Source organism: Nocardioides furvisabuli, assembly GCF_021083185.1.
Taxonomy (GTDB): domain Bacteria; phylum Actinomycetota; class Actinomycetes; order Propionibacteriales; family Nocardioidaceae; genus Nocardioides; species Nocardioides furvisabuli.
The window spans coordinates 1-113,301 of sequence record NZ_JAIGQB010000005.1; the positions used below are offsets into that span (position 1 = coordinate 1).

Sequence of the window (113,301 nt, forward strand, 5' to 3'; positions counted from 1 at the left end):
CCGCCGGTCATCGCGCTCGCGCCGCCGGCCGCGCCGGCCGCGCCGAGCGCGGCCGCCGAGGCGCCGGCGGAGCCGCCGGACGTGGTCGGCGCGGAGATGCCGGAGCCCGGGGACTGGTAGGCCACCCCGCTCTGCGAGGTGCCGCCCACCGACGTCGACGGGACCTCGGTCGGCACGTGCGTCGGCAGCGACGTCGGCACGGTCGTCGGTGTGGTGATCGGGGTGGTGACCGGCGGCGTGGTGACGTGCGTGGGCGGCTGGTTGATCTCGGTGTGGTTCGGGTCGTTGTTCTCGTTGCCCACCTGGACCAGCCCGGTCCGGACGATGTCGGCGTCACCGCCGCGGCCGGCGCCGCTGCCTGCGGCACCACCGGTGACCGGGGGTGCCTGGGTGCCGGGGAGGTAGGGGCCGGACGAGGGAGCAGACGGGCTGCTCGGCGGCGGCTCGGTCGGGTCCTGCTGGCCGTGGATCTCCTTCATCGGCGGGATCGCGGCGAGGAAGGCGGCGTCCATCTGCTTGGTGAGGGCCAGGGACCGGGCCTCCTGCTTCTCGTAGGCCGACTGCCAGGCGCTGCGCTCGGCCTGGCGGGCCTGCGAGGCGGCCGCCTGCGCGGCGATCTCCTCCGGTGTGGGCTCGACGCCGGTGGTGTTGGCGGGAGCCTGGTAGGCCGACGGCTTCGGGCCGAGGTCGGCCATGGCGTCGCGCGAGTCCTTGGTGTCGGAGATCTGCTGACCGACCTGGCGCAGCGCCTCCCCGGCCGCGCGGAGCTGGTCGGCCTTGGTCGTGAGCGAGACCGACGACTCCTCCATGCTCTTGCGCAGGGCCGGACCGGTGAGGGTCTGCTCGCCGATACGGAGCTCGGCCTGGGCGGCAGCCTGCTGGAGTCCCTCGGCCAGCGTCTGCAGGTCGTCGGCCTTCTTCTTCCAGTCGCTGCCCGCGGTGAGGACCCATCCGTCGGAGGCCGAGTCGAGGTACTGGTCGAGGACGATGCGGTTCGGTCCCTTGGTCACGGTCTCAGTCCCCCTCGGTCGGCAGCGTGCACTGCTCGGCGGTGAAGTCGGGAGCCGCCACGCAGTCCGTGGCGGACCGGAGGAGCGCCATCGTCGCGGCGGTCTGCTCGGTGGTCGTCTCCATGTCCTGGCGGAAGGCCTGGACGGAGGACCCCATCCCGCGCAGGCCGGCGGCCACCTTCTCCAGCTCGTCCCTGACCGCCTGGTGGGCCATCTCGGTGTTGGTGCCGAGGCGGTAGCCACCGGTGTAGGACTCGCCGAACGACGCGCTCCGCACCGGCAGGATCGGGTCGGACTCGACTCCCTCGGCGGCCTTGTCGAAGGACGACATCAGCGAGGTGATGGTGTCGGGATCGATGTTCAACCCGACCATCGTCTGGTTGAGCAGTTCCCTGTCTTCGAGCGGCAGCATGGTCTGTCCTTTCCCCCGGGTCACACAGCCAAAACCCACTCTAGGTGCTCGATCTGCCGCCGACCCCATGAATGCCCACGGCTACTCTGGGCCCGTGACTTCTCGGGGGACTCGTCAGCGCTCGGTCGCGGCCGCCACGGCGCTCGCGGCCCTCACCCTCATCGCGGGATGCGGCTCGTCGGGGGACGACCCCGCCGCCTCCGACCCAGCGGCGAGCAGCTCGGAGACCCCTGCGGACGAGTCGCCGGCCCCCGTCACCGTGCCGAGCACCGCGGCCGTCGAGCCCGCGGACGGCGGACGGGTCAAGGTCCCGGGAGCCAGCATGCGGGCGCTCGACACCTACAAGCACCTCAACGACTACGGCATCGTCCAGGGGTGGAACGACGGCCAGAGCGCGATGACGTTCTCGCCCAGCCTCACGCAGGCGAAGTCCCTCGACGCGTTCGCCCGCGAGTGGATCCGCGAGCACGGCGGGCCCGAGGTCAAGGTCCGCCAGGACGACGCGGTGGCGGGCGGCAAGTACAGCGCCTGGCACGTGGTCGACACGACCTCGGACCCCTCGCAGGTGCAGCACGACTTCGGGATCATGTTCCTCGACTCTGCGTGGCTCATCGACATCACCTTCTACCTCCCCGGCGTGCCCGAGACGCTGACGGAGGAGGAGCAGCAGCAGGTGGTCGACAGCCTGCTCGCGACCTTCAAGACCGACCTGGACTGAGCCGGCTACCAGGGCTCGGCCACCGTCAGCCCGGAGGCGCCGGCGCTGTCGATGTCGATGCGCCGGACCGTGCCGTCGAGGCCGAGCCGCATCAGGTCGTACTCCTCCCCGCGGAACAGCCGCACCACGAGCGCCTCGTCACCCTCCCAGGCCATCTGGGACCAGAACCCGCCGACCGTGCGTCGCGGCAGGGCGACCTCGAAGGTGACGACCTCGTCCCCGGTGCTCCCGTCCAGCACCGTGATGGTGGGCGACCCGTTGGCGTCGGCCTCGGGGTCGGTGCCGACGACGTACGTCCCGCCGGGGCTGAAGTCACCGATGCTGTGCTCGCAGGTCTCCCACACGGGGGTGCCCGCACCGTTCACGGCGCCGGAGCAGGAGGCGTCGGCGGTGATCCTCGTCGGGCCGGCGACCAGTCCGGTCGCCGCCGAGGCGGACTCGGCCTGCAGGAGGCCGGTCACCTCGACCGCTGCGCCGCCGGATCCGATGACGTACGTCTTCGACTCGAGGCTGTCGTCGAACGTCCGGACCACCACCTCGTCGGCGGAGAGGAAGCCGACGGGTTCGACCCGGTGGGCCTCCGGCCCCGGCGGGAATGCCGTGTAGAGCCACTCCGCTCCAGCGGACCGGTCGGCGAGGACGACCTGCCACGCGGAGCCGGTGTACTCCGACCATGCGACCCGGGTGCCGTCCGGGCTTCCGACCAGGCCACCGGTCGGGCTGCCACCGTCCTCGACGGCGCCGTCGGCGCCCAGGAACCGCAGGATGCCCGCGCCCTCGTCCATCGCGACGCCGACCCAGCCGTCGAGGTAGGGCGTGAGGACCGAGAACGGTCCGGGCAGGGCGGTCGTGCCGTCCGGCGTGATGAGGCTGGGGGCGTCGACGTCGAGGAGCGGGACGGGCGTCTGCGCAAGCGTCTCAGCGCTGGTCGGGTCCACCAGCACGGCGCCCGAGGCGATGCTCGGCGCAGGAGGCTGGGTCGCCGGCGGCACCTCGGTGCGTTGGGCGGGACCGGTGGCGGTGAGGCCGAACGGGACGGCGATCGCGAGCACCGCGGCGACGGCGACGCCGGCGGCGGCCGCCCGGCGGCGCTGGATGCGACGGGCGCGACGGCGTACGTCGGTGACGGAGAAGGGAGCGTGCTGGAGGGGGTCGACCCGGCGGTGCAGGGCGTCGTGGACCTGGTCCTCGAGGGGAGTGTGGTTCATCGGACGTCATCTCCGGGCTGGTGGGGGTGCAGTGACTGCGGGGCGCGGGCGCGCAGCCCCGCGAGGGCTCGGCTGGCCTGGGACTTGACCGTTCCGACGGAGATGCCGAGCACGTCGGCGATCTCGGCCTCGCTGAGCTGCTCGTAGTAGCGCAGGACGACCACCGAGCGCTGCCTCGGGGGGAGGGTCTGCACGAACGACCACAGCACCCCGCCCATCCCGTCGTCGTAGGCGTCGACGACGCCGGTGTCGGGCAGCGTGTCGGCGGAGTGCTCGCGCCGCTTCCAGGCACGACGCCACAGCGAGCTGTTCTCGTTGACCATGATCCGGCGGACGTATCCGTCGAGGGCCTCGCGGTCACGCACCTTGTCCCACGACAGGTAGAGCTTGGCGAAGGCGTTCTGCAGCAGGTCCTCTGCTCCCGCGTGGTCGCCGGCGAGGAGGTACGCCGTGCGGTAGAGCGCAGCCTGGCGCGCGGCCATGTACGCCGAGAAGTCGGCGTCCTTGTCGCTGTGCCTGTCGTGCCTCGTGCCCATCGCCTCGAGTGTCGTGCCCACGTGCCACCCCCGTTCGTCCTTGTGTGGCGTGTCGTGGTGAGGACGCGACCGTCCGGCCGGGGGTTGCATCTGTTTGGGTCGCGTTGACAGGCTCCTCGCATCCCCCGACGTACAGGAGTCATCGATGCAGCAGGTCAAGGCCGTGGTCGCACTCGCGCAGGGCGAGCCGGTCCAGCTCACCACCATCAACGTCCCCGACCCGGGTCCGGGCGAGGCGGTCGTGGAGGTGCAGGCCTGCGGCGTGTGCCACACCGACCTGCACTACCGCGAGGGCGGCATCAACGACGAGTTCCCCTTCCTCCTCGGCCACGAGGCCGCGGGGGTCGTGGAGTCGGTCGGTCCTGACGTGACGTCGGTGGCGCCGGGCGACTTCGTGGTGCTGAACTGGCGTGCGGTGTGCGGTGACTGCCGCGCCTGCAACCGTGGTGAGCCGCAGTACTGCTTCGCCACCCACAACGCCACCCAGAAGATGACGCTGGCCGAGGGCGACCTCGCCGGCACCGAGCTCTCGCCCGCGCTGGGCATCGGCGCGTTCGCCGAGAAGACCCTCGTCGCGGCCGGTCAGTGCACGAAGGTCGACCCCTCGGCGCGTGCCGCTGCCGTCGGGCTGCTCGGGTGCGGGGTGATGGCCGGCCTGGGGGCCGCGATCAACACCGGGAACGTCACTCGCGGGTCGACCGTCGCCGTGATCGGCTGCGGTGGCGTGGGTGCCGCCGCGATCGCCGGTGCGGCCCTGGCCGGCGCGTCGAGGATCATCGCCGTCGACATCGACGACCGGAAGCTCGAGACCGCGAAGAAGCTGGGCGCCACCCACACGGTCAACTCCAAGGAGACCGATGCCGTCGAGGCGATCCGTGCGCTGACGCCGCCGGCCGACAGCACCGGCCACGAGGGCGGCGCCGACGTGGTGATCGACGCCGTCGGTCGCCCGGAGACGTGGAAGCAGGCGTTCTACGCCCGCGACCTGGCCGGCACCGTCGTCCTGGTCGGCGTGCCGACCCCTGACATGTCGATCCCGGAGATCCCGCTGATCGACGTCTTCGGACGGGGCGGCTCGCTGAAGTCGTCGTGGTACGGCGACTGCCTGCCCTCGCGCGACTTCCCGATGCTCGTCGACCTCTACCAGCAGGGCCGGCTGGACCTCGACGCCTTCGTGACCGAGGAGATCGGCATCGACGACGTCGAGGCCGCCTTCGAGAAGATGCATCACGGCGACGTGCTGCGCTCGGTGGTTGTCCTGTGAGCGCCCGCGTCGACCACGCCGTCGTCTCCGGCACGTTCTCCCTCGACGGCGAGACCCATGAGGTCGACAACAACGTGTGGGTGATCGGGGACGACGAGCAGTGCCTCGTCGTCGACGCGCCGCACGACGTCGACGCGATCCTCGCGCTCGTCGCCGGGCGCGCGGTCAAGGCGATCGTGTGCACGCACGCCCACGACGACCACGTGCGCGTGGCGCCCGAGCTGCGGCGCCGTACCGGTGCGCCGATCCTGCTCCACCCCGACGACCGTCCGCTGTGGGAGCTGACCCACGGCGGGGACGAGGAGGGCGCCGAGCTGTGGGACGTCGACCTGTCCGACGGCATGACCCTCACGATCGGCGGTGCCGCCGTGACGGTCATCCACACGCCGGGCCACGCGCCCGGCGCGGTGTGCCTCTACGTCCACGACCTGGGCTGCGTCTTCACCGGCGACACGCTGTTCGAGGGAGGCCCCGGCGCGACGGGACGCTCCTACAGCGACGCGGACGTCATCAAGGACTCGATCCGACGGCGGCTCCTCGACCTGCCCGACGACACCGTCGTGCACACCGGCCACGGCCCCGACACCACGATCGGCGCCGAGCGCGAGAACCTCTGAGGCCCCGCGCCCTCACGCGGTGAGCCACGCCGGCGGCGGACGCAACCAGGGTGATGCCTGGAGGATCTGCCGTCGGCGACGCTCCCGCACGTCGTCGAGGTGCTCGGCCTCGGCGACGAGCTGGATGACCGACGGGTGGTCGTCGGGTGTCCCGCTCAGGAGTCGGTGGATCGCGCGGAGCGACGGCGAGGTCCGGTAGCGGATCGCCGGGTTGCGTCGCTCGCGCGAGATCCGCCGCCAGAGCAGGACGTCGGCCGTGCACTCGGTGCCGCGCGGCATCCACCAGCCGGCCACGCGGAGGTCGACGTGGGCGGGGTAGCGGCGGTTGGCCCGGTCCCGGGCCCCGTCGTCGCGCATCGGCTCGACCACCTCGCCTGACTCCTCGTCGTGGAAGCTGACCCGCAGGCCCGCAAGCCTCAGCAGGCGCTGGACGACCGATGCCCGCGGACTTGTGCGCCCGGTCTCCCACCGCGCAACCACCGACTGCGACACCCCCAGCGCGGCCGCCAGTCCACGCTGCGACACGTCCAGGATGCGCCTGATCCTGCGCACCAGCCCGGGGACCTCCCCGTCGAAGGGGCCCATGAGGTAGAACGCCACCTCGTCGGCGGTCCACCCGTCCATCTGCGCCCAGTCCTTCTCCGTCTCCGCTGCCTCCACGTGCATCCCCCTCGTTGGTCTGTGTCGTCCTCCCATTGCACCCCCGGCCACCGACACCGGGCCGGGGTTTCTCCACAGGGGACTCAGGTGGCCGCTCGATGGGTGCCTCTCGCTCCGCTTGCGGCTGAGTCGCTGGGAGACTCACGTGCAAGTGACCCGAAGGGGCCTCGGCTCGAGGGGCCGACCGAGCCCGGTCGATCCCGGACCGCCACGGGCGGCGAGGCGTGGTCGTGCCACCATGGCCGAATGCTGCCGAAGGTCGCGCTGACGAGTCCGCGGAGCGCCCGACGGCGCTCTGCAGCGTCGGCGTTGACGGCGGTCGCGCTCGTTGCGTCCCTGGCGGCCTGCACCGACGGCGACGAGCCGCCGGACGGGCAGCCGGACGCTGGGCAGGCGGCTGCCGGCGTTGCGCCGGCCCCGCCGACCCCACCCAGCCCCTCGGAGGAGCTCGGGCTGACCGAGGGCTGGGGGCCGGACCGGCAGGAGCTGGACCGGGCCGCACGCCAGGTCGGGCGCCTGAGCCTGCCCGAGCTCGCCGGCCAGCTGATCGTGGCCGAGTGGCGCGGCACGGCCGCACCCGTGGCGATGGTCCGCGACCTCCACCTCGGGGGCGTGATCGCCTTCGACTCGAACGTCGTCTCGGCTGCGCAGGTCAAGGGCATCAACGCTGTGCTGACCCGACGAGCGGGGCGGAAGTGGCCGCTCTTCCTCGGCGTCGACCAGGAGGGCGGGGTGGTCGAGCGGTTGCGCGGCGCGGCGACGCGGTTCCCCACCTTCATGAGCGCCGGTGCGGCGGACGACCTCGCGCTCACCCGCACCGCGTACGCCGCGAGCGGGGCCGAGCTGCGCGGTCTGGGGTTCACCGTCGACTTCGCGCCCGACGCCGACGTCACCTCCGGGCCGGGCGACCCCACGATCGGTTCGCGCTCACCGTCGTCGCGACCCCGAGCGGTGTCGGAGCACGTGGTTGCAGCAGCCGAGGGCTTCGCGTCGTCGGGCGTGCTGCCGGTGGTGAAGCACTTCCCGGGCCACGGCTCGGTGCCCGCGGACAGCCACCTGACGCTCCCCGTGCAGACGAAGACGCGCGCCGGGCTCGAGGAGTCGGACCTCGTGCCGTTCCGCAGCGCGGTCGAGGCGGGACTGCCGGCCGTGATGGTCGGGCACCTCGACGTGCGCGCCGTGGACCCCCGCGTGCCGTCCTCGCTCTCGCGCAAGGTCGTCACGGGACTGCTGCGCGAGGACCTCGGCTTCGCAGGGCTGGTGGTGACCGACTCGCTCGCGATGGCTGCAGTGACGCGTGGCCGCGACCCGGGGCGTACTGCCGTCCAGGCACTCCGTGCGGGTTCCGACGTGCTGCTCATGCCGCCCTCGCCGGCCGCCGCCCGCGCTGCCGTCGTCCGTGCCGTGCGCTCCGGCGAGCTGACGCGGCGCCGGCTGGAGCGGTCCGCGGCACGCCAGGTCGCGCTCCTGACCCACCTCGCTGGCTCGAAGGGGAAGCCCGTCGGATCGGCGCGCGCCGCGTCGCGCCGCCTCTCCGCGGCGGCCGTCACGGTCACCGACGGCGCGTGCTCGGGGCGCCTGGTCGGGGACGCGGTCCATCCCTACGGGGGCGCGGGTGCGGTGGCGGCGTTCGCCCCTGCCGCGCGCGCGGCCGGCATCTCCGTCCTGGCCCGCCGTTCGCCACCTGCGGCCCTGGTCGAGGCGAGGCCGCGGCCCGAGCGTCGGAAGAAGGAGCCGAAGAAGGCCTACCGCCAGCGGTTGGCGGCGTGGCAGAAGGCGGAGACCCGCAGGAAGCGCGACCTCGCGGTGTGGACCGCCCGCGAGGACGCGCGCCTCTCAGGTGGCACGGCGATCGGGTTCACCGGCTTCCGGGACGCGCCGGTCGACGGCGAGGTGGCGGTCGCCACCGACAGCCCCTGGGTGCTCGGACGGGTCAGCGCGCCCACCCGCATCGCGACGTACGGCGACACCCCGGCAGCGATGGCGGTCCTGGTCGAGGTGCTGCTCGGACAGGCCCCCGCACCGGGACGACTTCCCGTCACGGTCGCGGGCGTCTCCCGTCCCGGCTGCTGAGCCGGCTGCCGGGTCGGGTCAGAACGGCTCGACGAGCAGCGCCGTGCCCTGCCCCGCCACGCGCGTCATCACCACCGTGGCTTCCGCGTCCCCCTTGAGGGCCAGCCGCTTGCGCAGCTCCTCGGGGACGACCTGCACGCCGCGCTTCTTGATCGTCAGGCGCCCGATGCCGCGCTCGTGGAGCGCCGCGCGCAGCTGCTTCTCGCGGTAGGGGAGGTGCTCGACGACGCGGTAGCCCCGCGCGAACGGCGTACGGAAGGACGCATCGCTCGTGACGTAGGCGATGTGCGGGTCGAGGAGCCCTCCCCCGACGCCCGCGGCCACGGCGGTGACCAGGCCGGCGCGGATCACGGCGCCGTCGGGCTCGTAGAGGTAGTCGCCGACCGCCCGGACCTCGGCCCCGGGGTCGTCCTCCTGCGTCAGGGTCGCCAGACCGCCCTCGCCGATGACGGTCGCACGCCGGTCGGTCGTGGACAGGTCCGGGGACCACAGCACGGCCTCCTTCACCTCGCCCCCGTCGCTGACCCACTCCGCCTCGACGCCCGGGGGCACGAGGTCGTGGCCGATCCCCGGGGCCACCTTGACCAGCGCGCGTCGTCGCAGCAGGTCCAGCACCCACGGCCACGGGGGAGTCCAGCCGTCGACGTCGAAGACCCGGCCGCGTCCGCCACGGCGGGCGGGGTCGGCGAAGGCCGCGCCGAAGCCGCTCGGGTCGACGGTCGTCGCGTCGCCCACCTGGACGGCTCCGGGCAGACCGAGGGCCGCCAGGTTGGCCCGCGCCATCGCGACCCGGACGGGGTCCTGGTCGATGCCGGCCGCGACGAGACCGGCGCGGGCGAAGGCCAGCAGGTCACCGCCGATGCCGCAGCCGAGGTCGATGACGCTGCCGTCGGGGATCGCGGCCGCGAGACGCGCGGCACGGTGGTCGGCGACGCGCGAGCGGGTCGCCTGCTCGAGCGCGTCGGGGGTGAAGAACATGAGGGGAGCGGCGTCGCCGAACTTGGCGACCGCGCGCTCGCGCAGGCGCGTCTGGGTGGTGGCGGCCGCGGCCTTCTCCGCGTCGGGCTCGAGGCGGCGTACGACGCTCGCGACCCGCACCGGGTCACCCGGGTGGTCCGCCCAGGCCTGGGCGGCGTGGACCAGCAGGCGCCCACCCTCAGGTGTCTGCAGCCAGTCCAGCGTCTCGATCTCCATCCGGTCATCCTGACAGCGGCACCACCGGCTAGCACTCGATCGGGGAGAGTGCTAGCGTCTGTGCTGGCACTCTCACCCCGAGAATGCCAACGCCCGTGACCCCGGCGCGATCCCCGCGACGGCGTGCCGAACAGGTCCCGGGCCCACGTCCTGGGAGCGCCGGGCGAACGAGTCCGGCCTCCTGAAGAATCTCGCGCAGAGAAAGTGGAGGTTGATCCGAAGTGTCGGTCAACATCAAGCCCCTCGAGGACCGCATCGTCGTCCAGACGCTCGAAGCCGAGCAGACCACGGCCTCCGGCCTGGTCATCCCGGACACGGCCAAGGAGAAGCCCCAGGAGGGCGAGGTCGTGGCGATCGGTCCCGGTCGCATCGACGACAACGGCAACCGCGTCCCGCTCGACGTCGCGGTCGGCGACAAGGTCATCTACAGCAAGTACGGCGGCACCGAGGTCAAGTACGCCGGCCAGGAGTACCTCATCCTGTCCGCCCGCGACATCCTCGCCGTCGTCTCCTGACGCACCTGGCATCCCGGCCGGCCCCGCGCCGGCCGGGATCCCTGTCGTCCGGCCCCGAACATCCCTAGAGGAGCACAGCAATGCCCAAGATCCTGGAGTTCGACGAGAACGCCCGCCGCGCCCTCGAGCGCGGCGTCGACGCCCTCGCCAACGCCGTCAAGGTGACGCTCGGCCCCAAGGGCCGCTACGTCGTCCTCGACAAGAAGTGGGGCGCGCCGACCATCACCAACGACGGTGTCACCGTCGCTCGTGAGATCGAGCTCGACGACCCCTTCGAGAACCTCGGTGCCCAGCTCACCAAGGAGGTGGCCACCAAGACCAACGACATCGCCGGTGACGGCACCACCACCGCCACCGTCCTGGCCCAGGCCATGGTCCACGAGGGCCTGCGCGCCGTCGCGGCCGGCGCCAACCCGATGGGTCTCAAGCGCGGCATGGACGCAGCGGCCGAGGCCGTCGGCGACGCCCTGCGCGAGGCCGCCCGCGAGGTCGAGTCCCGCGAGGACATGGCGTCCGTCGCCACGATCTCCAGCCGCGACAGCATCATCGGCGACCTGCTCGCCCAGGCCTTCGACAAGGTCGGCAAGGACGGCGTGATCACGGTCGAGGAGTCCAACACCATGGGCACCGAGCTCGAGTTCACCGAGGGGATGCAGTTCGACAAGGGCTACATCTCGGCCTACTTCGTCTCCGACCCGGAGTCGATGGAAGCCGTCCTCGACGACCCCTACATCCTCCTGCACCAGGGCAAGATCTCCTCGATCCAGGAGCTCCTCCCCGTGCTGGAGAAGGTCATCGCGACCGGCAAGCCGCTCTTCATCCTCGCGGAGGACGTCGAGGGCGAGGCGCTCTCGACCCTGGTGGTCAACAAGATCCGCGGCACGTTCAACGTCGCCGCGGTCAAGGCCCCCGCCTTCGGTGACCGCCGCAAGGCGATGATGCAGGACATCGCGATCCTGACCGGCGGTCAGGTCGTCGCCCCCGAGGTCGGCCTCAAGCTCGACCAGGTGGGCCTCGAGGTGCTCGGCCAGGCGCGGCGCGTGGTCATCACCAAGGACAACACCACCATCGTCGACGGTGCGGGCGACCGCACGGCCGTCGAGGGTCGCGTCAACCAGATCAAGGCCGAGATCGAGAACACCGACTCCGACTGGGACCGCGAGAAGCTCCAGGAGCGCCTCGCCAAGCTCGCCGGCGGTGTCTGCGTGATCAAGGTCGGCGCCGCCACCGAGGTGGAGCTCAAGGAGAAGAAGCACCGCATCGAGGACGCCGTCTCCGCGACGCGCGCCGCGATCGAGGAGGGCATCGTCCCCGGCGGTGGCTCCGCGCTCATCCACGCCGTCTCGGTGCTGGACGGCGACCTCGGCCTCACCGGTGACGAGGCCTACGGCGTGCGCGTCGTGCGCAAGGCATGCGACGAGCCGCTGCGCTGGATCGCCGAGAACGGCGGTGTCAACGGCTACGTCGTGACGGCCAAGGTCCGCGAGCTCGGCGTCGGCAACGGCTACAACGCCGCTGACGACACCTACGGCGACCTGGTCGCCCAGGGCGTGCTCGACCCGGTCAAGGTCACCCGCTCGGCGCTCGTCAACGCGACCTCCATCGCGGCGATGCTGCTGACGACGGAGACGCTGATCGTCGAGAAGCCCGAGGACGAGGAGCCGGCTGCTGCCGGCGGGCACGGCCACGGCCACGGCCACTGATCGACCCGCTCCACCCAGCAGGCCCGCACCGGACTCCGGTGCGGGCCTGCTGCTGTCTCGCACAGACGTGATCGCGCGAAGATGTGATCGCGCCGAAACGCCTGGGTCGACGTCCCGAAACACCGGCCCGGCACGCTGGGCACCATGTTGTGGAGAGTGCGTACGACCCTGGCGGACCGTCCCGGGGCCCTGGCCGAGCTGACGACGGCGTGCGGTGCGGCGGGGGTGAACATCCTGGCTCTGCAGGTCTTCCCGGGGGTCGACCGGGTGACCGACGAGCTGGTGCTGCGCACGCCCGACGACTGGGAGCTCGCCGACCTCGCCGAGCTGGTCGAGCACTCGGGCGGCAGCCGGGTGAGCGTGCTGCCGTGCACGGAGGCGACGCTGGGCGACCAGCCCACCCGCTACGTCCTGGCGGCGCGCAGCATCCTGGCCCAGCCGGCGTCCTTCCCGGACGTGGTCGCCCACCTCTTCGACGCCGAGGCCGACCCCGCCGGCTCGCCGCTCGAGCCGCTGCTGGACGCGATGGACCTCGAGATCGGCGACGTGTCCGTGCAGCTGCGACGCACCGTGCCGTTCACCGCGGCCGAGCACGCCCGCGGCGCCGCACTGGCCGAGCTGGTGACCGACGTGCTGGCGGCGGCGCAGCCGCGGCCCGCCCCCGCGCCCGGCGCCGGTGACGACGGTGCGCCGACCCTGGAGACGGGCGAGGTCGCCGTGTCGGCACACGTCGGTGGCGTCGTGGTCGGCTCGGCCTCGTGGACGGTCGACGACGAGCGCGCGTGGCACCTCGACCTCGTGGTGGACCCCGCCTGGCGGCGCCGCGGCATCGGTTCGCGCCTCCTGGTGGAGTCGGTGCGGGCCGCCCGCACCGGCGGGGCCGAGGAGCTCGTCGTGCGCACGTCCGCCGACAACCAGGCCGTGCTGCCGCTCGTCCTCGGGACGGGCCTGCGCGGGCGGATCCGGATGGGGGCCGACGACCTCACGGTCCGGATCTCCGTACGCCGCCTCGTCGGGGCCTGACGGGCCGTCCCGAGCACCCGTCACGCGCCCGTAGAATGGCGGCGTGGAGATCCCTGAGAAGTTTGCCGCGCTGGGCCTCACCTACGACGACGTGCTGCTGTTGCCGGGGGAGTCGGACCTCGCCCCCAGCGACATCGACACGACCACGCGCCTCACACGTGAGATCTCCGTCCGGGTGCCGCTGATCAGCGCGGCCATGGACACCGTCACCGAGGCGCGCATGGCCATCGCGATGGCCCGCGAGGGTGGCCTCGGCGTGCTGCACCGCAACCTCTCCATCGAGGACCAGGCCCGACAGGTCGACCTGGTCAAGCGCACCCAGACCGGGATCATCTCCAACCCGGTCACGATCGGTCCCGACGCGACGCTGGAGGACCTCGACCGCCTCTGCGGCGAGTACCGCGTCTCCGGTCTGCCCGTCGTCGACGTCGACGACCACCTGCTCGGCATCATCACCAACCGCGACCTGCGCTTCACCCCGGTCGCGGAGTGGGCCACCACCAAGGTCACCGAGGTGATGACCAGCGAGGGCCTGATCACCGGCCGGATCGGCATCTCCCGCGAGGACGCCACCGCCCTGCTGCGTGCCCACAAGCGCGAGCGGCTGCCCCTGGTCGACGACGAGGGACGCCTCGGCGGCCTCATCACCGTCAAGGACTTCGTGAAGGGCGAGCAGTTCCCGCACGCGTCGTACGACGCCGACGGCCGCCTGCTGGTGGGTGCGGCCATCGGCTACTTCGGCGACGCCTGGGAGCGGGCCACCACGCTCGTCGAGGCCGGGGTCGACGTGCTGGTCGCCGACACCGCGCACGGCCACGTCCACCTGCTGCTCGACATGGTGCGCCGGCTGAAGTCCGACCCGGCGACGAAGCACGTGCAGGTGATCGGCGGCAACGTCGCGACCCGCGAGGGCGCGCAGGCCTTCGTCGACGCAGGCGCCGACGCCGTCAAGGTCGGCGTGGGACCGGGCTCGATCTGCACCACCCGCGTCGTCACCGGTGTCGGTGTGCCGCAGGTGACCGCGGTCTACGAGGCGTCGCTGGCCACGAAGCCTGCTGGTGTGCCACTGATCGCCGACGGCGGCATGAAGCACTCCGGCGAGATCGCGAAGGCGCTCGTCGCCGGCGCGGACGCGGTCATGGTCGGCTCGATGCTCGCCGGCTGCGAGGAGTCGCCCGGCGACGTGGTCTTCGTCAACGGCAAGCAGTTCAAGTCCTACCGCGGCATGGGGTCGCTCGGCGCGATGAGCAGCCGCGGCAAGAAGTCCTACTCCAAGGACCGCTACTTCCAGGCCGAGGTCGCCAGCGACGACAAGATCGTCCCGGAGGGCATCGAGGGCCAGGTCGCCTACCGCGGACCGCTGTCCGCGGTCGCGCACCAGCTCGTGGGCGGGCTCAACCAGTCGATGTTCTACGTCGGCGCCCGCACCATCCCCGAGCTGCAGGAGAAGGGCCGCTTCGTCCGGATCACGTCGGCCTCGCTCAAGGAGAGCCACCCCCACGGCGTGCAGATGACCGTCGAGGCGCCCAACTACTCCGGGCGCTGACCAGGCCGACCCCCGCCGCGTCGCTCCGTCGCCCGGGCGCTCGACCTCACGGGGTGAAGCCGGCGCTGGTCGGCAGCGAGTCGCCGACCACTGCCGCGGCCGGGCGGGTGAGCAGCCGCGACGCGGTGTGGACGACCACGAACACCCCCGCGTCGCGGCGGGTGAGGAGGCCGGGCGACCGCGTGAGGTCACGTGCCGAGCGCACGCCGCGCGGCAGCCGCGAGGCCTCACCGGGCACCGCGCTGCGCACGACGACCGCACCGTCCGCGTCGGTGCCCGCCACGTGCAGGCTGCCCGCGACGTCGGCGACCGCAGGGGAGGCGTAGGGGGACCAGCGGCCCGGCAGCCAGCGTGGGCGGCTCCAGCGACCGTCGGCGAGGGTGCGTACGCCCAGACGACCGGTGGCGCTCACCTGGTGCAGGCGCGTGGTGCCGGCGCTGTCGGTGCTCAGGGCCGGGGTCGAGGTGGCGGACGCAGTCGGGCCTGGGAGGCGGCGGAGGCGTCCGTGTCCGACCAGCCGGGCGGAGGTGGTGCCGCGCGCGCTCACCGCGACCAGCCAGGTCCGTCCGTCCGCGTCGCTGCCCAGGACGGGTGCCGTGTGCGTGCCCCACGATCCCGGTCGGCCGATGCGGTCGGGTCGGCTCCAGCCCGCGTGCAGGGTCAGCCGCCGGACCACGAGGGTGCCGTCGGGAGACACGGTGGCCAGCAGTGGCCGACCGGTGCGCGAGAGGGCGAGCGCGGGGCTGGCGGTGGGAGCCGAGACGGCGCGCGGTCGCAGGACGATGCGGCCGTGACGGGACGGGCCGGCGAGCACGCGTCCGTCCCGCGTGGTGGCCGCCACCCACGGCAGCCCGGCGCGGGACAGGACGAGTGACGGGGCGGCGAGGGTCGAGAACGCGCGGCGCGGGCCGACCGCCCTCGCGGAGCGACCCGGTCGCGCCAGCCAGAGGGTGCCGCGGTCGTCGACGCGGGCGGTCCAGGACCCGCCGAGCCCGTCCGGGACCGACACGACGGGGCGGTCCGAGCCGATCAGCGGTGACGGGGCGACGTCGGCGAGGTGCAGGTAGCGGAACTCGCCGACCGGGACGGTGCGGCTGCCGTAGCCACCGGGCAGGGCGTGGTTGTACTCCTCGACCGTCACCGTGTCGCGACCGATCGCTGTCACCCACGCGACGTGGCCGACGCGTCCCGCGTCGGTCTGCGCGACGGCGCCGATGGCCGGGACGGAGTCGACGCGGTAGCCGAGGCGGCGCGCGACGTCGTCCCAGCTCGCGGCGTTGCCCCAGTGCTCACCGCGGAAGTGGTTGGCGAATCCCGCCATGCCGTTGCGCTCGTGCAGGCGCCACGACACGAAGCTGGTGCAGTTGCGGAGCACGAAGCCCCACGGGTCGCCGATCGACCCGTCGATCGACCAGACCCGGCGCGCACACGTCGGCTTCGGGCCGCGCGGGTCGTAGAGGTGGCCCGAGACCGGGTCGAGCACCGGCGGCGGGGGTGGCGGGGGAGGCGGGGGAGGCGGCGGCTCGGCCTCCCCCTCGGTGCCTGCGACCGACTCGCCGGGCGGGCCCGTCTGGCCGACGACCGGCGGCGGCTCGGGGTCCTCGACCGGCGGAAGAGGGACGATCGGGCACTGACCCTGCCAGGCCCAGGGGTAGTCGTCCGACGCGTGCGCGGTCGCGACGACCGAGCCCGACACCCCGCCCGTCAGGCAGGCCGCCGCGACGACGCGCGCGAGCCATCTCTTCCCCACCCGGTCGACGGTAGGGAAGCCGCTGCGTCCGCGTGGCCACTTGGCCGACTTGTGCACGACTCGTTGCCCGACGACCGCCGCCGATAGGCTGCCCCGGTGACCGAGATCGAGATCGGCCGTGCCAAGCGCGGTCGCCGCGCCTACTCCTTCGACGACATCGCGATCGTGCCCTCGCGGCGCACCCGCGACCCCGAGGAGGTCAGCACCGCCTGGCAGATCGACGCCTACCGCTTCGACATCCCGGTGCTGGCGGCGCCGATGGACTCCGTCATGTCGCCGTCCACGGCGATCGCGCTCGGGCAGATGGGCGGCCTCGGGGTGATCAACCTCGAGGGCCTGTGGACGCGATACGACGACCCGACCGGCCTGCTCGAGGAGGTCGCCGGGCTCCAGGGCGCCGACGCCACGCGCCGGATGCAGGAGATCTACACCGAGCCGATCAAGCCCGAGCTCATCACCGCGCGCCTCAAGGAGGTGCGCGCCGCGGGCGTCACGGTCGCCGGCTCGCTCTCCCCGCAGCGCACCAAGGAGCACGTGAAGGCCGTCGTCGACGCCGGCGTCGACATGTTCGTCATCCGTGGCACGACCGTCAGCGCCGAGCACGTCAGCAGCCAGGCCGAGCCGCTGAACCTCAAGGAGTTCATCTACGAGCTCGACGTCCCGGTCATCGTCGGCGGCTGCGCGACCTACCAGGCCGCGCTCCACCTGATGCGCACCGGCGCGGCCGGCGTGCTCGTCGGCTTCGGCGGGGGAGCCGCCCACACCACACGCACCGTCCTCGGTGTCGCGGTCCCGATGGCGAGCGCCGTGGCCGACGTCGCCGCGGCCCGCCGCGACTACCTCGACGAGTCGGGCGGGCGCTACGTCCACGTCATTGCCGACGGCTCGATCGGCAGCTCCGGCGACATCGCCAAGGCGATCGCCTGCGGTGCCGACGCCGTGATGATCGGCTCGCCGCTCGCCCGCGCCGCCGAGGCGCCCGGGCGCGGCTTCCACTGGGGCAGCGAGGCCACCCACGCCGACCTGCCGCGCGGCCAGCGTGTCGAGTTCTCCCCGGTCGGGACGCTGGAGGAGATCATGTTCGGCCCCTCCCGCACCGCCGACGGCACGATGAACCTCGTCGGCGCCCTGCGCCGCGCGATGGCCACCACCGGCTACACCGAGCTCAAGGAGTTCCAGCGCATCGAGGTCGTCGTCCAGCACTGAGCCGGACGCGGCCGGCGGCTGGTCCGCCCTGAGACACTGGGGGCATGACCCTCGCCAAGGCCCTTGATGCCGACCAGCGCGCTGACGCGCTCGAGCACCTCGCCGCCGGCCAGCTCGACGTCCTCGTGGTCGGCGGCGGCATCGTCGGCGTCGGTGCCGCCCTCGACGCGGTGACCCGGGGCCTCAAGGTCGGCCTGGTCGAGCAGCGTGACCTCGCCTCCGGCACGTCCTCACGCTCGTCCAAGCTCGTGCACGGCGGGCTGCGCTACCTCGAGATGTTCGACTTCGCGCTGGTCAAGGAGGCGCTGGAGGAGCGCGGCCTGCTGCTGACCCGGCTCGCGCCGCACCTGGTGCGCCCGGTGCCGTTCCTCTACCCGCTCGAGCACGCCTGGGAGCGGCCCTACGTCGGCGCCGGGGTGGCGCTCTACGACGGCATGGCGATGACCGGCAAGTACGACATGGGCGTGCCCAAGCACAAGCACGTCTTCCGCAAGCAGCTGGCCCGCATGGCCCCCGACATCCGGACCGACAGCCTGCACGGCGCGATCCGCTACTACGACTGCCAGGTCGACGACGCCCGGCTGGTGATGACGATCGCCCGCACCGCTGCCAACAACGGCGCCCACGTCGCCACGCGCACGAAGGTCACCGGTTTCCTGCGAGAGGGCGAGCAGGTGGTCGGCGTCCGGGCGCGCGACCTCGAGGGCCAGCGCGATCTCGAGATCCGCGCCAAGGTGGTCATCAACGCGGCCGGCGTGTGGACCGACGAGGTCCAGGAGCTCATCGGCGGCACGGCGCAGCTCGACGTCGACGCCAGCAAGGGCATCCACCTCGTCGTGCCGAAGGACCGGATCCGCTCGGAGTGCGGCTTCATCACCAAGACCGAGAAGTCGGTGCTCTTCGTCATCCCGTGGGACGACTTCTGGATCATCGGCACCACTGACACCGCGTGGGACTTCGACCTCGCGCACCCGGCTGCCAGCAAGACCGACATCGACTACCTCCTCGGCCACGTCAACCGGCTGCTCAAGGACCCGCTCGACCACCGCGACGTGATCGGCGTCTGGGCAGGACTGCGGCCGCTGCTCAAGCCGATGCGCAAGGAGGGCGAGATGGGGGAGACCACCAAGCTCTCCCGCGAGCACACCGTCGCGAGCCCCGTGCCCGGCCTCGTGCTGGTCGCCGGCGGCAAGCTGACGACGTACCGCGTCATGGCGCGCGACGCGGTCGACCACGCGCTGGAGCACTCGCCGAGCGGCTCGGGCGCGACGCCGGCCTCGATCACCGACCGGGTGCCGCTGATGGGCGCGTGGGGCTTCGAGGCCCGCACGAACCAGCGAGTGGCACTGAGTCGGGCGTCCGGCCTCGAGATCGGCGTCATCGACCACCTGCTGGGTCGCTACGGCGGGCTCGTCGACGAGGTGCTCGCCCTCATCCACGAGCGACCCGAGCTCGGCGAACCGCTCCCCGGCGCGGAGCACTACCTGCGCGCCGAGGTGCTCTACGCCGCCACGCACGAGGGTGCCCGCCACCTCGACGACGTGCTGGCCCGCCGCACCAGGATCTCGATCGAGACCTTCGACCGCGGCATCCACGCCGCGCGCCCGGCGGCCGAGCTGATGGCCGAGGCGCTGGGCTGGGACCCCGCGCAGGTCGACGACGAGGTCGACCACTACCTGCGTCGGGTGGAGGCAGAGCGGCAGAGCCAGCTCATGTCGACCGACCAGGAGGCCGACGAGGCACGGGTGAAGGCTCCCGAGATCGTCTGACGGCGCTGACGCGGCGTTGGACAAAAAGGCCCGAAGTGTCGAATGCTGGGACGAAGTGACTGATCGGTAGCACGCCCGCAGGGGCGCGACCTACCCTGCTGGGATGACCGAGCAGAGCCCCACGTCCGGCCCGATCACCGACGGTCCCGCGGATCCCGAGCACGACACCACCGCCGCCTACGCCCTCGACCGCTCGTACGTCGCCGCCCTCACCCGCCGCGTCGTGAGCAGCTCCGGTCGGACCCACGCCGTCTTCTCGCCGATCGGCGGCGCCCCGCTCGCCCACGTCCCCCAGTCGACCCCGGCCGACGTCGCCGGGGCCTTCGCCCGGGCGCGCACGGCCCAGGCGGCCTGGGCCGCCACGTCGCTCGACGACCGCGCAGCGGCCCTGCTGCGCCTGCACGACCTCCTGCTCGACCGGCAGGAGGAGCTCATCGACCTGGTGGTGTGGGAGTCGGGCAAGGCGCGCAAGGACGCCTACCTCGAGGTCGCCCACCTCGCACTGACCGCGCGCTACTACGCCCGCACCGCGCACGAGCACCTCGACACCCGTCGCGTCGGCGGGATGTTCCCGCTGCTGACGAGGGCCGAGGTCCACCGTGTGCCCAAGGGCGTCGTCGGCATCATCTCGCCCTGGAACTACCCCCTCTCGATGGCGCTGTGCGACGGCCTGCCCGCCCTCCTGGCCGGCAACGCCGTGGTGGCCAAGCCCGACGCGCAGACCATGCTGACCGCGCTGCTGGCCGCCCAGCTCCTCGACGAGGCCGGTTTCCCGCCCGAGCTGTGGCAGGTCGTGGCAGGCCCCGGGCCCGAGATCGGCGGCGCGGTCGTGGGCGCAGCCGACTACGTCTGCTTCACCGGCTCCACCGCCACGGGGCGACTCATCGCCCGCCAGTGCGGTGACCGGCTGATCGGGTGCTCGCTCGAGCTCGGCGGCAAGAACCCGATGCTGGTGCTGCGCGACGCCGACGTGCACCGCGCGGCCGACGGCGCGGTACGAGGCGTGTTCGCCAACGCCGGCCAGCTGTGCGTGTCGATGGAGCGGCTCTTCGTCGCCGACCAGGTCTACGACCGGTTCGTCGACGCCTTCGTCTCGCGCACCCGGGCGATGACCCTGGGCGCCAGCCACGACTGGACCGTCGACATGGGCTCGCTGATCTCGCAGGCCCAGCTCGACACCGTCGCCGCCCACGTCGAGGACGCGGTCGCCAAGGGCGCGACGGTCCTGTGCGGCGGCACAGCGCGCCCCGACCTCGGGCCGTTCGTCTTCGAGCCGACCGTGCTGGAGGGGGTCACGGCCGACATGGAGTGCTTCGCCCGCGAGACCTTTGGCCCGGTCGTCGCGCTCTACCGCTTCCACAGCGAGGACGAGGCCGTCGCTCGCGCCAACGACGGCACCTACGGCCTCAACGCCTCGATCTACACGCGCGACGCCGCCCGCGGCCGCGCGCTGGCGCGCCGGATCAGGTGCGGCACCGTCAACGTCAACGAGCCCTACGGTGCGACCTTCGGCTCGCTCGGCGCGCCGATGGGCGGCATGCGCGAGTCGGGCACGGGCCGGCGCCAGGGCGCGGAGGGCGTCCTGCGCTACACCGAGGCGCAGTCCGTGGCCACCCAGCGGCTCGTGCCGATCGCGCCGATGTTCGGGATGTCGGAGGAGAACCACGCGAAGGTCATGACCGGGGCCCTGCGCCTGCTCGACAAGCTGGGTCGGGCGTGAGCGGCCGTCCCGAGGCCCGGCACTACGACGTCCTCGTCGTCGGCTCCGGCTTCGGCGGCTCCGTGACCGCGCTGCGCCTCACGGAGAAGGGCTACCGCGTGGGGGTCCTCGAGGCCGGAGCGCGCTTCGGGGACGACGACTTCCCTGCGACCTCGTTCGACGCCAAGCGGTTCCTCTTCGCCCCGGCTCTCGGGATGTACGGCATCCAGCGCATCGACATGGTCAAGGACTGCATGATCCTGGCCGGCGCGGGCGTCGGCGGCGGGTCGCTGGTCTACGCCAACACCCTCTACGAGCCGCTCGACGCCTTCTACCGCGACCCGTCGTGGGCGCACATCACCGACTGGAAGGGCGAGCTCGCGCCCTACTACGACCAGGCCAAGCGGATGCTCGGCGTGGTCGAGAACCCGCTGCACACCCCGGCCGACGAGGTGATGAAACAGGTCGCCGACGACATGGGCGTGGGGCACACCTTCCACCCGACCCCGGTCGGGGTCTTCTTCGGCGGGCCCGACGCGCACGGCGGCGAGGAGGTCGCCGACCCCTACTTCGGTGGTGCCGGGCCGGCCCGCAACGCCTGCCTCAACTGCGGCGAGTGCATGACCGGGTGCCGGCACAACGCCAAGAACACCTTGGTCAAGAACTACCTCCACCTCGCCGAGCAGGCAGGAGCGGTGGTCCATCCGTTGACCACGGTGACGCGCGTACGCCCCCGCGCCGGCGGCGGCTACGAGGTGGGCGCCCGGTGGACCAAGGCCAAGCTGTCACGGCGTACCGCGACCACGACGTTCACCGCCGACCAGGTGGTCTTCTCCGCGGCCGCGCTCGGCACGCAGAAGCTGCTCCACCAGCTCAAGGGGGAGGGTGACCTGCCGCGCATCAGCGACCGGCTGGGCGTCCTCACGCGCACCAACTCCGAGGCGATCCTCGGGGCGGTGGCCCCCGACACGTCCGTCGACTACTCCCGCGGTGTCGCGATCACCTCGTCGTGGCACCCCGACGAGGTCACCCACATCGAGCCGTGCCGCTACGGCCACGGATCCAACGCGATGGCGCTCATGCAGACGGTGCTGGCCGACGACACCCCAGGCACCTCGCGGGTGCGCACCTGGCTCAAGGAGCTCTGGGCCCAGCGACGCACCGCGCTCGACCTCTACGACTTCAGGCACTGGTCGGAGCGCACGATCGTGGCGCTGGTGATGCAGACGCTCGACAACTCGATCACGACCAAGGGCGTCAAGGGCCGCTTCGGCTGGCGGATGACCAGCGAGCAGGGCCACGGCCTGCCCAACCCGACCTACATCCCGATCGCCTACGAGGCCACCCGCCGCATGGCGGACGTCCTCGGCGGCACCCCGGGCGGCAACGTGGGGGAGGCCTTCAACCGGCCCCTGACGGCGCACTTCATCGGCGGCTGCACGATCGGCGACTCCCCGGAGACCGGTGTCGTGGACCCGTGGCAGCGCCTCTACGGCCACGAGGGCCTCCACGTGGTGGACGGGTCGGCGGTCTCGGCCAACCTCGGGGTGAACCCGTCGCTGACGATCACCGCGCAGGCCGAGCGGGCGATGGCCTTCTGGCCCAACAAGGGTGAGGCCGACCCGCGGCCCGCGCTCGGCTCGACCTACCGCCGGCTCGCGCCGGTGGAGCCGAAGAACCCGGTCGTGCCCGAGGCGGCCCCGGGAGCCCTGCGCCTGCCGATCGTCGGGGTCAGCTGAAAACGTCGGCCGCAGACCGTAACCAGCCCCCCGAGAGGTCGTTGCCCGGGTAAGGGGCCCGGCAGTCATGCTCCCTCCCAAGGGTCGGGCCTCCGGTCTCGGCGCTGTCCGCAGCGGCTGGGAGCAAGCTCCAGGGCCCGGTCACACTCCCTCCCCGATCGGGCCCTGGGGCGAGGGCCGGGTCCGGGTCGGGCGATCGATAGACTCGCCGCGTGACGCAGCCTGCAGAGCACGACCTGGTCCTCGTCGTCGACTTCGGGGCGCAGTACGCCCAGCTCATCGCGCGACGGGTGCGCGAGGCGCGGGTCTACTCCGAGATCGTGCCGCACACGATGCCGGTGGCCGACATGCTGGCACGCAACCCCAAGGCGATCATCCTGTCCGGAGGCCCGTCCAGCGTCTACGCCGACGGCGCTCCCGGCATCGACACGGCCGTCTTCACTGCCGGGGTGCCGGTCTTCGGCATGTGCTACGGCTTCCAGCTGATGGCCAAGGGCCTCGGTGGCGAGGTCGCCCGCACCGGCGCGCGGGAGTACGGGCGTACGCCGGTCGTGGTCTCCGAGCCCGGCACGCTGCTCCACGGCATCCCCGCCGAGCACAAGGTCTGGATGTCGCACGGCGACTCCGTCGCCCGGGCACCCGAGGGCTTCACGGTGCTGGCCTCGACGGCCGACACGCCGGTAGCGGCCTTCGAGGACGTCGGGCGCGGCCTGGCGGGCGTGCAGTGGCACCCCGAGGTGCTGCACTCCGAGCACGGCCAGAAGGTCCTCGAGCACTTCCTGCACCACATCGCCGGGGCTCGCCAGACCTGGACGATGCTGAACATCGCCGAGGAGCAGATTGAGCGGGTGCGCGAGCAGATCGGCGACACCGGGCTGGCCATCTGCGGACTCTCCGGCGGCGTCGACTCCGCCGTGGCCGCGGCGATCGTGCAGCGCGCGATCGGCGACCGGCTCCACTGCGTCTTCGTCGACCACGGTCTGCTCCGCGAGGGCGAGGCCGAGCAGGTCGAGCGCGACTTCGTCGCCGCGACCGGGGTGAACCTGCACGTCTACGACGCCCGCGAGACCTTCCTCGCCGCGCTGGCCGGGGTCACGGACCCCGAGGAGAAGCGCAAGGTGATCGGCCGCGAGTTCATCCGCGCCTTCGAGGCCGCCGAGGTCGAGGTGCTCGGCGAGGCGGCCGAGCACGGCGAGAAGGTCGGCTTCCTCGTGCAGGGCACGCTCTACCCCGACGTCGTCGAGTCCGGCGGCGGTGCCGGCACCTCCAACATCAAGTCCCACCACAACGTCGGCGGCCTGCCCGAGGACCTCGAGTTCGCGCTCGTCGAGCCGCTGCGCACCCTCTTCAAGGACGAGGTCCGCCTCGTCGGCGAGCAGCTCGGCCTGCCCGCCGACATCGTCTGGCGCCAGCCCTTCCCGGGCCCGGGCCTCGGCATCCGCATCATCGGCGAGGTGACCGCCGACCGCCTCGACATCCTGCGTCGCGCAGACGCGATCGCGCGTCAGGAGCTGACCCGCGCCGGGCTCGACCGCGACATCTGGCAGATGCCGGTCGTGCTGCTCGCCGACGTCCGCTCCGTCGGCGTCCAGGGTGACGGTCGCACCTACGGCCACCCCGTCGTGATCCGCCCGGTCACCTCCGAGGACGCGATGACCGCCGACTGGGCGCGCCTGCCCTACGAGGTGATGGAGCGGATCTCCACGCGCATCACCAACGAGGTCGCCGAGGTCAACCGGGTCACCGTCGACATCACGTCGAAGCCGCCGGGCACGATCGAGTGGGAGTGACCCGGTCCCGCCACACGTGGCGGGTCACCTCGTAGGTCAGGACCCCCGAGAACGGCTCGTCGGTGCCCGAGAGGCTGGCCGCAGCGAGCGTCCTCCTCGACCCCAGGTCGGCGGTCGAGGTTCCCGCCCAGACACGCCCGACCTCGCGATCGACGACGCGTGGTGGAGGAGGGCGTGTGCGCCCTCGGCGGCGAGACCTCTGGCTTGTCGACGACGTACCCGTGGCCCCGCCATCACGTGGGTGGCGGGGTGTGGGGCGGGGTCATCTTCGCGGTGACGGGATCCGGGGTGCGCCGGGGTCGGGTGGGTCGAGGGCGGTGGTCCCGGTGCGGTCGCGGCGGTAGCGGTGGCCGTGCGGGGAGGTCCACTCGAACACCCCCGGCGCGACCATGTCGTAGTGCCAGGCGGTGTGGGTCTTCAGCCGGTGGTGGAAGCGGCACAGGGCCGCGAGGTTGTCGGTGTGAGTCGGCCCGGGTTGGGGTCGGCCTTCTGCGTCGGCGTGATGGTCGTACTCGGTGTCGTGGTCGACGTCGCACCCGCGGGCGGGGCGACCACACCACGGGAAAACGCACACGCGATCGCGGAGAACCACATGCTCACGGATCCGGTCCGGAATCGCGTAGCCCGGCGCGTCCTTCGGCTCGTTGAGGTCGACGACCGGCTTGACGGTGACCTTCGTGCGGGACTCTGCGCACCAGGAGCGGAGCTGGTCGAGCAGGAGCAGGCGCTGGCCCTCCTCGAGCCGCCCGGTCGGCCCGAACACCGTGGTGTCGCCGGACAGCGTGGCGTCGAAGTGGGCGTGGAGCACGACCTCCCGCGCGACCGGCAGGTCCTGCCCGTCCGGCCCGCTGGTGTGTCCGTGCTGGAAGAGGTCGAGCGCGGTCTGCGTCCGAGCCAGGTCGCCGAGCGCCTTAGCGCGACGTGCGTCCAGGGACTCCTGCGACCCGAGGGCCTTGAGGGTGGCGGCTCGGTGGGCGAGGGCCTGGTGGAGGTCGAGGCCGTCCGCGAGGTCGACCTCGGCCTCGAGCCGCACCGTCCCGGCGAAGTGCACGTCCTGGTCGTGGATGGTGACGTGGCGTGGGTCGACGTGGAGGTACCCGTCCTCGGGGTCAGCGGCCGGATTCTGACCGGCGAGGTCGTAGCGCATGATGGTCTCGGCGACCAGCCGGTCGAGCTGTGCGGGCCCGATCCGACCTGCGACGGCAGCGACCTGCGCGTCGATGAACCGCGCCGCCTCGACCGTCAACGAGGGCGTCGCGTGGATCGTCGCTTCCGCGACCGCACGCGCCCGCCAAGAGGGGACACGTCCGGCGTGGACCTGCGCCCACAACCTGGGGAGGCGGTGGCGGAGCTCGAGGGCGTGGCCGATGAGCTTCTTCGCCGACACGCTGGTGGTGCCCAGGACGGTGCCGAGCTCGGCGATGCAGAACTCCGCCACCAGCGGAGCGCCGGGGCCGGCGATGGGCTCCTCGTGCTCACACCCCGCGACGGTGAAGGTGGCGGCGGAGTGGATCGACTCGGGCGGGTGGAGGTCGGCCCACTGGGCGGCGAGGTCGAGCTGCTCCGCCGCGGCAGCGTCTTCGACAGACCGGGCCGAACGGATCGAGGCGAGCAGTGCTGCAGGACCGAGGGCGTCTGCCCCGGCCTCTGCTCCCGCATCCAGTTCCTCGATCATGCGTTCGAGTCTAGAGAAGGGATCCGACAGTCGCCTCGAGCCGGCGATGCCCTGTGGAGGGTCTTGATGCGCTTCGCTCATTCCTCGCTCGGCTGATCGACCACCGAAGGGGAGGACTGCTCGGCTCGCCACCGACGGGAGCGGGACGGGGGAGTCGCGCTCGTGAGGGTCGGGCCCGTGCCCCACCCGACGCACCACCCCGACCGCGACGTCGACGACGTCGCGCGGACGGCGTCGTCATGAGGCGGGGGGAACGCAGGTGTGGGCCGCCGCCGCCGCGTTCGCCGGCTGGTCCATCGTCCTGTGCGGGCTCCGGCTGGCGCCGGTCTCCGTGGACCAGGGGAGCGACCTCGAGGGCGGGGTGATCTTCGCGGCCGCCTTCTCGGTGTACTGGCCGGCGCTCGGGATCACCGTGCTCGTCGTGGCCGTGGCGGTCTACTCCGCCATCACCCGTGCGTGGACCACTGCCGCACTGGTCGTCAGCGCCTTGACCGCGCTGTGGTCGGCGTGGGCCCTCTCGCAGGGCTACCTGATGGACCAACGGCCCACTCTCGACACCTACGTGTGGACGGGCCTCGCGCTCGCTGCGGCCGCGACGCTCCTCGCCGCGTCGGCGAGAGGCGGTCCGCGGGTCTAGGTTGACCCGCGTGGCCCCGACGCCATCCACCTCACCCTGACCGTCGCGACCCGCGGTGAGCTCGACCGACTGACCCCCAGGGGTGGGTACGCGGGCCGCTGCAGGGGTCTAGGTTGTCCGGGGCCCAGATGAACCTCGGGAGGCACGCGTGAGCTCGGACACCCTGATCGACGCCAACTGGCTCGACTACCTGCTGGTCGCGATCTACTTCGCGTTCGTCCTCGGCATCGGCGTGATGGCCCGCCGGTCGGTGTCCGACTCGATCGACTTCTTCCTCTCCGGCCGCTCGTTGCCCGCGTGGGTGACCGGCCTGGCCTTCATCTCCGCGAACCTCGGCGCCGTCGAGATCATGGGCATGTCCGCCAACGGCGCGCAGCTCGGCCTGCCGACCTTCCACTACTTCTGGGTCGGTGCCGTTCCCGCGATGCTCTTCCTCGGCGTCGTGATGATGCCGTTCTACTACGGCTCCAAGGTGCGCTCGGTGCCGGAGTTCATGTTCCGGCGCTTCGGCACCGGGGCGCACCTCGTGAACGCCATCAGCTTCGCGGTCGCCCAGCTGCTGATCGCAGGCGTCAACCTCGCCCTGCTGGCCGGCATCGTGCGCGCCCTGCTGGGCTGGCCGATCTGGGTCTCTCTGATCGTCGCCGGGGCGGTGGTGCTGTCCTACATCACGCTGGGCGGACTGAGCGCGGCGATCTACAACGAGGTGCTGCAGTTCTTCGTCATCGTCGCCTCCCTGCTTCCCCTGACGCTCATCGGCCTGAACCGCGTCGGAGGCTGGGACGGCTTGACGGAGAAGATCAGCGCCGCGTCGGCGGGCGCCTCCTCGGCGTCCGACGCCCCACCGGCCGCGCAACAGCTGAACGCCTGGCCGGGCCAGGCGCTCTCCGGTTTCGACTCCCCGCTCCTGTCGGTGGTCGGCATCGTCTTCGGCCTGGGCTTCGTGCTGTCCTTCGGCTACTGGACGACGAACTTCGTCGAGGTCCAGCGGGCCATGGCCTCCGACTCCATCTCCGCCGCGAGGAAGACTCCGATCATCGGCGCCTTCCCGAAGATGTTCGTGCCCTTCATCGTGATCGTCCCGGGCATGGTCTCCGCGGTGCTGGTCGCGGAGATGATCGAGCTCAAGGACGGTGGCAGTCCCGCGGGCGGAGCGTCCGGCGACGTGACCTACAACGACGCCCTGCTCCTGCTGATGCGCGACGTGCTGCCCAACGGCCTGCTCGGCCTCGCGATCGCCGGCCTCCTCGCGGCCTTCATGGCCGGCATGGCGGCGAACATCTCCGCCTTCAACACCGTCTTCTCCTACGACCTGTGGCAGCGCTACATCCGCAAGGACCACAGCGACGACTACTACCTGCGGGTCGGCCGCCTGGCCACGGTGGGGGCGACGGTCATCGCGATCTTCACCGCCCAGATCGCACTCGGCTACGACAACGTCATGAACTACCTCCAGACGCTGTTCGGGTTCTTCAACGCCCCGCTCTTCGCGACCTTCATCCTCGGCATGTTCTGGAAGCGGATGACCCCGACGGCCGGCTGGGTCGGCCTGGTGGCAGGCACGCTGTCGGCCATCGCGGTCGACCGCACAGCGGCGGCCGGCGTCTTCGAGCTGTCCGGGCAGGGGGTGGCCTTCCTCGCGGCGTCGGTGGCGTTCGTGGTCGACATCGTGCTGAGCGTCGTGGTGTCGCTGGTGACGAGGCCCAAACCTGCCGAGGAGCTCCGCGGCCTGGTCTACTCCGAGACGCCCCGCGAGGACCGCACCGACCCGCACGAGGCGTCGTACCCGTGGTACCGACGCACGGCACCGCTCGCGGGCATCGCGCTCGCGATGGTCATCGTCCTCAACTTCGCCTTCTGAGAGGGGCCAGCATGTCCACGACGACGTCCGACACCGACGGCGGGCCCAAGAAGGCCGGCCTCTTCGACATCCGCAACATCATCGGTGCGTTGATGGCGCTCTACGGCGTGATCCTCGTGCTGGCCGGGCTCCTCGGCGAGCACGAGCCGGAGAAGACCGGTGGAGTGAACGCCAACCTCTGGACCGGCCTGGCGCTGCTCGTGGTGGGGCTCGGCTTCTTCGGGTGGGCCAGGCTCCGGCCGATCGTCGTGCCCCCCGACGTCGACCGCCCCGACGACGACCCGAGCCGCCCGGCGCCCCAACGGAAGCGACCGCCGGCGCACTGAGGGTGACCCGGCAGGCGATAACCTCCTCGCGATGCTGCGCGCCCGACTCCTCACCCTCGTCCTGCTCGTCCTCGCCCCCCTGCTCTCGGCGTGCGCGAGCGACGAGCCGACCATCGCCCTGCTGGTCGCCGACGGCTCCGACAGCGCCTCGCGCGCGGTGGACGCCGACGCCTTCACCGAGCGCGTCGAGGCGACGTGCGACGAGTGCCAGGTCGCGGTGTACGACGCCGAGGGCGACGCCGCGGTGCAGGAGGCCCAGGCCCGTGAGGCCGAGGCCGACTCGGCCGACGTGATCGTCGTGGTGCCCGTCGACGTCGACGAGCTCGCGTCGCTGACCGCCCGCGACCTGCCCGTGGTGTCGATGGGCGAGCCGGTGCCGGCCTCGGACCGCTTCGTGGGCCTCGAGCGCGGAGAGGTCGTGCGCCAGGAGGGCTCCGACCTCCAGGCCGCCCGCAACCTGGTGCTGGGCGACGAGAGGACGATGACCTACGTTCCGACCCGGGCGATGAGCGAGCGCGCGGCGGACCTGGCGGTGGCCTACCTCGCCGACAACCCCGTCGAGGGCGGCGAGGACGTGAACGGCATCGAGTCCTGGCTCTACCCGGCCCAGGACGTCACCATCGACACCCTCACCTCGGTGCTCGTCGCGCAGGGCGTGCTGACCCTCGACGAGCTGTGCGACGGCTCGACCGAGAAGGACTGTGCGAGGCTGGGCATCCGATGATCGAGATCCTCACCCCCGCCCAGGTCGACCGCGCCCGTCGTACGGGGGCCCTCGTCGCCGACATCCTCCACTCCCTGCGTGAGCGCAGCGCCGTGGGGACCAACCTGCTCGACCTCGACCGCTGGACCGCGGAGATGATCCGCGAGGCCGGTGCCGAGTCCTGCTACGTCGACTACGCCCCCTCCTTCGGCAGCGGCCCGTTCGCCCACTACGTCTGCACGTCGGTCAACGACGCCGTGCTCCACGGACGCCCGCGCGACCTCGCCCTGAGCGACGGCGACCTGGTCACCCTCGACCTGGCCGTGCGCCTCGACGGTGTCGCCGCCGACTCCGCGATCAGCTTCCTGGTGGGGGAGTCCCGCCCCGCCGAGAGCGTGGACCTCATCGAGACCACCCGCGCTGCGCTCGCGGCCGGCATCGCCGCCGCGGGCCCCGGCGCGCGCATCGGTGACCTGTCGCACGCCATCGGCACGGTGCTGCGGAGCGCGGGCTACCCGATCAACATGCAGTTCGGTGGCCACGGCATCGGCACGACGATGCACCAGGACCCCCACGTCTCCAACGACGGCCGCCCCGGTCGCGGCTACCAGCTCCGTCCCGGTCTGCTGCTGGCCCTCGAGCCGTGGATCATGGTCGACACCGACGAGCTCGTCACCGACGAGGACGGCTGGACGCTTCGCAGCGCCACCGGGTGCCGTACGGCGCACAGCGAGCACACCATCGCGATCACCGAGGACGGCGCCGAGATCCTGACGCTGCCGACCTCACGCGAGGGTTGAGCTCAGCCCGGAAAGGGCCGCGGGACATCCATCCCCTCGTCCGCCAGCACCTCGCGCAGCAGGTCGGGGCGGTTGGTGATCAGGCCGTCGACGCCGAGCCCGACCAGGTGGCGCATCGTGGCCGCGTCGTCGACGACGTAGGGGATGACAGCGAGCCCGGCGGCGTGCGCCGCGTCGACCAGGACGGCGGTGGCGTACGGCTCGTACGCCGGGTCGTCCACGCCGGAGCGGTAGGGCGAGCCGTGGATGGGGGAGATCGCGGTGAAGCCCTGCGCGGCAGCGGCCGCGACGACGTCGTCGTCGACCACCACCCCGTCGAGCCAGGGCGACGGTCCCTCGGTCGCGCGGAGGTACCTCGGCGACACCAGGACGTTGCGCTCCAGCCCGGGCTCGACGTCGCCGACGCGGTCCAGCACGCCCCAGTCGAAGCACTGGATGCTGGTGCGGGGCACGAGCCCGTCGATGCGCAGGGCGTCGACGACCTTCTCGACGAACGCCTCGCGCGTGGTGAGCCCCGAGGCGTCGACGGCGTCGTACTTGATCTCGAGGTTGACCCGGACCGGGGCCGCACCGCGCTCGTCGAGCAGCGCGGCGACCTGGCGCAGCAGCGGCATCGTCGGCGGCAGGTCCGCGCGGGTGAGCGTGCGGATCATCCGCGTGTCGTCGAGGACCGGGTCGTGGGTGACGACCACGTCGTCCTCGGCCGTCAGGTGCACGTCGAGCTCGAGGGTGGAGACCCCGAGCGCCAGGGCGCGACCGAAGGCCTCGAGGGTGTTCTCGGGCCAGAGGCCGGCGCCGCCGCGGTGGGCCTCGACGTCGAAGACGTGCAGAGGAGGAGCGTCGAAGGTCACTCGGAGTAGAGGCCGTCGACCACGTCGGCGTACTTGGTCCGCACCACGCGGCGCTTGAGCTTCAGCGTCGGGGTCAGCTCCTCGGACTCGGCCGTCCACTCGTCGGGCAGCAGCTCCCACGCCTTGACCTGCTCGGGCCGCGAGAGCCGCTCGTTGGCCTTGTCGACCGCCGCCTGCGCCATCGCACGGATCTGCGGCTTGGTCGACAGGTCGGCGAGGTCGGTGAACTCGATGCCCATCTTCGCCGCCACGAGCGGGGCGATCTCCCCGTCGAGGGTGAGGATCGCGACGACGTAGGAACGGTCGTCGCCGAGCGCCATCGCGTGCCCGACGATGGGCGACTCCTTGAGGTAGTTCTCGATGTTGGACGGCGCGATGTTCTTGCCCGCGGAGGTGATGATCAGCTCCTTCTTGCGGTCGATGATCGACACGAAGCCGTCGTCGTCGATCGTGCCGATGTCGCCGGTGTGGATCCATCCTTCGTCGTCGATGAGCGCCCGGGTGGCGGCCTCCTGCTTGTAGTAGCCCGGGGTGTTGACCGGGCCGCGGCACAGGATCTCCCCGTCCTCGGCGAGGCGGACCTCGATGCCGGGGTTGGGCCGCCCGACCGTGCCGAGCCGGAAGCCGTCGGGACCGTTGGCGGTGAAGGCGCCTGTCGTCTCGGTCATGCCGTAGACGTCGTAGACCTTGAGGCCGAGCCCGCCCATGAACTTCGCGACCTCGAGCGGCATCGGGGCCGCAGCGCTGGCCGCCCATGTCACCTGGTCGAGGCCGAGGAGCAGGCGCAGGAAGGCGAGGATCGCGGCGTCCGCCTCGGCATAGGCCTGCTCGACCTCCGGCGTCATCTCGTTGCCGTGCTCGTGGGCCTGCGTCCACGCCAGGCCCGCCGCCATGGCGTCGGCGACGAGCTTCTGGTTGGCCGGGTCCGGGTCCTCGGCGAGTTTGGCCGAGATGCCGGTCTTGATCTTCTCCCACACCCGCGGGACGCCGAAGAAGGCGGTGGGGTGCACCTCGCCGAGCGCGCCGAGCAGGCCGGCGGGGTCGGGGATCGCGTGCACGTGGCTGCCCAGGAACGGGGGACCGTACGTCGCCAGCACCCGTTCGGCGATGTGTGCGAGCGGCAGGTAGCTGACGGTGCGCTGCTGGCCGTGCAGGCCGGCCGCCTCGAGGGTGGAGACCGCTTCGTACATGACGTTGTGGTGGGTCAGCACGACGCCCTTGGGGTTGCCGGTGGTGCCCGAGGTGTAGAGGAAGGTGGCCGGCAGGTCGGGGGTGATCCGGTCCATCCGCTCGTCGACGCCGCTCGTGTCCTGGCCGCGTGCGACGAAGTCGGCCCAGGTCATCACGCGCGGGTCGTCGACCCGGTCGGCGTCGCCGAGCATCACGAGGTGGCGGATCGAGTCGACGTCGGCGAGCGCCTTCTCCCAGCGCTGGTAGCGGTCGTGGTCCTCCAGCACGACCACCACGGGTCGTGACTCACCGGCGATGAACGACACCTGGTCCTGGGCGAGGGTGTTGTAGATCGACATCGGGACCGCGGCGGCCGTCATCGCGCCGTAGTCGGCGAGCGTGTGGGCGGTGCGGTTGCTGGCCATGATCGCCACCGGGTCGCCGACCTGCACGCCGAGGTCGATCAAGGCGGCGGCGACCTGCCGGGTCAGCTCCCAGGTCTGCGCCCAGCTGATCGTCGACCACGTCTCGCCGTCAGGCACGTCGTAGCGGTCGGAGAACGCCGGCTGGTCTCCGTACCTCTCGGAGGCCTGTCGCACCGTGGCCGGCATGTGCAGGCCGAGGACGCGGGCCTCGTACTCCTCGCGTGCTTCGGCGACATCGGCGGGAATCTCGTGGGACATGGCTCTCCTCGATGTGGCGGGAATCACATCATGGTCGGCGGGACCGAGCGCTGGCTAGGGCAGACGAGCCCGGCCGTCGGCGGTCCCGTCGCACGACCGGTGGAGACCGGAGACCTGGGTACGGAGGGTCCATGGCAACCCACGTCGCAACCTCCCACGTCGCAGACCCTCCGTCGCACGCCGCCGGGCTGATGTACGGCATCGGTCTGGGCGGCTTCGTCGACGGGATCGTGCTGCACCAGCTGCTGCAGTGGCACCACATGGTGAGCGCCACCGCCGACCACCCGGTCACGACAGTGGCGGGCCTGGAGGTCAACACCCTGGCCGACGGCTTCTTCCACGTCTTCTCGTGGCTGGTGGTGGTGGGCGCCTCGGTCGTCACACTGGTGCAGTGGCGTCAGGGCCGTCTTCCACCGAGCTGGCGCTTCCACCTCGGCGGCGTGCTCGCCGGCTGGGGAGCCTTCAACCTCGTCGAGGGCCTGGTGGACCACCAGCTCCTCGGAGTGCACCACGTCCGTGACGACCTCGGCGGTCCGCTGTCGTGGGACCTCGGCTTCCTCGCCCTCGGCGCGGTCCTGGTGGTGATCGGCTTGCTGGTGGCGCGCTCCGGAGCACGCGTGCTCGAGGACCGGGCCTGGACGCCTACGCCCGAGGGAGAGGGTGCATGACCAGGTCCTGCACCTCGCCGGAGTCGAGGCTCAGCGTCATGTAGGTGCAGTGCGGTTGCCGCCGGCGGTCGGTCGGTGAGCCGGGGTTGAGCAGCCGGAGACCGGTGGTCGTCGTCGTGTCCCAGGGGATGTGGCTGTGGCCGAAGACCAGCACGTCGAGGTGGGGGTACGCCGCTGCCATGCGCGCCTCGCGCCCCTTCGCCTGGCCGGTCTCGTGCACGACCCCGAGCGTGATGCCCTCGACCTCCACCGTGGCGACCTCCGGCAGCCGCTCGCGCAGCTCGCCGTGGTCGTTGTTCCCCCAGCACGCCACCAGCCGGCGCGAGCGAGCCTCGAGCTCGTCGAGGAGGCGGACGTCCACCCAGTCGCCTGCGTGCACCACCAGGTCGGCTTCGTCGACCGCCCGCCACAGCGCCTCGGGCAGGTCCCGGGCCCGCTTGGGCAGGTGCGTGTCCGCCATCAGCAGCACTCGCGTCGCCATGGGACCAGTCAACGCGACCGGTCAAGGCGTCCCGGTAGGTTCGGGGGCATGGCACCCGACGACTCCACCACCGACGACATCGTCGCCGAGGCCGCGCTCCAGCTGTGGTCGGCGGCGCAGACCGACTTCGACCCCTTCGAGGTCCCGTCGGCGGAGTGGCCCGAGACGGCCGTCCCGGTCCGGGACGCCGACATCGCCGTCGACACGCACCTCGAGGTCGACGACGTGCGCGCTGCGCTCGGACGGCTCGACGGCGTGAAGGTCGTCCTGGGTCGCGAGGCGGGCACGTGCAGCGTGCTGCGAGTGATCCCGGAGGACGCCCCGCTCTGAGGCGGGGGAGACGACATGGTCGCGAGCCGATCAGCGCGCGAGCGCAAGGCGGGCGTGCAGGCGGGGCCGCTGGCGCGGGTGAAGATCGACCTCGACGGCGACCAGCAGTTCCTCTACCGGATCAGCTGCACGACCTGCGTGGCGCGCGGGCGTACGCCGTGGTCGACGCACCGCGCCGGGGGCGACAACGGCTTCATGGCCGCGATGGACCGCTGGACCTTCCACCTCGTCGAGAAGCATCCCGGCGAGGACGCCCCGTGCCTGGCCTTCCTGGCCGAGGCCCAGCAGCGCCTGCACGAGCGGCGCGAGCAGGCGCCGGGGTGAGTCGCATCAGTCGCCCTTGGGCATGATGATCCACGCGATGATGTAGGCGAGCTCGCCCGCTCCCACGAGTCCGAACACCACGAAGGCGAGGCGGACCAGACCGCGCGAGACGCCGAAGCGGTCGGCGAGGCCGGCGCAGACGCCGGCGATGATCTTGCCCTGACGAGGGCGGACGAGCGTCGAGGTGGCCATGAGTCATGTCTACCCGACGGGTGCGTGCGCACCTAGGGTCGCTGCCTGCCCGATTTGCAGCCGGCTGCCCGCCAACCGAGCAACAGCTGTTGCACAAACGCCGAGGGCGCGCTGGGTGGCGCGCTGACAAGTGCACTCGCCGACGTGTTCTTGCAGGTCAAGCTCGTCGACGAAGGGTCGAGGTACGAGAACAGCTTGTGGCACAACCTCCGAGGACCAGTTTGGCCAACAGGTTGTTGGCCAGCTTCGTCGCCGGTGCCACGAGACACACCCTCAGCGGATCCGGGTGCACGTACGTGTCTCCGCGCAGGAGGGCGACAACCCGTCTCGCGTCACCGGCGCGCGGGTTGGTCATTGCATTGCACGCGATCAAATGACCGGTTGCCCACCCGTCGACGCCCCAAGGGCTACTAAGACCACCACCTCGACCCGGTCCTCGAAGCGGCCCTGAACAACGAGGCTGCCCGCCTGGCCGCGATCGAGGACCCGGCCCAGCGGTGCATGCCGTGAACGAGTCGCTTACAGCCTTCCCGGCGCTCTTTTCGCTCCGGCCGGTGCTCGAGAATCTGTTCTATTGTTGCCGGATGCCTCGCCAGCCTCCGTTTCACGTGTGGGTGGATCTGACCGGCAGGTGGTACGTCCCGGCCCCTGGTGTCCTCCTTGCATGGAGACACTCGGATCGTCGGGGATGGGAGGCGTGGGTGGTGCGCGTGGAGTCCTACTCGACGGGCACCGGGTCCGAGGTGCTCATGTCCCAGTCGTGGGTGTCGGCGGCCTTGGTGCGCCCAGCGGAGGGCGAGCCCTGACTGTGCCGCGCGCCCAACTGGGACACCACGGCTGGGTGGGTGGTGCAACGAGGCGCGCCGGAAGGGGGGGCCGGGGTGACAGGTTGTCGATGCCGGGTGACCTGACCACAGCCAGCCGCCCCGCGACGGCGTCTCGGTGCGGAGTCGAGCGCACTGGAGGTCGGGCGCGCCCGACCGTCCTCGGGTTGGCCGCCTGACTACTGTCGTGGCGTGAGCCCAGGTCGTGAAGCCGACGTCGTCGTGGTGGGTGCCGGACTGGCAGGGCTGAGGTGCGCGCAAGCGCTCGCCGCAGCAGGGCGCGACGTCGTCGTCCTCGAGGCGTCCGACCGGGTAGGCGGCCGGATCCGCACCGACCGCGTCGACGGCTTCCTCGTCGATCGCGGCTTCCAGCTGCTCAACCCCGCCTACCCCGCCGTACGCCGCTGGGTGGACGTCGACGCCCTTGGGCTGCAGCCGTTCGGCGCCGGGGTCGCGGCGCGCACCGAGGACGGGTTGAGCGTTCTGGGGCATCCGCTGCGCGAGCCCGCGCTTGTCCCGCAGACCCTGCGTGCCGTCGCCCGTCGGCCGCGGGAGGTGGCCGCGCTCGCCCGCTGGGCCGCCCCACTGCTGCGCCCCCGCCCGGGGACGTCGCTGTCGGAGGTGCTCGAGTCACGCGCGGACGTCGACCGGCGTACGGCCCTCGACGACGCCCGCGTCGACGGCCTCCTGCGCCGGGTCGTGGACCGCTTCTTCGCCGGCGTCCTCCTCGAGGACGACGGCAGTACGGCCGACCGCTTCGCGCTGCTCCTGACCTGGATGTTCGTCCGCGGGGTCCCCGCCCTGCCCCGCAAGGGCATGGCCGCACTCCCGGCCCAGCTCGCCGCCACCCTGGGCGACTGCGTGCACCTCGGCGAGCAGGTGCGTGCCGTGACCGGGACCTCCGTGACCACCGCCGACGCCACCTGGTCAGCGCGCCAGGTGGTCGTGGCCACCGGGCCTCCGGAGGCCGCGGGTCTGACCGGCGCTCCGGTCCCCGCCACCAAGGGTGTCGTCACCACGTGGTGGGCCGCGCGCGAGGCGCCGGACACCGACCTGCTCCACGTCGACGCGCGCCGCATCCCCACCGGCCCGCTCGTCAACGCGGCGGTCGTGTCCCGGGCGGCACCGTCGTACGCACCTCCCGGGCGTCACCTCGTCGAGGGCTCGGCCCTCATGGGGGCCGGTCGCGACACCGACGAGGCGTCCATGCGCCGCCACGCCGGCGACCTGCTCGGGACCGACCCGACCGCCTGGGAGGTGGTCGCCCGCCACGAGGTCCCGGACGCCCTGCCGATCCAGCCGGCGCCCTACTCCTCCGAGCGGCCGGTGCGCGTCGGCGACCTGGTCGTCTGCGGCGACCACCGCGACACCGGCTCGATCCAGGGCGCCCTCGTCAGCGGTCAGCGTGCCGCCGACGCCGTCCTCGCAGTGGGTGCGCGATGAGCGCCGACGTGGTGGTCGTCGGAGCCGGCCTGGCCGGCGTCGCCTGCGCGCGGGAACTGCGTGCCGCGGGGATCGGCGTACGCGTCCTCGACCGCGGCCACGTGCCCGGCGGCCGGATGGCCTCGCGCCGGCTCTGGGAGCGGCGGGTGGACCTGGGGGCGTCCTACCTCACCGTCTCCGACGCAGGCTTCCGTGCGGTGGTGGACGACTGGGCAGCACGCGGTCTCGCCCGCGAGTGGACCGACACCTTCACCGCGCTCGGCGCGGACGCGCCGGAGTCGAAGACGGGGCCGATGCGGTGGGGAGCCCCCGCCGGACTGCGTTCGCTCGTCGAGGACCTGGCCGCGGACCTCGCGGTCGAGCGCCGCGAGATCGAGGGGCTGGACGACGTCGACGCCTCGGTCGTCGTGCTGGCCATGCCCGACCCGCAGGCGCGACGACTGACCGGCGACCACCCGGTCACCGCCGTCCTCGACCGCGAGTGGGAGCCGGTCATCGCGCTGGCCGCCCGGTGGGCCGAGCGCACGTGGGACGACGCGAGTCCGACAGGCCGCTTCCACGGTGCCTTCGTCAACGACGACCCCGACGTCGCGTGGATCGCCGACGACGGCAGGCGCCGCGGCGACGACGCGGCCGTCCTGGTGGCCCACTCCGCGCCCGAGCGTGCCGCCCGGCACCTCGACGAGCCCGGTGGAGCGGCTCCCGCGATCATCGACGCCGTACGCCGCCACCTGCACGTCGCGGAACCGCTCGACGTCCACGTGCACCGCTGGACCTTCGCCCGCCCGGTCGGGGAGCGCGAGGACGCCTACGCCCTCGTGGACGGCCCGGACGCGCTGGTCGGCGTGTGCGGTGACGGTTGGGGGCCCGCCCCCAAGGTGGAGACGGCGTGGGTCTCGGGGACCCGGTTGGGGCGCGCGCTGGTGGAACGACTCAGCTGACACGGTCCGTCCGGTCGCGCAACCAGGTCGTCGTCCCCGGTGCCATGCCTCGCGATTTGGGGGTCCGTGGCACCGGCGTGACGATGAGTGCGGCGTCGTCCGGCAGGGACCACTTGATGGCGTGGTAGACGGCCGAGAGCGACTCGGTGCTCTCGAGGAGCAGCAACCCAGGAGCGATCTGCCGGGCCTCGATCCACGGTCCCTCGAGGGTGTCCGGCGCGGCGGCGGTCCACGCGAGGAACACGGGCATCAGCGGGCCATCGGAGCGCGGTCGCGCTCGGCGTGGAGTCGTTGCCACCGCTCCTCGGCGATCACCAGGTGAGCTCGATCTCGATCTCGTTCTTCCCACCCAGCTCGACCTCGACCTTCAGCTTCACCTCGTCCGGCACGGCGACGGTCACGCGCCCGCCGTCGCGGGCGAACTCGACCGAGTTGTGCTGGGCGAGCGAGTCGGCGAGGGCGCGCAGCTTGCTCGCGGCCTCCTCGCGGGACATGGTGCGGGTCTCGTCCATCTCGAAGAGGTCCATGGCCCGAACCTAGCCAGCGCCTACAACCCCAGCATCCGCCCGATGATCTCCTTCTGGATCTCGGTCGTGCCGCCGTAGATCGTCTGGATCCGCGAGTCGGTGTAGGCCTTGGAGATCGGGTACTCGTCCATGTAGCCGTAGCCGCCGTGCAGCTGCACGCCCGCGTCGACGACGCGTTTCTGCAGCTCGGTGGTCCACCACTTCGCCATCGACGCCAGCGAGGTGTCGACGGTGCCGGCGTTGAGGCGCAGCACGCAGTCGTTGATGAAGACCCGCGCGATGTGGGCCTCGGTGGCCATCTCGGCCAGCACGAAGCGGTTGTGCTGGAACTTCCCGATCGGCTTGCCGAACGCCTCGCGCTCCTTGGCGTAGGCCAGGCACAGGTCGAGGACGTGCTCGATCGCCGCGACCGCGATGCAGCCGATGGAGATGCGCTCCTGCGGCAGGTTCTCCATCAGCGCGATGAATCCCGAGCCCTCGGCGCCGAGCAGGTTCTCCTTCGGCACGTGCACGTCGGTGAAGGAGAGCTCGGCGGTGTCCTGGGCGTGCAGTCCCATCTTGGCGAGGTTGCGCCCGCGCTCGAAGCCCTCCATCCCGCGCTCGACGACCAGCAGCGAGATGCCCTGGTGGCCGGCGTCGGGGTCGGTCCGGCAGACCACGACGACGAGGTCGGACAGGATGCCGTTGGAGATGAAGGTCTTCGACCCGTTGAGGACGTAGTGGTCGCCGGCGTCGACGGCCGTCGTACGGATGCCCTGCAGGTCGGAGCCCGCGCCCGGCTCGGTCATCGCGATGGCGGTGACCAGGTCGCCGGAGACGCAGCCGGGCAGCCAGCGCTCCTTCTGCTCAGCCGTGCCGAGGGAGGAGATGTAGGGGACGATGATGTCGGTGTGCACGGCGAAGCCGGGGCCTGATGCGCCGGCCCGCGCGGACTCCTCGGCGAGCACCATGTTGTAGCGGAAGTCCTTGACGCCGGGCCCGCCGTAGGCCTCGTCGACGTCGAAGCAGAGCAGCCCGCGCTCGCCGGCCTTGCGCCAGATCTCGCGGTCGACGACGCCGGCCTCCTCCCACGCGGCGTGGTGGGGCGCGACCTCCTTGTCGAAGAACGCACGCGCGACGGCGCGGAAGTCCTCGTGCTCCTGCTCGAGGATGCTGGGGCGCTCGGGCATCAGGACACCCACTCCTTCACCTGTGCCACGGTCGCGGCGGGGTCGTCGCTGACGGGGGTGATGTTGAGGTCGGTGACGCCGGCCTCGGCGAAGGCGGCGATCCGCTCCTTGACGTAGGACTCCGGGCCGACGAGGTTGGCGGCCTCGAGCCACTCGCTCGGGACGAGCGCCTCGGCCTCCTTCTTCTTGCCGGAGAGGTAGAGGTCCTGGATCTCCTCGGCCTCCTTCTCGTAGCCGTAGGCGCGGGCCACGTCGTTGTAGAAGTTCTTGCCCTTCGCGCCCATCCCGCCGACATAGAGGGCGAAGATCGGCCGCGCGAAGTCGAGCAGCGCCTTGGTCTCCGGTCCCTCGCCGATGGCGAGCATGCCGCCGGCCATCACCTGCAACGGCGCGAGCCCGTCGAGGCGCTTGGCGTTGCCGGCGGCGAGTGCGTCGCCCCAGACCAGGTGCGCCTTCTCCGGGTGGAACAGGTGCGGGATCCAGCCGTCGGCGATCTCGGCGGTCTGCTCGACGTTCTTCGGGCCGAGCGCCGCGATCCAGATCGGGATGGTGTCGCGCTCGGGTCGGGTGAGCAGCTTGAGCGGCTTGCCCAGCCCGGTGACCGCGCCGTGCTCCTTGGTCAGGGGCAGGTGGAAGGTGCCGTCGGCGACCAGCGGCTCGCGCTTGAGGCCGCGGCGGATGATCTCCACGACCTCCGCGGTGCGCGCCATCGGCTTGGAGTAGGGGACGCCGTGGAAGCCCTCGATCACCTGCGGGCCGCTCACGCCGAGACCGAGGATCGCGCGTCCCTGGCTGACGTTGTCGAGGCCGGCGGCGGTCTGCAGCAGCGCACCGGGGGTGCGGGAGTAGATGTTGAGGATCCCCGAGCCGATCTGCACCGTCTCGGTCTTCGCCGCCAGGTAGCCCATCAGCGTGGGGGAGTCGAAGCCGTACGCCTCCGCGACCCACACGCTGTCGAGCCCGGCGCGCTCGAGGGCGACCACGTCGTCGGCCGCCTTGCGCGGGTTGCCGTCGTACATCAGGAGGGTGGCGAGGCGCATGCACCAATCGTGACAGTGGAACTGTCACGGTGCAAGGGTCAGCCTTCGACGTGCGCCGCGCCCTCCAGCACGGCCGCCACGGCGTGGGACGTCGGCGGGACGCCCAGCAGCGTGGCGGCGACGAACTCCGCGGCGTAGGTCTCGAAGGTCCGGCCGTGGCGCAGCATGGCGTGCCGGGCACCGGGCACCGGGACGTAGCCGACGGACGCGTCGCGTCCGAGGCGGCGCGACAGGTCGGCGGACCGGGACGGGAGCGCGATGCGGTCGTCCGTGCCGTGCACGACCATCACCTGTCGGCCGGTCAGGTCGACCCGGTCGGTGGGCAGCACCCACGGGTTGAGCGCGACCACCGACCGGACCTGCGGAGCGTCGCCACCCAGCAGCGCGGCCCGCCCGCCGAGCGAGTGTCCGACGAGGGCCACCGGCACGTCGCCGTGCTGTTCGACGACCCGGTCGAGTGCCCACGCCAGGTCCATGACCGGGGTGGTCTGCGCGTCCCACCCGCGGTGCGAGTTGAGCAGCCGGTGGACGGCCAGCCGCGAGCGGCCGGCGCGGGCGATGCGCCACGCGACCGGCACCATCCGCAGCACCGACAGCTGCGTCGGGCTCACCATCGTGCGCTCGCCCCGGCTGGCCCCGCCGTGCAGCACGACCACGACGCCCTCGGCGTCGCGGGGTGTGCGGACAGGGACGAGCCGGGCGCCGGTCACCCGGGCAGGCCAGGGATCCGGGCGGCGACGCCCTCGAGGACGTTGTCCGAGCGCTGCTGCTCGCCGAGCTTGGCGTCGACGAGGATGATCGCGCCGGTGAGCGCCGGCACGGCCCACTGCAGGAGGTGCAGCTGGCGCTGGGCCTGCGCGACCTCGGGCGGCGTGGCGGCAGCAGGCTCGGTGCCCGACTCCGCGGGCACGGCCCGGTGCTCCGAGACGCGCTTGCCGAGGACGCGGCTGTACGCCGTCACGCCGAGGGCAGCGGCCATCAGGCCGGTCTTCAACATCGAGGCACCGGCCACGCCGGACTGGCCGGCGACGCGACCCTTGTTGCCGAGCAGCAGCCCGGTGCTGCCGAGGACGTGCGCGCCGATCGCGGCGGCGTTGACGGGGGTCCAGCGGTCCCAGCCGTCGTTGGCGACCGATCCGACGCGCGTCGGCGACTCGGCCTCACCGGCAGCGGGGTTGAGGGCGACGGCGTTCGCCAGCGTGCCACCGAACCAGGCGGCGAGGCCGAGGTCGTTGAGGGAGCGGGACAGGGTGTTGTCGGACAAGGAATCTCCAGACGTCGGGGGATGAACCGACTCCGTACCCGGGAGCCGGTCGCTCATTCGCCGATCGTCGGAGGAGCTTCAGCGGCCGAGCCCCACCACGACCTCGGCCCCCGGCAGGTCGGCCAGCAGGCGGCCGGGCACCAGCAGCTTCGAGCGGCGTACGCCGCTGCCGAGCACGACGACGGGCTCGTCGAGCAGCGCCTCGTGGACCAGCAACCGCCACGCCGACGGCAGCCCGACCGGGGTGATGCCGCCGTGCTCCATCCCGGTCTCCTCCACGGCCCGGTCCATCGGCAGGAAGGACGCCTTGCGGACGTCGAGCATCTTGCGCACGAGCGTGTTGACGTCGGCACGGGTGTCGGCGCGGACCACGCACGCGGCGATCCGCTCGTCGCCGCCGCGGCTCCCGGCGACCACGACGCAGTTGCCGCTGGCCGTCATCGGGATGTCGTAGGCCTGGCTCATCGCCGCCGTGTCGGCGAGGTCGGGGTCGATGTCGACCACCGCGACCTCGCTCGCCCCGGACCATTCGGCCAGGGCTGCGGCGACAGGAGCCGCCACCAGCGTGTGGTGGTCGGCGGCCGGCAGGGAGGCCAGGGTCGGGAAGCTCGGGAGTGTCACGCGGTCATCATGCGCCATTCACGTCCGCGTCACCGCCCGGTCCCGCGCGCCCGGCACGGTGGTGCCATGACGGTGACCCGCGAGGCGCTCGAGATGGCCCCGTCGTTGGTCCTCTCGCCCGCCGTGGTTGCGCACCGCGGCGCCAGCGGGCACCGTCCCGAGCACACGCTCGACGCCTACCGGACCGCGATCCGCATGGGCGCCGACGACATCGAGCTGGACCTCGTCTCCACCCGGGACGGGGTGCTCGTGGCCCGTCACGACCTCGAGCTCAGCGCGACCACCGACGTCGCGGGTCGCCCCGAGCTCGCCCACCTCCGCCGCACCGTCGTCGTCGACGGGGAGGAGCAGCACGGCTGGTTCGCCCACGACCTCACCCTGCGCGAGCTCAAGACGCTCACCGCCCGCGAGCGGATGCCGCTGACCCGTCCCGCCAGTGCGGCGTACGACGGGGCCGAGGGGGTGGCGACCCTCACCGAGGTCCTGGCGATGGTCGGCGCCGAGTCGGCGCGGCGCGGACGTGCCGTCGGGGTGCTGCTCGAGCTCAAGCACGCCGCCCACCACGACGCGATCGGGCTGCCGCTCGACGTACCCCTCCTGCGCGAGCTCGCCCGCCACGGCCTCGACCACCCGTGGGCGCGGGTGTCGCTCATGTCGTTCGAGACCACCATCCTGCGCCGACTCGCGGGGCGCACCCGGCTGTCGCTGGTCCAGCTCCTCGGCTCGCTGCACCGGCGCCCGGCCGACCTGGAGGCGGACGGCGACCCCCGCACCTACGCCGACATGGTCTCGCCCGAGGGCCTGGCCTGGATCGACGACTACGCCGACGTCATCGGGCCGCACACGTCCCTCGTGCTGCCGCGCGACCGGACCGGCGCGATCGGCGCCCCGTCCCGGCTGGTCCGCGACGCGCACTGTCGTGGCCTCACGGTGCACGTGTGGACCGTGCGCGGGGAGAACCGCTACCTGCCGACCAACCTGCGTCGCGGCACGGCCCCCGACGCGCTGGGCGACATGGCCGGCGAGGTGCGCGCCCTCCTCGCCGCCGGCGTCGACGGCGTCATCACCGACCATCCCGAGGCCGCCCTCGCCGTCCTGCGCGAGGGCGTCGTGGCCGTCGGACGCTGACCCGTCACGGAGCGTTCACCGGGGCGTGCCGCGGACGCCGTCCGGGGCGGGAAGTCTCGACGCCATGACCTCTCGGAAGGCCCCCGCGGCCACCCTCGCCCTGGCGCTCGCCGCCACCCTCACCTCCCTCTCGGCCCCTGCCTCCGCCGCACCCGCTGCTCCCGCCGAAGCCCGCGAGACCTCGCTCGTGGAGCCGATCCTGATCGGGCACCGCGGCGCCTCGGGCTACCGCCCCGAGCACACGCTCGCCGCCTACCGCCTTGCCATCGCGCAGGGCGCCGACCACATCGAGCCCGACCTCGTCAGCACGAAGGACGGCGTCCTCGTCGCCCGCCACGAGAACGAGATCAGCGGCACCACCGACGTCGCCGTCCACCCCGAGTTCGCCGACCGCCGCACCACCAAGGTCATCGACGGCCGCCCGGTGACCGGCTGGTTCACCGAGGACTTCACCTACCGCGAGCTGCGCACCCTGCGCGCGAAGGAGCGGCTGCCGCAGGTGCGCCCCGACAACACGGCGTACGACGGCCAGGAGCGGATCCCGACGCTCGACCAGGTCATCAGGCTGGCCCGCCGCGCGGGCGTGGGCATCTACCCCGAGACCAAGCACCCGTCGTACTTCGACTCCATCGGCCTGTCGCTGGAGGAGCCGCTCGTCGCGGCCCTGGAGAAGCGCAAGCTCGACGACGCCGACGACCCGGTCATCATCCAGTCCTTCGAGGTGTCGAACCTCCGCGAGCTCGACACGATGGTGGACGTCCCGCTCGCCCAGCTCGTCGACGCCTCGGGCGGACCGGCCGACCTCCCCGGCACGACGTACGCCTCGATGCTCACCCCCGCGGGCCTGCGCACGATCGCGACGTACGCCGACGGGCTGGGCGCCAACAAGTTCGTCGTGCTGCCGCGCGGTGCCACTACCCCGACGGCCGTCGTCGCCGACGCCCACGCCGCCGGGCTGGTCGTGCACGTGTGGACCCTGCGGCTGGAGAACCAGTTCATGGACGCCCGCTTCAGGAGCGGCACCGATCCCAACGCTGCCGGCGACCTGGCCGCGGAAGCGCGGGCCTTCCTCGACGCCGGTGTCGACGGCATCTTCAGCGACCACCCGGACGTGGTGGCCGAGGTCCTCGACGCGCGCTGATCGCGGGGGCGGGGCGGGCGTAGGCTCGGGTCGTGACGCACGAATCCGCCGCCTCGTCCGCCCTGCTCGAGCGCATCCGCGCCGCGGTCATCGGGGACGACCAGGTGATGCAGGGACCCTACGGCCCGCGCCGCGTGACCTACGCCGACTACACCGCGTCCGGCCGCAGCCTCACCTTCATCGAGGACTTCATCCGTGCCGAGGTGCTGCCGGCCTACGCCAACACCCACACCGAGGCGAGCGGCACCGGCCTCCAGACGACCCGCCTGCGCGAGGACGCGCGGCGGATCATCCGCGACGCCGTCGGGGGCGACGACGAGACGGTGGTGGTGTTCTGCGGCTCCGGCAGCACCGCCGCGATCGACAAGCTGATCGGCATCCTCGGCCTGCGGATACCGGCCGGTCTCGACGACCAGTACGACCTCAGCGCCCAGATCCCCGCCGACCAGCGCCCGGTGGTGTTCATCGGACCCTTCGAGCACCACTCCAACGAGATCCCGTGGCGCGAGACGATCGCCGACGTCGTGACGATCCACGAGGACGCCGACGGCCGGGTCTCGCTCGACCACCTGCGCGAGGAGCTCGAGGCGCACGCCGACCGGCCGCTGAAGATCGGGTCGTTCTCCGCGGCCTCCAACGTCACGGGCATCGTCACCGACACCGAGGGCGTGGCCGACCTGCTCCACGAGCACGGCGCGCTGAGCTTCTGGGACTTCGCCGCGTGCGCGCCCTACGTCGACATCGAGATGAACGGCCCCGGCCGCTCGCGCAAGGACGCGATCTTCATCAGCCCGCACAAGTTCATCGGCGGCCCGGGCACGCCCGGGGTGCTGGTCGTGCGCCGCGAGCTGATGACCAACCGGGTCCCGGTCGTCCCCGGCGGCGGCACGGTGATGTACGTCAACCCGACCGAGCACCGCTACCTCGACGACCCGGCCCACCGCGAGGAGGGCGGCACCCCCGCCATCGTCGAGTCGATCCGCGCCGGACTGGTCTTCCAGCTCAAGCAGGCCGTCGGCGTCGAGACGATCCAGGCCCACGAGGAGGAACTGCTGAGCCGGGCGGTGGAGGCGTGGGTCGCCGAGCCGACCATCCAGATCCTCGGCAACCTCGGCTCCCAGCGGCTCTCGATCGTCTCCTTCGTCATCAAGGCGCCCGACGGGTCCTACCTCCACCACAACTTCGTGGTCGCGCTGCTCAACGACCTCTTCGGCATCCAGACCCGCGGCGGCTGCTCGTGCGCCGGCCCCTACGGCCACCGGCTGCTCGACATCGACCTCGACACCAGCCACCAGTTCGAGGCGCAGATCGCCGGCGGGTGCGAGGGCATCAAGCCCGGCTGGGTGCGGGTCAACTTCAACTACTTCGTCGACGAGGAGGTCTTCTCCTACGTCGTGGAGGCGGTGCGGCTGGTGGCCCACGACGGCTGGCGGCTGCTCGGCGACTACCGCTTCGACCCGCTCACCGGCCTGTGGCACCACCGCACTGGACCGGTGGAGCCGCCGCTGCGCCTCGCGGACGTGTCGTACGCCGCAGACGGGGCCATGACGTGGCCCTCGCACACGATGACGGCCCCCGCCTCGGTGCTCGGGGAGCACCTCGACGAAGGCCGCGCGATCATGGCCGCCGCGTCGCCGCCGGACTGGTCGGACGCCGCGCACCTCGGTGCGGACTTCGACGGCCTCCGGTGGTTCGCCCTGCCGGCCTGCTCGTTGGGCTAGGCGCGTCCCTCGCCCGCGCGCAGGGAGCCCCAGACCGTCGCCGCGAGACCGGCGGCGCCGGCCACGATCCACGGGATCGGCATCAGCCACCGCAGCTCCTCGTCGTCGACGACGTCGCCCTGGACGAGGGCCCACACCAGCACCATCCCGGCGAAGGCGACACCCATCACGAGGTGCCCGACGTTGACCGGGTGGAAGCCGCTCGGCCGCTCGGGGGCGTCGAGGGGGCCGACCATCGGCTCGTCGTAGCCGTGGAGGCCGGTGTCGTGGCTGCCGGGCTCGTTCATGCCTGTGCTCATCTCGGTGCTCCTCAGGCTGCTTCGCGGACGATGACCTCGCCCACGAACAGGTCGATGGTGATGGACATGTCGGGGACCTCGTCGCCGCCGTCGCGGAATCCGTCGAGGTTGACGTCGAGTCCGTCGCGGCGCTCGTCGAAGACCCGGCTGTCGCCGGCGAACAGATCGGTGCGCACGGTGACGTCCACGCCGTCGGGGACCACCACCTCCACGCGGCCGCCGACGCCGTCGACGGTCACGGCACGCCCGTCGAGCGAGTCGACGTCGGAGACGGCGGACAGGTCGAGGGTGAGCTCGCCGCCGCCGAGGTCGTAGGAGTCGCGGACCTCGGCGGCGCTGGTCGGCGCGTAGGTGAGCCGGTCGTCGGGGAAGCTGCTCGTGGCGGTGGTGGCCGCCGTCGCCAGGGCGGCGACCAGGCCGAGGGCGATCAGGCCGCCCGCGCGGCCCCAGAAGGCACCGATCACGAGCATGGCCGCGGTGATGCCGAGGGCGAGGGCCGGGTAGGCGCTGTCGGCCACCCCGACGCCGGCGAGGTCGACCACGCCGAGGACGCCCTCCGCGAGCGCGATGAGCGCGACGGTGAAGAAGAAGAGGAGGGGGCCGCGGCGGCGCGGGTTGCGGTACTGCCGCGGTGCCCGGGCGTACGGCTCCGGCTGCTGCCACGCGCTCTGGTCCCACCCGGACTGCTGCCAGGCTGTCTGGTCCCACCCGGCGGGGTCGAGCCCGGTCGTGTGGTCAGGCTGCTGCTCCGTGCCGGGCGCGGTCGGACCGGCGTACCCGTAGCCGGAGCGGGCGGTGGAGCGGTCCTTGCGGTTGAGGAACCAGATGACGATCGCGGCGACGATCGCCAGCGGCCACGGGAACCAGTACGCCCCCGCCCAGTCGCCGACGGCGCTGAGCAGCGCGAGGACGCCGACGCCCGCGAGGGCGAGCGAGCGGCTGCGCAGGTCGAGGCCGAGCGGCTGGTCGTCGGTGCCCTCCTCGGGCACGAGGAGCCAGGCGCCGACGTAGGCGATGAGGCCGGCGCCGCCGAAGAAGACCCCGACGACCAGCGCGACGCGGATGATGATGACGTCGACGTCGAGGTGTCGGGCCAGCCCGCCGGCGACGCCGGCGACGTGGCGGTCGGTGACGCTGCGCCGCAGCCGGCCGAGGTCCTTCATCTCCTCGCGGCTCACGCGGGGCCCGGCGGGAGCGGACGGGGTCGGCTGCTCGTCCGTGCCGGTGGGGGTGGTGCTCGGGGTGTCCATGGCACCACTCTGCTCGCCTGCGACTCCCGCCACCATCGGGGACAGCCCTGATTCGCGGCGGTGCTGCGGAGGAGGCGACTCAGGGTCGGCTCGGGGTCTGTCCTCATGGTGGCGCGGGCGGCGCCCTGCGACGATGGAGCCACGATGACGCAGACCTCCCCGCCCCGCAGCAGCCGCTCGCGCCGCGCCTTCCGCGACCTGTCGTCGCCGATCGCCGGTGGCGTCGCCGGTGGCCTCGCGGTGCACCTCGCGGTCCCGGTGCTGTGGGTGCGTGGCTTCTTCGTCGCCACGGCGTTTCTCGGTGGCTTCGGGCTGATGCTCTACGCCGGGCTGTGGATGTTCCTGCCCGCCGACCAGCGCTTCGAGGTGGGCGCGCCCGGCCTCGAGAGCGCGTCGCGCACCGGCAAGCGCCCCGGTCGCCGCTCGCGGCTGCGCGACGCGGGACCGGCGATCGCCCTCGGGGCGCTGTTCTTCGGCGTCGTGCTCGGCTTCGAGGGCATCTTCGGCCAGGGCGCGCTCTTCTGGCCGGTCGTCCTCGGCGTCTCCGGCATCGCGCTGCTGTGGCGCCAGGCCGACGAGGCGCAGCGCGAGCGCTGGACCGACACGACGGGACGCATCGACCCGTTCCGCGCCGTCTTCGGCAACGGTGGCTGGGCGGCGTACGGCCGCATCGCCGCGGGCCTGGGGCTGATCCTCTCCGCCCTCATCGTCTTCGCGGTCGCGGCCGGTCAGGCCCGCTTCGCCGTGCCCGTCGTGGTCGCCGGGCTGCTGGGCCTGCTCGGCCTGGCCATCGTGGTCGGGCCGTGGGCGCTGCGCCTGGTCGACGACCTCAGCGCCGAGCGCGCCGAGCGGGTGCGCACCCAGGAGCGGGCCGACATGGCCGCCCACCTGCACGACTCGGTCCTCCAGACCCTCGCCCTCATCCAGAAGAACTCCCACGACGCCACCACCGTCGCCCGGCTCGCCCGCTCCCAGGAGCGCGACCTGCGCCAGTGGCTCTTCGAGGCCGAGAGCTCCGACGCCACCACGCTGGCCGGTGCGCTCAAGGAGATGGCCGCCGACGTCGAGTCCCAGCACCCCGTGGTCGTCGACGTCGTCACGGTCGGCGACTGCCCCGTCGACGAGTCGCTGCGCCCCCTCGTGCACGCCGCGCGGGAGGCGGTGGTCAACGTCGCCAAGCACGCCGGCACCAAGCGCGCCGACGTCTACGCCGAGACCTCGGACGAGGCCGTCGACGTCTTCGTCCGCGACCGCGGCGCCGGCTTCGACCCCGCAGCCGTGGCGATGGACCGCCACGGCGTGCGCAGCAGCATCGTGGACCGGATGACGCGCCACGGCGGTCGGGCGGACGTACGCTCGGCGCCGGGCGAGGGCACCGAGGTCAGGCTGCACATGCCCCGCACCACACCGCGCGCCGGCCACAGCGGCCAGGCAGCAGACGAGGAGAGCCGATGAGCCAGCCCACCCCCGAGACCGGCCCCGTGCGGGTCGTCCTGGTCGACGACCACGCGATGTTCCGGGGCGGGGTCCGTGCCGAGCTCGCCGCCACGGGCGCCGGGGTCGTGGAGGTCGTCGGCGAGGCCGCCGACGCGGACGCCGCCGTCGCGGTGGTGCGCGAGCTCCGCCCGCAGGTCGTGCTCCTCGACGTGCACCTGCCCGGCGGGGGAGGCGTGGAGGTGATGCGCCGCCAGCCCTCGACCGACACGCTCTACCTCGCGCTGTCGGTGTCCGACGCCGCGGAGGACGTCATCGGCACCATCCGCGGTGGCGCCCGCGGCTACGTCACCAAGACGATCACCGGGCCCGAGCTGGTCGACGCGATCGTGCGGGTCGCGGGTGGTGACGCGGTCTTCTCACCCCGCCTGGCCGGCTTCGTCCTCGACGCCTTCGCCGGGTCCATCGACGTCGCCGCCGTCGACGAGGACCTGGACCGGCTCACCGAGCGTGAGCGGGAGGTGATGCGCCTGATCGCCCGCGGCTACGCCTACAAGGAGGTCGCCAAGGAGCTGTTCATCTCGGTGAAGACGGTCGAGACCCACATGTCGTCGGTGCTGCGCAAGCTCCAGCTCTCGAGCCGTCACGAGCTCACGAAGTGGGCCTCGGACCGGCGCCTGCTGTAGGCGGTCCCGGTCGCCCGATCGGGTGGGGGACGTTTGACAGACGACACGCCCGGGCGCTGGGGTCGGGTGACCAGTCCCCACTCTCGGGAAGTGAGGCCCCCGTGGCCGACTCCGCCACCGTTCCCCGTCCTGACCAGGACGACAGCGAGCTCAAGCGTTCGATCACCGGGCGGTTGCTGTTCTTCTACACGCTCGGCGACGTGCTCGGATCGGGCATCTACGTCCTCATCGGCCTCGTGGCCGCAGCGGTCGGCGGGGCGTTCTGGATCGCCTTCGCGCTGGGCGTGACGGTCGCGGCGATCACCGGTGCGGCGTACGCCGAGCTGGTGACCAAGTACCCGCAGGCAGCCGGCGCCTCGCTCTACGTCAACAAGGCCTTCGGCAACCGGCCGCTCACCTTCTTGGTCACCGTCTCGTTCCTGGCCGCCAGCATGGCGGCGTCGGGCTCGCTCGCCGTCGGCTTCGCCTCCTACTTCGAGACGCTGTGGTCGGCTCCGCCGGCGCTCCTGGTGTCGCTCGTCTTCGTGGCGCTGCTCGTCGTGGTCAACTTCGTCGGCATCACCGAGTCGGTGTGGATGAACATGCTGATGACCTTCGTCGAGGTCGCCGGACTGCTGATCGTGCTCATCATCGGCATCGTCCACATCGCGCAGGGCGGCGCCGACTTCGGCGTGCTCACGCGGATCGACACGAGCGGCGACTACGGCAGTCCCGCGCTCGCCGTCCTGGCCGGCATCGCGTTCTCGTTCTTCGCCATGACGGGCTTCGAGAACACCGCCAACGTCGCCGAGGAGACCATCGACCCCTACAAGGCCTTCCCGCGCTCCCTGGTCGGCGGCATGGTCGTGGCCGGCGTCGTCTACGTGCTGGTGTCGATGGCGGCCGCGCTCACCGTGCCGACCGAGACCCTGGCCACCTCCGACGCCGCGCTGCTCGAGGTCGTGAAGCAGGGCATCCTGCCGTTCTCGACCGAGCTCATGACGACGCTCTTCTCCGTCATCGCGCTCATCGCGATCACCAACACCACGCTCGTGACGGTCGTGACGCAGCCCCGCGTGCTCTACGGCATGGCTCGCGAGGACGTCGTCCCGGGCGTCTTCGCCACGATCCACCCGGTCCGCCGCAGCCCGTGGGTCGGCCTGATCTTCTCCGGCGCCGTCGTGGCCTCGCTGCTGGTCATCGGGACGCTCGTCACGGAGGCCGGCGGCGGCATCGACCTCGTCGGCCGCCTGGCGACCGTCACCGTCGTGCTGCTGCTCGCGATCTACGCCATCGTGATCGTCGCCTGCCTGAAGCTGCGCGGCCAGGACGAGGACCACCCGTTCTTCCGGGCCAACACGCCGCTTCTCTTCGTCGGGCTGCTGGGCAACCTCGCGATCCTCTACTTCACGATCTACGACGACCCCTACTCCCTCATCTGGTGTGCCGGACTGCTGGGGGTCGGCCTGGTCCTGTTCCTCGCCGAGTACTTCTTCGGCAGCCGGGGCACCGGCGCCAAGACGCCCGACCTGACGGAGGTCTGAGATGCACGTCATCGTCGCCACGGACGGCTCGCGGCAGTCGCTGGCCGCGGCCAGGCAGCTGAAGGCGTTCGCCGACCCGGCCAAGATCACCGACGTCTCCGTCGTCGCCGTCGTCCGTCCGCTGGCCTCGGTGGCCTTCGCCGACGACCTCGCTGAGGGCAAGCTGGACGGCTCGTTCCGCGACGCCGCCCGGAGCGCGGTCGACACGATCGCCGCCGTCTACGACGGCTGGGGGCCGAAGGTCCACAAGCGCATCCGCAGCGGCTCCGCGGCCAACGAGATCATCAAGGCGGCCAAGCAGTACGACGCCGGCCTGGTCGTCGTGGCTGCGGGCGGTCGGGGCCTGAGCGACAGCGTGCTGGTGGGCAGCACCGCGCAGCGCGTGCAGCACTACGCGCCCTGCCCGGTGCTCGTCGTACGCCCCGCGCCCCGGAGCAAGAAGTAGGCGACGCCGGCCGTAGGATCGCGCCATGGAGACCCTGCGGCTGGTGCTGCTCTTCGTCCACATCCTCGGTTTCGCCGCCCTGCTCGGTGGCCTGCTGGTGCAGCTGCGCTCGGAGCCGAAGGTCGTCAACTCCCTCATGCGCGACGGCAGCGGGACGGCCTTCCTCGCCGGCCTGCTCCTGGTCGGCGTCCTGGAGAGCCTCGGCTCGCCCGACCACGCCAAGATCGGCGTGAAGTTCGCCGTCGGGCTGGTGATCCTGGTCCTGGTGATGGTCAACATGCGCAAGCCGAGCATCCCGCAGGGGCTCTACTTCGGGCTCCTCACGCTCACGGTCGCCAACATCGCGGTCGCGGTGTTCTGGTCGCCCACCCACGCCTGATCCACAGGAGCGGGCGGGGCCTCCCGCTGTCCCACCTCCCGCATAGGCTTGGCCGGTCATGAGTCCTACCGATGCCGCCCTCGTCGACCACCCCCTCCTCGAGGGCCTCAACGACCCCCAGCGCGCGGCGGTGACCCATGCGGGCGCCCCGCTGCTCGTGGTCGCCGGTGCGGGCTCGGGCAAGACCCGTGTGCTGACCCGCCGCATCGCCTGGCTGATCAACGAGCGCAAGGCCCACCCGGGCTCGATCCTGGCCATCACCTTCACCAACAAGGCCGCGGCCGAGATGAAGGAGCGCGTGCAGGAGCTGGTGGGCAACCGCGCCCGCATCATGTGGGTCTCGACCTTCCACTCCTCGTGCGTGCGGATCCTGCGCAAGGAGATCGACCGCGTCGGCTTCAAGTCCAGCTTCTCCATCTACGACGCCGCGGACTCCAAGCGCCTGATGACCCTGGTGCTGCGCGACCTCGAGCTCGACCCCAAGCGCTACCAGCCCAACGCCGTGCTCAACTGGGTCTCGGACCAGAAGAACGAGCTGCGCGACCCCGAGGACGTCACCAAGGAGGCACGCAACAGCTTCGAGGAGGCCTACGCCAAGGCCTACACCCACTACCAGCGCCGCCTGCGCGACGCCAACGCCCTCGACTTCGATGACCTGATCATGACCACGGTCCACCTGCTGCAGGCGTTCCCCGACGTGCGGGAGAACTACCGCCGCCGCTTCCGCCACGTGCTGGTGGACGAGTACCAGGACACCAACCACGCCCAGTACAGCCTCATCCAGCAGCTGTGCGGACAGTCCTTCGAGCAGGAGGACGCCGCGGGGGAGCGGGTCGAGCCCAGCGAGCTCATGGTCGTGGGCGATGCCGACCAGTCGATCTACGCCTTCCGCGGCGCCGACATCCGCAACATCCTCGACTTCGAGCAGGACTTCCCCGACGCCACGACGATCCTGCTGGAGCAGAACTACCGCTCCACGCAGACGATCCTGTCCGCGGCCAACGCGGTGATCGGCAACAACCGCAGCCGCAAGCCCAAGCGGCTGTGGACCGATGCCGGGGAGGGCGCTCGCATCGTCGGCTACGTCTCCGACGACGAGCACGACGAGGCCCGCTTCGTCAGCCAGGAGATCGACACGCTCGTCGACGACGCCGGGGTCCGCCCTGCCGACGTGGCCGTCTTCTACCGCACCAACGCCCAGTCGCGCGTCTTCGAGGAGGTGTTCATCCGCACCGGCCAGCCCTACAAGGTCGTCGGTGGGGTCCGCTTCTACGAGCGCAAGGAGGTCCGCGACGCGCTGGCCTACCTCCGGGTGCTGGTCAACACCGCCGACGAGATCTCCCTGCGACGGGTGCTCAACACCCCCAAGCGCGGCATCGGCGACCGTGCGGAGGCCTGCATCGCCGCGCTCGCCGAGCGCGACCGGACGACCTTCTGGGAGGCTCTCACCCGCGCCGCCGAGGCGCCCGGCCTGGCCACCCGCAGCCTCAAGAACATCGAGGCCTTCGTCGCGATCATCCAGGAGCTCCAGTCGATGGTCGAGGCCGACGAGCGCCCCGACGTCATCTTGGAGTCGGTGCTCGAGCGCTCGGGCTACCTCGCCGAGCTCGAGGCCAGCGACGACCCCCAGGACGACACGCGCGTGGAGAACCTCGCCGAGCTCGTCGCGGTCGCGCGCGAGTTCGCCGAGGACCCCCAGCCCGGCCCCAGCGCGGACCCCGCCGAGGTCGAGGCCGGCACGGTCGCGGTCGGGCTCGGCGACTTCCTCGAGCGCGTCGCGCTGGTCGCCGACGCCGACCAGATCCCCGACTCGCCCGACGGTGACGACTCCGGCGTCGTCACGCTGATGACGCTCCACACCGCCAAGGGCCTGGAGTTCCCGGTCGTGTTCCTCACCGGGCTGGAGGACGGCGTCTTCCCTCACCAGCGCTCGCTGGGCGACCAGCCCGAGCTGGAGGAGGAACGCCGCCTGGCCTACGTCGGGCTCACCCGCGCCCAGCAGCGCCTCTACGTCTCCCGGGCCCTCGTCCGCTCCGCGTGGGGTGCCCCGAGCCACAACCCGGCCAGCCGGTTCCTCGACGAGCTGCCCGTCGACCTCGTCGACTGGCGTCGTACGGCTGCCGAGCAGACCCGCTGGGGCCGCGCCGACCACGCCGGCGGCTCCACCCGCCTCGGCGCACCCACCGAGGCCGGTCGGCGCAACTTCTCCTCCGCCGCGTTGCGTGCCGACGCCGCCGCCAAGGCCAAGCCGGCGCGCGAGATCCCCAGCCTGGCGCCGGGCGACCGGGTCCTGCACGACTCGTTCGGCATGGGCACCGTCGTGGCCGTCGACGGCGTGGCGGAGAAGTCGGTCGCCTCGATCGACTTCGGCTCCGACGGCGTCAAGCGCCTGCTGCTGCGCTACGCGCCGGTCGAGAAGCTGTAGCCCCGGTCACCTGCTGAGTGGTCGAGCAGGCCGCGAGGGACGAGCGGGCGTATCGAGACCCGGCTGCGTGGCTCAGGTGGTCACGGAACGATGCCGTGCTCGACGAAGGCCTGGAACGGGTCGACCGGACCGCCACCGCCGGGACGCACCTCGAGGTGGAGGTGGGAGCCGGTGACGTTGCCGGTCGCGCCGACGGTGCCGATGGTCTCGCCGCCGTTCACCCGGTCGCCCACCGAGACGTAGATGGAGGTCTGGTGGCAGTACCAGATCTCGGTGCCGTCATCGAGGGTGACGACGGTCTTGTTGCCGTAGGCGCCGTCGTAGCCGGTCTCGGTGACGGTGCCGTTGGCCACCGACAGGATCGGGTCGCCGGAGTTGGCGTTGAAGTCCAGGCCGGTGTGGTAGCTGGCCCAGAGGCCGTACTGGCCGAAGGTCGCGGTGATGCCGTAGCTGTTGAGGGGGAGAACCCACTTGTTCTCCTCGATCTTCGCCGCCTGAGCCTCGGCCGCCTCGCGCATCTCGTCGAGCTTGGCAGCGCGCTCGGTCATCTGCTTCTCGGCGAGGGCGAGCAGCTCGGGGTCGCTCTCCTCGCTCGCTTGGCGGGTGCCGTCACGGCTGACGATCACACCGCGGCGCGACATGGTCTGGCCGGCCACCGAGCCGATGGAGCCGCTCGCCTCGACCCGGGAGCCGGCACTTGCCAGGGCCGACGTGCCGGCGGTGGACGCGGTGACGGCGCCGCCTGCGGAGATCGCGAGGACTGCGACCCCGGCCACGAGGGGCAGCGACGGCAGCCGGACAGGGGACCGCCGCGGCGGCGTTGCGGCACGGCGCTTGCCGTGCACAGGTGCGGCTGGTGCCGAGGTGCGTCGCCGGGGAGCGCGCTCCGCTCGGTGGTTGCCCATAGGGGTATTTACCAATCTGCCGGGTCAGGGGGGTCGGGTCGGCAAGACCGCGCACGACTGTAACGGATAGATCACGGGATCGGACAATGCCCGGAAAAAAGATGGAGAAATCGCGCATACGGTCGCTATGCGGACACCCGCGCGCGGGAATCAGGCCCGCGCGGCCCGGTAGCGCTCGAGCGCCTCCGTGCGCTCGTCCGCGTGGTCGACGATGCGGCGGGGGTAGTCGTGCTCGTAGCCGACGTCGGACTTCCAGGGCTCGTGGGCGGCCTTGCCGGGAAGGTGGGCCAGCTCGGGCACCCAGCGGCGTACGTAGTCACCCTGCGGGTCGAACTTGAGGCCCTGCGTGATCGGGTTGAAGACCCGGAAGTAGGGCGAGGCGTCCGTGCCGGTGCCGGCCACCCACTGCCAGCCGTGGTTGTTCGACGCGACGTCGCCGTCGATGAGCAGGTCGAGGAAGTGTCGGGCGCCGACGGGCCACCAGACGTGCAGGTCCTTGGTGAGGAAGGACGCGGTGATCATCCGGAGCCGGTTGTGCATCCACCCCGAGTGGAGCAGCTGGCGCATCCCGGCGTCGACGATCGGGTAGCCGGTCGTCCCGGTGCGCCAGGCCTCGATCGCGTCCTCGGGGTCGTCGTAGCGCATGCCCTCCAGGGTCGGCTTGAGGTCGTGCCACGCCGAGGCGGGCTCGTGCCACAGGACGTCGGCGTAGAACTCGCGCCAGGCGATCTCGGTGGCCCAGGTCGAGCCGGTGTCGATGTCGGCGAGGAGCGAGCGCGGGTGCAGCACGCCGAGGTGGAGGTACGCCGAGAGGCGCGAGGTGCCGTCGTGGTCGGGGCGGTCGCGCTCGGTGGGGTAGTCCTCCAGCCCACCGTCGCGGAACTCCCGCCAGCGGCGCCACGCGGCGTCCTCACCGGCCCCGGGCAGGTCGAACGGCGCGTCGGCAACCGCCGCCTCCATCATGTCGAGCGCGCGCTGGTCGGAGTCGGCCGGCGCCAGGTCGGGGGAGCGGGGCGTGTGCGCCGGCTCCGGCCACCCGTGCTCGCGCCAGGCCCGGGCGAAGGCGGAGAACACCTGGTAGGCGCCGCCGCTGCCGTTGCGGACCAGCCCCGGCCCCACGGCGTACGGCGAGCCGGTGGGGACCAGGTCGACCTGCGAGCCGATCGCGTCGTCGCGGCGGCGTCCGTAGGGCGTGGTCTCGGCGCAGACGTGCACCCGGCGGCCGTCGGCCACCCGCGGCACCACCTCGCGGGGGTCGCCGAGGTGGACCGACAGCGGGATGCGTTCGGCGAGGGCGAGGACGTTGGCCGACAGCCAGGCGCGGCGGGCGGGGCCGGCGCCCTTCCACAGCGCCGGGTCGAGCACGAACAGCGCCGTGACCGTGCCCTCCTCGAGTGCGGCGAGGAGGGCCGGGTTGTCCCGGACCCTGAGGTCGCGCCTGAACCACATCACCGACGACTTCTCCGAGGACATGGCCTCAACGTAGCCGGGGGTGACCACCACCACGCTCACCCGACCTCGTGCGACCCCCGTGAGGAGGTCTAGGGTGCCGAGAGGGAAACCCCGCCACTGTTCGCAGACGAAAAGGACTGGTCACCTCGTGGACCTGATGGAATTTCAGGCGAAGGAGCTCTTCGCCAAGCACGGAGTCGCAACCACGCTGGGTGTGGTCGCCGACACCCCCGAGGCTGCTCGCGCCGCCGCGGAGGAGATGGGTGGCGTCACCGTCGTCAAGGCCCAGGTCAAGGCCGGCGGACGCGGCAAGGCGGGAGGCGTGAAGATCGCCAAGACCGCCGACGAGGCCGAGTCCTACGCCCGCGACATCCTGGGCATGGAGATCAAGGGCCTCACCGTCAACCGGGTCCTGGTGGTCCCGGCGACGCCCCCGGTCGAGGAGTACTACTTCTCCTTCCTGCTCGACCGCTCGAACCGCTCGCACCTGTGCATCGCCTCGGTCGAGGGCGGCGTGGAGATCGAGGAGGTCGCCAAGACCAACCCCGACGCCGTCGCGAAGATCCGCGTCGACGCGCTCGAGGGCGTGACCCCCGAGAAGGCCGCCGCGATCGTCGACGAGGCCAAGTTCCCCGCCGAGCTGCGCGACCAGGCCATCGAGATGGTCCAGGCGCTGTGGAAGGTCTACGTCGAGGAGGACGCCACCCTCGTCGAGGTCAACCCGCTGGCGCGCCTCGAGGGCGACAAGCTCGAGGCCCTCGACGGCAAGGTGTCGCTGGACGACAACGCCTCCGAGGTCCGCCACCCCGACCACGCGCAGTTCGAGATCCGCGAGGAGGCCGACGCGCTGGAGTCGAAGGCCAAGGACAAGGGCCTCAACTACGTCAAGCTCGACGGCCAGGTCGGCATCATCGGCAACGGCGCGGGCCTCGTGATGAGCACCCTCGACGTCGTCGCCTACGCCGGCGAGGCGCACGGCGGCGTGAAGCCCGCCAACTTCCTCGACATCGGCGGCGGCGCCAACGCCCAGGTGATGGCCGACGGCCTCGACGTGATCCTGGGCGACGAGCAGGTGAAGAGCGTGTTCGTGAACGTCTTCGGTGGCATCACCGCCTGCGACGAGGTCGCCAACGGCATCAAGGGCGCGCTGGAGATCCTCGGCGACGAGGCCTCCAAGCCCCTCGTCGTGCGCCTCGACGGCAACAACGTCGAGGCGGGTCGCCGCATCCTCGATGAGCTCAACCACCCGCTGGTCACCCAGGTCGACACGATGGACGGCGCGGCCGACAAGGCCGCCGAGCTCGCCCACCAGGCCTGAGAGAGAACTGGACACAATCACATGAGCATCTACCTCAACAAGGACTCCAAGATCATCGTCCAGGGCATGACGGGCGGCATGGGTGCCAAGCACACCACCCTCATGGTCGAGTCGGGAGCGAACATCGTCGGCGGCGTCAACGCCCGCAAGGCCGGCACGACCGTCGAGCTCGGCGGCAAGGAGCTGCCCGTCTTCGGCACCGTCGAGGAGGCGATGAAGGAGACCGGCGCCGACGTGTCGGTGGCCTTCGTGCCGCCCGCGTTCACCAAGGACGCCTGCTTCGAGGCCATCGACGCCGAGATCCCGCTCCTCGTGGTCATCACCGAGGGTGTGCCCGTCCTCGACACCGCCGAGGTCGTGCAGTACCTCGAGGGCAGGTCCACCCGGATGATCGGCCCGAACTGCCCGGGCATCATCACGCCGGAGGAGTCGCTGGCCGGCATCACGCCGCACACGATCGCGGGCAAGGGGCCGGTCGGCCTGGTCTCGAAGTCCGGCACGCTGACCTACCAGATGATGTTCGAGCTGAAGGACTTCGGCTTCACGACCGCCATCGGCATCGGCGGTGACCCGATCGTGGGCACCACCCACATCGACGCGCTCGAGGCCTTCGAGAACGACCCCGACACCTTGGCGATCGTGATGATCGGCGAGATCGGCGGAGACGCCGAGGAGCGGGCCGCGGCCTACATCAAGGACCACGTCACCAAGCCGGTCGTCGGCTACGTCGCCGGCTTCACCGCGCCGGAGGGCAAGACCATGGGCCACGCCGGCGCCATCGTGTCGGGCTCCTCGGGCACCGCGCAGGCCAAGAAGGAGGCCCTCGAGGCCGCCGGGGTCAAGGTCGGCAAGACGCCGTCCGAGACCGCGGCCCTGATGCGGGAGATCCTTCAGAACCTCTGATCGAGGCTCGCGCCAGAACCCTCCAGACGGCTCCGCAGGTCCACCTGCGGGGCCGTCTGGCTTTCGTGGCGCGCAGGTCGCTTGGCCTCCCAGAGCACGCGCCACACCACGTGTGCGCCGATCAGGCGTACGGGCGCGACGGCGCGGCGCGGCGCGGAGGGCAGCGTGGGGCAGGCCGAGCTGGCCAGCGTGGATGGAATGGACATGGTTGTTAGCACCCCGTTCTCGTGAACACACACATCGCCGGAAGGATCTCTTCCGTGGTCCCCGTGACCCCGTCGGCCTGCTCGTCCAGCGATGCGAGCGAGCCCTCACCGTATGTCGCGACGAGCAGGCGGGCCGAACCGACCCGGGTCGACGTCTCGGGTCCGGCGGACGGCGTGGCCCCGTCCTCGAAGATCACCATCGCGTCGACGGTGGCGCGCAGCGGCTCGACCGTGGAGGCGACGCCCTCGTCGGACGGCCACCGGCCGTAGGTCGAGGTGACCAGCAGCGCAGCGCCGACCGGGACGACGTGGAGGACGGTCGCGCCGCCGCCGGATGCCCCGTCGAAGGCGTAGTTCTGCACGAGCGTGGTGGCCGGGGCGGCTCCGAAGGGTGACTCCCGCACCTCGGTCAGGGTCTCCACGCCGGCGTCGCCGCCGTCGCGCGGGTCGCACTCCGCCGGCAGGTCGGTGAAGGACCGCGCCACCTCCTGTGCCTGCTCGGGGGTCCCCAGGAGCACCAGCTCGCGCGTGTCGGCCGACTCGCCGCCGCTGTCGTCCGCGACCATCCGGTCGCGCAGGCCGAGCCCGCGCAGGGGCTCGGTCCCACACAGCGACAGGTCGCGCAGGCCGGTGCCGCTGCGCGAGGTCGCGACGATGTCGGAGGGCCCGCCCATGCCGGCGGACAGTGCGAAGTCGTCGGGGATCGCGGTGCCGGTCTTCACCGAGGCCTCACGGGCGCTCGCGTCGGCGGCGCTGTCGACACCGCCGGTCATCGAGGCGTCGACCGGGCCCCGGTCGCCGCAGCCGCCGAGCGTCAGCAGGCAGGCGACGGCCCCGGTGACGAGCGGTGCGCGGAACCTCATGCACGTTGAGACACTCGAGCAGGGCAAAAGGTTGCGTCGCGGACCTCAGCCGGCGTTGTCGAGCGCGGCGAGGCGCTCCTGCACCCTGCCGGCGAGGGCGATGAAGTCAGGACGCGACATCGTCATGTTGCGGTCCGGGGCGAAGCCGAGCTGGGAGACCGCCGAGCCGTCGCGCACGACTGCCATCAGGAACGGGAAGGACTGGCGGTCGTTGAGCTCGATCGTCAGCGCCCACACGCTCAGGTCGGTGGCCTGCGACGACGAGGACTCCAGCTGGGTCACGGTGGTGCCGAGGTTGGCTCGGCCGCACTCGCGGATCCGCGTGCGGACCTGCTCGACGAACGAGCGGGCGCGGGCCTGCTCCATCTTCCCGACCGTCTGGGTGAGGCCGAGCTGCGAGGCGTTGGGGGTCTCGGGAAAGAGGAAGGTGCGCGTCAGGGCCCGACGGATGCCCTTGCCGGTGAACGTGGTGCGGTCGCACCTGGTGGCGGCGTAGTTGTTGCGGGCCTTCTCCGGATCGGTGCCGACCCACGGGCCACGGACGGCTGCCACGGGCGGGAGGTCGACGACCGACAGCAGCCCGGGCGGCGTACCGACGTCGAGCGGTCCCGTGGCCCGGGCCCGGGCGCGGCCGGCGCACGTGCCGGCCCCCTCGGACCCGCACACGGCGTTCACGGCGGCGGCCAGCCCGGTGAGGACGGCCTTGTCCGAGGCGGCGCGCCCCTGGCTGCGTACGACATGGGTGACCACGAGGCTGCCGGTGCGCGCGGCGCCCACGGTGACCGTGGCCGGCTGCTTGCCCCACGAACGGAGCCGGAAGGTGCGGGCCTCGTCGCCGACCCGCTTGACCGTGCGCGTGGACAGCAGCTGCGTGCGCGGGTCCGCGCACCCGGCGAACCACAGCGACGCGGTGTCGAAGCCGCGCGCGGCCTGGCGCGGTCCGCGTGACATCTCGACCATCTGCACGGCGGTCGACTCCACGCGGCTGACCCGGCGCTTCTTCGTGCGCCGGTCCTCGCCCTTGCCCACGGTGCGGCGGACCACGCGCGTCGCCGAGCCCTCCCACGTGCGGGCCAGCGCGGTGACCCCGTCGGGGTCGGAGAAGCGCTCGCGCTGGCACGGGGCCAGCAGCCCGTCGCCGGACAGGTTGTCGGTGGTCGCGGTCTCCTCCCAGTCCAGGCCGGCGCCGAAGCGCGACATCTGGGGGGCCGACAGCAGGGCGGACTCGCCGATGATCTCCTCGCCCGCGGAGTCGTCCACGGGGGCGTGGACGGTGACGCCGGCGCTGGCCTTCTCCTCGTCGAGACTGGTCGCCTCGGCGCCTGCGCCGGTCGCCACGAGGGACCCCGACACGACGAGCGCCGCGGTTGCCAGCCCTGCCCCGATGACGGTGTGCGTGCGCCGTCGCGCCGAGCCCGATCGGCGGACCGCGGTCGCGCGCGGCCAGCGGATCTCCTCCAGCGGCGCGGCGAGGTCGTGCAGCAGGCGCGACACCTCCGTGGTCGGCGCGTCGCGGTGCAGCGCGAACTGCGCGGTCGCCGTCTGCAGCTCGCGCTCGGCGTCGCCACGCGGCAGGCCGACCTCGCGGGCGAGGTCGGCGAGGGAGAGGGCGGAGAGGCCGTTGAGCACGAGGAGCTCGCGTTGGCGCGCGGTCAGCTTCGACAGGGCGTCCAGGGTGCTGCGGGCATCGGGGTCGAGCGACTTGTCGCGGTGCCAGATGCGCGCGGTGTGGCGCCGGCGCGCCCGGCGCAGGGCGATCGGGCGGACGTAGGCGTCGCGGTCGTCGAGGAGCGCGACCTTGCGCCAGTGGTGCCAGGCCACGACGAAGGCGTCCCGGACGGCTGCACGTGCGGCAGGCGCGTCACCGGTGAGCGCGTAGGCCTCGTGCAGGAGTCGGGTGCGGGTCTCGACGTAGTAGGCGTCGAACGTCTCGGGGCTCCTCATGACCGCTCCACGGTACGGGAGCCGACCACGGCGCGCACATCCTCTGCTGATCCCGTGGGGGATCTCCGGGGGCGGCGTGGGAGCACGATCATCACCGCGGCCCGGGTGATGATGGGACGGTCATGACGTCGCTCCTCACCCGACCCGACAGCGCGCGGGCCACCCCTGCCCGACAGCGCCCGCTGGTGCTGGTCGCGACCCTCGGGGGAGTGCTGGCTGCCCTGGGTCCGCTGGTCGTGCTGCTCGCGGTGGGCGTGATCGGCTGGTTCATCACCGACGCAGGCGTGCACGGGACCCCGCGCGACGGCATGCGGGTCGGTGCCCTGGCCTGGCTGGCCGGGCACGGGTCCGGCGTGACGGTCATGGGTGCCCGGGTGACGCTCGTGCCCCTGGGCATCACCGCGATCTCAGCCTGGTCGATGTGGCGCCTGGGCCACCGGGTCGGCGACGCGGTGTCCGGTCACGGTCCCGACGCCGACCGCATCTCCGACGGCGAGCGGGACTTCACCGTCCCCACCGCCGTGGTCACCTTCTTCGCCGGTTACGCCGTCGTGGCGGTCGTGGTCGCCACGCTCGCTGCCGGAACCACGGTCGACCCGTCCGTGCCCCGGGTCCTCGCGTGGAGCCTGGCGATGACGGCATTCGTGGCGGCACCCGCCATCGCGGTCGGGTCCGGCCGTGCCGCGATCTGGGCGGCGTTCCTGCCCGCCACGGTCCGCGCCGGGGGCGCTGTCGCCGGCGCCGTCCTCACCTCCCTGCTCGTGGTCTCGACGCTGGTGTTCCTCGTCGCGCTCGGCCTGTCCTTCAGCGACGCGGCCACGACGGCCGCCCAGCTGCACCCGAGCCCGTCCGAGATCGGCCTCTACTCGCTCCTCAACACCGCGCTGCTGCCCAACGCCGCGCTCCTCTGCGGCGCATTCCTGCTCGGCCCCGGCTTCGTCGTCGGTGGCGCCACGCTCGTCTCGCCCGCCGCCGTGGTGCTCGGGCCGCTCCCGGCGCTGCCGTTGCTCGCTGCGCTGCCCGCCGTCGGTACGCCGCCCGCCTGGGTCGGCACGCTGATGGTCGTGCCGCCGCTGGTGGCCGCCGTCGCGGCGCTGCGCACCCTGCGCGGCCGCCCGCTGACCTGGGACCGCATCGCGCTCGCCGGGTGCGGCGGCGGACTCGTCGCCGGTGTCGGGTTCGCCGCGCTGGCCGCCCTGTCCGGCGGCGCCGCCGGCCCGGGCCGGATGCGCTTCGTCGGTCCGCTGGTGCCCGACGTCCTCGTGCACGCGGTCACCGCCTGTGGTGTCGGCGCACTGCTCGGCGCAGCCGTGGTGTCGCTCCAGGCGTGGCGCGCCGCGCGCGCCCGGGTGGACGAGGACTGAGCATGGGGGCTGGTCACAGCCACGGCGACCGTCCCGGGCTGGGACCCGCGCCGCGGCACCTGAGGGTGCTGATGGCCCTGCTCGTGGGACCCCTCGTGCTCGCGACCGTCATCGGCGTGGCGGTGCTCTGGCCCGACGGCGACCTCGAGATCAGCGGGCCGGGGGTCGACGTGCAACGGGGCACCGCGCAGGTCCGGGAGATCGGCGAGTGCCGCCAGGACGTGGTCGGCTGCCAGGCGGCCCAGGTCGAGCTGCTCAGCGGACCGGGTGCGCCCGGCGAGGCGGAGGCGTTGCTGCCCTACGGCGAGCGTGCGCCGGTCGTGGAACCCGGCGACCGGATCATCGTGTCCTTCACCGCCGAGGCGCCTGAGGGCGAGCAGTACGCCTTCCAGGACTTCGACCGCGGTCCGCCGCTGCTCGTGCTGACCCTCCTCTTCGCGATCGGCGTGCTCGCGCTGTCGCGCTGGCGGGGCATCGGGGCGCTGGCCAGCCTGGCGTACTCCCTGGTCCTCATCGCGGTCTTCACGCTGCCCGCGATCATGGAGGGCTCCTCGCCCCTCGCGGTCGCGGTGGTCACCGCGGCGGCGATCATGCTCGTCACCCTCTACCTGTCGCACGGCTTCGACGTGCGCTCGACCGTCGCGATGCTCGGCACGCTGGTCTCGCTGCTGGTGATCGGCGCGATCGGGTGGGTCTTCACCGGCGTCGGCCACTTCACCGGGCTCGTCGACGAGGGCAGCCAGTACATCTCCGGCATCGCCACGCAGGTCGACCTCCGCGGCCTGCTGCTGGCCGGCCTGGTGATCGGTGCGCTCGGCGTGCTCGACGACGTCACCGTGACCCAGACGTGGGCGGTGTGGGAGCTCGCCGACGTGGACCCCGACGCCAGCACGCGGACCCTCTTCGTGCGCGCCATGCGCATCGGGCGCTCCCACGCCGCCTCCACCGTCAACACCCTCGTGCTGGCCTACGTCGGGGCGACCCTGCCGCTGATGCTGGTCTTCTCGGCACTCGACCTGCCCTTCGGCATCGCCGTCAGCCAGGAGATCGTCGCGCAGGAGGTCGTGCGCGGTCTCGTCGGCGGGCTCGGCATCCTCGCGGCCGTGCCGGTCACCACCCTGGTCGCGGCCCTGGTCGCGGGACGGCTGGTCCGGGAGCGGACGGCGGCCGCCGGTCCCTCCCACCGCGCCTAGACTCACCGCGTGAACAGTCCCGCCCGCATCGTCGTCCTGGTGTCCGGTGCCGGCACCAACCTGCAGGCCCTGCTCGATGCCTGCACCGAGTCGTCGTACGGCGCGCGCGTGGTCGCGGTCGGCGCCGACCGCGACGACATCGAGGGCCTCGCGCGGGCCGATCGTGCGGGGGTGCCGACCTTCGTCGCGAAGGTGGGCGACTACACGTCCCGCGAGCACTGGGACCGGGCGCTGGGCGACAAGGTGGGGGCCTTCGAACCCGACCTCGTGGTGTCGGCCGGTTTCATGAAGCTGCTGTCCGCGGACTTCCTCGAGCGCTTCCTCACCCTCAACACCCACCCCGCCCTGTGTCCGGCCTTCCCGGGGATGCACGGCCCCCGCGACGCCCTCGAGCACGGCGTCAAGGTCACCGGCGCGACCCTCTTCGTCGTCGACGCCGGGGTCGACACCGGCCCGATCGTGGCGCAGGTGCCCGTGACCGTGGAGGAGGACGACGACGTCGCCTCGCTCCACGAGCGGATCAAGACCGCCGAGCGCGCGATGCTCGTCGACGCGGTGGGCCGCATCGCCCGCGACGGCCTCGCGGTGGAGGGCCGCCGGGTTCGCATCGGCGCCGGTCCTCGGTAGTCTGCTGCCACACGACTGGCGCAGGTGGGCCACCACCAGGGAGTGACGCGCGAGGACATCGAACGCCTGGGTGCCTCGACTCAATCACCATCCGAGGAGTCCCGTGTCCGACCAGCCCGACCTGATGCGCATCCCGATCCGCCGAGCGCTCGTCTCCGTCTACGACAAGACCGGCCTCGACGACCTGGTCCGCGGCCTGCACGACGGCGGCGTCGAGCTGGTCTCGACCGGCGGCTCGGCCGCGCTGATCGAGTCGCTCGGCCTCCCGGTGACCAGGGTCGAGGACCTCACCGGCTTCCCCGAGTGCCTCGACGGCCGGGTCAAGACGCTGCACCCGCGCGTGCACGCCGGCATCCTCGCCGACCGCCGCCTCGACTCCCACGTCGCGCAGCTCGCGGAGCTCGGCGTCGAGCCGTTCGACCTCGTCGTCAGCAACCTCTACCCCTTCACCCAGACCGTCGCCTCCGGCGCGAGCCCCGACGAGTGCGTGGAGCAGATCGACATCGGCGGGCCGTCGATGGTGCGCGCAGCGGCGAAGAACCACCCCAGCGTCGCCATCGTCACCTCGCCCGCGGCGTACGACGACGTGCTCGCCGCCGTGGCAGCCGGCGGCTTCACGCTGGCCCAGCGGCAGCGCCTCGCGGCCGAGGCGTTCGTGCACACCGCGACCTACGACGTCCACGTCGCCTCCTGGATGGGCAACGCGCTGACCGACACCAGCGAGGGCTCGGGCTTCCCGGCGTGGATGGGTGCGACCTGGAGCAAGGAGGCAGTGCTGCGCTACGGCGAGAACCCCCACCAGGGCGCCGCGCTCTACTCCAACGGCTTCCTCCCCGAGGGGCCCGGGCTCGCCCAGGCCACGCAGCACCACGGCAAGGAGATGTCCTACAACAACTACGTCGACGCGGACGCTGCCCGCCGGGCGGCGTACGACTTCGACGAGCCGGCCGTGGCGATCATCAAGCACGCCAACCCCTGCGGCATCGCGATCTGCTCCGACGACGTGGCGGACCCGATCTCGGTGGCCCACCGCCTCGCCCACGAGTGTGACCCGGTCAGCGCCTTCGGCGGCGTGATCGCGACCAACGTGCCGGTCTCGGTGGCGATGGCCCAGCAGGTCGCGGAGATCTTCACCGAGGTGATCGTCGCCCCGGGCTACGAGGACGGTGCGGTCGAGGCGCTCCAGGCCAAGAAGAACATCCGCATCCTCGAGTGCCCGCCGCTCACGCGCGGCGGCGGCGAGATGCGCGCGATCTCGGGCGGGCTGCTGCTGCAGGCCCGTGACGTGATCTCGGCCGAGGGCGACGACCCGTCGACGTGGACGCTCGCGACCGGCGAGGCCGCGTCCGAGGAGGTCCTCGCCGACCTCGCCTTCGCGTGGCGCGCCTGCCGCGCGGTGAAGTCCAACGCGATCCTCCTGGCCTCCGGCGGCGCGTCCGTCGGGGTCGGGATGGGCCAGGTCAACCGCGTCGACTCGTGCCGCCTCGCCGTCGAGCGCGCGGGGGAGCGGGCCGCCTCGGCCGTCGCCGCTTCCGACGCCTTCTTCCCCTTCGCCGACGGCCCGCAGATCCTCATCGACGCGGGTGTGAAGGCCATCGTGCAGCCCGGTGGCTCGGTCCGCGACGCCGAGGTGGTCGCGGCCTGCGAGGCGGCCGGCGTGACGATGTACCTCACCGGCACGAGGCACTTCTTCCACTAGGACGCGCCAGCCACTCCGCGAGCCCCAGCCCCACCCCCGATCCCTAGGATGACCCCGTGACGGCACAGACCCTGGACGGCGCAGCGACGCTGCGGACCATCAAGGCCGAGCTCGCCGAGCGCGTCGCCGCGCTCGAGGAGAAGGGGGTCGTCCCCGGCCTCGGCACGGTGCTGGTCGGCGACGACCCCGGCTCGCACTGGTACGTCGGCGCGAAGCACAAGGACTGCGCCGAGATCGGCATCACCTCGATCCGGCGCGACCTGCCCGCGACGGCGAGCCAGGCCGAGGTCGAGGCGGTCATCGACGAGCTCAACGCCGACGACGCGTGCACCGGCTTCCTCGTGCAGCAGCCCACCGGCCTCGACGAGTTCGCGCTGCTCTCGCGTGTCGACCCCGGCAAGGACGTCGACGGCCTGCACCCGATGAACCTCGGCAAGCTGGTGCTCGGGGAGTCCGGTCCCCTTCCCTGCACCCCGGTCGGGGCGATCGAGCTGCTGCGTCGCCACGACGTGGCCATCGCCGGCGCCGAGGTGGTCGTGGTCGGCCGCGGCCTCACCGTCGGGCGTCCGCTCGGGCTGCTGCTGACCCGCCGGTCCGAGAACGCCACCGTCACGCTCTGCCACACCGGCACCGTCGACCTCGCCGCACACGTGCGGCGCGCCGACATCGTGATCGCCGCGGCCGGCGTGCCGGGGATCATCACCTCCGACATCGTCAAGCCGGGTGCTGCGGTGCTCGACGTCGGGGTCTCACGCGTGGACGGAAAGGTGACCGGCGACGTGCACCCCGGCGTGTGGGACGTGGCCGGATGGGTCTCGCCCAACCCCAAGGGCGTCGGGCCGATGACGCGCGCGATGCTGCTGAGCAACATCGTCGAGATCGCCGAGAGGTCCGTCGCCTGACATGGGCGAGCCGGACCGCATCGAGCCGCCCGACTCCGTGGACCCGGTGTCGGCTGAGCCGGTCGACCTCGAGGAACCGCGACGCTACCCCTCCACCCTCGGAGGGGGGTTCTACCTGGTGGTGCTCGGCGTCGTCGGGTTCGCCCTGGTGCTGGTCTCGCTCGGCGAGTGGCGCAACGGCATCCGTCTGTTCGGCGGCTCGCTGCTCCTCGCCGCCGCCGTACGCCTGGTGCTGCCCACCCGCAACGCCGGCATGCTCGCCGTACGCCACAAGGTGCTCGACGCGCTCATCCTGCTCGCGCTCGGTGGCTCGCTGATCTTCCTGGCGGGCTCGATCCCGGACCAGCCGGGCGCCTTCTAGCGTTGCCCCACGCACGAACGGTGCGTGAGGCAGGCGCTGCAGAACCTGTCCCACGCACCGCTCGGGTGCGTCAGTGCCTCAGATGAGGCCGAGCTCGGTGACCGCCTGGCGCTCCTCGGCCAGCTCGGCGGTCGAGGCGTCGATGCGCGCCCGGGAGAAGTCGTCGATCTCGAGGCCCTCGACGATCGACCAGTCGCCACCCGAGGTGGTGACGGGGAACGAGGAGATCAGGCCCTCGGGGACGCCGTACTCTCCCCGGGACGCCACGGCCATGGAGACCCAGTCGTCGGCGGCGGAGCCGAAGAGCCAGTCGCGGGCGGCGTCGATCGTGGCGGATGCGGCGGAGGCGGCCGAGGACGAGCCCCGGGCGTCGATGATCGCGGCACCGCGCTTGGCGACGGTGGGGATGAAGTCGTTCTCCAGCCAGGCCTGGTCGCCGATGAGCTCGGCGGCGTTGCGGCCGGCGACCTCGGCGTGGAAGAGGTCGGGGTACTGGGTCGCGGAGTGGTTGCCCCAGATCGTCATCTTCTTGATGTCGGTGACGGACGCGCCGGTCTTGGCCGCGAGCTGGCTGATGGCGCGGTTGTGGTCGAGACGGGTCAACGCGGAGAAGCGCTCGCGCGGGATGTCGGGGGCGTTGCTCATCGCGATGAGGGCGTTGGTGTTGGCCGGGTTGCCGGTGACGCCGATGCGTACGTCGTCGGCGGCGACCGCGTTGAGGGCCTTGCCCTGCGCGGTGAAGATCGCACCGTTGGCCGAGAGCAGGTCGCCGCGCTCCATGCCCGGGCCGCGCGGGCGCGCGCCGACGAGCAGGGCGAGGTTGACGCCGTCGAAGATCTTCTCGGCGTCCGCGCCGATCTCCACGCCGGCGAGCTGCGGGAAGGCGCAGTCGTCGAGCTCCATCACGACGCCCTCGAGCGCCTTGAGGGCCGGCTCGATCTCGAGCAGGCGGAGCTCGATCGGGCGGTCCGCGGCGAGGGCGCCGCTGGCGAGGCGGAAGAGCAGGCTGTAGCCGATCTGACCGGCGGCGCCGGTGACGGCGACCTTGAGCGGTTCGGAGGTCACGGTGGGTTTCTCCTCGTGAGGTGAGCGCGAGCGTGGTGTCCCGCTGACGCTAGCAGCGCCACCGCCGCTGGTGGCGGGCTGGTGCGCGGCTGGCATGCTGGCGCCCATGACGAGGCCGCCCGGAGCCGTACGCCGCCCACGGGCTGCCGCAGCGCTGGCGGCCTGCCTCGCGCTCGGGCTGTCGGGATGCGCAGGCGTCGGCCAGCCGCAGCCCTACGACTCCCCGGGGATCAACGGCCTGGTCATCCCCACGCCGACCCCGTCGCACGGGGACTTCGTCGCAGGCGTCGACAACCCGTGGCTCGCGCTGGAGCCCGGTGCCACGTGGCGCTACGACGTGAGCGAGGACGGGCGCACCCTCGGCACCATCGACGCCGAGGTCCTCGACGCCACGACCGAGATCGCCGGGCTGGAGGCCACCGCGCTGCGGGTCACGATGGACCTCGACGGCCCGACGGCCGACGAGACGCGGTTCTACGCCCAGGACGAGGACGGCAACGTCTGGCTGGTGGGGGTCGACTCGGCCACTGGGCTGTCGTGGCGAGCCGGGGTCGACAGTGCCGAGGCGGGCCTGGCGATGCCCGCGGACCCGCGGCTCGGGGACGGCTGGGTGCGGTTCAGCGTGCCGAACCTCCTCGAGGCCACCACCCGGGTCGAGGACCAGTCGTCCACGCTGGTGCAGACGCGTGACGAGGCCGGCACCACCACTCGCAAGGTCTACGAGCGGGGCGTCGGCCTCGCCAGCGTCGAGGACCTCACCGCCGGGTGGCAGGCGGTCCTGGCGCGCTAGGTCGGGCGCGGCCGGTCAGGCTCAGTCCGGCCGGCGCACCTGGGTGCGGCCGTCGTCGTCGCCGTCGGGGTTGCCCCAGTGGCCGGGAGCACCCTGGCCGGGCTGCTGCGGCTGCTGTCCGGGCTGCTGCTGCGGCGCACCCCACTGACCGGGCTGCGTCGGCGGCTGCTGCTGCACGGGCTGGCCCCACTGGCCGGGAGCCGGCTGCTGCGGGGCGCCGTACGCGGGGTCGGGCTGCTGCTGCGGCGCAGCGGGCTGGCCCCACTGCTGCTGCGGGGGAGCGCCCCACGCGGCGCCGGGCTGGCCCCAGCCGCCCTGCTGGCCCTGGTTCCACTGGGCCTCGTAGCCGCCGGGGACGAACTGGTCCTTGCGGCCGCCGCCGAAGCTGAGGCCGGAGCCGGCGACCGGGGCGGAACCGTGGCCGAAGAGGAGCGGGTAGGTCAGTCCGGCGATCGCCGCGCCGACGAGCGGGGCCACGACGAAGAGCCAGAGCTGGACGATCGCGTCGGTGCCGGCGAAGACCCCCACGCCGATCGAGCGGGCCGGGTTGACCGAGGTGCCGGTGAGCGGGATCGCGACGAAGTGGATCATCGCCAGCGCCAGGCCGATCGCGAGCGGCCCCATGGCCACGTTGACCTCGTTGCGCTCGTCGGTGACGGCGAGGATCACCCACAAGAAGATCGCGGTGAGCAGGATCTCCACGAGCAGCGCGGCCCACCAGGCATAGCCGGAACCTGCGTCGCCGAAGAAGTTCTGACCCATGTTGCCCTCGGCGCTGAACCCCTCGAAGCCGTTGCCGAGGCCGAAGAGCATCGCGCCGGCCAGCAGGCCGCCGAGGAGCTGGGCGGCCATGTAGATGCCGACCTGGTTCCACGGCAGGCGGCCGCCGAGCACGGCGCCCAGCGTCACGGCCGGGTTGAAGTGGCCGCCGGAGATGCGGCCCACGGCGTACGCCATGACCACCACGGCGAGGCCGAAGGTGAGGGCCGTCGCGACGAGGTCGCCGCCGCTGTAGACAGCAGCGCCGCAGCCGAAGAACACGAGCACGAAGGTGCCCATCGTCTCTGCGGTGAACTTCTGCCCGGTGGTCGGTGTGGCTTCGACGGTGTCGCTCATGGCGAGTCCCCTCCAGAGTCGTGGTGGCCGTACCCCGCGTAGGCCACGCGAAGCCTAGCCTCGCCCACACGGGGGTGCGAGGGTAGGCGAGTCGCGGCGCAGCCCGGTGTCAGGTATCTTGACGTCAAGAGTTATGCCGCCCGATCGACCACCCCGAGCGACCACCAGGAGCTGTCGTCCCATGGCCAAGATCATCTACACCCACACCGACGAGGCGCCGCTGCTCGCGACGTACTCCTTCCTCCCGATCATCGCCGCCTACGCGAAGACCGCCGGTGTCGAGGTCGAGACGCGCGACATCTCCCTCGCCGGCCGCGTGATCGCGCAGTTCCCCGACCGCCTCACCGAGGAGCAGCGCCTCGACGACGCCCTCGCCGAGCTCGGCGAGCTGGCCACGAAGCCCGAGGCCAACATCATCAAGCTGCCCAACATCTCCGCCTCGACCCCGCAGCTCAAGGCGACCATCGCCGAGCTGCAGTCGCAGGGCTACGACCTGCCGGCCTACCCGGAGAACCCGCAGACCGACGAGGAGCGCGAGGCCCGCGCCCGCTACGACAAGGTCAAGGGCTCCGCGGTGAACCCGGTCCTGCGCGAGGGCAACTCCGATCGCCGCGCGCCGGCCTCGGTCAAGAACTACGCCAAGGCCCACCCGCACTCGATGGGCGCCTGGAGCAGTGAGTCGAAGACGTCGGTGGCCACCATGGGCCACGACGACTTCCGCACCAATGAGCAGTCCGTCGTGCTCGACGCCGACGACACCCTCTCGATCGTCCACGTCGGGGCGGGCGGCGAGGAGACCGTCCTGAAGGAGGGCCTCGCGGTCCTCGAGGGCGAGGTCGTCGACGCCACCTTCATGAGCGCCTCCGCGCTGGACGCCTTCCTGGAGGAGCAGGTCGCGAAGGCCAAGGCCGACGGCGTGCTCTTCTCCGCCCACCTCAAGGCCACGATGATGAAGGTCTCCGACCCGATCATCTTCGGCCACGTGGTGCGCGCCTACTTCGCCGACGTGTTCGCCCAGTACGGCGAGCAGCTGGCCGCCGCGGGCCTCTCGGCCAACGACGGCCTCGGCGCGATCCTCGCCGGTCTCGACGAGGTCGAGGGCGGCGCAGAGATCAGGGCCGCCTTCGAGAAGGGGCTCGCCGAGGGTCCCGCGCTGGCCATGGTCGACTCCGACAAGGGCATCACCAACCTCCACGTGCCCTCCGACGTCATCATCGACGCCTCGATGCCGGCGATGATCCGCACCTCGGGCCAGATGTGGAACGCCGACGGCGAGCAGCAGGACACCCTCGCGGTGATCCCCGACTCCTCCTACGCCGGCGTCTACCAGGCCGCGATCGACGACTGCCGCACCCACGGCGCGCTCGACCCCTCGACCATGGGCTCGGTGCCCAACGTCGGCCTGATGGCCAAGGCGGCCGAGGAGTACGGCTCGCACGACAAGACCTTCGAGGTCCCCGCCACGGGCAAGGTCGAGGTCCGCAACGCCGCCGGCGACGTGCTGATGTCGCACGACGTGGAGCCCGGCGACATCTGGCGTGCCTGCCAGACCAAGGACGCCTCGATCCGTGACTGGGTCAAGCTCGCCGTCACCCGTGCCCGCGCCAGCGCGACGCCCGCGATCTTCTGGCTCGACAGGAGCCGCGCGCACGATGCCAACCTCATCGCCAAGATCGAGGCCTACCTGCCCGAGCACGACACCGAGGGCCTGACGCTGGAGATCATGGCGCCGGCCGAGGCGACGACGTACTCGCTCGAGCGGATCCGCCGCGGCGAGGACACCATCTCGGTGACCGGCAACGTGCTCCGCGACTACAACACCGACCTGTTCCCGATCCTCGAGCTCGGCACCAGCGCCAAGATGCTCTCGATCGTCCCGCTGATGAACGGCGGCGGCCTCTTCGAGACCGGCGCGGGCGGATCGGCGCCCAAGCACGTGCAGCAGCTGGTGAAGGAGGACTACCTGCGCTGGGACAGCCTGGGTGAGTTCTTCGCGCTGGCGGCCTCGCTCGACCACCTCGGCGGGTACGACGACAACGCGCGCGCCCGGATCCTCGGCGAGACCCTCGACCGGGCGACGGAGACCTTCCTCAACGAGGACCGCTCGCCGGGGCGCAAGCTCGGCACGATCGACAACCGCGGCTCGCACTTCTACCTCGCCCTCTACTGGGCCGAGGAGCTGGCGAAGCAGACCGAGGACGCCGACCTCGCGGCAGCCTTCGCCGCTCTGGCCGGCACGCTGCGCGAGAACGAGCAGACGATCGTCGACGAGCTGCTCGCGGTGCAGGGCAAGCCCGCCGACATCGGCGGCTACTTCCGCCCCGACCCGGAGAAGGCGGCGGCGGTGATGCGCCCGTCGACGACCTTCAACGAGGCGCTCGCCACCATCGGCTGACCCTCCGCGCGCAGCGCGACCCGCGTCACAGCCGGGGCCCCCGGGGAATACTCCTCGGGGGCCCTGTCTTGCGTCCAGTGATGACGACTGCTGCTCCCGCCCCGCCCGGATCCACCCTCGACGACCTCGACGTCGCGTCGGTGACCGCGCGGCACTTCGGGCTCGCCGTCCTGGCGCTGGCCATGGGCGGCTTCGCGATCGGCACGACGGAGTTCGTGACGATGGGGCTGCTGCCGCAGATCGCCGGCGGCGTCGACGTCTCGATCCCCACCGGCGGCCACGTCATCTCGGCGTACGCCGTGGGTGTGGTGGTGGGTGCCCCGGTCCTCGCCTTCCTCGGTGCCCGGCTCCCGCGGCGCGCGCTGCTCCTCGCGCTGATGGCCGCCTTCGCGCTCGGCAACAGCGTCAGCGCCCTGGCCACGTCGTACGAGCAGCTGATGCTCGCGCGCTTCGCCGCCGGCCTGCCGCACGGCGCCTACTTCGGCGTCGCGTCACTGGTCGCGGCCAGCATGGCCCGCCCCTCGCGCAAGGGCCGGGCGGTCTCGCAGGTGATGCTCGGGCTCTCGGTCGCCAACGTGCTCGGCGTGCCCGCCGCCACGGTGCTCGGCCAGGAGCTCGGGTGGCGTGCGGCCTTCTGGGCGGCCTCCGGGCTCGCCGTGCTGACGCTGGTCCTGGTCGCCTGGTTCGTCCCCTCGGTGCCCGGCGACGCGGGGGCGAGCGGGCGGCGCGAGCTCTCCGCCTTCAAGGTCCCCCAGGTGTGGCTGACGCTGCTGGCCGGAGCGGTGGGCTTCGGCGGCATGTTCGCCGTCTACACCTACATCGCGCCCGTCGTCACGGACGTCGCGGGACTGGGGGAGCGGTCGGTCGCGATCTTCCTGCTGTCCTTCGGCCTCGGCATGGTCGCCGGCACCTGGCTGGCCGGGATCATGGCCGACTGGTCGATCTTCCGCTCGCTGATCATCGGCGGGGTCGGCATGGCGGTGACGATGCTGGCCTTCTGGCTGGCCGCGCCCCACGGCTGGGCCGCGCTGCCGGTCGTCTTCCTGATCACCACGCTGGGCTCGGTGCTGGTGGTGAACCTCCAGCTGCGCCTGATGGACGTCGCCGGCGAGGCGCAGACGCTCGGTGCGGCGATGAACCACGCCTCGCTCAACATCGCCAACGCCCTCGGCGCCTGGCTCGGTGGCCTCGTCATCGCCGCGGGCTGGGGCCTGCGCGCCCCGGCGCTGGTGGGCCTGGGGCTCTCCCTGGCCGGTGTGGCGATCCTGCTGCTCTCGGCCACGCTCCACGTGCGTGGCCGCGCGTCGACCTCCGACTGATTTTCCTGGAGTTAACACAGTCGGAACTCCTGCGTAAGCCAGACTTGGAACGATCCAAGGCATGGAGGCGGGGGGACCGCCCCGAAATCTTCCGGAGGTCAGGCATGGACGAGGACACGATCATCACCGCCATGGAGCGCCGTCGCGAGCTGCGCGACCGCAACGTGCACGACGTGGTGGAGCTGCTGCAGCGGCGCGAGGAGCTCAAGGGGGTCTACCCGATGGCCGACCTGGTGGTCGACAACCTCGGCTGGGTGGTCTGAGCCCGCGGGTCCGACGCAGCACGAGCCCCGCCCGGGACCGGGCGGGGCTCGTGTCGTCCCGGGGGCTGGCTCAGATCAGCCAGCAGTTGCTCAGCTGCGGGAGCCCGAGGAACCTCGCCTCGAAGAACGGCAGCGCCTCCGCCGTCTGGGGCAGGATGCCACCCACGTGGAGCGGGGCGATGTTGGTGGAGAAGAAGACGTTGGCGCCCTTGCCGCACCACGACCTCGCCATCTGCTTGCCCACCGTGTAGGGGATCACGTCGTCCAGCGCAGAGTGCGTGACCAGCACCGGGACGCTCGGCCTGATCGTCCCGATCCGCTGGGCGGCCACGATGGACCTGAACGGCTCGGCCGCCATCAGGGCCGACATCGGCTGGCCGTTGTAGCTCAGCGTCGACGACTTCACGAAGGCGTTGTTGAGCAGGTCGAAGACGCACTCGGTCTCGACCCGGTCGCTGGTCGCGCGACCCGTCGCGTTCAGGTAGGGCGAGAGGTCGACGTCGTGGCTCGCCGCGAGGCCGCGCAGCGCGAAGAAGGCGAACGAGGAGTAGAGCCCGCCGTCGAGGTGGGTGGCGACCTTGGTGAGGTCGGCCGGGACCGCGCCGACCACCGCGCCCTTGAGGCGGAGCTCGGGGGCGTACGTGGAGGCGAGCTCGACCGCGGACGCCGCAGCGCCACCGCCCTGGGAGTAGCCCATCAGCCCGACCGGGCTGGTGCTGCTCAAGCCGGTGCCGGACAGGCGCTGGGCGGCGCGTACGACGTCGAGCGTCGCGCGGCCCTGCGAGACGCGGTCCATGTAGGTGTGGACGCCGATGGTGCCGAGGCCCTCGTAGTCCGGCATCGCCACGGCGTAGCCACGCAGCAGCAGGCCCTCGATGCCGATGCCCTCGTACTCGATGCCCTCGGAGAACTGGCGCGACGGTGCGCACCGGTCCGCCATGCCCTGGGTGCCGGGCGCGTAGCCGATGACCGGGCGCGAGCCCACGCCGATCCACGGGGCGTTGGGCACCAGGACGGTGCCGGAGACCGCGATCGCCCTGCCGGCGCGGTTGGTGCTCTTGTAGAGCACCCGCTTGGCGTTGCGGACCAGGCTCGTCACGTCGAGCGGGTCGAGCAGGAACGTCATCGCCTCGCTGCGGATCAGCGCGCCGTTGGCGCTGGGCAGCGAGCCGGGGGTCTCGTAGAACGCGGGCCGCGGCGGCTCCGCGACCGCGGCGTGGGCCGTGGTGGGAGCCAGGGCCCCGGTCGCGAGCGTGGCGGTCAGGACGGTGAGGAGTGACGCGATCGCGCGTGCCGACCGACCCCGAGATCGGGTTCGACGGCCAGATGGTGCTGCCATGGTGGCTTCCCTCCCCGACCGGACGACCCGGCCTCGAGCGGAAACCTACTGGTGAGTCACATCACAGGGGGTGTGACGTTCGTCACGCGTAGACCATGCCCATCGCCTTGCGGACTTCGTCGAGGGTGGCCTCGGCGACCTCGTTGGCGCGCGTGTTGCCGCGTCGCAGCACCTCCGAGAGGTAGCCGGGGTCGGCCTCGAGCTCGGCGCGGCGCGCGCGCAGCGGGGCGAGCTCGGTGTTGATCGCGTCGGTGAGCCGGCCCTTGAGCGCACCACCGCCGCCGTCGCCGATCTCGTCGGCCACGGTCGCGGGGTCGGTCCCCTCGCAGAGCGCGATCAGGGTCAGCAGGTTGGCGACCTCGGGACGCCCGTCCGGGTCGTAGGTGATGACGCGATCGCTGTCGGTCCTGGCGCCCTTGAGCTTCTTGGCCGTCTCGTCGGCGCTCATCCGCAGCTCGACGACGTTGCCCTTCGACTTGCTCATCTTGGTGCCGTCGGTGCCGAGGATGAGCGGGGCCTCCGACAGCAGGGCGCCGGGCTCGGGGAAGACCGGCGCATAGCGGTCGTTGAAGCGGCGTGCCACGACCCGGGTCTGCTCGAGGTGGGGGAGCTGGTCGCGCCCCACCGGGACGACGTTGGCCTTGCAGAACAGGATGTCGGCGGCCTGGTGGACGGGGTAGGTCAGCAGCAGGCCGCCGATCGAGGTGATGCCGGCCGACCTGGCCTCGTCCTTGACCGTGGGGTTGCGCTGGAGCTCCGCCACGCTGACCAGGCTGAGGAAGGGCAGCATCAGCTGGTTGAGTGCCGGGACGGAGGAGTGGGTGAAGATCGTCGCCTTCTCCGGGTCGAGGCCGGCGGCGATGTTGTCGAGGAGCAGGTTGCGCACGTTGCCGGCGATGTCGCCGGCGACCTCGCGGTCGGTGATCACCTGGTAGTCGGCGATGAGCTGCCAGATCTCGGCGCCGCTGTCCTGCAGGCGGAGGCGGTTGCGGATCGAGCCGAAGTAGTGGCCGACGTGCAGCGCTCCGGTCGGACGGTCCCCGGTCAGCATCCGCAGCGAGGCCGGGTCGTCGGCCATCTGCTGCTCGATCGCCTCGCTGCGGGCCTGGGCGGCGCGGAAGGTGTCACTCACGACGGGCGAGCCTACTTCCCGGCTGCACGACGCGGCGAACCGGTTATGTAGGGTCGGTGAGTGCCCACCATCGGAGTAGCCATCGCGATTCCCGAGCCCTGGGCGAGTGAGCTCCAGGACTACCGCACCTCGGTCGGCGACACCACCGCCACGCAGATCCCCACCCACATCACCCTGATCCCGCCGGCGCAGGTCGCGGACGCCGAGCTCGACACCGTCACCGAGCACCTCGCTCACGCGGCCTCGGCCGTGGAGCCCTTCGACATCCACCTGCGCGGCACCGGCACGTTCCGCCCGGTGTCCCCGGTGGTCTTCGTGACCGTGGCCGAGGGGATCTCCCACTGCGAGGTGCTCGCCGACGCCGTACGCCGGGGTCCCCTCGCGGTCGACCTCGACTTCCCCTACCACCCGCACGTCACCATCGCCCACCACCTCGACGACCCGGTCCTCGACCGTGCCTTCGACGAGCTCGCCACCTTCGAGTGCCGCTTCGGTGTCGACGCCTTCAGCCTCTACGTCCACGACGAGCAGGCCGGCTGGCAGCCCACCGAGCGCTACGAGCTGGGCTGACATGTCCTTCGTCTCGTCTGTCAAGGACCGCGTCGAGCGCGTGCGTGAGCGCCGTCCCCTCGTCGACCACGTCGTGCGCATGGTCGAGCACTTCGGCAACGTCAACGGCAGCGCCCTCGCGGCCGCGGTCACCTACTTCGCGTTCTTGTCCTTCTTCCCGATCCTCGCGCTCGCGTTCGCCGTGATCGGCCTGGTCTCCAGGGCCTACCCCAACGCCGACGACGACCTCGTCACCGCGATCAACGACGTGCTGCCGGGGATCGTGGGAGGCCAGGACGGGCTCGACCTGGCCACCTTCCAGGACAACGCGCCCGGCATCCTCAGCGTCGGCATCCTGCTCGCCCTCTACTCCGGCCTCGGGTGGCTGTCGGGGATGCGCACGGCGCTCATCGCGGTCTTCGAGGAGCCCGAGCGCGAGCAGCCCAACTTCGTCGTCGGCAAGGTGCGCGACCTGCTGGCCCTGCTCACCCTCGGCTCGGTGCTCCTGGTGAGCGTCGCCGTGTCGGGCGTGGCCACGAAGATCGCCACGCCCATCCTCGAGCTGCTCGGGCTCGGCGCCGGCGCCAAGCCGCTGCTGTGGATCCTGGCGCTGGCGCTCGGCCTCGCGGCGAGCACGGTGCTGTTCTTCTCCTTCTTCCGTCTGCTCGCCAGCCCCAACGTCCCGTCGCGATCGCTCTGGTCGGGGGCGGTGCTCGGCGCCATCGTCTTCGAGCTGCTCAAGCAGCTCTCGACGGTACTGCTGCAGGCCACCCGGGAGCAGCCGGCCGTGCAGGCCTTCGGCATCGCCCTGATCCTGCTCGTGTGGATCAACTACTTCTCCCGCGTCGTCGTCCTCGCTGCCGCCTGGGCGCACACCTCGCCGGAGGCGCGTGCCGCGCGCGAGGCCCAGCTGGTCGCCGACCAGACCGTCGAGGGCCCGCGGATCGACCTCGCGGCGGCAGCGGGCGTCGTACGCAGTGCTCCGGCTCCGGCCGGCGGCTCCTCTCCGAAGGCCGCCTTCGCCGCGGGTGCGGCGTCGATGCTGGGCCTCGTCGCACTCGTACGCCGCCGGCGCTGAGGGTCCTGGGCGGTGGGTGGCAGCCGCCGAGCGGTGCGTGAGGGGGACTCTGGAGCCCAGAGTCCCCCTCACTCACCGCTCATCTCGTGTCGGGCGACGACTCGCTGGCCGGGCGGTGCGTGAGGGGGCCTGCGCAGCTCAGAAGCCTCGTTGCTCACCGCTCTTGAGGCCACGAACCGTCCACATGCGTCGCTCGGTGCAGCTCGTCCACAGGTCGATCGGGCGGCGGTGGTGGCCCGGACCCGTTGGTGGACGAATGGCGCGATGTTCGTCGTTCCCGATCATCTCCGCAGCGGAGCTGTCCACCGTCGCGTCGCCCTCGGGTCGGGTGTGAGCAGGGACGTCCTCGAGGGTGTCCAGTTCCGCCGCCTCCATGAGGCGGTGTATGTCCATCGCGACCACGAGATGACCTGGACCGACCATGTGGAGGCAGCGCGGCTGGCGTTGCCGACCACCGCCCGTACGACCGGAGTCACCAGGCTGCGCCAGCTCGGGCTCGACGTCGGCTCGGCGCTCCCGCTGCACTTCGTGGTCGAAGGGGACCACCACCTCGTGCTCGACGGCGTGTTCCTCCACCGCACCGTGAAGATGCCGGCGTGCGACGACGTGGGAACCACCGTCGAAGCCGCCTTCGTGGCGTTCTGCGCCGACGCCCGGCTCATCGACGCGATCAGCGTCGGGAGCTACCTGCTGCACAAGGAGTGGCTCGACCCCAGGCTCCTCGACCTGGTCCTGACCGAGGAGAAGTGGCGGCGCGGCGTGCCCGAGACGGCCCACGCCGTGCCGCACCTCGAGGGACGGTGTCGATCCATCCCTGAGGCGAAGCTCTTCGCCTACGTGGTCTTCGCTTCTCTGCCCGTGCCAGTGGTCAACCGCCCGCTCCGACTCGACGACGGTGTCGAGCTCACGCCTGACCTGCTGTTCGAGGACTACGGGCTCGTGGTCGAGTACGAGGGGAGCCACCACCAAGACGACCGCGCCCAGTACAACGCCGACATCGACCGCTATGCGCTCTACCGCCGGCACGCCGTGCCGTACGAGCAGGTCACCAAGGAACGGATGCGATCACCCAAGGCCGCGGTCAGGCTGGTCCACGCTGCACTGGTGGCGGAGGGGTACGACGGTCCTCCGCCGGACTTCGGTGACCAGTGGGAGTCGCTGTTCCTCCCGCTCTCAGAGCTCGTACGGCACAGGCGGGGATGGTCGAGCGGTGCGTGAGGGGGAGTGGATGACGGCAGAATGCCCCTCACTCACCGCCGCCGGATGCGCCACGGCGGGTAGACCTGTCCAGCGGTGGCACAGGGGGAGACTGCCAGTGCAGAAGGCCCCTCACTCACCGCCCGAGGGCGGGCAAGCCCCGGACGCAGACGAGGGCCGGGGGAGACCCCCGGCCCTCGTCTGGTGGACGTGCGGCTCAGTGGCCGTGGCGGATCGCGGTGCGCAGGTCCTTGTTGAGCTGGGAGATGACGTCGAGCGGGATCTCCTTGGGGCAGGCGGCGGTGCAGGCGCCGATGTTGGTGCAGCCGCCGAAGCCCTCGTGGTCGTGCTGGGCGACCATGTTGACCACGCGGCTGTCGCGCTCGGGCTGGCCCTGCGGGAGCTCGCCGAGGTGGGTGATCTTGGCACCCATGAAGAGCGAGGCCGAGCCGTTGGGGCACGCCGCGACGCAGGCGCCGCAGCCGATGCAGGTGGCGACGTTGAAGGCGCGGAGCGCGTCCTCACGCGGAACGGGCACCGAGTGGGCCTCGGGCGCCGAGCCGGTGTTGACCGAGATGTAGCCGCCCTGCTGGACGATCCGGTCGAAGGCGCTGCGGTCGACGACCAGGTCCTTGATGACCGGGAAGGCGTCGGAGCGCCACGGCTCGATGGTGATCGTCTCGCCGTCGGAGAACGAGCGCATGTGGAGCTGGCAGGTCGTGGTGACCTCCGGCCCGTGGGCGTCGCCGTTGATCATCAGCCCGCACGACCCACAGATGCCTTCGCGGCAGTCGTGGTCGAAGGCGACGGGATCCTCGCCCTTCTCGTTGAGCTGCTCGTTCAGCACGTCGAGCATCTCCAGGAAGGACATGTCCGGGGACACGTCGGAGAGCTGGTAGGTGTGCATCGCCCCGGCGGACGAGGCGTCCGGCTGGCGCCAGATCTTGAGGGTCAGGTTCATGCTCACTTGTAGCTCCGCTGCTTCATCTCGATGGCGGTGTAGACGAGGTCTTCCTTGTGCAGGACGGGGATGGAGTCCTCGCCGGCCCACTCCCACGCGGCGACGTAGGCGTACTCGTCGTCGTGGCGCAGCGCCTCGCCGTCCTCGGTCTGCGACTCGCCACGGAAGTGGCCACCGCACGACTCGCGTCGGTTGAGGGCGTCGATGCACATCAGCTCGCCGAGCTCGAAGAAGTCGGCCACGCGACCGGCCTTCTCGAGCGACTGGTTCAGGGTCTCGGCGCTGCCGAGGACCTTGACGTTGCGGTAGAAGTCGTCCTTGAGCGAGCGGATCAGGTCGATGGCCTTCTTCAGGCCGGTCTCGGTCCGCTCCATGCCGCAGTACTCCCACATGATGTTGCCGAGCTCGCGGTGGTAGGAGTCGACGCTGCGGGTGCCGTTCACGGACAGGAAGTGGTCGATGCGGCCCTTGACCGACTCGCGCGCCTCGACGACCGCGGGGTGGTCCTCGGTGATCTCCTCGAAAGGCCCGTCCGCGAGGTAGTCGCGGATGGTGTGGGGGAGGACGAAGTAGCCGTCGGCCAGACCCTGCATCAGCGCGGAGGCGCCGAGCCGGTTCGCGCCGTGGTCGGAGAAGTTCGCCTCACCGGTCACGAACAGACCGGGGATCGTGGACTGGAGGTCGTAGTCGACCCACAGGCCGCCCATGACGTAGTGCACGGCGGGGTAGATGCGCATCGGCACCTCGAACGGGTTCTCGCCCGTGATCCGCTCGTACATGTCGAAGAGGTTGTCGTACTTCTCGGTGATGCCCTTCTTGCCGAGGCGCTCGATGGCGGCAGAGAAGTCGAGGTAGACACCACGGCGTACGCCGTCGACCTCGGGGCCGACGCCGCGACCCTCGTCGCAGACGTTCTTGGCCGCACGCGAGGCGATGTCGCGGGGGACCAGGTTGCCGAAGGAGGGGTAGATCCGCTCCAGGTAGTAGTCGCGGTCCTCCTCGGGGATCTCGCGCGGGTCCTTGTCGCAGTCGGCCTGGTTCTTCGGCACCCAGATCCGGCCGTCGTTGCGCAGCGACTCCGACATCAGGGTCAGCTTCGACTGGTGCGAGCCCGAGACCGGGATGCAGGTCGGGTGGATCTGCGTGTAGCAGGGGTTGGCCATGTAGGCGCCCTTGCGGTGCGCGCGCCACGCGGCGGTGACGTTGCAGCCCATGGCGTTGGTCGACAGGTAGAACACGTTGCCGTAGCCGCCCGAGGCGAGCACGACGACGTCGGCGAGGTGGGTCTCGACCGCGCCGGTGACCATGTCGCGGGCGATGATGCCGCGCGCCTTGCCATCGACGGTGATGAGCTCCATCATCTCGTGGCGCGTGTACGTCGTCACGGTGCCGGCGGAGACCTGGCGCTCGAGCGCCTGGTAGGCGCCGATCAACAGCTGCTGGCCGGTCTGGCCGCGGGCGTAGAAGGTGCGCGAGACCTGCACGCCGCCGAAGGAGCGGTTGTCGAGCAGGCCGCCGTACTCGCGGGCGAACGGGACGCCCTGCGCGACGCACTGGTCGATGATGTTCGTGCTGACCTCGGCGAGGCGGTAGACGTTGGACTCGCGCGAGCGGTAGTCGCCGCCCTTGACCGTGTCGTAGAAGAGGCGGTGGACGGAGTCGCCGTCCTCCTTGTAGTTCTTCGCGGCGTTGATGCCGCCCTGCGCGGCGATGGAGTGCGCGCGGCGCGGGGAGTCCTGGTAGCAGAAGGACTTCACGTTGTAGCCGGCCTCGCCGAGGGTGGCGGCGGCCGAGGCGCCGGCCAGGCCGGTGCCGACGATGATGATCGACAGCTTGCGCCGGTTCGACGGGTTGACCAGGCGCGCCTCGAACTTGCGGTTCTGCCAGCGCTCGGCGATCGGGCCCTCGGGCGCCTTGGTGTCGACCAGCGGCGTGCCGGGCGTGTAGTAGCCCGCGGCGTCGTCGTAGTCGCCGTCGAGGAAGCCGCTGGCCGAGGCCTCGGCTGCGCTGACGGTGTCGGGCATGTCCATGTCGTGGCTCACGTGCGATGACCCCTTACTTGGTGATGATGCCGGCGAGGACGGCGAGCGGGACGAGCGAATAGCCGACCGAGATGACCAGCGCGGTGGCGAGACCGACCTGCTTGGCTCGACGGCGCTTGGCGGCGGTGCCCGTCCAGCCGAGCGTCTGGGCGGCGCTCCAGATGCCGTGGTGGAGATGGGCACCCAGCGCCAGCATGGCGACGAGGTAGATCACCGTCATCCACCACACGTCGAAGGTGTCGACCAGCAGGTTGTAGGGGTCGTTGGTCGCCCCGCCCTGCGGATTGACCTTGCCGATGGTGAAGTTGAGGAGGTGCCAGACCAAGAACACCAGGATGGTGACGCCGCCCCAGCGCATCATCAGGCTCGCGCGCGTGACACCGGAGGTCTTCTTCACCGTGTACTTCGTGGTGCGGGCCCGCGCCGCACGGCGCCACAGGATGACGCCGGTGACGACGTGGACCACCAGCGACAGCAGCAGGCCCAGGCGCAGGATCCACAGCGCACCCTCGTGGGGGAGCAGCGGCTCGCCGAGCTCGCGCAGGTGCTCGGCGTACTCGTTGAACGCGTCGTGACCGGCGAACGCCTTGAGGTTGCCGTACATGTGCGCGAGCACGAAGCCCACGAAGAGGAAGCCGCTGCCCGCCATGGCGAGCTTCAGCGCGACCGTGGTGCGCGTCGCCCGCGCGCCCTTCACCAGGGTGGGACGTGAGTCTCTGAGTTCAGTTGGCACTCACTCACGGTATCGCGGCGCACACACGGGCGACGCGCCGAGGCCGTGTGACGTTTGTCCGGGCGCGCCCACTTCCGCTGGAGTGTGACTCACGTCATAGTCACCAGTGTCGACAGGACCCGGATCGCCGGACCGCGTGGAGGATGCATGGCATCGACCGACCAGGGCGTCACCAGCCCGACCCGTGCGCGCATCACGGAGCGCACGCTGCGACAGGACCGGTGGTGGCTGCAGCCGCTGACGACCTTCGTCGTCTTCTCCGCCTTCGTCGTCTACGCCACCGTGCGCGCCTTCATGGGACGTGACTACTACGCCTCGCCCTACCTCTCGCCGTTCTACTCGCCGTGCCTGGGCGACTGCGTGGAGGGCGCCTCGGACTTCGGCCAGCCCTTCGCGTGGTGGCCGTTGTCCGCGGCGCTGATCATCCTGATCTTCCCGCTGGGCTTCCGGATGACCTGCTACTACTACCGCAAGGCCTACTACCGCGCCTTCTGGCTGAGCCCGCCGGCGTGCGGGGTCGCCGAGCCGCACCAGTCGTACTCCGGCGAGTCGAAGCTGCCGCTGGTCCTGCAGAACGTGCACCGCTACTTCTGGTACGCCGCAGTGCTGGTCGGGCTCGTGCTGACCTTCGACGTGGTCCTCGCCTTCCGGCCGATGCCGGCGGAGTACGCCGTCGGCGACGGCGAGACCTCCGGGATCCACATGGGCCTGGGCACGCTGCTGATGATCCTCAACGTCGCCTTCATCTGGCTCTACACGCTGTCGTGCCACTCGTGCCGCCACATCGTCGGCGGCCGGCTGCGCCACTTCTCCCAGCACCCGGTCCGCTACCGGCTCTGGACGTGGGTCTCTCGGCTCAACACCAGCCACGGGAAGTGGGCGTGGTACTCGCTCTTCTCGGTCGCCATCGTCGACCTCTACATCTTCCTGCTGGCCACCGGAACGATCCAGGACGTGAGGTTCTTTTGACCACCACGACGAACGGCCCCGGCGAGGGCCGCCACCCGATGACCGGCAACGCGATGTCCGGCGAGGCCCGCGGCGGCATGGAGCGCCACACGTACGACGTCGTGGTGGTCGGTGCGGGCGGAGCGGGGCTGCGCGCGGCGATCGCGGCCCACGACGCAGGCGCGCGTACGGCGATCGTGTGCAAGTCGCTGCTCGGCAAGGCGCACACGGTGATGGCCGAGGGCGGCATCGCGGCAGCGATGGGCAACCGCTGGCCGGAGGACAACTGGGAGGTCCACTTCAGGGACACGATGCGCGGCGGCAAGATGCTCAACAACTGGCGGATGGCGCAGCTGCACGCGCAGGAGGCGCCCGAGCGGGTGCAGGAGCTCGAGGACTGGGGTGCGCTCTTCGACCGCACCGAGGACGGGCTGATCTCCCAGCGCGACTTCGGGGGTCACAAGTACGCCCGGCTCGCGCACGTCGGCGACCGCACCGGCCTGGAGATGATCCGCACCCTCCAGCAGCGGGCGGTGTCGCTGGGCATCGACGTCTTCATGGAGTGCACGGTCACCGACGTCTTCAAGGACGGCGGCCGGGTGTCGGGGGCGTTCGCCTACTGGCGCGAGTCGGGGCGCTTCATCGTCTTCGACGCACCCAGCGTCATCCTCGCCACCGGCGGGATCGGCAAGTCCTTCAAGGTCACCTCCAACTCGTGGGAGTACACCGGCGACGGCCATGCGCTCGCGATGCGGGCCGGCGCGAGCCTGATCAACATGGAGTTCGTGCAATTCCACCCCACCGGCATGGTGTGGCCGCCCTCGGTGAAGGGGCTGCTGGTCACCGAGTCGGTGCGCGGCGACGGCGGCATCCTGAAGAATTCCGAGGGTGAGCGCTTCATGTTCGACTACATCCCCGAGTTCTTCCGGGCCGAGACCGCGGACACCGTCGAGGAGGCGGACGCGTGGTACGAGGACAAGAAGAACAACCGCCGTCCTCCCGAGCTGCTGCCGCGCGACGAGGTGGCCCGCGCGATCAACTCCGAGATCAAGGCCGGCCGCGGCACCCCGCACGGCGGGATCTACCTCGACATCGCCTCGCGGCGCTCGCCGGAGTTCATCCGCAAGCGCCTGCCGTCGATGTACCACCAGTTCAAGGAGCTCGCCGACGTCGACATCACCGCCGAGCCGATGGAGATCGGCCCGACCTGCCACTACGTGATGGGCGGCGTGGAGGTCGACGCCGACACCCAGGAGAGCGCGGTCACCGGACTCTACGCCGTGGGCGAGTGCTCGGGCGGCATGCACGGCTCGAACCGACTGGGTGGCAACTCGCTGGGTGACCTGCTGGTCTTCGGCAAGCGCGCCGGCGAGCACGCATCGACGTACGCCGCCTCGCTGGGTGACGCGCGCCCGCAGGTCGACGAGGCCGACGTGAAGGCCGCGCAGGAGAGCGCGCTGGCGCCCTTCGAGGTCGAGGGCGGGGAGAACCCCTACTCCATCCAGTCCGACCTCCAGCAGTCGATGAACGACCTGGTCGGCATCATCCGCACCCGCACCGAGCTCGAGGAGTCGCTGGGCGAGATCGAGGCCTTCAAGGAGCGGGCGCGGACGATGGTCGTCGAGGGCCACCGCCAGTACAACCCCGGCTGGCACCTCGCGCTCGACCTGCGCAACATGCTCGTCGTCAGCGAGTGCATCGCGAAGGCTGCGCTCGCCCGCGAGGAGTCGCGCGGCGGCCACACCCGCGACGACTTCCCGGGCCCCGATCCTGCGTGGGGCACCAAGAACCTCGTGGTCACCCTTGATGCCGCCGGCACCGGGGTGGAGCTGCACGAGAAGACGCTGCCGGAGATGCCGGACGAGCTGAAGGGGTACTTCGCATGAGCTACACCTTGAAATTGCGGATCTGGCGCGGTGACCGGGACGGCGGCGAGATCCAGGACTTCCCGGTCGAGGTGTCCGACGGCGAGGTCGTGCTCGACGCGATCCACCGCGTCCAGGCCACCCAGGCCGGGGACCTGGCCGTGCGATGGAACTGCAAGGCCGGCAAGTGCGGCTCGTGCAGCGCCGAGGTCAACGGCCGCCCGCGCCTGATGTGCATGTGTCGGCTCTCGGACTTCGAGCAGGACGAGACCATCACCGTGACGCCGATGCGCACCTTCCCGGTCATCCGCGACCTGGTGACCGACGTGTCCTTCAACTACGAGAAGGCCAAGCAGCTGCCAGCGGCCAGCCTCGGTCCCCGCGACGCCGACGGCAAGCGTCGGATGGCGCAGGTCGACGTCGAGCGCGGGCAGGAGTTCCGCAAGTGCATCGAGTGCTTCCTGTGCCAGGACGTGTGCCACGTGGTGCGCGACCACGAGGACAACAAGGAGGCCTTCGCCGGGCCTCGCTTCTTCCTGCGCTACGCCGAGCTCGACATGCACCCGCTCGACACCCACGACCGGCGCGAGCTCGCCCAGGGTGCGGCGGGCCTGGGGATGTGCAACATCACCAAGTGCTGCACCGAGGTCTGCCCCGAGGGCATCCGGATCACCGACAACGCGATCATCCCGATGAAGGAGCGCGTGGTGGACAAGAAGTTCGACCCGCTGGTCTGGCTGGGCAGCAAGATCGGGTTGCGCACCAAGGACGACGAGGGCCGCGTCGAGGTCTGAGACGTATCCCATAGGCCTGCGCAGTGCCACGGATGTGACGCCCGCCCTATCCTGCGACTCATGAGCGACCTCGACGGTGGACTGGACGAGCCCGAGGAGCTGCAGCCCGAGGAGGGCTCGCTCCGGCTGGTGGGCGAGGGCGACTCCTACGGACCTGCCGCCTGGGAGGCGGCGACGGCCGCGGTGCTGCGCAAGGCCCGGCGCCTGCGAGACGACGCACCCGACTCCGACGTCTGGTCGGTGCTGACGCGGACCACGCTCGACGGGATCGACGTGCCCCCGATCGGGCAGCGGTCCGACCTCGACGACCTCCGCACCGAGGGCCGCCCCACGCGCTCCGGCGCCTGGGACATCCGAACGCCGCTGGTCGGCGACGACGCGGCGGCCGTCAACGAGGCGGCCCTGGTCGACCTCGACAACGGGGCCACCTCGCTGCACCTCGACCTCTCCCGCACCGTGGACCTGTCCCGCGCCCTGCGCGGCGTGCTGCTCGACCTCGCCCCGGTCACCCTCGAGCGACCCGACGCCGGGCAGTCCGAGGCGCTCGCCCGGCTGCTCGAGGACACCGCGAACGACCCCCACCCCGGCAGCAACCTCTCCGCCGACCCGGCCACTGCCGAGGTGTTCGGCCACCGCGTCGCCGACGACGGGCGTACGCCCTTCGAGTCCTTCGTCGACACGGTCCGCCGGGCGCAGGCGCTCGGCGTGCTCGGTGCCGTCGTCGACGGGACGGCGCTCCACGACGCCGGCGCGAGCGACGCCCAGGAGCTCGGCTGGACGATGGCCGTCGGCGTGCACTACCTGCGCATCCTGGTCGAGGCGGGGTTCAGCGTGGACGAGGCGGCCGGGCTCGTCGAGTTCCGCTACGCCGCGACCGACGAGCAGTTCCCCACGATCGCCAAGCTGCGCGCGGCCCGGCGGCTCTGGGCCAGGGTGCTCGAGGCCAGCGGCGCCGACGACGTCCCGCAGCGCCAGCACGTCGTCACCAGCCGCGCCATGATGACGAAGCAGGACCCGTGGGTGAACATGCTCCGTGGCACCGTCGCCGCCTTCGCGGCGGGCGTCGGAGGCGCGGACGCGATCACCATCGTGCCCTTCGACGAGCGGCTCGGCCAGCCCGACGCCTTCGGCCGGCGGATCGCCCGCAACACCTCCTCCCTGCTCATCGAGGAGGCGCACGTCGCCGCGGTGTCCGACCCCGCGGGTGGGTCCTACGCCGTCGAGAGGCTCACCGACGCCCTCGCGGTCGCCGGCTGGGCCGAGCTCGGCCGGATCGAGGCGGACGGCGGGTTCGGCGAGCAGGCCGCGACGGGTGTCGAGGAGCGCGTGCGCTCCGTCGCGGCTGCCCGCGATGCCGGCATCGCCGACCGTTCGCGCCCGCTGACCGGCATCTCGGAGTTCCCGAACCTCGCCGAGGTGCTGCCCGAGCGCGCACCGTGGGGCCGTGGCGGCGTGCGCCACTACGGCCGGGCCTACGAGGACATGCGGGCCGAGCCCGCCACCGAGAAGGTCTTCCTGGCCACGATGGGTCCGATCGCCGCCCACACCGCGCGCGCCACCTTCGCCACCAACCTGTTCGCCGCCGGCGGCGTCGCCGTCGACGCGGCCGGCCCGACCGACGGCGTGGAGGCGGTCACGGCTGCCTACGCCGGCCAGCGGGTCGCCTGCCTGGCCGGCACCGACGCGGCCTACGCCGAGTGGGGCGACGACCTCGTCGCCGCGCTGCGGGCGGCAGGTGCGGCGTACGTCGTGCTGGCCGGCAGGCCGGGGGAGAAGACCGTGACCGACGTCGATGACTCGTGCGCCATGGGAGTCGATGCGCTCGGCTTCCTCGGCCGGATCCGAGAGGAGCTCTCGAAGTGAGCATTCCGGAGAACTTCGCAGACATCGAGCTCGGAGGTCTCGAGGCTCGCTCCGCTCGCACCTCGACCACCGAACCTGGCGGGGGAGACGAGCCGTGGACGAGCCCGGAGGGCATCGACATCCTCCCCGTCTACGGCCCCGAGCACCTCGAGGGCCTCGACGGCCTCGACACGTGGCCGGGCATCGCGCCGTTCCTGCGCGGTCCCTACCCGACGATGTACACCACCCAGCCGTGGACGATCCGGCAGTACGCCGGCTTCTCCACCGCCGAGGAGTCCAACGCCTTCTACCGCCGCAACCTGGCGGCCGGGCAGAAGGGCCTGAGCGTCGCCTTCGACCTCGCGACGCACCGCGGCTACGACTCCGACCACCCACGGGTGCGCGGCGACGTCGGCATGGCGGGCGTGGCGATCGACTCGATCTACGACACCCGCACCCTCTTCGACGGCATCCCGCTCGACGAGATGTCGGTGTCGATGACGATGAACGGCGCGGTGCTGCCCGTGCTCGCGCTCTACATCGCGGCGGCCGAGGAGCAGGGGGTGAAGCCGGAGCAGCTGGCGGGGACCATCCAGAACGACATCCTCAAGGAGTTCATGGTCCGCAACACCTACATCTACCCGCCGGCGCCGAGCATGCGGATCATCAGCGACATCTTCGCCTTCACCAGCCAGAAGATGCCGCGCTTCAACTCGATCTCGATCTCCGGCTACCACATCCAGGAGGCCGGGGCGACCGCCGACCTCGAGCTGGCCTACACGCTGGCCGACGGCGTGGAGTACATCCGTGCCGGGCTCGGCACCGGCATGACGATCGACCAGTTCGCCCCGCGCCTGAGCTTCTTCTGGGCCATCGGGATGAACTTCTTCATGGAGGTCGCCAAGATGCGCGCGGCCCGTGCGCTGTGGGCGCGGCTGGTCGACGACTTCGACCCGCAGAACCCGAAGTCGCGCTCGCTGCGCACGCACAGCCAGACCTCGGGCTGGTCGCTCACCGCGCAGGACGTCTTCAACAACGTCGGGCGCACCTGCATCGAGGCGATGGCCTCCACGCAGGGCCACACCCAGTCGCTGCACACCAACGCCCTCGACGAGGCGATCGCGCTCCCGACCGACTTCTCCGCGCGCATCGCCCGCAACACCCAGCTGCTGCTGCAGCAGGAGAGCGGCACCACTCAGGTCATCGACCCGTGGGCAGGCTCCTACTACGTCGAGAAGCTCACCCACGACCTCGCCGAGCGGGCCTGGGCCCACATCCTCGAGGCGGAGCGGGCCGGCGGCATGGCGGCGGCGATCGAGCAGGGCATACCGAAGATGCGCATCGAGGAGGCAGCCGCCCGCACCCAGGCGCGCATCGACTCGGGCGCCCAGAAGGTCATCGGCGTGAACACCTTCCGGCTCCCGGTCGAGGACAAGCTCGACGTGCTGCGCGTCGACAACGACGACGTCTACCGCCAGCAGGTCGCCAAGCTCGAGCGACTGCGCGCCGAGCGCGACGAGGACGCCGTACGCCGCTCGCTGGACGCGCTGACCGCCTCAGCCGAGCGCGGCCCGGTCGGCGGCGGGTCCCTGGAGGGCAACCTCCTCGCGCTGGCCGTCGACGCGGCCCGCGCCAAGGCCACGGTCGGGGAGATCTCCGACGCGCTGGAGAAGGTCTACGGCCGCCACCAGGCGGTGATCCGTACGATCAGCGGCGTGTACCGCGACGAGGCAGCCAAGTCCGACGGCGCAGCCGGCGGCAAGGTCGCCGAGGTCCTCGCCGCGACCGAGGAGTTCGAGGCCGAGGAGGGGCGCCGCCCGCGCATCCTCGTGGCCAAGATGGGCCAGGACGGCCACGACCGTGGGCAGAAGGTCGTCGTCACCGCCTTCGCCGACCTGGGCTTCGACGTCGACGTGGGCCCGCTGTTCTCCACGCCGGAAGAGGTCGCCCAGCAGGCGATCGACGCCGACGTGCACATCGTCGGCGTCTCCTCGCTGGCCGCGGGTCACCTCACCCTCCTGCCGGCGCTCAAGCAGGCGCTGGCCGACCAGGGGCGCCCCGACATCATGATCGTCATCGGCGGTGTGATCCCGCCCGACGACGTCGAGACGCTCCGGGAGATGGGTGCGGCCGCGGTGTTCCTGCCCGGCACGGTCATCGCGGAGTCCGCGCTCGACCTCATCGCACGCCTGCGGGAGCAGACCGCCTGATGGGTCGTCCCGTGGACGTCGCCGCACTGGTGGAGGGGGTCCGCGCCGGGCGTCGCGCCGACGTCTCGCGCGCCATCACCCTCGTCGAGTCGTCGCGCACCGATCACCGCGCAGCGGCCCGCGAGCTGCTGACCCTGCTCGCCGACGGGGACCTCCTGCCCGCGACCCGCGTCGGCATCTCCGGCGTCCCGGGCGTGGGCAAGTCGACCTTCATCGAGGCGCTCGGCACGCGGCTGACCGCCGCCGGGCACCGTGTCGGGGTGCTGGCCGTGGACCCGTCGTCGGTGCGCACGGGCGGCTCGGTGCTGGGCGACAAGACCCGGATGGCGAGCCTCGCGGTCGACCCCCGCGCCTTCATCCGCCCCTCACCCACGGCCGGGACGCTGGGCGGGGTGGCCCGCGCGACCACCCAGGCGATGCTGGTGCTGGAGGCCGCCGGTCACGACGTCGTGCTCGTGGAGACCGTCGGGGTCGGTCAGTCGGAGGTCACCGTCGCCGGGATGGTCGACACCTTCTGCTTCCTCACCATCGCGCGCACCGGCGACCAGCTCCAGGGCATCAAGAAGGGCATCCTCGAGATCGCCGACGTCGTCGCGGTCAACAAGGCCGACGGACCCCACGAGGCGGACGCCCGCGTCGCGGCCCGCGAGCTCGCCGCAGCGCTGCGCCTGGTGCGCGGCCACGCGGAGTGGGCGCCGCCGGTCGTCACCTGCTCCGCGCTCACCGGGGCCGGCGTCGACGACGTCTGGCAGCGCGTGGGGGAGCACCGCGCCCACCTCGGCGCCGACGGCCTGGCCCACAAGCGGGCCGGGCAGCGGCTCGACTTCACCTGGGCGCTCGTGCGCGACGAGCTCGCCCAGCGGCTGCGGACCTCGCCGGGCGTGGCAGCGGTGCGCGACGACGTACGCCGAGCGGTGCTGGCGGGTGAGCTGCCCGCCCCCCTGGCCGCCGACCGGCTTCTCGCCGCCTACGACGGGGACGCGAACTAGACTGCGAGGGTTATGCCTGACACACCCCCCGCCTCGCCCGCCACCAGTGCCGTGATCTCCGAGGTCGTCGACAAGTACGCCGATGACCTCGTCGCCCTCCGGCGTGACCTGCATGCCCACCCCGAGCTCAGCTGGGAGGAGCACCGCACGTCCGAGGCAGTGGTCTCCGCGCTCGAGGGAGCCGGGTGGGACATCGCCCGCCCCCCGGGCGGGGGAGTGATCGCCGAGATCGGTCACGGCGAGCGGCTGGTGGCGCTGCGCGCCGACCTCGACGCCCTGCCCGTCGACGACCTGATCTCGGACCCGTGGCGCAGCACCGTCCCCGGGGTTGCCCACGCCTGCGGGCACGACGTGCACACCGCGGGACTCGTCGGCGCCGGCCTGGCCCTGGCCGAGGTCGCCACCCGCGGTCTGCTCCCGGGGCGGGTGCGGCTGCTCTTCCAGCCGGCCGAGGAGGTCATGCCCGGCGGTGCGCTGCACCTGATCTCGGCCGGGGCGCTCGAAGGCGTCTCCCACGTCTTCGGCCTCCACTGCGACCCGAGCCTGGACGTGGGCCGGATCGGCCTGCGGGAGGGTCCGCTGACCGGCGCCGCCGACTCGCTCACCGTCCGGCTGATCGGCAAGGGCGGGCACACCTCGCGCCCGCACCTCACCGAGGACCTCACCTTCGCCCTGGGCAAGGTCATCACCGAGCTGCCCGCCATCCTGAGCCGACGCCTCGACCCGCGCGCCGGTGTCAGCGTCGTCTGGGGGATGGTGCGCGCGGGCTCGGCGCCCAACGTGATCCCGCACGGCGGCGTCGTCGCCGGCACGGTCAGGATGCTCGACGCGGTCGCGTGGGCCGATGCCGAGCACCTCATCCGCCAGCTCATCACCGCGATCGTCGCCCCCTACAGCGTGACGGCCGAGGTGACCTACCAGCGCGGCGTGCCGCCGGTGGTCAACCACGAGGAGTCGACCCGGCTGCTCGGGGTCGGAGTCGAGAACGTCCTCGGCCCGCACGGCCACGTCTCGACCGCGCAGAGCCTGGGCGGTGAGGACTTCGGCTGGTTCCTCGACTCCGTGCCGGGCGCGATGGCCCGGCTCGGGACCCGCACGTCCGGCGGGGCGACGTACGACCTCCACCAGGGCAACCTGCGCATCGACGAGGCGGCCACCCCGATCGCGTCGCGGGTGCTCGCCGAGGCGGCGGTCACCGCCCTCTCAGCCGCCGGCTGAGGCGGGCGCCGGCTCGTCGTGGCAGCCGAGCGGCACGGCGAAGGTGAAGGTGCTGCCCTCGCCGAGCGTGGAGGAGACCGCCAGCCGGCCGCCCATGAGGTCGACCAGCGCGCGACAGATGGCCAGCCCGAGCCCGATCCCGCGTTGCTCGCACGGAGCGAAGCGGTCGGTCTGCGTGAAAGGGTCGAACAGGCTCGCGACATGCTCCTCGGCGATGCCGATGCCGCTGTCGACGACGGTGAACTCGACCCACGCGCGGGAGGTCGTCGCGTCGGCAGGGGCAGCGCCGCCCCGCACGCGCACGCACACCGACCCGCACGAGGTGAAGGTGATGGCGTTCTGCACCAGGTTGGTGACGACCTGGGTGATCCGGCGCCCGTCGCCGACGGCGGTGCTGGGCACCGCCTCGTCGACCACGAACGAGATCGAGAGGTCGCGGCTCTCGGCGAACGGCACCGCCCACCGAGCGACGTCCTCGACCAGCTCGCGCACGTCGAAGGGTTGCGGGTGCAGCACGGTCTGGTGCGCCTCCAGCCCGGAGAACTCCAGCAGGTCCTGCACCAGGTGCATCAGCCGCTGCCCGGAGCGGTGGATGACCCGGGAGACGTGCGCGGGCTCGCCCTCGAGGTCGGAGGCCATCAGCAGGTCGCTGGCCCCGACCAGGGCCGCGAGCGGCGTACGGAGCTCGTGGCTCACCGTGGCGAGGAAGAGGGTCTTGGCGAGGTTGGCCTCCTCGAGGTCGCGCAGCAGCTGCTTGGCGGCGGTGACGTCCTCGCTCACGCCGTGCACGCCCACGACGTCGCCGCCCACGACGACCGGGATCATCGTGCAGCGGATGTCGGTCACCACGCCGTCCACGTCGACCACCCGCGCCTCCTCGAGCTGCGGCTCACCGGTCATGGCGCGTTCGAAGCCACGCCGGATGACGGGCAGGTCCTCGGGGTGGATCACCTCCCGGAAGTGGGCCTCGCGCATCTCCTCGAGGGTGAGCCCGGTCATCTGCAGCGCCAGGGCGTTGGCGTCGGTGAAGTAGCCGCGCGCGTCCACGCTGTAGGCCGCGTGCGGGTGGTGGGTGAACATCGAGGCGTAGCGCTCGCTGCTCTGCGCGAGTGACTCCTCGCCGACCCACGAGGGCGACGGCGCGGACGGGGCGAGTGGGTTCATCAGCACCTCCGCGAGGTCGTGGCCGGCCTCGGGGCCGTGCTCGGTGGGCGAGTGAGTCACGGACCCGGTGCGCGTGCACCGGGTCCGTCGCGGGTCGATCAGGGACGGATCACTGCTGTCGATAGGGCACACCGTCGGCCGCGGGCGGCCGGGAGCGTCCCACGAGGCCCGCCACCGCGAAGATGGTGACGAGGTAGGGGAGCATCAGCATGAACTGGCTCGGGACCGGCGAGCCGATCGCGGAGAGCACGCCCTGCAGGTTGGACGCGAAGCCGAACAGCAGCGCGGCCAGGGCGGCGCGGATCGGGTCCCACTTGCCGAAGATCACCGCGGCGAGGGCGATGAAGCCCGCACCCCCGGTCATCTCGCGGTTGAATCCTGCGACCGAGACCAGGCTGAAGTAGGCGCCGCCCATGCCCGCGATGGCGCCGGCGAGCAGGATCGTGCGGTAGCGGGTGCGGTTGACCTTGATCCCGACGGTGTCGGCGGCCTTCGGGTGCTCGCCGACTGCGCGGACCCGCAGGCCCCAGCGGGTGCGGTAGAGGGAGTACGCGACGAGCGCGACGACCACGTAGAGCACGTAGACCAGCGGGGTCTGGCGGAACAGGATCGGGCCGATCAGCGGGATCTCGCCCAGGATCGGGATGGGCATCGCGCTGAAGCGGTCGGGGGAGTTGAGGGTGTCGGCGTTGGGTGCGAGGACCTGGCGGAACAGGAAGTTCGTCAGGCCGACGACGAGCACGTTGAGCACCACGCCCACGATGACCTGGTCCACGAAGTAGGTGATCGCGAACAGGCCCAGGATCAGCGCGATCAGGGCGCCGGCCACCATGGCGGCGACCAGGCCGGCCCACGGCGAACCGGTGAGCGAGGCGGTGACGGCCGCCGCGAACGCACCGAAGAGCAGCTGGCCCTCGATCGCGATGTTGACCACGCCGGCACGCTCGCCGAGCACACCGCCCAGCGCGCCGAAGACGAGCGGGATGGCGAGCGCCACGGCGCCGCCGAGCAGGCTCACCACGCGGATGCGCTCGTCGGCCGCGGCCCAGCTGAGGAAGCCGGTCATCCAGGCGACGGCGAAGCCGATCGGGATCCAGATCGACTGCTGCGTGTGCGCCAGCATGCGCCGTACGGCCTCGGCGGTGAGGGCCAGGCACAGCACCACCATCACCCACGCCGTGGGGCCCGAGGGAACCACGATGTCGGGCAGCGTGACGAAGTCGGTGCCGGCCGCCAGCTGGAAGGTGGTGTCACCGGAGGGGCTGGAGCGCATCAGGACGACGGCGAGCAGCGCCGTCAGCACGCCGAAGATGATCGGCAGCTTCTTCGCGCCGATGCCCTTGGCAGGGGTCACGTCGGCGTCGGGAGCCAGCCCACCGGTGTCGGGGGTGGGAGTGGTCACGGTGCTCACTTGGCCTCCTGGGCGGGGAGCCGGAAGATCGCGCGCACCAGGGGGGGAGCGGCGAGGAAGAGGACGATCAGTGACTGGACGACCAGCACCAGGTCGACGGAGATGCTCTCCGAGGCCTGCATGGTGAAGCCGCCGGCCTTGAGGGCGCCGAACAGCAGGCCGGCGGCCAGGATGCCCAGCGGCCGGGACCTGCCGAGCAGCGCGACGGTGATGGCGTCGAAGCCGATCGAGGCGTCCAGGTCGAGCGAGACGCCGCTGGTCACGGTGCCGAGCACCTGGTTGGCACCGGCCAGGCCGAGCAGCGAGCCCGCGATCATCATCACGATCGTGTAGGTCATGCCGACGTTGATGCCCGAGGCCCGGGCAGCGTGGGGGTTCTCACCGACCGCGCGGATGCGGTAGCCGAGGGTGGAGCGGTTGAGCAGCCACCACGCGACGCCGACCGCGACCAGCGCGATCACGAAGCCGAGGTGGAGGTTGAACTGGTCGCCGAGCACCTTCGGGAGGGTGGCGCTGTCCTTCATCGGCGGCGACTTCGGGTTCACCGAGCCGGGCGTCTTGAGGAGCCAGTCCTTGGTGAGGGCGTAGAAGAGCAGGTAGTAGGCGACGTAGTTGAGCATGATCGTGACGATCACCTCGTGCGCACCGGTGCGGGCCTTGAGCAGGCCGGCGATCCCACCCCACAGCGCGCCGGCGACCATGGCGACGACGAGGGCGAGCGGGAGGTGGACGATCGTCGGCAGGTCGAACTGGAAGCCGACGTAGCCGGCCGCGCCGCCGGCGACGAGCATCTGCCCGCGGCCACCGATGTTGAACAGGGACGCGCGGAAGGCCAGGCCGACCCCGAGGCCGCCGAGGATGAGCGGGCCGGCGAACTTCAGGGTCTCGGTGAGCGGGCGCCACTGCTGGGCGGGCTCGGTGAGGAGGTAGTTGAAGACCGAGCCGCGGAACATCGCGCTGTAGGCGCCGGAGATGGCCTCCCACAGTGCGGTGAAGAAGTCGGACGGGCGGGCGGTGACGTAGCTCGCGGCCTCGCGGACGCCCTCATCGGTCGCGGCGATCATCACCGAGCCGACGAAGACGGCGAGGAACACCGCGAGCACGCCGGCCATGGCGTCGCCGGAGGCGATGTCGCGCAGCACCGAGCGCGAGCGCTCGCCCTGCTGGTCGCCGGGGGCCGGCTCGGTCAGCGTCTGGCCGGCGGAGTCCTCCGGCTGGCCCGGCTGGGGCTTGTCGGTGTCGTTCACGAGGCCACGTCCTTCAGGTCCTTCGGGCGTTCGCCGGTCATCATCAGGCCGAGGGTCTCGCGGGGAGTGTCGGCCGGCACGATGCCGACGACCCTGCCGCGGTAGAGCACCATGATGCGGTCGGCGAGCGCGACCACCTCGTCGAGCTCGGTGGAGACCACCAGGACAGGGATGCCGCTGTCGCGCGTGGCGACGATCTGCTTGTGGATGAACTCGATCGAGCCCACGTCGACACCGCGGGTGGGCTGGGCTGCGACGAGCAGGCGCAGGTCGCGCGAGAGCTCGCGGGCCACGACGACCTTCTGCTGGTTGCCGCCGGAGAGGCTGGCGGCCAGCGAGTCGATGTCGCGCGCGCGGACGTCGTACTGCTGGAGCTTCTCCTGCGCGAACTCGCGCAGCGCGCCCAGGCGCAGATTGCCGTTCTTGACGAACGGAGACCTGAAGCTGCGGTTGAGCATGAGGTTCTCGGCGATGGTGAAGCTGGGCACCAGGCCGTCGACCTGGCGGTCCTCGGGGATGAACCCGACCCCGGCGTCGAGGATCCTGCGCGTCGAGCGCCCGACCAGCTCCACGCCGTCGAGGGTGATCGACCCGCTGACGTCGTCCTGGAGGCCGAGCAGGGCCTCGGTGAGCTCGGTCTGCCCGTTGCCCTGCACGCCGGCCACGCAGAGGACCTCCCCGGCGCGGATGGTGAAGCTGAGGCCGTCGACCTGCTTGTGCCCGGCCAGGTCGGTGACGCGCAGGTCCTTCACGACGAGGGCGTCGGCGCCGAGGGTCGGGGCGTCCTTGTGCACGACCAGCTCGACCGGACGACCGACCATCATCGAGGCCAGCTCGGCGTTGCTGGCGGTGGGGTCTGCCTCGCCGACGACCTTGCCGAGGCGGATCACGGTGATCCGGTCGGCGACGGCGCGGACCTCGCGGAGCTTGTGGGTGATGAAGACGATCGCCTTGCCGGCCTCCTTGAGCTGGCGCATGATCTCCATCAGCTCGTCGGTCTCCTGCGGGGTGAGCACCGCGGTGGGCTCGTCGAAGACGAGGAGCTCGGCGTCGCGGGACAGGGCCTTGATGATCTCGACCCGCTGCTGCACGCCGACCGGGAGGTCCTCGACGAGGGCGTCGGGGTCGACGTGGAACCCGAAGCGCTCGGAGATCTCGGCGACGCGCGCGCGGGAGGCGTCGAGGTCGAGGGTGCCGGCGAAGCCGGTGGTCTCGTTGCCGAGCATCACGTTCTCGGCGACGGAGAAGACGGGGATGAGCATGAAGTGCTGGTGGACCATGCCGATGCCGGCGGCCATCGCGTCGCCCGGTCCGGTGAAGTGCTGGACCTCGCCGTCGAGCTCGATCTCGCCCTCGTCGGCCTTGTAGAGGCCGTAGAGCACGTTCATCAGGGTCGACTTCCCGGCGCCGTTCTCGCCGAGCAGGCAGTGGATCTCTCCGGGCTCGACCGTCAAGGAGATCGAGTCGTTGGCCACCATGCTGCCGAAGCGTTTGGTGATGCCTCGCAGGACGAGTCTCATGGCATCGCATCCTAGGGGTCGCAAGGGTCCGCAGGTCTGGACCGGGGGTCGTGGTACGGCCTGCCTGGTGGGGCGGTCACGTACGGCCGCGCGGGAGCGCGCGGGAAGGGTAACTGTGGGGGATCTGGAGGCACTGCCCCGAGATGTGCCAAAGGTCGGGGGACCGTTCTGGCAACTGGCCGCGGCACACGAGGGGGAGGCCGACGAACCGTCGACCTCCCCCGCGTGGTGGAGCGTGGTGCAGCGTGCTGGTGCTCAGCCCAGGTAGGACTCGACCGTGATCGAGCCGTCGATGATGCCGGCCTTCACCTCGTCGAGCTTGCCGGCCAGGCCGCCGTCGACCTTGTCCTCGAAGTTGTGGAACGGCGCGATGCCGACCCCGTCGTTCTCGAGGGTGCCGATGTAGGGCTCGAAGTCGAACTCGTCGTTGCCCGCGGCCATGACGGCCTCGTAGGTCGAGACCTTCATGCCCTTGAGGATCGAGGTCATGACGTACTCCTGGGTGGAGGGGTCGGTCTCGTAGAGGTCGGCGTCGACGCCGATCATCGCGATGTCGTCGCCCGAGTCCTGGATCGCGGTGATCGCGCCCTGGTAGATCGGGCCACCGACGGGCAGGATCACGTCGACGTCCTGGTCGAGGATCTGCTTGGCGGTGCTGGTCGCAGCCTCGTTGGCCTCGAAGCCACCGGTGAAGGAACCGTTCTTGCCGTCCCAGCCGATGACCTCGACGTCCTTGCCGTTCTCCTCGGCGTAGTACTCGGCGCCCTGCTTGAAGCCGTCCATGAAGATGGTCACGGTCGGGAAGGGCATGCCGCCGTAGGTGCCGACCTTGCCGGTCTTGGTGTAGTCGGCAGCGGCGTAGCCGGCGAGGAACGCAGCCTCGGCGGTGTTGTAGAGCAGCGGCTTGATGTTCTCGACGTCGGCCTTGCCGTCGAAGGTCGCACCGTCGTCGCCGCCGTCGGCCGAGTCGTCGATGAGGACGTACTCGATGTCCGGGTTGGCGGTGGCCGACTCCTTGGTCGCCGAGGCGAGGGCGAAGCCGACGGTCACGATGACGTCGCAGCCCTGCCCGACCAGGCTCTCGAGGTTCGGACCGAAGTCGTTCTCGCTGTTCGACTCGACGTCGACCAGGTCGACGCCCAGCTCGTCGGCAGCCTGCTTGGCGCCCTCGTAGCCCAGCTGGTTGAACGACTTGTCGTCGAACCCGCCGGCGTCGGAGACGATGCAGGGGAGGAAGTCGCTCGCAGCGGCCTCGCTCCCGCTGTCGTTGGTGTCTTCCTCGGGCGCGTCGCCGCACGCAGCAAGGGTTGCGGCCGCGAGCAGCGCTACGAGGCCGCTCGAGACGACCTTCCTCGACTTCTTCACAAATGCCTCCAGGTTCGTGCACCCCGGGATGGGGTCAGCTTTCCGGGGGAATGATGCCTCCCCCCGTGCCACGCGTCACGCGGATCGCTACTTCTGGTATCAGGTTGAGACATAAAACGTCACGAGGCTGTTTCGGCAGAACCTGCCAAAACCCGCTGGGGCCCCCATGGGCCATAGTGGCCGCGTGGATCAGAAGGACTGGGACGAGCTGAAGGCTGCTGCCGTCGAGGTGATGGGGCGCGCCTATGCGCCCTACTCCCGCTACCCCGTGGGGGCTGCCGCGCTGGCGGACGACGGCAGGCGCGTGGTGGGCTGCAACGTGGAGAACGCGGCGTACGGCGTCGTGCTGTGCGCGGAGTGCGGGCTCGTGTCCCAGCTCCACGCCACCGGCGGCGGTCGACTGACGCACTTCGTGTGCGTCGACGGTGCCGGCGACGTGATCATGCCCTGCGGACGTTGCCGCCAGCTGCTCTTCGAGCACGGCGGGCCGGACCTGCTGGTCTGGACCGTGTCCGGAGTGAAGCCCATGTCCGAGGTGCTCCCCGACGCCTTCGGTCCCGACGACCTCGCCAAGAACGAAGGAAGCCGCTGATGCCCGCACACGATGCCGTCGAGGTGATCCTCGCCAAGCGCGACAAGCACGAGCTCAGCGACAGCCAGATCGACTGGGTGATCGATGCCTACACCCGGGGCGAGGTCGCCGACGAGCAGATGTCGGCGCTCGCGATGGCGATCCTGCTGAACGGGATGAACCGCACCGAGATCGCGCGCTGGACCGCCGCGATGATCGCGTCGGGGGAGCGGATGGACTTCTCCACGCTCTCGCGCCCGACCGCCGACAAGCACTCCACCGGCGGCGTCGGTGACAAGATCACGCTTCCACTGGCCCCGCTCGTGGCGGCCTGCGGCGTGGCGGTGCCCCAGCTGTCCGGCCGCGGCCTGGGCCACACCGGCGGCACCCTGGACAAGCTCGAGTCCGTCCCCGGCTGGCGCGCCGCGCTGAGCAACGACGAGATGTTCTCGATCCTCGAGGACGTCGGCGCGGTGATCTGCGCGGCCGGTGACGGCCTGGCCCCGGCGGACAAGAAGCTCTACGCCCTGCGTGACGTGACCGGCACCGTCGAGGCGATCCCGCTGATCGCGAGCTCGATCATGAGCAAGAAGATCGCCGAGGGCACCGGTGCGCTGGTGCTCGACGTCAAGGTCGGCAGCGGTGCCTTCATGAAGGACCTCACGACCGCGCGCGAGCTCGCCGAGACGATGGTGGCTCTCGGCACCGACGCCGGCGTGCACACCGTCGCGCTCCTCACCGACATGGCCACCCCGCTCGGCCTGACCGCCGGCAACGCCGTGGAGGTGCAGGAGTCGGTCGACGTGCTGGCCGGTGGCGGCCCCGCCGACGTCGTCGAGCTGACGCTCGCCCTGGCCCGCGAGATGCTCGCCGGCGCCGGGCGTGACGACGTCGACCCCGCCGACAGGCTGGCCGACGGCTCCGCGATGGACGCCTGGAAGGCGATGATCCGCGCCCAGGGCGGTGACCCCGACGCCGCGCTCCCGCAGGCCAAGGAGTCGCACGTCGTCGTCGCGCCCGCCACGGGGATCCTCACCCGCCTCGACGCGATGGCGGTCGGGCTGGCCGCGTGGCGCCTGGGCGCCGGCCGGGCCCGCAAGGAGGACCCGGTGCAGGCCGGTGCCGGCGTCGTCTGGCACGCGCGCCCCGGCGACGAGGTCACCGGGGGCCAGCCGCTCTTCACCCTGCTCACCGACGAGCCCGAGCGCTTCGACCGTGCGCTCGCCTCGCTCGAGGGGGGCTACGACATCGGCGACGGTGCCGGCTTCGCCGCTGGTCCGATCGTGCTCGACCGGATCAGCTGACCTTCCCGGCCGGAACTGGAGCCTCACCCCCGAAGTTTCGGGGGTGAGGCTCCAGCTTCCCCGGGTACCCGGGGATCGCGACGGCAGGGGCCCTCAGGCGAGGAGCAGCACCACGTGCTGGGCCACGCAGGCCGGCTTGTCCTGGCCCTCGATCTCGACCGTGTGCTCGACGATCAGCTGCTTGCCCGCAGGCAGGTCGCGCACCTCGCCGAAGCGCACGTGCGAGCGGAGCCGGCTGTCGACCGGGACCGGGGAGGGGAAGCGCACCTTCTCCAGGCCGTAGTTGAGCCGGGCACCGGGCGTCTCGAGGCTGAAGACCTGCGAGGCGAAGTGGGGGAGCAGGCTCAAGGTGAGGAAGCCGTGCGCGATCGTGGTCCCGAAGGGACCGGCGCCGGCCGCGTCGGCGTCCACGTGGATCCACTGGTGGTCGAGGGTGGCATCGGCGAAGGCGTCGATCCGGGCCTGGTCGACCGCGAGCCACTCGCTGGTGCCGATCTCGGAGCCTGCGGCGGCGGCGACGTCGTCGAGCGTGGTGAAGGTGCGCATGGCCTCACCCTAGGACGCTGCCGGGCGACTGGTTGGATGGGCACGTGAACGACGTGACCGAGACCCCGACCTCCACCGCTGTCCCTGCCCGCCCGACTCGCGAGCAGGTGCACGCCGCACCCAAGGTCCTCCTGCACGACCACCTCGACGGCGGGCTGCGCCCGCAGACGATCGTCGAGCTCGCCGCCGAGATCGGCCACGAGCTCCCCGCTCCAGACGCCGAGTCGCTGGGACGCTGGTTCGCCGAGTCCGCCGACTCGGGCTCACTGGTGCGCTACCTCGAGACCTTCGACCACACCGTCGCGGTCATGCAGAACGGTCCGGCGATCGCCCGCGTCGCCCGCGAGTGCGTCGAGGACCTCGCCGCCGACGGCGTCGTCTACGCCGAGGTGCGCTACGCGCCCGAGCAGCACGTCGCCAACGGGATGACGCTCGACGAGGTCGTCGCCGCCGTGCAGGAGGGCTTCGACGCCGGCATGGCCGCCGCGGGCGGCAGGATCGTCGTACGCCAGCTGCTGACCGCGATGCGCCACCAGGCCCGCTCGATGGAGATCGCCGAGCTCGCCATCGCGTGGCGCGACCGCGGGGTCGCGGGCTTCGACATCGCGGGTGCGGAGGCGGGCTTTCCGCCCACCCGCCACCTCGATGCCTTCGAGTACCTCCAGCGCGAGAACGCGCACTTCACCATCCACGCCGGAGAGGCCTTCGGCCTGCCGTCGATCTGGGAGGCGATCCAGTGGTGCGGCGCCGACCGGCTCGGCCACGGCGTACGGATCGCCGACGACATCACCGTCGCCGACGACGGCTCGGTCGAGCTGGGCCGGCTGGCGGCCTACGTCCGCGACAAGCGGATCCCGCTGGAGATGTGCCCGAGCTCCAACATCCAGACCGGCGCTGCTTCCTCCTTCGCCGAGCACCCGATCGGGCTGCTCACCGACCTCCGCTTCCGCGTGACCGTCAACACCGACAACCGGCTGATGAGCCAGACGTCGATGACGAAGGAGATGTTCGGCCTGGTCGAGGCCTTCGGCTACACGCTGGAGGACCTGCGGTGGTTCACCATCAACGCGATGAAGTCCGCCTTCCTGCCCTTCGACGAGCGCCTGAAGATCATCGACGAGGTCGTCAAGCCGGGCTACGCCGCCCTCATCGCGGGCTGACGACCAGCCACGGCCGGTCCCAACCCGCGAGCGCGAGGTCGCCGCGCTCCCAGCGCCCCGACGCGACGGCGGCGACGAGCCCGGACGCGGGCTCGTAGGTCGCCGCGCCGTCGGCCCCGGTCCCGGTCACCAGCACGACGTGGCGCGGCAGCAACCGGTCGCCGACGTAGACCGCGACCGGCCGCAGCGGGGTCGCGACCGCCAGGTGTGGCCACACGCGCCGCCCCAGGCGCACGGACCGGGTCGCGTAGGGCACCCCGGTGACCAAGCCGAGCTCGCGTGCCACCGCCCACGGCGGGGTGCCGAGCGCGCGCGGCCACGGCACCTGCCAGCCGCCCGCGGTGTCGGACAGCGACGTGAGCCGCCGGTGCAGGGTGCTCACCTCGTGCGCGAAGCTCGCCTGGTCGCCCACGAGCCCGGCGTAGCGGGGCAGTGCCAGCCGGCGTGCCATGACCAGTGCCGCGGCGCCGCAGGAGCGGCGGTCGGGCTGCTGGAGCCTCACGCGGACCCCGCGTCGGACCCCGCGTCGGACCCCGCGTCGGACCCCGAGTCGGAGCGGGAGTCGGACCGGCTCTGCAGGCTCGCTGCCAGCTCGGCATACGCCTGGTCGCCGGTGGCGCGGCGGCAGCCCTGCCGGAGTGCGTGGGCGACCACGCGGCGCTGGTCGAGGGCCAGGGCGTAGCCGCGGCGCACGAGCATCAGCGGGGGCTTGCGGTGCTCGCGCAGGTCGCGGCTCAGCCGGCGCCAGAAGGTGACGAGGGGGTGCTGCGTGATGCAGTAGGCCGCTGCCAGCAGGCCCTCCTCGCGGCACGCGGACACGACGTCGGGGGCGAAGATGCCCTCGGCGACGAAGCGCGTGCTGCCGTGCAGGTCCACCACGCGCGACCCGCAGCGACCGTTCTGCGCGATCTCGTAGATCGGCACCTCGCTGCGCCCGGTGGCGCAGAGCTCGCGCAGCGCTGCCATCGCGTCGGCCCGGTGCCAGGAGCCTGGGTGGTCCCAGTCCACGAGGCCGGCGTTGGCGCCGTGGTCGATGCGCGGCAGGGTCGGGTCGTCGCCGTCCTTGTAGAAGTCGTCGAGCCGCAGGACCGGAAGTCCGAGCCGCTCGGCGAGCCGGGACTTCCCGGCGCCGCTGGGGCCGGCCAGGACGACCACCTGGGCTGTGCTCATCGTTGCGAAGCTCATTTCCTGGTTCGGCCACGGACGATCCGGCTGGACATTACTCTCGCCCAGACCCCCGATTGACGTTCTTGTGGGAGGACCTCATGAGTCAGGACGACTCGACCGCGCCCGAAACCGCGGACAACTCCGGAGCCGCCGTACGCCGCTCCGGCAACCCCTTGGTGCTGGGCGGGCTCGCGCTGGTGCTGGTGCTCGCCTTCATCACATTCTTCGCCATGCGCGGCAACAGTGACACCCCCGGGGGCGCCGACTGCGTCTCCGAGCAGGTGACGTTGACCACCGCACCCGTGATGGAGGACCTGGTCCGCGAGGCAGTGAAGGACGTCAACGCCGACGAGCCCTGCATCGACATCCAGGTCTCCACCGGCTCGGTGAAGGACGTGGTGGCGCTGCTCAGCGACCCCGACGCCCAGCTTCCCGAGATCTGGATCCCGGACAGCCCGACCTGGAAGGGCCAGCTGACGGCAGCCGGGTGGACCGGCTCGCCGATCGCCGAGGTGCTCGCCCAGACGCCCGTCGGCCTCATCGGCGGCCCGGCGGCCAAGGCGCCCGCGTCGTGGGCCGGTGTCCTCGACGGCGGCAGCCTGGCGATGGCCGACCCGAGCGCCGAGGGCGCCTCGGCGCTCGCGCTGCTCGCTCCCTACGCGGAGATGAAGAAGACCGGCGAGACCGCCGCGACCATCGAGCAGAAGACCGTCCCGGTCGCCCAGACCTACGGCGAGCGCGCCGTGGCCGGCAGCACCAACGAGACCGACCTCTCCACGATCTCCGCCTCCAGCACGCAGCTGGTCCCCGCCACCGAGCAGGCCTACCTCGCGGCTCGCCGCAGCAACGACCAGCTCACCCTGGTGGCTCCGGACACGGGCGTGCCGATGCTGCAGTTCCCGATGATCGACGTGAACCGCGGCAACAAGGACATCCTGGCCTCGGGCGGGGACATCTCGGCCCGCGTCGGCCGTGCGCTGACGCGCTGGTTCACCTCGGGTGCCGGCGTGGAGGCGATCGCCGCCGCCGAGCTGCGCGGCCCCGACGGTGCCCCGCTGCCCAACGACATCGGTCTCGGCGACGCCCGGGTGCTCAACACGGTGCCGCAGAAGACCACCGACGACGCGCTGCGCCAGTGGCGCGTGCTGTCGGTGCCCTCGAGCATCCTCGCGGTCGTCGACCTGTCGGGCTCGATGAAGACCGCCATCGGAGACACCACCCGCATCCAGCTGGCCGTCACCGCCTCCCAGGTCGCGCTCGACGCGTTCCCGGCCCAGGCCCGCATCGGCATCTGGGGCTTCTCCAAGAACCGCGGCGAGGGCGGTGCGTCCTACGAGGAGTACGCCACCCTCGACCGGCTCGACGCGCCTGCCGGTGACGCCGGCACGCACGGCGACGTGGTGCGCAAGGTGGCTGGCGGCCTCCCCGGTCGGGTCAACGGCGGCACCGGTGTCATGGACACCACGCTGGCGGCCTACAAGCACGCCCAGGAGAAGTGGGACCCGGCGTGGTTCAACTCCGTGGTGATCATGACCGACGGTGCCAGCGACGACACCAGCTCGCTGTCGCTCGAGTCGCTGGTCAACCAGCTGAAGTCGGTCCGCGACCCCGCGAAGCCGGTCAAGGTGATCATCATCGGCATCTCGCAGGACGCCGACACCGGTGAGCTCGAGCAGATCGCCGCGGCGACCGGCGGGCAGAACTTCCTGGTCGAGAACCCCAACGAGATCCTCGGCGTGCTGGCCCAGGCGCTGCTCAACCGCTGAGGCTCTTCGCTCCGAGCAGGCAACAGGGATGGACTTCCACTCACAGGAGTGGAAGTCCATCCCTGTCCTGCGTCGTCCACGCTCAGCGCACGATGAACTCCCACCCGTGCGAGTGGAAGTACATCCGGCGCCGCGGGGCAGCCAACAGGCCCCGGAGACAGTGGAGCTCCTGTGCCGGATGTCGGCACAGGAGCTCCTCGATGGCGCTGGGGGAGAGGTCAGACCCCGATCGGGTGCCAGACCGTCTTGGTCTCCATGAACCGGGTCATCCGGTCCAGGCCGGGCTCCAGGAGCCAGTCGGTGTCGGGGGCGGGACGGCGTACGCGCTTGAGGTTGTCGGCCGCGGCCACCTCGAGCTCGCTCGCCAGCGCGGCGTCCTCGACACCGGTCAGGTCGATGCCGTTGACGTCCATGTGCGAGGCCAGCCACGGGGCGATCTCGGACTGCGAGCCGGTGAGCACGTTGACCACGCCGCCCGGCAGGTCGCTGGTGGCCATGACCTCACCGAGGGTGATCGCGGTCAGCGGGTTGTCCTGGCTGGCGATCACCACCACGGTGTTGCCGGTGACGATGAGCGGCGCCACGACGCTGACCAGGCCCAGGAGGGCGCCCCGGGGGGCGACCACGGCGATGACGCCGCTGGGCTCGGGGGTGGAGAGGTTGAAGAACGGCCCGGCCACCGGGTTGGCGTTGCCGACGACCTGGGTGATCTTGTCGGCCCACCCGGCGTACCAGACGAGGCGGTCGATCGCGGCGTCGACGTAGGTCTTGGCCTTGGCCGCGGAGACGCCCTCGGCCGCTCGCAGCTCGGCCTCGAACTGCTCGCGACGACCCTCGAGGACCTCGGCGATGCGGTAGACGATCTGCGCGCGGTTGTACGCCGTCTTCGTCGACCAGCCACCGAAGGCGGCGCGAGCGGCCACGACCGCGTCACGAGCGTCCTTGCGGGACGCCTGCGCGGCATTGGCGAGCAGGCGGCCCTTGGCGTCGTTGACGACGTAGGAGCGCCCGGACTCGGAGCGGGGGAACTGACCGCCGATGTAGAGCTTGTAGGTCTTGCGCACGTCGATGCGGGACATCAGCTGTCCTCTCCCTTGAGGTAGGCCTCGAGCCCGTGGCGGCCGCCCTCGCGGCCGTAGCCGGACTCCTTGTAGCCGCCGAACGGTGAGGTCGGGTCGAACTTGTTGAACGTGTTGGCCCAGACCACGCCCGCGCGGAGGCGGTTGGCCATCGACAGGATCCGCGAGCCCTTGTCGGTCCACACGCCGGCCGAGAGGCCGAAGGGGGTGTTGTTGGCCTTCTCGATCGCCTCCGACGGCGTGCGGAAGGTCAGCACCGACAGGACCGGGCCGAAGATCTCCTCGCGGGCGATCCGGTGGGCCTGCGAGACGCCGGTGAACAACGTCGGGGGGAACCAGAAGCCCTTGGTCGGCAGGTCGCAGGCGACCTCCCAACGCTCGGCGCCCTCGGCATCGCCGACCTCGGACAGCTCCCGGATGCGCTTGAGCTGCTCCCCGGAGTTGATGGCTCCGACGTCGGTGTTCTTGTCGAGCGGGTCGCCCATCCGCAGCGTGGACATCCGGCGCTTGAGGCGCTCGAGCACCTCGTCGGCCACGGACTCCTGGACGAGCAGGCGCGAGCCGGCGCAGCACACGTGTCCCTGGTTGAAGAAGATGCCGTTGACGATGCCCTCGATCGCCTGGTCGAGCGGCGCGTCGTCGAAGACGATGTTGGCGGCCTTGCCGCCGAGCTCGAGGGTCACCTTCTTGTCGGTCCCGGCCACGGCGCGGGCGATGGCCTTGCCGACCTCGGTCGAGCCGGTGAAGGCCACCTTGTCGACGTCGGGGTGCGACACGATCGCGCGGCCGGTGTCGCCGGCGCCGGTGACGATGTTGACCACACCGGGCGGGAGGTCGGCCTGCTGGCAGATCTCCGCGAAGAGGAGTGCGGTCAGCGGGGTGGTCTCGGCCGGCTTGAGGACGACGGTGTTGCCGCAGGCCAGGGCCGGGGCGATCTTCCACGCCAGCATCAGCAGCGGGAAGTTCCACGGGATGACCTGTCCGGCCACGCCGAGCGGCGTCGAGCCGTAGCCGGAGTGCTCCAGCTTGTCGGCCCAGCCGGCGTAGTAGAAGAAGTGGGCCGCGACGACGGGGATGTCGACGTCGCGCGACTCCTTGATCGGCTTGCCGTTGTCGATCGACTCCAGGACGGCCAGCTCGCGGCCGCGCTCCTGGATGATCCGGGCGATCCGGTAGAGGTACTTGGCGCGCTCGGCGCCCGACATCCGCGACCAGACGCGGGTGTAGGCGCGGCGGGCGGCCTTCACGGCCTCGTCGACGTCGGCGTCGTCGGCCTCGGCGACCTCGGCGAGGACCTCCTCGGTCGCGGGGTTGACGGTCTTGAACGCCTTGCCGTGGCCGTCGACGAACTCGCCGTTGATGAACAGGCCGTAGGACGGCTTGATGTCGACGACGGCGCGCGACTCGGGTGCGGGGGCGTACTCGAAGATGTTGCTCATGTGGCTCAGGCCTCAGTCCAGCGTGAAGTAGTCGGGACCGGAGTAGCGACCGGTCGTCATCTTGGTGCGCTGCATCAGCAGGTCGTTGAGCAGCGTGGACGCACCGAAACGGAACCAGTCGGGATCGAGCCAGTCGGGACCGGCGATCTCGTTGACCATCACGAGGTACTTGATGGCGTCCTTGGTGGTCTTGATGCCGCCGGCGGGCTTGACGCCGACCATCTGCCCGGTCTGCTCGCGGAAGTCGCGGACCGCCTCGAGCATGATCAGCGTGACCGGCAGCGTCGCCGCCGGCTGCACCTTGCCGGTGGAGGTCTTGATGAAGTGGCCTCCGGCCATCATCGCGAGCCAGCTGGCGCGACGGACGTTGTCGTAGGTCTGGAGCTCGCCGGTCTCGAAGATCACCTTGAGGTGCGCATCCCCGCAGGCCTCCTTGACCTGGGCGATCTCCTCGTAGACGTCGAGGTAGCGACCCGACAGGAACGCGCCACGGTCGATGACCATGTCGATCTCGTCGGCACCGGCCTCGACCGCGTCGCGGGTGTCGGCGAGCTTGATGTCCATCGCGGCGCGGCCGCTCGGGAACGCGGTCGCGACGGCAGCGACGTTGACACCGCTGTCGCCGAGGGTCTGCTTGGCCGTGGCGACCATGTCGGGGTAGACGCAGACCGCGGCGGTGGCGGGGCAGGACGGGTCCGCCGGGTCGGGGCGCATCGCCTTGGAGGCGAGCGCGCGGACCTTGCCGTGGGTGTCCTGACCCTCGAGCGTGGTCAGGTCGACCATCCGGATGGCCAGGTCGATGGCGAAGGCCTTCGACGTGGTCTTGATGGACCGGGTGGCCAAGCCTGCGGCGCGGGCCTCGCACCCGACCTGGTCGACCCCGGGGAGGCCGTGGAGGAAGCGGCGGAGCGAGGACTCCGAGCGCACGACGTCGTCGAAGACGCCGGCGCTCGAGGCGGTGCTCGCCGTGGAGCTGGAAGTGGGTGTCACCGACCCAGCATAGAGTTGGCCGCGAGGACCCCGGCAATCCACGGAGGACCAAAGCCTGCCCAAAAAGACGAGGAGAACATGGCACCCCTGCAGGATCACTCGGACGACGTCGTGGAGCGGTTCCACCCCACCAGCGGACAGGTGACCGGGTGGCTCGCGGTGGTGGGCTCCGCGGTCGTTGCGCTGGCCGGCCTGGCCTACCTCGACGACGGCTTCCCGCCCTGGGTCGTGGGGCTCGCGCTGCTGGTGGGGGTGCTGGCCTGGGCGGCGATGCTGCGGCCCGCGTTGTGGGCCACCGGCGAGCACCTCGTCATGCGCAACCTGACGGAGACGGTCCACATCCGCCTCGCCGCCGTCGAGGAGATGGCGGTGCGCCAGGTGCTCGCCGTGCGCGCGGGTGATCGCCGATGGGTGTCCACCGTGGTGGGTCGCTCGTGGCGCAAGGCGGTCACGGCCCGGCCGTCCGCGTCGGGCGAGGCGCGTGAGGGCATGGCCTACGCCGACTTCGTCGAGACCCGTCTGTACGACCTCGTCGACGAGGCCCGTCGGGCCGAGGGGGTCAGGGCGGGGTCGAAGGAGCAGCTGGCGCTGCCCGACGCCGTACGCCGCACCCGGGACCCGCTGCCCGTCGCGCTGATCGCGGTGGCCGCGCTCGTGCTGGTCGTCAGCTTCTTCGTCTGACCTCGGCCTCGTGGGCCGCCTCGATCCCGTCGAGCACCAGCGCGAGGCCGTACTCGAACTCGTCGCCGTAGGCGTAGTCCTGGCCCGTGATCCGCTCCGCGACGAGCTCGCGCATCCAGGGCCGGTCGGCGAGGGAGGCGGCGATCTCCTCGATGAAGTCGTCGGCCGTGCCGGGCTCGAACGGCAGGTTCACCTCGGTGAGCACGAAGCCGTAGGTGTAGGCGTCGAGCACCGAGAAGGCGTGGGCGGCGAGGGCCACCGTGAAGCCGTCGGTGCGCAGGCAGCCGAGCACCGCGTCGTGGTGGCTCAGGGTCGCCGGGCCGGCGGAGCGCCGGGACTCCACGAGTCCCAGGCCCCACGGGTGGGCCGCGAGGACGGAGCGGGCCGAGCGCGCCCGTGCCTCCATCTCGCTGCGCCACGGCACGCCGAGCGTCGGGGTCAGGATCTGCGCGAAGACCCAGTCGGCGAGCCCGTCGAGGAGCGCGTCCTTGTTGGCGACGTGGTGGTAGAGCGACATGGCCTCGACGCCGAGCTCGCGTCCGACGATGCGCATGCTCACCCCGGCGAGGCCGGTGGCGTCGGCGACGCGGCTGGCGGCGTCGATCACGCGTGCGGGGGTGAGCGGTGGTCTGGACACGAGGCTCCTCATTTGTAGGACTTACATGCGTAAGGTTACTCTCTCGGGCATCAGACTTACAGGCGTAAGGGAGGCGGTCGTGAGAGCAGCAGTCGTGGAGCGGTACGGGCCGCCCGAGGTGGTGCAGGTGCAGGACGTGCCCGAGCCGCGCGCGGGGAAGGGCCAGGTCGTGGTGCGCGTCCGGGCGTCGACCGTCAACTCCGGTGACGCCCGCATCCGCGGCTGCCGCTTCCCTGCGGGCTTCGCCGTGCCCGGCCGCCTCGCGCTCGGTTGGAACGG

The 113,301-nt window shown here is 71.6% G+C and carries 103 protein-coding genes, 1 pseudogene and 1 riboswitch (1 of these 105 only partly in view); of the genes and pseudogenes, 60 read left to right on the forward strand and 44 right to left on the reverse strand.

Going from position 1 to position 113,301, the window contains the following annotated elements:
• Positions 1-1,010, reverse strand: a pseudogene (locus K4G59_RS11055) (hypothetical protein); the annotation flags it as partial.
• Positions 1,011-1,014: 4 nt separating this feature from the next.
• Positions 1,015-1,422: a hypothetical protein gene (locus tag K4G59_RS11060; RefSeq protein WP_231251101.1), complete on the reverse strand. Its 408-nt coding sequence runs from the start codon at positions 1,420-1,422 to the stop codon at positions 1,015-1,017.
• Between the two features lie 94 nt (positions 1,423-1,516).
• Between K4G59_RS11060 and K4G59_RS11065 the strand changes: the two genes are divergently transcribed.
• A complete protein-coding gene (locus tag K4G59_RS11065; RefSeq protein ID WP_231251102.1) occupies positions 1,517-2,140 on the forward strand; it encodes a hypothetical protein in 624 nt (207 codons plus the stop codon).
• Between the two features lie 5 nt (positions 2,141-2,145).
• On the opposite strand, the gene K4G59_RS11070 is transcribed toward K4G59_RS11065, so the two are convergent.
• Positions 2,146-3,348, reverse strand: a complete 1,203-nt coding sequence (locus tag K4G59_RS11070) for a hypothetical protein (protein ID WP_231251104.1) — start codon at positions 3,346-3,348, stop codon at positions 2,146-2,148.
• Positions 3,345-3,884: a SigE family RNA polymerase sigma factor gene (locus K4G59_RS11075; protein WP_231251105.1), complete on the reverse strand. Its 540-nt coding sequence runs from the start codon at positions 3,882-3,884 to the stop codon at positions 3,345-3,347. Before K4G59_RS11075 ends, K4G59_RS11070 begins: the two co-directional genes overlap by 4 nt.
• Positions 3,885-4,029: 145 nt before the next feature.
• Between K4G59_RS11075 and K4G59_RS11080 the strand changes: the two genes are divergently transcribed.
• Both K4G59_RS11080 and K4G59_RS11085 read left to right on the forward strand, forming a co-directional pair.
• Complete coding sequence (locus K4G59_RS11080) at positions 4,030-5,148, forward strand: S-(hydroxymethyl)mycothiol dehydrogenase (RefSeq protein WP_231251107.1); 1,119 nt, start codon at positions 4,030-4,032, stop codon at positions 5,146-5,148.
• The gene (locus tag K4G59_RS11085) at positions 5,145-5,765 is read left to right on the forward strand and encodes an MBL fold metallo-hydrolase (protein ID WP_231251108.1); all 621 of its coding nucleotides are present in this window, start codon (positions 5,145-5,147) and stop codon (positions 5,763-5,765) included. Before K4G59_RS11080 ends, K4G59_RS11085 begins: the two co-directional genes overlap by 4 nt.
• Before the next feature lie 12 nt (positions 5,766-5,777).
• Here the strand turns inward: K4G59_RS11085 and K4G59_RS11090 are convergent, their stop codons facing one another.
• Positions 5,778-6,425: a helix-turn-helix domain-containing protein gene (locus K4G59_RS11090; RefSeq protein WP_231251110.1), complete on the reverse strand. Its 648-nt coding sequence runs from the start codon at positions 6,423-6,425 to the stop codon at positions 5,778-5,780.
• Between the two features lie 246 nt (positions 6,426-6,671).
• Between K4G59_RS11090 and K4G59_RS11095 the strand changes: the two genes are divergently transcribed.
• On the forward strand, positions 6,672-8,498 hold the full coding sequence (locus K4G59_RS11095; RefSeq protein WP_231251112.1) for a glycoside hydrolase family 3 protein: 1,827 nt from the start codon (positions 6,672-6,674) through the stop codon (positions 8,496-8,498).
• Positions 8,499-8,516: 18 nt separating this feature from the next.
• Here K4G59_RS11095 and K4G59_RS11100 read toward each other — a convergent pair whose 3' ends face one another.
• Positions 8,517-9,692, reverse strand: coding sequence for a class I SAM-dependent methyltransferase (locus K4G59_RS11100; protein ID WP_231251114.1), 1,176 nt, complete (start codon positions 9,690-9,692; stop codon positions 8,517-8,519).
• A gap of 221 nt (positions 9,693-9,913) precedes the next feature.
• Between K4G59_RS11100 and groES the strand changes: the two genes are divergently transcribed.
• The 4 genes from groES (at position 9,914) to guaB (ending at position 14,479) form a co-directional block, all read left to right on the forward strand.
• Positions 9,914-10,207, forward strand: a complete 294-nt coding sequence (gene groES, locus K4G59_RS11105; protein ID WP_056605525.1) for a co-chaperone GroES — start codon at positions 9,914-9,916, stop codon at positions 10,205-10,207.
• Positions 10,208-10,287: 80 nt separating this feature from the next.
• Entirely contained in the window at positions 10,288-11,910 is a 1,623-nt protein-coding gene (gene groL / locus K4G59_RS11110; protein ID WP_207084134.1) for a chaperonin GroEL, read from the forward strand.
• Positions 11,911-12,054: 144 nt separating this feature from the next.
• Positions 12,055-12,933 carry a GNAT family N-acetyltransferase gene (locus K4G59_RS11115; RefSeq protein ID WP_231251116.1) on the forward strand — a complete coding sequence of 293 codons (879 nt, stop codon included), beginning with the start codon at positions 12,055-12,057 and terminating at the stop codon, positions 12,931-12,933.
• A gap of 43 nt (positions 12,934-12,976) precedes the next feature.
• Positions 12,977-14,479, forward strand: a complete 1,503-nt coding sequence (guaB, locus tag K4G59_RS11120) for an IMP dehydrogenase (protein WP_231251118.1) — start codon at positions 12,977-12,979, stop codon at positions 14,477-14,479.
• Positions 14,480-14,525: 46 nt separating this feature from the next.
• On the opposite strand, the gene K4G59_RS11125 is transcribed toward guaB, so the two are convergent.
• Entirely contained in the window at positions 14,526-16,229 is a 1,704-nt protein-coding gene (locus K4G59_RS11125; RefSeq protein ID WP_231251120.1) for a CHAP domain-containing protein, read from the reverse strand.
• Positions 16,230-16,325: 96 nt separating this feature from the next.
• On the opposite strand from K4G59_RS11125, the gene K4G59_RS11130 reads away from it, so the two are divergent.
• The 5 genes from K4G59_RS11130 (at position 16,326) to guaA (ending at position 24,432) form a co-directional block, all read left to right on the forward strand.
• Positions 16,326-17,435 carry a GuaB3 family IMP dehydrogenase-related protein gene (locus tag K4G59_RS11130; RefSeq protein WP_231251122.1) on the forward strand — a complete coding sequence of 370 codons (1,110 nt, stop codon included), beginning with the start codon at positions 16,326-16,328 and terminating at the stop codon, positions 17,433-17,435.
• 44 nt (positions 17,436-17,479) lie between these two features.
• The gene (locus tag K4G59_RS11135) at positions 17,480-19,204 is read left to right on the forward strand and encodes a glycerol-3-phosphate dehydrogenase/oxidase (RefSeq protein WP_231251124.1); all 1,725 of its coding nucleotides are present in this window, start codon (positions 17,480-17,482) and stop codon (positions 19,202-19,204) included.
• A 103-nt stretch (positions 19,205-19,307) separates the two neighbouring features.
• Positions 19,308-20,924: a succinic semialdehyde dehydrogenase gene (locus K4G59_RS11140; protein ID WP_231251126.1), complete on the forward strand. Its 1,617-nt coding sequence runs from the start codon at positions 19,308-19,310 to the stop codon at positions 20,922-20,924.
• Complete coding sequence (locus tag K4G59_RS11145) at positions 20,921-22,642, forward strand: GMC oxidoreductase (protein WP_231251128.1); 1,722 nt, start codon at positions 20,921-20,923, stop codon at positions 22,640-22,642. The genes K4G59_RS11140 and K4G59_RS11145 overlap by 4 nt, the downstream gene beginning before the upstream one ends.
• Positions 22,643-22,854: 212 nt before the next feature.
• On the forward strand, positions 22,855-24,432 hold the full coding sequence (guaA, locus tag K4G59_RS11150) for a glutamine-hydrolyzing GMP synthase (RefSeq protein WP_231251130.1): 1,578 nt from the start codon (positions 22,855-22,857) through the stop codon (positions 24,430-24,432).
• Positions 24,433-24,694: 262 nt separating this feature from the next.
• On the opposite strand, the gene K4G59_RS11155 is transcribed toward guaA, so the two are convergent.
• Positions 24,695-26,107 (reverse strand): HNH endonuclease signature motif containing protein, encoded by a 1,413-nt coding sequence (locus K4G59_RS11155; protein ID WP_231251132.1) that lies wholly within the window; start codon positions 26,105-26,107, stop codon positions 24,695-24,697.
• Between the two features lie 259 nt (positions 26,108-26,366).
• Here K4G59_RS11155 and K4G59_RS11160 point away from each other — a divergent pair, with 259 nt between their 5' ends.
• The 5 genes from K4G59_RS11160 to map all read left to right on the forward strand — a co-directional run bounded on the left by K4G59_RS11160 (position 26,367) and on the right by map (position 30,434).
• On the forward strand, positions 26,367-26,744 hold the full coding sequence (locus K4G59_RS11160; protein WP_231251134.1) for a hypothetical protein: 378 nt from the start codon (positions 26,367-26,369) through the stop codon (positions 26,742-26,744).
• A gap of 148 nt (positions 26,745-26,892) precedes the next feature.
• On the forward strand, positions 26,893-28,605 hold the full coding sequence (locus K4G59_RS11165) for a sodium:solute symporter family protein (protein WP_231251136.1): 1,713 nt from the start codon (positions 26,893-26,895) through the stop codon (positions 28,603-28,605).
• Positions 28,606-28,616: 11 nt separating this feature from the next.
• Entirely contained in the window at positions 28,617-28,931 is a 315-nt protein-coding gene (locus K4G59_RS11170; protein ID WP_231251138.1) for a hypothetical protein, read from the forward strand.
• Between the two features lie 31 nt (positions 28,932-28,962).
• Positions 28,963-29,655, forward strand: a complete 693-nt coding sequence (locus tag K4G59_RS11175; protein WP_231251140.1) for a type 1 periplasmic-binding domain-containing protein — start codon at positions 28,963-28,965, stop codon at positions 29,653-29,655.
• The gene (map, locus tag K4G59_RS11180) at positions 29,652-30,434 is read left to right on the forward strand and encodes a type I methionyl aminopeptidase (protein ID WP_231251141.1); all 783 of its coding nucleotides are present in this window, start codon (positions 29,652-29,654) and stop codon (positions 30,432-30,434) included. The genes K4G59_RS11175 and map overlap by 4 nt, the downstream gene beginning before the upstream one ends.
• Before the next feature lie 2 nt (positions 30,435-30,436).
• Here the strand turns inward: map and K4G59_RS11185 are convergent, their stop codons facing one another.
• Together K4G59_RS11185 and K4G59_RS11190 are read right to left on the reverse strand one after the other, a co-directional pair.
• Positions 30,437-31,285 carry a glycerophosphodiester phosphodiesterase gene (locus K4G59_RS11185; protein ID WP_231251142.1) on the reverse strand — a complete coding sequence of 283 codons (849 nt, stop codon included), beginning with the start codon at positions 31,283-31,285 and terminating at the stop codon, positions 30,437-30,439.
• A complete protein-coding gene (locus K4G59_RS11190; protein WP_231251143.1) occupies positions 31,282-33,138 on the reverse strand; it encodes an AMP-dependent synthetase/ligase in 1,857 nt (618 codons plus the stop codon). The genes K4G59_RS11185 and K4G59_RS11190 overlap by 4 nt, the downstream gene beginning before the upstream one ends.
• A 131-nt stretch (positions 33,139-33,269) precedes the next feature.
• Here K4G59_RS11190 and K4G59_RS11195 point away from each other — a divergent pair, with 131 nt between their 5' ends.
• Positions 33,270-33,806 carry a DUF2243 domain-containing protein gene (locus tag K4G59_RS11195; RefSeq protein ID WP_231251144.1) on the forward strand — a complete coding sequence of 179 codons (537 nt, stop codon included), beginning with the start codon at positions 33,270-33,272 and terminating at the stop codon, positions 33,804-33,806.
• Here the strand turns inward: K4G59_RS11195 and K4G59_RS11200 are convergent.
• Entirely contained in the window at positions 33,781-34,287 is a 507-nt protein-coding gene (locus tag K4G59_RS11200) for a metallophosphoesterase family protein (protein WP_231251145.1), read from the reverse strand. The two genes, K4G59_RS11195 and K4G59_RS11200, sit on opposite strands and share 26 nt — an antisense overlap.
• A gap of 48 nt (positions 34,288-34,335) precedes the next feature.
• Here K4G59_RS11200 and K4G59_RS11205 point away from each other — a divergent pair, with 48 nt between their 5' ends.
• Both K4G59_RS11205 and K4G59_RS11210 read left to right on the forward strand, forming a co-directional pair.
• Complete coding sequence (locus tag K4G59_RS11205) at positions 34,336-34,617, forward strand: hypothetical protein (RefSeq protein ID WP_231251146.1); 282 nt, start codon at positions 34,336-34,338, stop codon at positions 34,615-34,617.
• Between the two features lie 15 nt (positions 34,618-34,632).
• Positions 34,633-34,941, forward strand: coding sequence for a hypothetical protein (locus tag K4G59_RS11210; RefSeq protein ID WP_231251147.1), 309 nt, complete (start codon positions 34,633-34,635; stop codon positions 34,939-34,941).
• A 6-nt stretch (positions 34,942-34,947) separates the two neighbouring features.
• Here K4G59_RS11210 and K4G59_RS11215 read toward each other — a convergent pair whose 3' ends face one another.
• Positions 34,948-35,133, reverse strand: coding sequence for a PspC domain-containing protein (locus K4G59_RS11215; protein ID WP_231251148.1), 186 nt, complete (start codon positions 35,131-35,133; stop codon positions 34,948-34,950).
• Between the two features lie 1,016 nt (positions 35,134-36,149).
• On the opposite strand from K4G59_RS11215, the gene K4G59_RS11220 reads away from it, so the two are divergent.
• A complete protein-coding gene (locus tag K4G59_RS11220; protein ID WP_308189389.1) occupies positions 36,150-37,400 on the forward strand; it encodes an NAD(P)/FAD-dependent oxidoreductase in 1,251 nt (416 codons plus the stop codon).
• On the forward strand, positions 37,397-38,341 hold the full coding sequence (locus K4G59_RS11225) for an NAD(P)/FAD-dependent oxidoreductase (RefSeq protein ID WP_231251149.1): 945 nt from the start codon (positions 37,397-37,399) through the stop codon (positions 38,339-38,341). The genes K4G59_RS11220 and K4G59_RS11225 overlap by 4 nt, the downstream gene beginning before the upstream one ends.
• Here the strand turns inward: K4G59_RS11225 and K4G59_RS11230 are convergent.
• From K4G59_RS11230 to K4G59_RS11260, 7 genes are all read right to left on the reverse strand, one after another.
• Positions 38,334-38,591 (reverse strand): hypothetical protein, encoded by a 258-nt coding sequence (locus tag K4G59_RS11230; protein WP_231251150.1) that lies wholly within the window; start codon positions 38,589-38,591, stop codon positions 38,334-38,336. The genes K4G59_RS11225 and K4G59_RS11230 overlap by 8 nt on opposite strands.
• Positions 38,592-38,652: 61 nt before the next feature.
• Positions 38,653-38,868: an amphi-Trp domain-containing protein gene (locus K4G59_RS11235; protein WP_231251151.1), complete on the reverse strand. Its 216-nt coding sequence runs from the start codon at positions 38,866-38,868 to the stop codon at positions 38,653-38,655.
• A 20-nt stretch (positions 38,869-38,888) separates the two neighbouring features.
• A complete protein-coding gene (locus K4G59_RS11240) occupies positions 38,889-40,037 on the reverse strand; it encodes an acyl-CoA dehydrogenase family protein (RefSeq protein WP_231251152.1) in 1,149 nt (382 codons plus the stop codon).
• Positions 40,037-41,077, reverse strand: a complete 1,041-nt coding sequence (locus tag K4G59_RS11245; RefSeq protein ID WP_231251153.1) for an LLM class F420-dependent oxidoreductase — start codon at positions 41,075-41,077, stop codon at positions 40,037-40,039. Before K4G59_RS11245 ends, K4G59_RS11240 begins: the two co-directional genes overlap by 1 nt.
• Positions 41,078-41,115: 38 nt before the next feature.
• Positions 41,116-41,787 (reverse strand): alpha/beta hydrolase, encoded by a 672-nt coding sequence (locus K4G59_RS11250; protein ID WP_231251154.1) that lies wholly within the window; start codon positions 41,785-41,787, stop codon positions 41,116-41,118.
• Positions 41,784-42,341, reverse strand: a complete 558-nt coding sequence (locus tag K4G59_RS11255) for a hypothetical protein (protein WP_231251155.1) — start codon at positions 42,339-42,341, stop codon at positions 41,784-41,786. Before K4G59_RS11255 ends, K4G59_RS11250 begins: the two co-directional genes overlap by 4 nt.
• A gap of 78 nt (positions 42,342-42,419) precedes the next feature.
• The gene (locus tag K4G59_RS11260) at positions 42,420-42,962 is read right to left on the reverse strand and encodes a YbaK/EbsC family protein (RefSeq protein WP_231251156.1); all 543 of its coding nucleotides are present in this window, start codon (positions 42,960-42,962) and stop codon (positions 42,420-42,422) included.
• 66 nt (positions 42,963-43,028) lie between these two features.
• On the opposite strand from K4G59_RS11260, the gene K4G59_RS11265 reads away from it, so the two are divergent.
• From K4G59_RS11265 to K4G59_RS11275, 3 genes are all read left to right on the forward strand, one after another.
• The gene (locus tag K4G59_RS11265; RefSeq protein ID WP_231251157.1) at positions 43,029-44,090 is read left to right on the forward strand and encodes a glycerophosphodiester phosphodiesterase family protein; all 1,062 of its coding nucleotides are present in this window, start codon (positions 43,029-43,031) and stop codon (positions 44,088-44,090) included.
• A 64-nt stretch (positions 44,091-44,154) separates the two neighbouring features.
• Positions 44,155-45,231 carry a glycerophosphodiester phosphodiesterase gene (locus K4G59_RS11270; RefSeq protein WP_231251158.1) on the forward strand — a complete coding sequence of 359 codons (1,077 nt, stop codon included), beginning with the start codon at positions 44,155-44,157 and terminating at the stop codon, positions 45,229-45,231.
• Positions 45,232-45,263: 32 nt separating this feature from the next.
• Positions 45,264-46,952, forward strand: coding sequence for an aminotransferase class V-fold PLP-dependent enzyme (locus tag K4G59_RS11275; RefSeq protein WP_231251159.1), 1,689 nt, complete (start codon positions 45,264-45,266; stop codon positions 46,950-46,952).
• Here K4G59_RS11275 and K4G59_RS11280 read toward each other — a convergent pair.
• The gene (locus K4G59_RS11280; RefSeq protein ID WP_231251160.1) at positions 46,949-47,251 is read right to left on the reverse strand and encodes a hypothetical protein; all 303 of its coding nucleotides are present in this window, start codon (positions 47,249-47,251) and stop codon (positions 46,949-46,951) included. The genes K4G59_RS11275 and K4G59_RS11280 overlap by 4 nt on opposite strands.
• A gap of 11 nt (positions 47,252-47,262) precedes the next feature.
• The gene (locus K4G59_RS11285) at positions 47,263-48,501 is read right to left on the reverse strand and encodes a PspC domain-containing protein (protein WP_231251161.1); all 1,239 of its coding nucleotides are present in this window, start codon (positions 48,499-48,501) and stop codon (positions 47,263-47,265) included.
• A 144-nt stretch (positions 48,502-48,645) separates the two neighbouring features.
• Here K4G59_RS11285 and K4G59_RS11290 point away from each other — a divergent pair, with 144 nt between their 5' ends.
• From K4G59_RS11290 to pcrA, 6 genes are all read left to right on the forward strand, one after another.
• On the forward strand, positions 48,646-49,956 hold the full coding sequence (locus K4G59_RS11290) for an ATP-binding protein (RefSeq protein WP_231251162.1): 1,311 nt from the start codon (positions 48,646-48,648) through the stop codon (positions 49,954-49,956).
• Positions 49,953-50,621: a LuxR C-terminal-related transcriptional regulator gene (locus K4G59_RS11295; RefSeq protein WP_231251163.1), complete on the forward strand. Its 669-nt coding sequence runs from the start codon at positions 49,953-49,955 to the stop codon at positions 50,619-50,621. Before K4G59_RS11290 ends, K4G59_RS11295 begins: the two co-directional genes overlap by 4 nt.
• A gap of 101 nt (positions 50,622-50,722) precedes the next feature.
• Positions 50,723-52,144: an APC family permease gene (locus K4G59_RS11300; RefSeq protein WP_231251164.1), complete on the forward strand. Its 1,422-nt coding sequence runs from the start codon at positions 50,723-50,725 to the stop codon at positions 52,142-52,144.
• 1 nt (position 52,145) lies between these two features.
• On the forward strand, positions 52,146-52,589 hold the full coding sequence (locus tag K4G59_RS11305) for a universal stress protein (RefSeq protein ID WP_231251165.1): 444 nt from the start codon (positions 52,146-52,148) through the stop codon (positions 52,587-52,589).
• 25 nt (positions 52,590-52,614) lie between these two features.
• On the forward strand, positions 52,615-52,968 hold the full coding sequence (locus K4G59_RS11310) for a hypothetical protein (RefSeq protein ID WP_231251166.1): 354 nt from the start codon (positions 52,615-52,617) through the stop codon (positions 52,966-52,968).
• 58 nt (positions 52,969-53,026) lie between these two features.
• Positions 53,027-55,393: a DNA helicase PcrA gene (pcrA, locus tag K4G59_RS11315; protein WP_231251167.1), complete on the forward strand. Its 2,367-nt coding sequence runs from the start codon at positions 53,027-53,029 to the stop codon at positions 55,391-55,393.
• 80 nt (positions 55,394-55,473) lie between these two features.
• Here pcrA and K4G59_RS20505 read toward each other — a convergent pair whose 3' ends face one another.
• Positions 55,474-56,169 (reverse strand): M23 family metallopeptidase, encoded by a 696-nt coding sequence (locus tag K4G59_RS20505; protein WP_231251168.1) that lies wholly within the window; start codon positions 56,167-56,169, stop codon positions 55,474-55,476.
• A gap of 279 nt (positions 56,170-56,448) precedes the next feature.
• On the reverse strand, positions 56,449-57,771 hold the full coding sequence (locus tag K4G59_RS11325) for a cryptochrome/photolyase family protein (protein WP_231251169.1): 1,323 nt from the start codon (positions 57,769-57,771) through the stop codon (positions 56,449-56,451).
• Between the two features lie 127 nt (positions 57,772-57,898).
• Here K4G59_RS11325 and sucC point away from each other — a divergent pair, with 127 nt between their 5' ends.
• Both sucC and sucD read left to right on the forward strand, forming a co-directional pair.
• Positions 57,899-59,068, forward strand: coding sequence for an ADP-forming succinate--CoA ligase subunit beta (gene sucC / locus K4G59_RS11330; RefSeq protein WP_231251170.1), 1,170 nt, complete (start codon positions 57,899-57,901; stop codon positions 59,066-59,068).
• A 21-nt stretch (positions 59,069-59,089) separates the two neighbouring features.
• Entirely contained in the window at positions 59,090-59,971 is an 882-nt protein-coding gene (gene sucD, locus K4G59_RS11335; RefSeq protein WP_231251171.1) for a succinate--CoA ligase subunit alpha, read from the forward strand.
• Positions 59,972-60,182: 211 nt separating this feature from the next.
• Here the strand turns inward: sucD and K4G59_RS11340 are convergent, their stop codons facing one another.
• Complete coding sequence (locus K4G59_RS11340; protein ID WP_231251172.1) at positions 60,183-61,040, reverse strand: hypothetical protein; 858 nt, start codon at positions 61,038-61,040, stop codon at positions 60,183-60,185.
• A 45-nt stretch (positions 61,041-61,085) separates the two neighbouring features.
• Entirely contained in the window at positions 61,086-62,984 is a 1,899-nt protein-coding gene (locus K4G59_RS11345; RefSeq protein ID WP_231251173.1) for a SigE family RNA polymerase sigma factor, read from the reverse strand.
• Between the two features lie 122 nt (positions 62,985-63,106).
• Between K4G59_RS11345 and K4G59_RS11350 the strand changes: the two genes are divergently transcribed.
• From K4G59_RS11350 to K4G59_RS11375, 6 genes are all read left to right on the forward strand, one after another.
• Positions 63,107-64,348 (forward strand): cell division protein PerM, encoded by a 1,242-nt coding sequence (locus K4G59_RS11350; RefSeq protein ID WP_231251174.1) that lies wholly within the window; start codon positions 63,107-63,109, stop codon positions 64,346-64,348.
• A gap of 2 nt (positions 64,349-64,350) precedes the next feature.
• Positions 64,351-65,541: a YibE/F family protein gene (locus tag K4G59_RS11355; RefSeq protein ID WP_231251175.1), complete on the forward strand. Its 1,191-nt coding sequence runs from the start codon at positions 64,351-64,353 to the stop codon at positions 65,539-65,541.
• A 9-nt stretch (positions 65,542-65,550) separates the two neighbouring features.
• Positions 65,551-66,168: a phosphoribosylglycinamide formyltransferase gene (purN, locus tag K4G59_RS11360; protein WP_231251176.1), complete on the forward strand. Its 618-nt coding sequence runs from the start codon at positions 65,551-65,553 to the stop codon at positions 66,166-66,168.
• A gap of 1 nt (position 66,169) precedes the next feature.
• Positions 66,170-66,247, forward strand: a riboswitch (ZMP/ZTP riboswitch).
• A 45-nt stretch (positions 66,248-66,292) separates the two neighbouring features.
• Entirely contained in the window at positions 66,293-67,867 is a 1,575-nt protein-coding gene (purH, locus tag K4G59_RS11365; RefSeq protein WP_231251470.1) for a bifunctional phosphoribosylaminoimidazolecarboxamide formyltransferase/IMP cyclohydrolase, read from the forward strand.
• 56 nt (positions 67,868-67,923) lie between these two features.
• Entirely contained in the window at positions 67,924-68,769 is an 846-nt protein-coding gene (locus tag K4G59_RS11370; protein ID WP_231251177.1) for a bifunctional methylenetetrahydrofolate dehydrogenase/methenyltetrahydrofolate cyclohydrolase, read from the forward strand.
• Position 68,770: 1 nt separating this feature from the next.
• Positions 68,771-69,130, forward strand: coding sequence for a DUF3017 domain-containing protein (locus K4G59_RS11375; RefSeq protein WP_231251178.1), 360 nt, complete (start codon positions 68,771-68,773; stop codon positions 69,128-69,130).
• Positions 69,131-69,208: 78 nt separating this feature from the next.
• Here K4G59_RS11375 and K4G59_RS11380 read toward each other — a convergent pair whose 3' ends face one another.
• On the reverse strand, positions 69,209-70,195 hold the full coding sequence (locus K4G59_RS11380; RefSeq protein ID WP_231251179.1) for a malate dehydrogenase: 987 nt from the start codon (positions 70,193-70,195) through the stop codon (positions 69,209-69,211).
• A 106-nt stretch (positions 70,196-70,301) separates the two neighbouring features.
• Between K4G59_RS11380 and K4G59_RS11385 the strand changes: the two genes are divergently transcribed.
• On the forward strand, positions 70,302-70,985 hold the full coding sequence (locus tag K4G59_RS11385; protein WP_231251180.1) for a hypothetical protein: 684 nt from the start codon (positions 70,302-70,304) through the stop codon (positions 70,983-70,985).
• 21 nt (positions 70,986-71,006) lie between these two features.
• Here the strand turns inward: K4G59_RS11385 and K4G59_RS11390 are convergent, their stop codons facing one another.
• Positions 71,007-72,101, reverse strand: coding sequence for an MIP family channel protein (locus tag K4G59_RS11390; protein ID WP_231251181.1), 1,095 nt, complete (start codon positions 72,099-72,101; stop codon positions 71,007-71,009).
• Positions 72,102-72,282: 181 nt separating this feature from the next.
• Here K4G59_RS11390 and K4G59_RS11395 point away from each other — a divergent pair, with 181 nt between their 5' ends.
• The 3 genes from K4G59_RS11395 to K4G59_RS11405 all read left to right on the forward strand — a co-directional run bounded on the left by K4G59_RS11395 (position 72,283) and on the right by K4G59_RS11405 (position 76,078).
• Complete coding sequence (locus K4G59_RS11395) at positions 72,283-74,496, forward strand: NADP-dependent isocitrate dehydrogenase (RefSeq protein ID WP_231251182.1); 2,214 nt, start codon at positions 72,283-72,285, stop codon at positions 74,494-74,496.
• Positions 74,497-74,576: 80 nt separating this feature from the next.
• Positions 74,577-75,815, forward strand: a complete 1,239-nt coding sequence (locus K4G59_RS11400; RefSeq protein ID WP_231251183.1) for an MFS transporter — start codon at positions 74,577-74,579, stop codon at positions 75,813-75,815.
• Between the two features lie 104 nt (positions 75,816-75,919).
• The gene (locus tag K4G59_RS11405; RefSeq protein ID WP_231251184.1) at positions 75,920-76,078 is read left to right on the forward strand and encodes a hypothetical protein; all 159 of its coding nucleotides are present in this window, start codon (positions 75,920-75,922) and stop codon (positions 76,076-76,078) included.
• A gap of 70 nt (positions 76,079-76,148) precedes the next feature.
• Here K4G59_RS11405 and K4G59_RS11410 read toward each other — a convergent pair whose 3' ends face one another.
• Together K4G59_RS11410 and trpS are read right to left on the reverse strand one after the other, a co-directional pair.
• Positions 76,149-77,417, reverse strand: a complete 1,269-nt coding sequence (locus K4G59_RS11410; RefSeq protein ID WP_231251185.1) for a lipase family protein — start codon at positions 77,415-77,417, stop codon at positions 76,149-76,151.
• Between the two features lie 82 nt (positions 77,418-77,499).
• A complete protein-coding gene (gene trpS / locus K4G59_RS11415) occupies positions 77,500-78,549 on the reverse strand; it encodes a tryptophan--tRNA ligase (protein WP_231251186.1) in 1,050 nt (349 codons plus the stop codon).
• A 60-nt stretch (positions 78,550-78,609) separates the two neighbouring features.
• Here trpS and K4G59_RS11420 point away from each other — a divergent pair, with 60 nt between their 5' ends.
• The 3 genes from K4G59_RS11420 to K4G59_RS11430 all read left to right on the forward strand — a co-directional run bounded on the left by K4G59_RS11420 (position 78,610) and on the right by K4G59_RS11430 (position 81,394).
• Entirely contained in the window at positions 78,610-79,119 is a 510-nt protein-coding gene (locus tag K4G59_RS11420) for a 2'-5' RNA ligase family protein (RefSeq protein ID WP_231251187.1), read from the forward strand.
• A 1-nt stretch (position 79,120) separates the two neighbouring features.
• Positions 79,121-80,176 (forward strand): YihY/virulence factor BrkB family protein, encoded by a 1,056-nt coding sequence (locus tag K4G59_RS11425; protein WP_231251188.1) that lies wholly within the window; start codon positions 79,121-79,123, stop codon positions 80,174-80,176.
• 330 nt (positions 80,177-80,506) lie between these two features.
• Complete coding sequence (locus tag K4G59_RS11430; protein ID WP_231251189.1) at positions 80,507-81,394, forward strand: putative endonuclease domain-containing protein; 888 nt, start codon at positions 80,507-80,509, stop codon at positions 81,392-81,394.
• Positions 81,395-81,590: 196 nt separating this feature from the next.
• Here the strand turns inward: K4G59_RS11430 and K4G59_RS11435 are convergent, their stop codons facing one another.
• The 3 genes from K4G59_RS11435 to K4G59_RS11445 are packed head-to-tail and all read right to left on the reverse strand — an operon-like array spanning position 81,591 to position 85,109.
• Positions 81,591-82,334: a succinate dehydrogenase/fumarate reductase iron-sulfur subunit gene (locus tag K4G59_RS11435; RefSeq protein WP_231251190.1), complete on the reverse strand. Its 744-nt coding sequence runs from the start codon at positions 82,332-82,334 to the stop codon at positions 81,591-81,593.
• Positions 82,335-82,336: 2 nt separating this feature from the next.
• Positions 82,337-84,358 carry a fumarate reductase/succinate dehydrogenase flavoprotein subunit gene (locus K4G59_RS11440; RefSeq protein WP_231251471.1) on the reverse strand — a complete coding sequence of 674 codons (2,022 nt, stop codon included), beginning with the start codon at positions 84,356-84,358 and terminating at the stop codon, positions 82,337-82,339.
• 31 nt (positions 84,359-84,389) lie between these two features.
• Complete coding sequence (locus K4G59_RS11445; protein WP_231251191.1) at positions 84,390-85,109, reverse strand: succinate dehydrogenase cytochrome b subunit; 720 nt, start codon at positions 85,107-85,109, stop codon at positions 84,390-84,392.
• Between the two features lie 147 nt (positions 85,110-85,256).
• On the opposite strand from K4G59_RS11445, the gene sdhC reads away from it, so the two are divergent.
• Genes sdhC through K4G59_RS11480 form a run of 7 tightly spaced genes read left to right on the forward strand, consistent with a single transcriptional unit; the run spans position 85,257 to position 94,975 of the window.
• Positions 85,257-86,078: a succinate dehydrogenase subunit SdhC gene (gene sdhC / locus K4G59_RS11450; RefSeq protein WP_231251192.1), complete on the forward strand. Its 822-nt coding sequence runs from the start codon at positions 85,257-85,259 to the stop codon at positions 86,076-86,078.
• Positions 86,075-87,943 carry a fumarate reductase/succinate dehydrogenase flavoprotein subunit gene (locus K4G59_RS11455; RefSeq protein WP_231251193.1) on the forward strand — a complete coding sequence of 623 codons (1,869 nt, stop codon included), beginning with the start codon at positions 86,075-86,077 and terminating at the stop codon, positions 87,941-87,943. Before sdhC ends, K4G59_RS11455 begins: the two co-directional genes overlap by 4 nt.
• Positions 87,940-88,716: a succinate dehydrogenase/fumarate reductase iron-sulfur subunit gene (locus K4G59_RS11460; protein ID WP_231251194.1), complete on the forward strand. Its 777-nt coding sequence runs from the start codon at positions 87,940-87,942 to the stop codon at positions 88,714-88,716. Before K4G59_RS11455 ends, K4G59_RS11460 begins: the two co-directional genes overlap by 4 nt.
• Before the next feature lie 60 nt (positions 88,717-88,776).
• On the forward strand, positions 88,777-90,579 hold the full coding sequence (locus K4G59_RS11465) for a methylmalonyl-CoA mutase family protein (protein WP_231251195.1): 1,803 nt from the start codon (positions 88,777-88,779) through the stop codon (positions 90,577-90,579).
• Entirely contained in the window at positions 90,576-92,768 is a 2,193-nt protein-coding gene (gene scpA / locus K4G59_RS11470) for a methylmalonyl-CoA mutase (RefSeq protein ID WP_231251196.1), read from the forward strand. Before K4G59_RS11465 ends, scpA begins: the two co-directional genes overlap by 4 nt.
• Positions 92,768-93,757 (forward strand): methylmalonyl Co-A mutase-associated GTPase MeaB, encoded by a 990-nt coding sequence (gene meaB, locus K4G59_RS11475; RefSeq protein WP_231251197.1) that lies wholly within the window; start codon positions 92,768-92,770, stop codon positions 93,755-93,757. Before scpA ends, meaB begins: the two co-directional genes overlap by 1 nt.
• 12 nt (positions 93,758-93,769) lie before the next feature.
• Positions 93,770-94,975 (forward strand): amidohydrolase, encoded by a 1,206-nt coding sequence (locus tag K4G59_RS11480; protein WP_231251198.1) that lies wholly within the window; start codon positions 93,770-93,772, stop codon positions 94,973-94,975.
• Here the strand turns inward: K4G59_RS11480 and K4G59_RS11485 are convergent.
• The 5 genes from K4G59_RS11485 to K4G59_RS11505 all read right to left on the reverse strand — a co-directional run bounded on the left by K4G59_RS11485 (position 94,961) and on the right by K4G59_RS11505 (position 101,682).
• Positions 94,961-96,199, reverse strand: coding sequence for a sensor histidine kinase (locus K4G59_RS11485; protein WP_231251199.1), 1,239 nt, complete (start codon positions 96,197-96,199; stop codon positions 94,961-94,963). The two genes, K4G59_RS11480 and K4G59_RS11485, sit on opposite strands and share 15 nt — an antisense overlap.
• A gap of 49 nt (positions 96,200-96,248) precedes the next feature.
• A complete protein-coding gene (locus K4G59_RS11490; RefSeq protein WP_231251200.1) occupies positions 96,249-97,550 on the reverse strand; it encodes an ABC transporter permease in 1,302 nt (433 codons plus the stop codon).
• Complete coding sequence (locus tag K4G59_RS11495) at positions 97,547-98,797, reverse strand: ABC transporter permease (RefSeq protein ID WP_231251201.1); 1,251 nt, start codon at positions 98,795-98,797, stop codon at positions 97,547-97,549. The genes K4G59_RS11490 and K4G59_RS11495 overlap by 4 nt, the downstream gene beginning before the upstream one ends.
• On the reverse strand, positions 98,794-100,317 hold the full coding sequence (locus K4G59_RS11500; protein WP_231251202.1) for an ABC transporter ATP-binding protein: 1,524 nt from the start codon (positions 100,315-100,317) through the stop codon (positions 98,794-98,796). Before K4G59_RS11500 ends, K4G59_RS11495 begins: the two co-directional genes overlap by 4 nt.
• Positions 100,318-100,572: 255 nt before the next feature.
• Positions 100,573-101,682, reverse strand: coding sequence for a BMP family lipoprotein (locus tag K4G59_RS11505; RefSeq protein ID WP_231251203.1), 1,110 nt, complete (start codon positions 101,680-101,682; stop codon positions 100,573-100,575).
• A gap of 166 nt (positions 101,683-101,848) precedes the next feature.
• Here K4G59_RS11505 and K4G59_RS11510 point away from each other — a divergent pair, with 166 nt between their 5' ends.
• Positions 101,849-102,274, forward strand: coding sequence for a cytidine deaminase (locus K4G59_RS11510; protein WP_231251204.1), 426 nt, complete (start codon positions 101,849-101,851; stop codon positions 102,272-102,274).
• Complete coding sequence (locus K4G59_RS11515; RefSeq protein ID WP_231251205.1) at positions 102,274-103,557, forward strand: thymidine phosphorylase; 1,284 nt, start codon at positions 102,274-102,276, stop codon at positions 103,555-103,557. The genes K4G59_RS11510 and K4G59_RS11515 overlap by 1 nt, the downstream gene beginning before the upstream one ends.
• A 93-nt stretch (positions 103,558-103,650) precedes the next feature.
• Here K4G59_RS11515 and K4G59_RS11520 read toward each other — a convergent pair whose 3' ends face one another.
• Positions 103,651-104,103 carry a MaoC family dehydratase gene (locus K4G59_RS11520; RefSeq protein ID WP_231251206.1) on the reverse strand — a complete coding sequence of 151 codons (453 nt, stop codon included), beginning with the start codon at positions 104,101-104,103 and terminating at the stop codon, positions 103,651-103,653.
• A gap of 53 nt (positions 104,104-104,156) precedes the next feature.
• Between K4G59_RS11520 and K4G59_RS11525 the strand changes: the two genes are divergently transcribed.
• Positions 104,157-105,263 (forward strand): adenosine deaminase, encoded by a 1,107-nt coding sequence (locus K4G59_RS11525; protein ID WP_231251472.1) that lies wholly within the window; start codon positions 104,157-104,159, stop codon positions 105,261-105,263.
• Here K4G59_RS11525 and K4G59_RS11530 read toward each other — a convergent pair.
• Together K4G59_RS11530 and K4G59_RS11535 are read right to left on the reverse strand one after the other, a co-directional pair.
• Positions 105,250-105,765 (reverse strand): hypothetical protein, encoded by a 516-nt coding sequence (locus tag K4G59_RS11530; RefSeq protein ID WP_231251207.1) that lies wholly within the window; start codon positions 105,763-105,765, stop codon positions 105,250-105,252. The genes K4G59_RS11525 and K4G59_RS11530 overlap by 14 nt on opposite strands.
• A complete protein-coding gene (locus tag K4G59_RS11535; protein ID WP_231251208.1) occupies positions 105,762-106,433 on the reverse strand; it encodes a nucleoside/nucleotide kinase family protein in 672 nt (223 codons plus the stop codon). Before K4G59_RS11535 ends, K4G59_RS11530 begins: the two co-directional genes overlap by 4 nt.
• A gap of 95 nt (positions 106,434-106,528) precedes the next feature.
• On the opposite strand from K4G59_RS11535, the gene K4G59_RS11540 reads away from it, so the two are divergent.
• Positions 106,529-108,196 (forward strand): substrate-binding domain-containing protein, encoded by a 1,668-nt coding sequence (locus K4G59_RS11540; protein ID WP_231251209.1) that lies wholly within the window; start codon positions 106,529-106,531, stop codon positions 108,194-108,196.
• A 218-nt stretch (positions 108,197-108,414) separates the two neighbouring features.
• On the opposite strand, the gene K4G59_RS11545 is transcribed toward K4G59_RS11540, so the two are convergent.
• Genes K4G59_RS11545 through deoC form a run of 3 tightly spaced genes read right to left on the reverse strand, consistent with a single transcriptional unit; the run spans position 108,415 to position 111,704 of the window.
• Positions 108,415-109,275: an aldehyde dehydrogenase family protein gene (locus K4G59_RS11545; protein ID WP_231251210.1), complete on the reverse strand. Its 861-nt coding sequence runs from the start codon at positions 109,273-109,275 to the stop codon at positions 108,415-108,417.
• Complete coding sequence (locus K4G59_RS11550) at positions 109,275-110,714, reverse strand: aldehyde dehydrogenase family protein (protein WP_231251211.1); 1,440 nt, start codon at positions 110,712-110,714, stop codon at positions 109,275-109,277. Before K4G59_RS11550 ends, K4G59_RS11545 begins: the two co-directional genes overlap by 1 nt.
• 12 nt (positions 110,715-110,726) lie before the next feature.
• Positions 110,727-111,704, reverse strand: coding sequence for a deoxyribose-phosphate aldolase (gene deoC, locus K4G59_RS11555; RefSeq protein ID WP_231251212.1), 978 nt, complete (start codon positions 111,702-111,704; stop codon positions 110,727-110,729).
• Positions 111,705-111,782: 78 nt separating this feature from the next.
• Between deoC and K4G59_RS11560 the strand changes: the two genes are divergently transcribed.
• Positions 111,783-112,385: a hypothetical protein gene (locus tag K4G59_RS11560; RefSeq protein ID WP_231251213.1), complete on the forward strand. Its 603-nt coding sequence runs from the start codon at positions 111,783-111,785 to the stop codon at positions 112,383-112,385.
• Here the strand turns inward: K4G59_RS11560 and K4G59_RS11565 are convergent.
• Positions 112,369-113,022, reverse strand: coding sequence for a TetR/AcrR family transcriptional regulator (locus K4G59_RS11565; protein ID WP_231251214.1), 654 nt, complete (start codon positions 113,020-113,022; stop codon positions 112,369-112,371). The genes K4G59_RS11560 and K4G59_RS11565 overlap by 17 nt on opposite strands.
• 79 nt (positions 113,023-113,101) lie before the next feature.
• Here K4G59_RS11565 and K4G59_RS11570 point away from each other — a divergent pair, with 79 nt between their 5' ends.
• Positions 113,102-113,301, forward strand: the 5' end (the start) of a protein-coding gene (locus tag K4G59_RS11570; RefSeq protein ID WP_231251215.1) for an NAD(P)-dependent alcohol dehydrogenase. The gene runs 742 nt beyond the window's last position; only the first 200 of its 942 coding nucleotides appear in the window; it begins with the start codon at positions 113,102-113,104; the stop codon falls past the right edge of the window.

Bases quoted from the DNA above. Each gene is read 5' to 3' on its own strand.
- K4G59_RS11060 (WP_231251101.1), bottom strand. From the start codon at position 1,422: ATGCTGCCGCTCGAAGACAGGGAACTGCTCAACCAGACGATGGTCGGG.
- K4G59_RS11070 (WP_231251104.1), bottom strand. From the start codon at position 3,348: ATGAACCACACTCCCCTCGAGGACCAGGTCCACGACGCCCTGCACCGC.
- K4G59_RS11075 (WP_231251105.1), bottom strand. From the start codon at position 3,884: ATGGGCACGAGGCACGACAGGCACAGCGACAAGGACGCCGACTTCTCG.
- K4G59_RS11080 (WP_231251107.1), top strand. From the start codon at position 4,030: ATGCAGCAGGTCAAGGCCGTGGTCGCACTCGCGCAGGGCGAGCCGGTC.
- K4G59_RS11095 (WP_231251112.1), top strand. From the start codon at position 6,672: ATGCTGCCGAAGGTCGCGCTGACGAGTCCGCGGAGCGCCCGACGGCGC.
- K4G59_RS11100 (WP_231251114.1), bottom strand. From the start codon at position 9,692: ATGGAGATCGAGACGCTGGACTGGCTGCAGACACCTGAGGGTGGGCGC.
- groL (WP_207084134.1), top strand. From the start codon at position 10,288: ATGCCCAAGATCCTGGAGTTCGACGAGAACGCCCGCCGCGCCCTCGAG.
- K4G59_RS11115 (WP_231251116.1), top strand. From the start codon at position 12,055: ATGTTGTGGAGAGTGCGTACGACCCTGGCGGACCGTCCCGGGGCCCTG.
- K4G59_RS11135 (WP_231251124.1), top strand. From the start codon at position 17,480: ATGACCCTCGCCAAGGCCCTTGATGCCGACCAGCGCGCTGACGCGCTC.
- K4G59_RS11140 (WP_231251126.1), top strand. From the start codon at position 19,308: ATGACCGAGCAGAGCCCCACGTCCGGCCCGATCACCGACGGTCCCGCG.
- K4G59_RS11155 (WP_231251132.1), bottom strand. From the start codon at position 26,107: ATGATCGAGGAACTGGATGCGGGAGCAGAGGCCGGGGCAGACGCCCTC.
- K4G59_RS11170 (WP_231251138.1), top strand. From the start codon at position 28,617: ATGTCCACGACGACGTCCGACACCGACGGCGGGCCCAAGAAGGCCGGC.
- K4G59_RS11175 (WP_231251140.1), top strand. From the start codon at position 28,963: ATGCTGCGCGCCCGACTCCTCACCCTCGTCCTGCTCGTCCTCGCCCCC.
- map (WP_231251141.1), top strand. From the start codon at position 29,652: ATGATCGAGATCCTCACCCCCGCCCAGGTCGACCGCGCCCGTCGTACG.
- K4G59_RS11190 (WP_231251143.1), bottom strand. From the start codon at position 33,138: ATGTCCCACGAGATTCCCGCCGATGTCGCCGAAGCACGCGAGGAGTAC.
- K4G59_RS11195 (WP_231251144.1), top strand. From the start codon at position 33,270: ATGGCAACCCACGTCGCAACCTCCCACGTCGCAGACCCTCCGTCGCAC.
- K4G59_RS11200 (WP_231251145.1), bottom strand. From the start codon at position 34,287: ATGGCGACGCGAGTGCTGCTGATGGCGGACACGCACCTGCCCAAGCGG.
- K4G59_RS11205 (WP_231251146.1), top strand. From the start codon at position 34,336: ATGGCACCCGACGACTCCACCACCGACGACATCGTCGCCGAGGCCGCG.
- K4G59_RS11210 (WP_231251147.1), top strand. From the start codon at position 34,633: ATGGTCGCGAGCCGATCAGCGCGCGAGCGCAAGGCGGGCGTGCAGGCG.
- K4G59_RS11215 (WP_231251148.1), bottom strand. From the start codon at position 35,133: ATGGCCACCTCGACGCTCGTCCGCCCTCGTCAGGGCAAGATCATCGCC.
- K4G59_RS11225 (WP_231251149.1), top strand. From the start codon at position 37,397: ATGAGCGCCGACGTGGTGGTCGTCGGAGCCGGCCTGGCCGGCGTCGCC.
- K4G59_RS11230 (WP_231251150.1), bottom strand. From the start codon at position 38,591: ATGCCCGTGTTCCTCGCGTGGACCGCCGCCGCGCCGGACACCCTCGAG.
- K4G59_RS11235 (WP_231251151.1), bottom strand. From the start codon at position 38,868: ATGGACCTCTTCGAGATGGACGAGACCCGCACCATGTCCCGCGAGGAG.
- K4G59_RS11240 (WP_231251152.1), bottom strand. From the start codon at position 40,037: ATGCCCGAGCGCCCCAGCATCCTCGAGCAGGAGCACGAGGACTTCCGC.
- K4G59_RS11245 (WP_231251153.1), bottom strand. From the start codon at position 41,077: ATGCGCCTCGCCACCCTCCTGATGTACGACGGCAACCCGCGCAAGGCG.
- K4G59_RS11265 (WP_231251157.1), top strand. From the start codon at position 43,029: ATGACGGTGACCCGCGAGGCGCTCGAGATGGCCCCGTCGTTGGTCCTC.
- K4G59_RS11270 (WP_231251158.1), top strand. From the start codon at position 44,155: ATGACCTCTCGGAAGGCCCCCGCGGCCACCCTCGCCCTGGCGCTCGCC.
- K4G59_RS11280 (WP_231251160.1), bottom strand. From the start codon at position 47,251: ATGAGCACAGGCATGAACGAGCCCGGCAGCCACGACACCGGCCTCCAC.
- K4G59_RS11285 (WP_231251161.1), bottom strand. From the start codon at position 48,501: ATGGACACCCCGAGCACCACCCCCACCGGCACGGACGAGCAGCCGACC.
- K4G59_RS11290 (WP_231251162.1), top strand. From the start codon at position 48,646: ATGACGCAGACCTCCCCGCCCCGCAGCAGCCGCTCGCGCCGCGCCTTC.
- K4G59_RS11295 (WP_231251163.1), top strand. From the start codon at position 49,953: ATGAGCCAGCCCACCCCCGAGACCGGCCCCGTGCGGGTCGTCCTGGTC.
- K4G59_RS11305 (WP_231251165.1), top strand. From the start codon at position 52,146: ATGCACGTCATCGTCGCCACGGACGGCTCGCGGCAGTCGCTGGCCGCG.
- K4G59_RS11310 (WP_231251166.1), top strand. From the start codon at position 52,615: ATGGAGACCCTGCGGCTGGTGCTGCTCTTCGTCCACATCCTCGGTTTC.
- pcrA (WP_231251167.1), top strand. From the start codon at position 53,027: ATGAGTCCTACCGATGCCGCCCTCGTCGACCACCCCCTCCTCGAGGGC.
- K4G59_RS11325 (WP_231251169.1), bottom strand. From the start codon at position 57,771: ATGTCCTCGGAGAAGTCGTCGGTGATGTGGTTCAGGCGCGACCTCAGG.
- sucD (WP_231251171.1), top strand. From the start codon at position 59,090: ATGAGCATCTACCTCAACAAGGACTCCAAGATCATCGTCCAGGGCATG.
- K4G59_RS11340 (WP_231251172.1), bottom strand. From the start codon at position 61,040: ATGAGGTTCCGCGCACCGCTCGTCACCGGGGCCGTCGCCTGCCTGCTG.
- K4G59_RS11345 (WP_231251173.1), bottom strand. From the start codon at position 62,984: ATGAGGAGCCCCGAGACGTTCGACGCCTACTACGTCGAGACCCGCACC.
- K4G59_RS11350 (WP_231251174.1), top strand. From the start codon at position 63,107: ATGACGTCGCTCCTCACCCGACCCGACAGCGCGCGGGCCACCCCTGCC.
- K4G59_RS11355 (WP_231251175.1), top strand. From the start codon at position 64,351: ATGGGGGCTGGTCACAGCCACGGCGACCGTCCCGGGCTGGGACCCGCG.
- purH (WP_231251470.1), top strand. From the start codon at position 66,293: ATGCGCATCCCGATCCGCCGAGCGCTCGTCTCCGTCTACGACAAGACC.
- K4G59_RS11375 (WP_231251178.1), top strand. From the start codon at position 68,771: ATGGGCGAGCCGGACCGCATCGAGCCGCCCGACTCCGTGGACCCGGTG.
- K4G59_RS11385 (WP_231251180.1), top strand. From the start codon at position 70,302: ATGACGAGGCCGCCCGGAGCCGTACGCCGCCCACGGGCTGCCGCAGCG.
- K4G59_RS11390 (WP_231251181.1), bottom strand. From the start codon at position 72,101: ATGAGCGACACCGTCGAAGCCACACCGACCACCGGGCAGAAGTTCACC.
- K4G59_RS11395 (WP_231251182.1), top strand. From the start codon at position 72,283: ATGGCCAAGATCATCTACACCCACACCGACGAGGCGCCGCTGCTCGCG.
- K4G59_RS11400 (WP_231251183.1), top strand. From the start codon at position 74,577: ATGACGACTGCTGCTCCCGCCCCGCCCGGATCCACCCTCGACGACCTC.
- K4G59_RS11405 (WP_231251184.1), top strand. From the start codon at position 75,920: ATGGACGAGGACACGATCATCACCGCCATGGAGCGCCGTCGCGAGCTG.
- K4G59_RS11410 (WP_231251185.1), bottom strand. From the start codon at position 77,417: ATGGCAGCACCATCTGGCCGTCGAACCCGATCTCGGGGTCGGTCGGCA.
- K4G59_RS11425 (WP_231251188.1), top strand. From the start codon at position 79,121: ATGTCCTTCGTCTCGTCTGTCAAGGACCGCGTCGAGCGCGTGCGTGAG.
- K4G59_RS11435 (WP_231251190.1), bottom strand. From the start codon at position 82,334: ATGAACCTGACCCTCAAGATCTGGCGCCAGCCGGACGCCTCGTCCGCC.
- K4G59_RS11440 (WP_231251471.1), bottom strand. From the start codon at position 84,358: ATGCCCGACACCGTCAGCGCAGCCGAGGCCTCGGCCAGCGGCTTCCTC.
- sdhC (WP_231251192.1), top strand. From the start codon at position 85,257: ATGGCATCGACCGACCAGGGCGTCACCAGCCCGACCCGTGCGCGCATC.
- K4G59_RS11460 (WP_231251194.1), top strand. From the start codon at position 87,940: ATGAGCTACACCTTGAAATTGCGGATCTGGCGCGGTGACCGGGACGGC.
- K4G59_RS11465 (WP_231251195.1), top strand. From the start codon at position 88,777: ATGAGCGACCTCGACGGTGGACTGGACGAGCCCGAGGAGCTGCAGCCC.
- meaB (WP_231251197.1), top strand. From the start codon at position 92,768: ATGGGTCGTCCCGTGGACGTCGCCGCACTGGTGGAGGGGGTCCGCGCC.
- K4G59_RS11480 (WP_231251198.1), top strand. From the start codon at position 93,770: ATGCCTGACACACCCCCCGCCTCGCCCGCCACCAGTGCCGTGATCTCC.
- K4G59_RS11500 (WP_231251202.1), bottom strand. From the start codon at position 100,317: ATGAGACTCGTCCTGCGAGGCATCACCAAACGCTTCGGCAGCATGGTG.
- K4G59_RS11510 (WP_231251204.1), top strand. From the start codon at position 101,849: ATGGGCCATAGTGGCCGCGTGGATCAGAAGGACTGGGACGAGCTGAAG.
- K4G59_RS11515 (WP_231251205.1), top strand. From the start codon at position 102,274: ATGCCCGCACACGATGCCGTCGAGGTGATCCTCGCCAAGCGCGACAAG.
- K4G59_RS11520 (WP_231251206.1), bottom strand. From the start codon at position 104,103: ATGCGCACCTTCACCACGCTCGACGACGTCGCCGCCGCCGCAGGCTCC.
- K4G59_RS11535 (WP_231251208.1), bottom strand. From the start codon at position 106,433: ATGAGCACAGCCCAGGTGGTCGTCCTGGCCGGCCCCAGCGGCGCCGGG.
- K4G59_RS11540 (WP_231251209.1), top strand. From the start codon at position 106,529: ATGAGTCAGGACGACTCGACCGCGCCCGAAACCGCGGACAACTCCGGA.
- K4G59_RS11545 (WP_231251210.1), bottom strand. From the start codon at position 109,275: ATGTCCCGCATCGACGTGCGCAAGACCTACAAGCTCTACATCGGCGGT.
- K4G59_RS11550 (WP_231251211.1), bottom strand. From the start codon at position 110,714: ATGAGCAACATCTTCGAGTACGCCCCCGCACCCGAGTCGCGCGCCGTC.
- K4G59_RS11560 (WP_231251213.1), top strand. From the start codon at position 111,783: ATGGCACCCCTGCAGGATCACTCGGACGACGTCGTGGAGCGGTTCCAC.